The sequence below is a fragment of the Pseudarcicella hirudinis genome (genome assembly GCF_900115665.1).
Classification (GTDB): domain Bacteria; phylum Bacteroidota; class Bacteroidia; order Cytophagales; family Spirosomataceae; genus Pseudarcicella; species Pseudarcicella hirudinis.
This window is the reverse complement of the sequence record NZ_FOXH01000009.1, coordinates 57,672-173,014: the sequence shown is the minus strand read 5'-3', so window position 1 is coordinate 173,014 and position 115,343 is coordinate 57,672. Positions and strand designations below refer to the sequence as shown.

The window sequence follows — 115,343 nt, the reverse complement described above, 5'->3', positions numbered from 1 at the left end:
ACGGATGTTCAGGGAATCTGAGATCTCTTTAAATAAAGTATTTTTTGCAAAAACAGGCTGCTCCCATGAATAACGGCTGACCGCATTTTTTTTGTCAATTTTTAATGTTTGATCCAATGTTACTTTTGTCAGTACCTGCCTGGCTCCGTCCGGCCATTTTATAACCAGAGAATCGAGCATTGTGACAGTCCCAAGACCAAAATGAGGATTTAACTGCACCGAAGACAAATAACCACGGTAAGGACTTTGCTCATAAGTCTGCTGCTTCCCCTCAAAATATAGTTCTATCCAGGTACCCAAACCATCCCGGTTGGAAGAATCACCGTTTAGTTTTAGAGACAGGTAATGTTCTTTCGACGGATCAGCATCTCTCAGAGTATTTTTGTAGAGAAAAGCCTTATCATTGATATTATTAATAACCATATCCAGATCTCCGTCATTATCAAGGTCTGCATAAGCAGCCCCATTGGAAAAAGAGACCTTATTTAGTCCCCAATTATCAGATACATTGCTGAAATTACAATTGCCATTATTCCTGAATGCATATTTGTGCAATTTAACCTGTGGTATCTGTTCTAAAGTATTGGAGAGAGAAGCAAGAGGAGATGGGTCTTTACGAAATGCTATAAAATCATGGTCGGTAACATCTTTCGGAAAACCATTGGTTACAACCATATCCCGAAGTCCGTCATTGTCAAAATCAGCCACGAGAGGTGTCCAGCTCCAATCCGTCTCAGCTATTCCTGCCAGATAACCTACATCACTAAAAACAGGATCTCCGATAGAATCATTGGCAGTTACCCTCGGTCCCTGATTAATATGCAAGGTATTTCTGACGTATTGGTACTGATATCTGAAAAAATCATTGAGCTGAAATGACTGATAACTGCTTGAGTTCATCATCATTTTCTTACGATAATTGTCTTCCGGATTCATGTCCAGTTCTACTATATCCGACAGTCCGTCATTATTAATATCAATCACATCCTGTCCCATTCCATTGGCAGAAGTATGTTTGAAATAAGAGGCAGCTTTGTCAGTAAAAGTTCCGTCATGGTTGTTTATATATAGCAGGTCATTGGCAATAAAATCATTGGTCACAAAAATATCTTTCCATCCGTCCCTGTTAATATCTGCTACGGTTGCACCATGTCCGTAACCTTCAATCGTAAGTCCCGCCTGATGTGTCACGTCTGTAAATACAGGATGTTTCAGACGATCATTCCAGTCATTTCTATACAATTTTCCGGTGCTTGGAAATGAACCATCTTTTATTTTCTGTTTGAAAACAGAGGGATTCACTTCCTGCAGAATCTGGTTAACCACAAGGTACATATCCAAATCACCGTCATTATCATAATCAAAAAAGTTGGCCATGGTTGAGTGACTGGAATCATTCAACCCGTACTCTTCTGACATTTCCTTAAAAACAGGATTTCCATTTCTGTCTAATCCCTGATTGACATAAAGTATATTCTCCCTTTTCTCAGGGTTTTTATCCATTGATGCACAAATGTACAGATCTGTTTTTCCATCATTATTGATGTCAATCACTGATACACCTCTGCACCATTTCCCATTTCCGCTTACTCCTGCACTGTTTGTAATATCTTCAAATTTCAAATCTCCTTTATTCAGATATAATTTATTGGAAACCATACTTCCGGTGAAGTAAATGTCCTGCAAACCGTCATTATTAAAGTCTCCGATACCTACACCTCCTCCATTGTAAATATTGGTTAAATTAATCGGATTGATAGAGTCATTCTCTGCAATCTCATTGCTAAAATTAATCCCCGAATGTTCAGGTGATATCAGCTGAAATAATTCAGGTTTCTGACCACAGGAAAAAAGGAATACGGAAATAGCAGAAAAAAGAAAAAAGGAGAATACAGTTCTCATATGCCAATTATTTAATACCATGAAATCAAGCTTAAAATGTAATCTATTGAAAAAGAAGGTACTTCTTTCAACCGCTATCTGTACCTGAATTTGTCCGGCACAAATAGCAGTTGCTTTTCCGGTTCATTGCTGTTGCTTCTTTTCTGAACCTTACTTAACTCCTGGAGGTAAGTTCGTTCTGCCCCATTTTTTATTTGGTTTAGAATCGAGTGAAATTTCGAGTTTCCCTCCTTTAGAATAATCTTCATGGCTAAACCAGAAATTATCCAGCGGTTTACCATTAAGCTGTACTTTTTTTATATAGACATTCTTTTCAGTATTGTTAAATGTTTTTATCACAAACTCTTTCCCCTTATAATACTGAGGATCAAGTTTTATTACCACCTGATCAAAAACAGGACTTGTAATATCGTAAACAGGTTTTAAAGCCACATTTCCCTGTAAATTAAATAAGCCAACAGCCATTAATGCACTTAAAGCGCCCATTTGTCCCTGGTCTTCATCCTGCCCGCCATAGCCCAGATCAGGAGTAATACCTCCGTAAGCATACTCTTTTATTTTACGTACCCAGTATTGTGTTAACCATGGTTTTCCTGCATAATTAAAAACATGTGCGTCAGATAACCCGGGTTGATTGGCATAACTTATATAACCTTTACCATACTCTTCTACAAAATCAGCTTCCAGGGCTTTTTCAAAAGCGAAATTAAGCCTTTCACATAATACAGAATTGCCTCCCATGAGTTTTGCTAGCCCGTTTATATCATGAGAAACGCCCCAGGTTGCCTGCCATGAATTAGCTTCTATCCATCCGGAACCACTCAGGGCATCGGTATGAATAAATCTGCCTTCTCTGTTTTTGGGAAATAATAATTTCTGACCGGGATCATAGAGTTTTTTCCATCCTGCTGACCTTTTTGTGAAGAAATCATAATCTTCCTTACGGTTAAGTTTATAAGCCATTTGAGCTGCGGCATAGTCTTGAAACGCTGCTTCTACTGTAATTCCTGCATTATCAGGCCAATAGCCGTTTTTTGTATAAAACGTTACCTCCTCTTCACTTCCCAATACGCCACCTGGCAAATGATTTGCCTTAATAATATCAAATGCCAGATTAGGGTCAGTCTTTTTTAAAAGTCCTTTCATGTAAGTCCCGACAATGAGATTGGTAACCGGACAACTGGTCATTATATAAGTATCTCCACCGCCCACAGGTCCTCGTGGCAACAGACCACCATCTTCAGCAAATCTTAACATACTTAATGACATATCTTCCTGTACTTCAGGCCATGCAAGTCCCCAAAGTATATTCAGATTCCATTGAGTCAACCACCAGGCATCGGTGTTATACATGTTGAATTTCACTTTCCCGTCAGCCATTTTCGGGAGGGTTTTAATTCTGAATGTAGTGTCGTTCAATGGAATAGCACCTTTTCTGTTAGTCCGATCCGGATAGTCCCCCGACACATCGTTTATTTTATGACGGCCAAGTAATACATGCCATAAATCAGTGTAGAATTTTATCTGATGGTCAATTTTTCCTCCGCTGACATCTATTTTCCCGAGCCAGGTATTCCAGATCTTTTTTGATTCAGATTTTATGGCATTAAAATCCCATCCGCTGCATTCTTCTTCTAAATTTTTACGGGCATTCTCAATACTGGTATAAGAAATTGCGATTTTCATTTGTACCTGTTCCCCAGCTTGTACATCATATTGAGGAGCAACTCCGATACTATCACCTTTCAGTGTAGTGATATTATTCAGAAGCTTTTTCCCGCTCCAGCCGTTCATTGTTTTAAACGGTTTATCAAATGTTATAACAAAAAAGACTTTAACATCTTTAGGGCCTCCCCACAATCTTCCGACATCACTAAATGAACCCTCAAATGAGGTATTATTAACCTGTTTTACCTGAGCATGAGTCATGGTTGTTCCACAAATAACACCACCCAGGTTGGTAATAATCTGAGCACTCATATCTTTCGTATAAGTAAAACGATAGAAACTTACTCTATCAGTTGTAGTCAGCTCAACCCAGGTATGGTGGTCACTTAGAAAATTTCGCTGATAGCCAGGTTGTACAATTTCGTCGTCATGACTGTACTGAGATTGCCAGACCGTTTCGCCACCGACAGGATTAACAGATGATGGAGCCGGCATGATTTCCAACCCGGAAAGACTCCAGTCATGAATTTGTCCGTAACCTAAAATATGATCTTCATTATACACATATCCTCCACCCCATTGGTTTTTGTTGCGGGTATGTGGTGCAGCACTCATCATCCCGAAAGGTCTGCAACCCGTTATGAAATAAAAGTAACGCCCTCTGTTTGTTTCAATATAGGGATCAACCTTTGAAACATAATCATTATTGTTCTCCGGCGACCGGAAAACTTCTATTTCAGAAAGACCCAGATTAGAACCGTCTCCATCTGTTACAATAAAGCGTACCCATTTTATCTTTTTTGTCTTAAAAGTAACTGTTTTTGCCATTCCGTTATTAGGAATCGCATTTACCCATACTACGGATCCATCGCTAAACAGCAGTTTACCGCTACCTGTAAATTCTTTCAGTGTAGGTCTGTCATATAACACAATTCTATTTACCGAAACTTCTTCTTTCCAATCGAGTTGTATCCAGGGGAACCTGACATAACCCCAAAAAGCAGTCTGTCCCTGACAAGCCCACTCTCCTTTATTTTCAATACCGATAAAACCATCTGTTACGTTCTGAGGTGAATATTCCGGACTAAAGGTAGTGGATGCTGTTGCCTTAGCCAGTACTGCAATATTGTCTGTTCCGGCCTCAGCATTTATGGCAAGTAACAGGGAACATACAAGTAAAATAATATATTTCATTGATCTATATTTTTGCCGGGTTTTATACCTTAAACAGAGAAAATGGAGTCGTTTACAACCCCATTTTCTGCTGTTTACATTTAACTATTTAATAAGAAACAGATTTTATTCCATTTAATCTTCCTGTAAAAACATTGATTAGTATCCCGGATTCTGTTTTAAAACCCCATGGCTTCTCTTAATTTCTGTATCCGGAATCGGGAACAAATAATAAAAATCACCCGGCCACTTACTTCTCACTTCTGCTGCGGCAATTACCCCATATTTAAATGCTAATTTACCCAACACATTTATGTCCCCGGGAGGAACACCGGTCCAGTCCATTGTAACACTGGTTAAGCCTCTGATCGGAATATCGACATTACCCGGTGCAGCTTTCCATCTCATAAGATCCCAGAAACGTGAATCCTCCAGACATAATTCTATTGCTCTTTCGTTTCTGTAATCTCTCAGAAGTTTTGCTCCAGAACTTTTGATATCAGGCATACCTACTGAAGCTCTGCTTCTTACTTTATTAATGTAAGTACGTGCCACATCTTCTTTACCTAAAGCCATTTCAATCTCAGCGTAGTTTAAATAAAATTCCGCTAATCTCATATAAGGTACTACCTGGTTATAATCATAGTCAAAACTGGCACGAGGACCTGAGAAGTCACAGAACTTTCTGAAAGTATAACCTGTCTGAACATTCCAGTGGAAAGGAGTTAAGCCTTTCACCCAATACGTTTTAGAGTCTCTTCCGTAATCAAAAAGGTCAAAGCCATTACCCGGATCTTTTTTGTTAGGATTCTGATATGGAGGTGCATTATCCGGATTCGGGTTGGCATCTTCCCAATATTCATATCTTCTCAAAGTACTTTTAGCACCATCGTTAATTGTAAATGGTCCTGCACCCGGATAAATGACAGTGCTGTAATATCTTGGATCCCTGTTTTCATTAGGCATTTGTTCATTATATCCCGAAGCAGGGTTCACAGTCACACCATCCTCCAGATATGGATACTCTCCATTCTTTAGCTGGAACATATTTACAAAAGTCTGGGTCGGCATAACACGTTGTCTGGCATCAAAACCACTTGGCCAATAGTCGTAATTATAACCCCAGTCTGGTATTCTGCTCGCAGGCGTAAAGGATTTACCAAAAATAATTTCATCCGTTTGTAAAGGCTTAACATAAAGCTCGTCACGTTTAGGGTGCAATGTATATGATAAATCAAGTACTGCTTTGGTTGCTGCTTCAGCAGCCTGCCATTTGCTCAGGTCGTTTGAAGGGTTATTCAACGGACTCGCAGCATATAATAATATTTTTGCTTTTAAAGCCATTGCTGCAGGCTTACTAATCTGTCCTGCGTTGATTGTATAACCGTCTAACTGACTAATGGCTGTATCACATTCAGCTAATACAAATTTATTACACTCATCATATGTATTTCTGGCTACATCAAAGCTGGCATCCGTTAAACTAAAGCTGTTTTTAATGATAGGAACTCCACCAAAAGTACGCATTAATTCAAAATACATCCATGCTCTCAGAAAGTGTACCTGTCCTCTCATAAATTTGAGCTTATCAGGGCTTATCGCAGAACCTTTATCAGTTTTTTCAAAGAAAATATTGGCTTTTCTGATATAGTTGTATTCCTTATTCCAAATTGAAAGGCCATCGCTATCAGAGATAATGTCATTAACATTAAATGGACTCATAATCCCTTGCACATATTCACGAATACCTAATGCAGCGTCATGCGTCTGAGGCTGATCTACTGCCACATCAGTCAATGTTTCATATCCACCCGATCCTGGTTTCCAGGGAGGCTTGATTCCACTGTAAATATCGTACACATAGCCCTGAAGAAATACCGGGTCATTGAAAACGGCATCATCAGAAATAGCATCCAATGGCTTTTTGTCCAACACATCTTTACAAGAAAAGATGGTAATCAAGAGGAGAACAAAGGATACTAAAAAGGCCGATCTTTTATTTTTATATATGTTTTTTAGACGTATCATGTATTTAGTATTTAAAAAGTAAGATTTATCCCAAAAGTCACATTTTTCAAATTCGGATAGGCATTTCCATTTGTACTTCCTGTTAAATTCGAAGTTAAATTTGAAGCTGAACTTCTGTTTCCGGCTGTATTGATATTCAAAACATTACTTGGATTACCCGCAGGAGCACTGTTGGTTTCCGGATCACCGGCACCATACTTACTAAGGCTGTTAAACAGCATAAACAGGTTGTCTGCTGATACGTAAACCCTTAAGTTTGAAATCTTAGCTTTGGAAAGTAGTGATTTTGGCAGATTATATCCTAATTGAGCAGATTTAAAACGCATCCATGTTACATCATGGTAATAAAAATCACTGTTCGCACCTTCTAATCCGGACATGTTATAATTTATATTCGGAAGTTCTGCATTAGGATTTGCCGGCGAATAACTGTTAAGCGCTACATATTGAAGGTTATTACCTCCTGCATCTGCGTTAAAGCCATTGCTTAGTCTCCATTTGGCGCCGCTTTGTCCCTGCAACAATATATACAAGTCAAAGTTTTTGTAATTTAATGTCAGGTTAACCCCAAACTGCATTTTTGGGAATGGAGAAGCCTGAAATCTATACTGATCATTTACATCAATTTTGCCATCACCATTTAAATCCGCAAAAATCAAATCTCCTACTTTCGCGCCAGGATAGCTTACCTTATCCTTAAGATCCTGTGCAGATCTGTAAATGCCGATGGCCTGATATACTAAAGGAGAATTAAGCGGATTTCCTTCTAATTTCTGATAGGGTTGTGCTAACGGAGGTTCATCAAAGTAAACAATCTTATTTTCACTATATGTTAAATTAGCCCCGATTCTCATACCAACCTGACCAATTGTCTTATTGTAAGCTCCCTGAAAATCAATCCCTCTGCTATTCATTTTTCCAATGTTTTCATCAGGAAGTGTTAAACCTGTATATCCGGGAATAGATGCCTGTCTTTTAGCAAGAATATTTGAAGTTGTGGTATTAAAAGCATCAATTTCAAAAGTCAGGTTATTATTCAGGAATCCAAGTTCCAGACCAATGTTTGTTGTTTCACTGACTTCCCAGGTAATATTAGGGTTCGGTGTTGTTTTTGGCCCGAGGCTTCTTACATCTGCGCCATTAACCACCCAGCCGTTTGTATAACCATAAGCTCCGACATATTGATAAGGATCAACTCTGTCGTTACCCAATTGTCCCCATGAACCTCTTAATTTCAGGTTACTGAACATACTATTTTTAACAAACGGTTCTTCGCTGATCACCCATGCCGCTGAAGCCTGCGGGAAAAACCCGAATCTTTTACCAGGAGGGAAGGTCGTCGAGCCATCATAACGGGAACTGAATCCGAAGAGATATTTCCCTTTGTACTCGTAAGCTACACGCCCGAAGATATTTTGCCGTCCATTTGAAGTAGCAGTTCCTGAGTTACTCTGATTTGCCGGAATCGGGCTACCTGCAAATAATTGGTCAATCACCGGAGAATCATATCCAAGACGCTGAGCATAAAAGTAGTTGTCATCATAATTTGACTGTTCATACGCTACAAAGCCGCTTAATTTATGATCTTTGTTGATCGTATTTTCATAAGTAAGTCTTATGTTTTGAGTTGTTCTCAGGGTTTGGGCATAAAACTCTTTCAATCCGATATCTTCTACTGATCTTGAAGGAACCTGTATTATACTTCCTGAAGGATCTTTTCTGTAATAAACCCAGGTATAGTTAAAGTTTTTATCATACTCGTAATTTTTAGTCAAAGACATGAATCCTTCCAATGCCAATCCTGTTACCGGAAGTTTATACTTAAACTTTAATGTTCCTGTAGCAACATCCGTTACAAGTTTCTGATAACCAGGACTTAAAAGTCTGGCAGCAGGATTAAGCTGTGACCAGCCTTCGGTAGGATATCTGTAGTCTCCGTCTACATAGGCCGGCTGCAATGGACTGGTGTTTGCAAAACTTCCGATTTGGTCTGAACCACCCTGAGGATACTGAACATTTTTTTGTCTGTATGATATATCTACCCCGACATCCAGTTTCTTAGTCACTGCCACATCCATATTAGCCCGGATGTTATATTGATTAAGTTTGGTTTTATCATCCGCACGAAGAATCCCTCCTTGTGAGACTGTACCCAATGAAACAAAATATCTTGTAGTTTCAGTCCCTCCTCTCATCGTAAGAGATTGTCTTGCTACTGTAGCCGGAGGAGCAACCAAAGCACCATACCAGTCTTCAGATTTTCTTTGTCCGCTTTTGAACTGGTTAACGAAATCATCTGAGAATGTTGCAGGTCTGCCGTCTGCTGCATCTTTGTTATTAATAACCGACATATACTCCATGGCATTGGCAGATTGTACTCTCATGGTCGGAGATTGAAGCGTATAGGTAGAAACAAAGTCAAAGGTAGGTTTTCCTGTTTTACCACGTTTAGTGGTTACCAGCACAACTCCACCAGCCGACTGAGCTCCATAAATCGCAGCAGAAGCATCTTTTAACACAGAAATGCTTTCTATATCATTAGGATCCAGACGGTTTAAGCCATCAGGATCGGCATTAGCCACCCCGTCGATAACAATTAAAGCGGAGCTGTTTCTGAAAGTTCTCGGTCCCCGAACTGTAATACTCGCATTATCCTGACCTGGGACAGAACTCGTCTGGTTAACAAATAACCCCGGTAACTTACCTGATAAGGAGTTGGAGATTGATACGTTGTTTGATCTGGTTATTTCCTTGCCACTGGTTTGAACAACGGCATTGGTAAGTTCAGATTTCTTTTGCGTACCATAGCCGACTACCACCACCTCATCCAGCGACTGGTTATCATCTTCCATCGTAATATTGATAGCGCTCTGGTCATTTACGACAACTTGTTTGGATATATGACCTACTGAACTGAAAACCAGAGTAGCTCCTTTTGAAGCACTGATGGAATAATTCCCGGAGCCGTCGGTAGTCGTACCTCTTGACGTGCCTTTAACTTGAATACTAACCCCGGGCAGGCCAGCATTATTACTGTCAGATACTTTTCCTTTTATTACCTGGGCGAATAATTGTGCGCTAAAAAGACATAGTAAAACAGTAATGAAAACAGTAAATTTACATTTCATTTTCGTTTAGATTACGGTGAAAAATGGGTTTTAAATTTTATGCCGATAGTTAAATTGAATAATTATGGGGGTAAGGGTGTTATTATTTTCATCTGAAAATCAGTTAAATATATTGACGATAAATTATTAGAACTTTCCGGATAGTTACAGCAACACACACTCTTTCATTCAGGGTAATACTCTTCCACGCGGTCTTTTTCAAGGCTACGATTCTCCCTATTCGACTGGGAATTTTCCCGGGAGAACTCAGTAAACAATATTTAGTTTATCATTTATGAATTATCATTTCATTTGCCGGAAACTGTGTTTGTAAATGGCTCAGCAGGATAAGAACATTTATAAAAAATGCTTTAAAAGGTGTTTAAACGAAGAACTATACTCCAACTGCATATATTCTGACCAACAAAATTTTAAGCTAATCTCCAAATTCGTTAATCCATTAAAAATCAGCACACTGAAATCCTGATATAAGTTTTAAACAGTCGGTAAAAGATAAAAACACAACAAAGGGTAATGCAAGAAAGTAATTCTCTAAAAGATTCAATCGGGTAATTTAAAGCACCGTTTAAGGTAAATAAAGGAGATTAATATTCCGGACAGGTTAATCAAATATAAAAGAGCACTATTTTTATTGTTGTCCCGGAATGAAGACGATATCAAAAGAGTTTAGCTCCGAAAGCTGATATCACCTATATTTTCGAATTATTCAAAACATTTCAGAAACCTCTTGTACAAAAGCACAAATTAATCCTGATAAAAGCGTTGAATACAATTTTAATCAGACTTCCGGAATACTGCCCTTTACAGGAATAATTTAGGGTTTAACCGAAGAATCTTCAATCAAATGAAAAATTAATTGTTTGTAAAATACCGTTTTTAAAGTCCGATATTCCATTCTAATTAAAATTCAACTTATTCTGCAAAAAATATTATGTACAAACATATGAACATTATTTGTGATAACAAAATTATTTTAAAACAAATTTTATCCAGAAAGACAGATAGTTATCTTAATTTTATGTATAAACAAATTAATCTGTTTAAGGGCAGAATCATTAAAAAAAGCCTTTCGGGATAAAGAAGGTTGATACCAAGGACAGAGAGCCTTCTGAGATAAAGAAGACTAACATCGGGGGCAAGGAAATCTGTACAAAACCTTGTTATAACTGAACGGGTAAAAATCAGCATAAGGGCAGTATCAGACAAGCTCAGCTCAAAAAGCTGATCCCGTTTAAATTGATAAACAATTCAATAGTATTTCAGAAACAGCTTGTACAAATGCACAAATTAATCCTGATAAAAGCATTAAACACAAGTCTTTACTAAAAATACCTGAACATTACTTCTGAAAAGCACCTGGTAGATTAATTCAAAATTTAATCCATATTTCTTCGGATAAATCATCTCTGATAAACCTTTCAATGAATAAATACCTGATTAAATCCTTAGCCTTAATTTACTGCACCAATAATCAAACCAAAGATTAATTACTGATAAAATGCCTCTTCAAAAGACTATGTTTTATACTAATTTAAATTCAAATTATTCTATAAAAAATATTATGTACAAACATATAAACATTATTCATGAATACAAAATAATTTTAAAACAAATTTTATTCAGAAAGACGGATATTTATCTTAACTTTATGTATAAACAAACCAACCTTAATTATAGGTTGATTTGTTTTCATTGTAGATTATTCACAAACATGAAGCATTCCATTGACCACAAAAGTCCTATCCCTTTTCATATTCAGGCTGAAACACTTTTAAGAAAATTAATAGAAGAGGAAGAATACCAAAACGGCAAAATTTTCCCTAATGAGGTCGATTTAGCTAAACAATTAGCCATTTCCCGGACTACTTTGAGGCAGGCTATCAATAAGTTAGTTTTTGAAGGGCTTTTAGTACGTAAAAAGAGAATCGGTACAAAAGTTGCGGGCGGAGTTGTCAGTTCAAGGTCTAACAACTGGCTAAGTTTCTCTCAGGAAATGAAACTCCGGGGAATTCCAATAAAGAATTTTGAACTCCATGTAACCTGGGTATATCCGGACGAGGCTATCGCCAATTTCTTCGAAATAAAGACAGATCGTAAAATATTAAAAATGGAAAGAGTTCGGGGCAAGCCTTATGAACCGTTTGTGTATTTTATTTCCTACTTCCATCCAAGAGTCGGTTTAACAGGCGAAGAGGACTTTAAAAGACCTTTATATGAAATACTGGAAAACGACTATTCTGTCATTGCTACCTTGTCTAAAGAAGAAATAAGTGCTAAAGCAGCTGATGCTTTAATTGCTGATAAACTTAAAATCGAACAGGGAAGTCCTTTGCTGTTCCGCAAACGCTTAGTCTTCGATCAGGGAGAAAGACCCATAGAATATAACCTCGGGTATTATAAAGCTGATAGTTTTATCTATACGGTAGAAAGCTCAAGATAAATGCTGTCTGAAAGCCTTTCATTTCATAACCTTATTCAATATACGTAACATTCTGAAAGGATTGTGCAGGCTGAATCCCCTCAGTTTAAAGATATGTTTCTTAACTGAGGGGAACAGCATATTTATTATTGTATATCAGAGATTTTTACTGCATGCTTTATCCGAATCGAACCTTTTCCTCCATTTGTTCCGATATTCATGCTGATACTGCAAGGGTGTTTTTTGAGTAATGAGTTTGAAATGCCGGTTAAAATGAGAAATATTATTAAAACCACTTTCAAAGCAAACCTGGCTGACACTCAAATTTCCATCAATCAGTAACTTACAGGCTTGCCCTACTCTTAATTCCAGTAAAAGCTGAGAATAGGTTTTGTTCATTCTCGATTTGAAATATCTGCAAAATGAAGTGGGACTCATATTGGCCACTTCCGACACTTCTTCCAGAGAAATCTTCCTTTCAAAATTATTCCGGGTGTAGCTATATATCTGATTAAGTCTTTGGTTATCCTGATCGTCAAGAGAAAAATCAAAATTCGTGGAAGTAATAGGTGTAATGTCATTCGAAAATGCCAGTATTCTCAGGATTTTCAGCAAATGAATCATTCTGTCCAATCCATCCATTTCAATCATCTCCCGCATCAGCACACCAATTCTCTTTTTGGTTTCGCCTTTTATCTGTAAACCGGATTCCGTATATTCCAGAAAGTCATTAATCGCCTTAAATTCAGGAAGATTGCTAAAATACTCTCCCCATAAATCCGGTCTGAAATGAATTGCTGTTGACTGGGCAAATAAACCTTCCTGACCCTTATGATATTTTTCATCACATCTCCACATATGCGGAAGATTAGAGCCTACTATGACCATGTGGTCATCCGTGAAGTTCCTGATACACCCACCTATGAACTGTGTCCCTGATCCCTTTTCAATATGCAGTAATTCGATTTCAGGATGATAGTGCAGTTGATTATAGAAAAACGGTACAACATCCCTGCGAATACTAAAAGAAAGCTCTTGCTTTAAAGGAACCTTTAAAAATTGTGGTTTCATCCTTTAATTCTGATAAATTTTAACATATATAAATGATAATCAGCTCTTCAAAAGTCATTTTGTATTCAGACTTTAAATACAAATGCAAACATGCTAACCTTATTTCGTATAATCTTCTCAACTTTTTGACCAATACTGCTCTATTTCTTCAAGAGTTTTTCCCTTTGTTTCAGGAACGACCTTACAGATGAACAAAAATGCAACCGCCGATAAACCTGCAAAAACCCAGAAAGTATAAGCCCCTCCAAAGAATTTCAACAAACCGGGAAATACCAGAGAAACGATAAATGTGGAAACCCAAAGACAAAGTATTGCTACAGAAATGGCTTTTGCCCTGACACGATTCGGGAATATTTCAGCTATTACCACAAATGTCAATGGCCCGAGTGATATGCCAAAAAATGAGATATATCCTAAAATTGCCATCACAACCCAATAGCCTTTTGTCATATTCATAAAAAAGAAAGCACCGATTAAGGCAAGAAAAACAGCCATTCCTCCTGAACCGATCATCAGCATTAACTTTCGTCCTAACTTATCGACATACAAAATGGCAACCACTGTTGAGATAATATTAATCACTCCGATCATTATGGTTTGTAATAAAGCAGATTTAACACCATCTCCGGTTGCTTTAAAAATTTCAGGGGCGTAATACATAATAGCGTTAATGCCCGTGATTTGCGAAAAAAAAGCTAAACTTACGCCGATGAAAGTAGCCATTTGCAAGCCCGGTTTTATTAAGTCTGTATAGGCTCCCTCCTCCCCCTGTACAGATATTTTTATGGCTTCCAGCTCGATTTCCGCTTCAGAAGGGGTGTTTAGTTTATTCAGAACAACTAAAGCCTGCTTAAAATCCTGCTTTTGGGCAAGCCAGCGGGGACTTTCCGTAACTGAGAATAACAATACGATAAAAATAAAAGAAGGAACAATTCCTGATCCGAACATATACCGCCAGCCAACCTCAACAGTCCATAACTCATCATACAAATCAGCAATATAGGCGTTTACAAAAAAGATCGCTAATATACCTGTAACTATCCCAAGCTGATTAATGGCGATAAGTCTTCCCCTTATATCAGGAGGAGCAATTTCTGAGATATACATCGGCACAATCATTGATGCAATACCTATTCCCAACCCTCCGATCAATCTGAAAAAAACAAAATAATCCAGGTTCAGGGGAATCATAATACCCAGTGAAGAAACAGCAAATAAAACCCCGGAAATCAACAGCACTTTTTTCCTTCCCAGTCTATCAGCAAAAAACCCTCCGACCATTGCACCAAAAGCACAACCAATCAATGCGCAGGAGGCAATCCAACCCATCATTCCCGGAGACAATTCATATTTCTGCCTGATAAATCCGATTGCTCCGGCAATAACTGCGGTATCATAGCCAAACAGCAAACCTCCTATTGCTGCCACAAAAGTGCACCGATATACATAATTCGATTGTTTCATAGTTTCATCATGCTAATCATACTTCCGAAAACATGATTAGTTTGGGTTATTTCATATTAAAAGGCTGCAACAAATACTATAAAGAACGATCGTATAATTCATCGGCATCCACCCTGGGGATTTCTCTTCCTAAAAACCCTAACTCTTTATCTCCATCAAACAAAAGAGGGAAATAACGGCTGTCAAGCAATGTATCCTGATGCATATCAGGGAAACTTTTCAAGGCGTCAATTCTGTTATAACCTTCCGTGTTACCAAGAGTCTTATAATTCATAGCATTAAGTACCACAGCTCTTCTCGGCCGGGCAGAAGAATTTTCATAAGAGCCGTGCATAGTTAAAGGATGGTGAAAACTTGCATATCCTTTTGGCAATACATTGGCCACTTTATTTTCGAAAGAAATTAACTGATCTTTATCCAGTATTTCTTTCACGGCATTCATATCCCCGGCCAGGCCGGTTATCGGAAGTAATCCCCATTTGTGGCTGCCGGGAACAAAATAAAGGCAACCATTTTCTTCATTGGCATCATCCAGACCTATCCAGCAGGTAAGATGATGCATAGGCTTTGTAAAAGTCCAGTAAGAATAATCCTGATGCCAGGCGACAACTCCTCCATGCCTGGCCGGCTTACAGAATAACTGATCATGAAAAAGCCGGAAAGATTGCCCTAACAATTGGTAAGCTGCCATACGATAAGCCGGAGACCAAAATAAATCATGGAATCCGGGAGTAATCCGCCAGGCTCCTATGGCATGAAAAAGCACTTTATCCGGATTTTCGGATTCATTACTTTCGTAATGATAAAATAAGCCTTTTTCCTCTTCATTTAAGGATTGAAGTCTGAGCAATTCGTTGTTCAGCTTATCCACCTGTTCCTCAGACATAATCTTTATCCCGCTGACAAATCCATCTTTTTTAAAAGACGTTATCTGTTCCTCCGTAAGGATGTATTCTTCCCAATCCTTCGCACATTGAGGCTGCTCAAAAATACTACTGACCGGATTACTATAGGCAGCAAGGTCTATTAATGACTCTGAATTGAATTTTTTCATAATTGTTCATTAAAATAAAGCAATGTTTTCATGATATTTTCTTCCCAGTATGGCCATTCATGGGAACCACTGAATTCCTGATAAAGATGAGGTATTTCTCGCTCTGTAAGTTGTTTATGTAATAATCTGTTTTCCATAATTAAGGGATCAGACACTCCGCAATCAAACCGGATTTCCGGTAAAGTATCTCTGTTCTTCAGTATGGTTTCAAATACTGATAAATCTTCCTGATTTTCATCCAAAAAGGTCAGAAAATCTTCCTCTGCAAAGTCTTTCATCTGCCTTGCATCTGTTATTGACGACAAGCCTGATATTGCTTTAAACCTGTTTCCATATTTAGCACCCAAACGCAAAGCACCAAATCCCCCCATAGAAAGGCCTGCTATAAATAATACCGAATTATCACTGGTTTCTTTTATCGTTTGACTAACGGCATTGATTACATCAATCATAATCCATTTTTCAAAATTCTGAACTTTATGCTCCATGTATCCGCTCCCGTCTCCCCATAACCCGTCTGAAGGCATAACCAGAACCATAGGTTTCAGCAAACCCCTGTCGATACCGGCCTGCATCTGATAATGAACGCCTGCAAGATGCGTCCAGGCCCAATGACTGCCATAAACACCATGTAACAATATAACAATCGGTAAATCCTGATGATCATTTCCGGGAGGAACAAAAACTGATATATCTCCCCGGCCTTTTAAATGGTCACTTTTTACAGTAATGTACCTGAGATTGTCCCGCTCAAATCTCGGATCCGAAACAGCAATACTTCTGAATTTCATTCCGGTTATTTTAAAATACAATTACCCCTTTCGTAATAGATCCTGCAAGCATATCTCTGAATGCCACATCCAACTCTTCCAATGCATAAGTTTCCGTAAACATTTCATCCAGCAACAAACTCTTCCTGTGATATAAATTCAGTAATATCGGGAAATCTATCCTGGGCCTGCACTTTCCATAAAGTGGATTAAGATAAACCTTGTCCCATTGAAACAATTTCATATCAAACGGAATGGTATCATCTATCCCGCTTACCTGTACAGCCATTCCGGCATTCCGGATCAATTTCAGGGGAGCAGCGCCCAAAGCCGGTATAGCCGTACATTCAAAGGCATAATCTGCCCCTCTGCCTTCTGTATGGCCCGATACATATTTGAAAACTTCTGTTAATTCTATATCTCCTTTAACAGATTGAAACGTATGGGTAGCGCCGAATTGCTTTGCCGTTTCCAAACGCGCTGAATTAATATCAACTGCAATAATGGTAGTGGCTCCTGCTATCCGTGCCCCCTGAATTACATTCAGCCCTACACTGCCTGTTCCAAGTACCACTACAGAAGAACCTGGTTTAACTTCAGCGACATTAACCGCTGAACCATAACCTGTTGCCACACCACAGCCAATGATGCTTGCCGAGGAAAAAGGCATTTCAAGATCATATCTGACAACAGCCTCCTCATACACAACTGTATAGGTAGAAAATGTTCCCAGGTTAAAAGAACGCCTTATGCCCTTATTTCTAAACAATGTCCTTTCTAAAGGAACATGCCCTCCTGAAAGAGGAATGCCATTATATTGATGCCCGGAAATAACAGGCGAATGATTTTCACAGATATTTTGATTTCCCTGAATACATGGATAACAAGTTCCGCATGGCATTGCCCAGTTTAAGATAACTTTATCACCCGGTTTTACAGAATTAACATTCTTGCCAACCGCTTCAACAACACCAGCTCCCTCATGTCCTAAAATAAGTGGTGCTTTCCAATCAAGCGAATCCCAGTCAGTATGACATATCCCGGCAGCCATCAGCTTTACCAGCACTTCTCTTTCTCCCGGCATTGAGACTTCAATCTCTTCAATAGAAAACGTTTTATCGGGAGCTGAAACAGCCGCTTTTGCTTTTATATTGGTTATCATGTTTAAATGACGCTGCTTTACAAAAGCAACATCTTTTATCTTTCAGGTAAGAAAATATTTATACTTTTTCCCTGATTGTTTATTTGTACATACATATTTACATATTAAATATTGAAATCAAAAATTATTCTTGATATTTTTCAGATATTCTCTTCAGATACCTGCTGTAATTAACATATCAGAATGAATAAATCAGCTATTAATACCCTGATCTCAGAGAGCCGAGCACCGTTTAAACAAACCTAAAAAGTTAAAGTCCTGACAGCTAAAGTTCATGAACATCCGATATGTACTCAGCAAAAAGGGCATTCTTTTTAACAAAAAAGACATTTATCATAAACAGCTTAATTTTATCTTTTTAGTACATGGATGCTCCCGCCCTTCGCTTATATCCTCTCAAAAGCGAACATAAATGCTCAGAATGCAAATTGATAATCACTAATGCAGAGTGATAACATCCGGAAGAGGCATTGAAATAATTTTGCACCGTAAACAATAATAACAACTTTAATTTTATTGAAAATGAAATATTTTATGACAACAGCTATGGCATTTTTGACAGGACTTTCTGCTGCTATAGCACAGGAACTACCTAAGGCGAGTATTATTAAATCTGTTAAAACAGAAAAGATCAGCATATACACCGTTGTGGCTCCGCCGGAAATGTTTACCAACACAACGCATATAATTGAATTGCCAAATGAATTAATTGTGGTTGACGGTCAATTCTTTGCGCCTTACGCACAGCAGGTGAGAAAATTAACTGACAGCCTTCAAAAGCCCGTTACCAGATTTTATATCTCACATGATCATCCGGATCATTATATCGGCTTTGGAGATGCTTTCCCGAATGTGCCTGTTTATGCTTTAGAAGAAACTAAAACAGGCATTGAAAAAGCCGGACAACAGGTTTTGGAACAGAGACAGAAACAATTTGGGAACATTATTGCCAAATCCCTGAACAAACCTTCTCATGTACAAAAGACAGGAAAAGAAATGATAGATGGGGTGGCTTTCATCTTTGAAAAATCACTGAATAATGAAGCTGCTGCTTCACTGGTTATTAAAATTCCGGAAGTAAAAGCAAACATCCTGCAAGACATTGTTTATAATAAAACTCATCTATTCATATCCGGAAATACAGATGGCTGGCGCAAGGCAATTAAAAAAGAAGAAAGTGCAAAAGAATATACACTGATTTTACCGGGACATGGAAAACCAACGGACCGCAGTATATTTCAGACCGATCTTAAATATCTTGATTTTGTAGATAAGACACTTGCTGAATCTAAATCAAAAGAAGAATATAAGGCAAAAATACTGGCTGAGTATCCTGATTATGGCGGAGATCATTTGATTGACATTTACCTCGCCTATTACTTAAAAAAGGACTGGGACAAAAAGTAAATAGTAAGAAATCACCCCTATCCGTAAGTTCTGCGATTGTAAATAAGTTATAGTATCTCTGATGCGGTAATTTAAAATGAACGATATTTTGACCGTAAAACGGTAAAATGAAATTCTTTGTACCAGCCACCGTGTCAGAGATATTGTTTTTCATAAAGTATTTATAGTCAATATTTAAAATATCCTGACTACATTAGTTTAATAACAAGCATAATCAATGTTAAAAGTTCTGTTTGATAAAAATAAATATGGTGCGGAACTACTGCTGGACTGTGTCGAGCTATCAGAAATTGCTGATCATGGCATAGCTGTCAAAGAGCTGCATGTTACTACTTTTTATGAAATTTTCTTTTTCACGGAAGGTCAGGGATCCATTAATCTTGAAGGAAAACATATTGCCATCAATGCTCCCTGCGTGCTTTTCCTACGTCCGGCACAGCCACGTCAATGGGAATTATCTTCTGTAAAAAAATGTATGATAATTTTTTTTGAGGGTGCTTTTATGGAAACATTCTTAAAGGACCATCTTTTTCTCCACCGTCTTTATTATTTTTTGGGAAGTACCTTTCCCATAATGTTGCCGTTGAAACAGGATGAAATGCCGGTATTTGAAAAACTCTTGTATGCAGTGAGGCAGGAAATCAACGATCTCAGAGAAGACAGCCATCAGTTGTTAAGGGCTTATCTGTATCAATTACTGATTCTTTTAAATCGTGGTTATACCTCACATTATCATCTGCAGGGCAATTTATATCACAACCTGAATATCCTGAAATTCAGGGAACTTCTGAAGCAGAATATCAGAGAAAAACAAACTGTAAAAGAATATGCCGGACTTTTAAATATGAACCGAAACAGGCTTAATCATCTCTGTCATGAGATATTCGCTAAAGATGCCAGCGATATTATTAAAAATGAGCTTGCAGAATCCTGCAAATACGATTTACTGACAACTGATAAAACCGTTGCTGAAATCAGCTATGACCATAACTTCTCCGCTCCTTCCAATTTCGTTCGTTTCTTTAAATCAATGACTAATCTTTCTCCGGCTGCTTATCGGGCTGAATACATTTAAGAATAAGTCCATTTTACACCTTGTGCGGTGTCTTCACCAGCCAATTCCCACGAAAGTAACAAAGGGTTGACCGAATAAAGAGTGCCTGACGGTTATGACGTTCCACAGGCTACAGGCCAGCTTCATAAAAATCCGGTTTAACGTCCCCTCCACATTTTGTTTGCATATCTAATGCCTTCAGGTTAATTTAGCGGGCTAAATTAGTCACATTTGGAGAACAGATAATGTGTGTACATCGTAAAGCAGTGAACCATTATCTGCAAGCTAAAAATAGCTTTCCTGAAAATAAACAATGAAAAATAATTAATGGATAAAATTAATTTATCGGGTACAATCGCTGTAATAACAATTTTCATTTCATTATTTCTATCATTGTTTTTAATTACGGTCAAGACAGCACATAAATTAAGCAATCGTCTTTTTGCTTTTTTTCTGGTTTTAACGGTAATTGATATGAGCGTAAATTTAGGTTATTCGTCTGACATTTCTTTGGACGCAAGATTGTTCAGAAGTTCAGTTTTCTTTTTACAACTTCCAACTTTTTACCTGTATGTCTTATCCGTCTGCTATTCGGATTTCAGGCTAAAACCCAAACATTTAGTTCATATTATTCCTTTTTTAATAGCAAATTTAATCTTATTACCACGCTTTTATACTGTCGATCAGGCATCAAAAATCAGCTTTCTTGCGAAAAGCAGCAGTATGCCTGAAATACAGCTCAATCATATTTTCATACATATTCAGATTGCATTATACATTATCGCAGCCTTTATGATATTAAAGGAAGCGAAAAAAATATATCTTGAAAATTATGCAGGAGCAAGTATTGAATCACTTAATTGGTTATTTCAGTTTACCCTGGCGCTCTCAGGATTTTACTTCATTGCCCTGTTAAAAAACATCTTTAAATTCACAGAATACCCTTATATTTCCGAATGGCTAAAAATCGGACTTTTCTTATTTGAACTGCTCATTATCAGCTGGTATTTATATAAAGCTTTAAATAATCCAACCCTGTTCAGAAATATTGATTCAAAGCTAAAGCTTGTAAAGAACATCATTTACGAAGAAAAAAACAGCGAGCCATCAGCTGCAAATGAAAACGAATACAGTGAAGAGTTATTGAAATTAAAGAAGTATATGATTGATGAAAAACCATTCCTTAATCCTTCCTTAACCATTCAGGATGTCTCAGACGGTATAGGAATTCCTGTCCGGGATTTATCTGTTTTAATCAATCATAAATTAGAGCAGCATTTTTATGATTTCGTTAATACTTATCGCATAGAGAAAGCTATGGATCTTTTAAAAGATGTCACAAAAAATAAGCTGACTATCTTAGAAATTCTGTATGATGTAGGTTTTAACTCAAAATCTTCTTTTAACACCGCTTTCAAAAAACATACAGGCAATACGCCTACAGCTTATCGTAAAAACCTGTAAAGCAACACCTTGCAACTATTCGTACCTGAATTTTCAAATACTCGTACTTATTTTCTGAAACAAATGCGTTCGACTATTTTTATTCGGTCGCATAGGTTTAAGTTCTTCTACACATTTGTACCGAAATAATTTATAATTTAAAAATACGGTACAATGAAAACCTCATTAAAATTTTTAGCAGCGCTTTTATTAATAAGCAACATTTCTTTTGGACAAGACCTATCCAAAAAGATTGATTCAATCATAAAGCTCAATTATCAAAAAAATCCTGAAGCAGGCATCAGCGTCGGATTTATTAAAAATAACGAGGAATTTTATACGGCTTATGGTAATCTGAATGGAGAAAGTCAAACTGAAATCAATAAAAATTCCATATTTGAAATTGCTTCAATCACTAAAATTTTAACCTCAAATTTAATTGCACAGGCAGTTATTGAGAACAAAATAAAAACAGATGATTATATAGACGCCTTTCTTCCAAAAGAGTATGTATTACATGAAAATCTCAAAAACAAAATAAAAATTTCAGATCTCGCTTCTCATCAGTCAGGCTTACCTGATATAGATTTTGGAAAGTTAATAGAAAAAAATCCGCAGCAGCCTATAAGTATCGTAACTGAAAAAACATTAACCGATATTATCAATAACTGTACTGCGCTAATTGATAAGGGTCAATATCGTTATTCTACGATCGGATATACTTTACTTGGACAGATATTAGAAAAAGTGTATCAGAAGAGTTATGATGAAATTATCGCAGACAAAATAATAACGCCACTACAGTTGACAAATACATTAACCAAAGATTTTAATGTAAAAAACACGACAATCGGTCATAATTCCAATGGTGGCATTCAGGAATTCTTAAAATGGAATGTTACAGCACCTGCCGGGTTAGTAAAATCTAATGCCTCTGATATGGTTACGTTTTTAAAAGCGCTCTTAAATAAAGAAACAGCAATAGGTAAAGCTGCTATCATTACAGAAAAACTCTTCTATAAAGATAAAAACCGGGAATTGGGATTAGGTATAAATATCATGACGGATGATAAAAATACCATTTATTTAAAAACTGGAGATTCTATGGGACAATCTTCAATTATATGTTACAACAGGGCTAAAAACTGGGGCTTCATCATACTTCTCAACCAAAGAAACTCAAAAATGAGACAAAACCTGTTGAATGAAATTTATGACACAGTTTTGAAGTAAATAAAACTATATACGCTTTCACCCGGCTGGTGAAGACACAGCCGGGTGAAAGCGACAAAATATTACCGCTTAAAATAGAAAGGGGTCATAGTTTTGAGAAAAATTTCAGAAATATTCCAAAGGACATATACTATAATTTATCAAAGACAAGCAACAAGTGCAGTTTTTAATAAACCAATCTGTAACGTATATTTGAAAACCGGACAATATCTGAGAATCTCAAACGAAGTAATCAATGAAAAAAACTTTAACCTTAATTTTAATTACAATTATTGGAATTGGCTTAGTTGGTGCCCTGGTTAATTATATCCGGATGGATGGTTTTGCTTTCGCCTGGGCGCTGAACTTTCTGCTGATGATGTGTGTGTTTACCTTTACTGAAACATTGAAGAGCCAGCTTACATCTTCTTACTATAATGAAAAGGGATGGGAACAGAGAGGGAAAATATATAAATATCTTGGAATAAATTTTTTCAGAAAAATGCTAGTCCTGATTGGTTGGGAAAGACTGAATAAAAAAGCAAGCCCTGTAGAAAAAAATATCAAAGCTTTGAAGAATTTGCATTATCAAACAAAAAAATCGGAGCTTGGACACTTAATTATCTTGTTTATAGTCATGGGATTTAACGTTTTTGTGGCATTCAGATTTGGCATTCTCAAATCTTTTTCGCTGCTAATCTTAAATATCATACTAAACCTTTACCCTATTTTCCTTCAACGATATAACCGTCCGAGAATTGAAAGAGCGATTAATTTAAGTAATCGAAAATAAGGCTCCACCCATGTTCTGTGACTCACAGAACATATTTTAAAACAAACAATCCTACCCGATCGGGCAGGATTGTTAAATGGAGAATGAAAGATTTATTGCCTAACGGCTTTACCTTTCCTGATAGAAATAATTGTTTGCAGAATAACTGAAAGCATGACAAAGAACAATCCGATATAAAACGAAAAGTTCACTTCTTTGCTTTCACCAAAAAACAGGAATGCAATAATGATCGCATAAACAGGTTCCAGGTTTAAACTAAGGCTTACGGTGAAGGCAGAAACTTTTTTGAGTAATTCCGTAAAGGTAACATAGACCCCTACCGTGCAAAAAAACGACAATAAAATAAGATAAAGCGTGTCTTTCATATCAGGGATGAGGTTTTCTGCAGGAAAAAAATGCAGGTAAACCGGCAATACCATACCTAACCCAATTGTTCCGCCAATCATTTGATAATAATTGATCTGTTTACTATCGTAGCTTTTCACCAGGCGCTCATTGTAAATCGTATAGAGCGATGCGAACAGAGGAGATATAACGCCCAACAAAATACCTAAACGATAAGAAGTATCGAAATGAAATATCAAACCTATACCTACCATTGTTAAAGCGCTCAACAAAAACTCTGATGGCCTGAACTTCTGTTTATTGATTAAAGGTTCAAAAACAGCCGTAAAGAAACTTGCCATGCAATAACAAACCACCCCAATCGAAATATTGGAGTATTTAATACTCGCATAAAAGAGTACCCATGACAATGTAATGAGTGTTCCGACTTTAGCAATGGCTAACTTTTCCTTAAAATGAATATAGTTATTGATCCTGAACCATTTAAGCACGAAGAACAGGATAACAGCGGAGAAAAACACTCTGTACCAGGTGAGCAGCCCCTCATTAAGCGATATTAGTTTTCCGAAGACACCGGAGAAGCCGAGAAATATTACAGCAATGTGTAATATCAAATATGATTTTTTCATAAAGAATTATCTACCTTTTGATTTTAATATTTAATGGAAAGTCTGAGGCATAACAAATCACCCGGCAGCATATACCGGCAGTTACGCTTCTTTGAAATTTCTAAGAAATACTAAAGTACCGGAGGAGGAAGACAACTCTTTCTGTTCATATCTAAATAAAACTGTTTGGCAAAGATAGTAAATTGAGGTTAGTTTTTTGTAAAAGGTGGGTTATTCTCCTGTCTGTAGAGTTATTTAGTTAATGCACGGACAGGATAGATCCAAAATCACATCAGCCCAAAAAGCAAAAGCCTTCAAAATCAATGATTTTGAAGGCTTTTGTGATCCCGCTGGGATTCGAACCCAGGACCCATACATTAAAAGTGTATTGCTCTACCAGCTGAGCTACGGAATCTTTAAGTTGTTTGTTTTGAAACTGTCAACTTTACAGTTTTAACCTTGTAGTCCGTACGGGAATCGAACCCGTGTTTCATCCGTGAAAGGGACGTGTCCTAACCCCTAGACGAACGGACCGTTAGAACTGAAGAACTTATCTTCGTTTTTCGTGATGCAAAAGTAGTAGTTTTTTCTGAATTTCGAAAACCCTGCAAGAAAAAAATTTGTATTTTTTTTACCCAATCCGCCTAAAACAGGCATAAATACATAACAATTTATTGATATTCAAAGAGTTTATAAATATTTAACTTTCTGTTTATTTTTCAATTATTTTTGAATTTCCCTTCATTTTCCCTTCCGCAGTCTCTTCAAATCCCTTTTTTATTATCTTTGGGAGATAGTTATAACTCATCAAATAAACTGATTTATGAAAAAATACTCCCTTTTACCACTATTAGTAATTTTTTTCCTCTCCTGTTTCGGGTCTTATGCACAAAATTTACAATCTCCCCAAGAATTTCTCGGTTATGAATTAGGAACAAAGTTTTCCAGACATCATCAGATCATCTCTTATTTTGAATATGTAGCCAGACAAAATCCCGGTCAGGTGAAACTTATTCCATATGGCAAGACTAATGAAGGGCGCCCTCTGATGGTTGCGGTCATTGCTTCTGAAGATAATCTGGCCAGACTGGAAGAAATCAGAACCAACAACCTCAAATCAGCAGGTTTACTTGATGGACAGGCCTCCGCCAAGCAACCCGCTTTGGTATGGTTCAGTTATAACGTTCACGGCAATGAACCTACTTCTTCCGAAGCCTCTATGCAGGTTCTCTATGAAATCAGTAATAAAAACAGTGCTTTTGCCAAGCAAATCCTGTCAAATACTGTTGTATTTATTGACCCTTGTATTAATCCTGACGGAAGAGACCGCTACGCTAACTGGTATAACCAGAAAGGGGCTGTTACTCCTGATGTCAATCCTGTAGCATGGGAACATTACGAACCCTGGCCACAAGGCAGATATAATCACTATTGTTTTGACCTGAACCGTGACTGGGCCTGGCAGGTTCAGGTGGAATCTCAGCAGAGAATTCCTTTTTATAACCAATGGATGCCTCAGATTCACGTTGATTTTCATGAGCAATCATATACCTCTCCATATTACTTTGCTCCGGCCGCAAAACCATTTCATGAAGATATTACACCCTGGCAAAGAGAATTTCAGACTACCGTCGGAACTTTCAATGCTAAACGCTTTGATGCCAATAACTGGCTATATTTTACCAAAGAGCGTTTCGATTTATTTTACCCGAGCTATGGTGATACCTACCCTACCTATAACGGGGCTATCGGTATGACTTTTGAACAAGGCGGTATTCGTGGCGGATTGGGCGTTACACTTCCTGACGGAGATACACTGACTTTGAAAAAAAGGATTTCACACCATGTGGCAACAAGTTTCGGAACATTGGAAGCAGCCAATCAGAATGCGGAGAAACTGGTGTCTGAATTTGTAAAATTCTATGAAAAGGGTAAAACTAATCCTGCTGGACCTTATAAGTCTTTTGTCATCAAGACTAAAGGGGATGAAAGCAAAGTGCGTCAATTCTCTCAGTTCCTCGATAAAAACGGATTCCAATATGGCATAGCCGGAAAAGATATGCTTGCTTCAGGTTTCAGTTTTTCTAGCGATAAAACAGAAGGATTTAAAATTGAAGCAGAAGACCTGGTTCTTAATTTATATCAGCCACGCTCTACTTACCTGCGTATTTTGCTTGATCCTAAGCCAATGTTAGAAGATTCTCTGACTTATGATATCACTTCATGGTCATTATTATATGCTTATGGCCTGAAAGCGTATGGACTGAAAGACAAATTAACCCCGGTTGCTCCTAAAGCTTCAACCGAGACATATGTTAATTCGGCCATTGCGAAACCCTATGCTTATCTGGCTGCCTGGAAATCTTTTGATGATATGCGTTTTCTGGCTGGCTTGCTAAAGCAAGGTGTAAAAGTACGGGCTTCAGAAACCGCCTTTGAATCAAACGGGCAAAGCTATCAGCCTGGTACACTTGTTATTACGAGAGCATCCAATGAGCGTTTAGGTGATAAATTTGATCAGATTGTAAAAGCCACTTCTGAAGAATTTAAGGTAAAAGTGAACGGTGTTGCCAGCGGATGGGCCAGTAAGGGTTCTGATTTTGGTTCAAGTAATGTCTTCTTCCTGAAAGCACCTAAAGTGGCAATCGTTGGTGGAGAAGGAACTGCCTCTACCGGTTTTGGAGAAGTATGGCATTTTTTCGAAAGACAGATTAATTACCCTGCAACCGTGTTAGGTTCTGAATATTTCAACAATATAGACCTCCGTCAGTTTGATGTACTTATCCTGCCAAGCGGTTCTTATTCTAAAAACCTTGGTGATCGTGGTATTGAAAATATCCGAAATTTTGCAAAGGCGGGCGGTAAAGTAATTGCCATTGAAAGTGCAGTGGATTTCTTATCAGGAAAACCGGATTTTGACATTGTACATAAAGAAGAAGCTAAAAAGAAAGAAAATCAGGAGAATCTTGGTAAATACGAAGATCGTGAGAGAGAAGAAATTTCAGAAGATACACAGGGTTGTGTTTATAGAATCACGCTTGATAACACACATCCACTGGCATTTGGCTATGATAAATCTTATTTAGGGCTGATTCTTTCTACTTCCGACTACCAATTCCTTAAAAGCGGATGGAATGTAGGTATCAGCAAAGAGAAAGACCTGGTAGCAGGTTTTGCAGGTAAAAAAGCTCAGGAAAAACTTAAAAATTCTCTTTTCTTCGGTGTACAGGATCTTGGCAAAGGAGAAGTTGTTTATCTGGTAAACAACCCGATTTTCAGAGGTTTCTGGCAAAATGGTAAATTATTATTCGGAAATGCCGTTTTCATGGTTGGAAATTAATTTTTGGATTACAGAGTATTATTCTTCAAAAAGTTCTTCTTCAAAAGAAGGACTTTTTGTTTTTAATAACCTTATTTAAATTTTACCCCGTGAAAAAAATATTACTTCTTTGTTGCATTGCCTTCTCCTGCTATCAGGTTAACGCGCAAAAACTAAAACCTTATGGTGCCATTCCGAACAATGATCAGCTCAACTGGCACAAAATGGAATATTATGGTTTTGTACATTTTAACATGAATACTTTTACCGAAAAAGAATGGGGCGATGGTATTGAAAGTCCTGATTCATTTAATCCTACACAACTGGATTGCCGCCAGTGGGCAAGAATTGCCAAAGCAGCTGGTATGAAAGGGTTGATTCTTACTGCAAAACATCATGATGGTTTCTGCCTTTATCCTTCCAGATACACCAAACATTCTGTTGCTTACTCAAAATGGAGAAATGGAAAAGGCGATGTGGTAAAAGAACTGGCAAAAGCTTGTAAGGAATATGGCATCAAATTCGGTATTTATCTTTCACCCTGGGACAGAAATCATCCTAAATACGGTACCGATGAATACAACCAGGTTTATATGAATACTCAGAAAGAACTTCTTACACAGTACGGAGATATTTTTGAATTTTGGTTTGACGGAGCCAATGGAGAAGGACCTTCCGGTAAAAAACAGGTTTATGACTGGAAGGGCTTTATCGGTACCGTAAGAAAATATCAGCCGCATGCTATTATGTTTTCTGATAATGGTCCTGACGTAAGATGGGTTGGAAACGAAAGCGGCCATGCTTATCCGACAAACTGGTCAACTCTGAATAAAGACAAATATTACCCGGGTTACCCTAAATCTGACGAATTTAAAGCCGGAAATGAAGATGGTATCAACTGGGTACCTGCTGAAGTTGACGTTTCAATTCGTCCGGGATGGTATTATCATGCCAATGAAGACGGAAAGGTAAAAACTGCAGACTCTCTGATGAATATCTATTATGCTTCAGTTGGTCAGAATGGCAATTTATTGCTTAATATTCCGGTAGATCGCAGAGGTCTGGTACATGAAAATGACTCAACCAGCCTGATGCAGTTTAAGAAATTAAGAGATAAAGCGTTCGCATTGAATCAGGCAAAATTGAAGAAAGCCACTGCAAGCAGTGCCAGAAAAGAATATCCTGTTTTAAATATCAATGATGGAAACAGAGATACGGATTGGGCAGCGAAGGAAGGTGTAAATCAGGCAAATATTGACCTGAATTTAGGCAAGGAGAAAAGTTTTAATACGATAGTTTTACTGGAAGGTATTCGGTATGGCCAAAGAATTAAAGAATTCAATGTAGAAGCCTGGGACGGAACAAAATTCGTGGAAATTGCGAAAGGAACTACGATTGGCAATAAAAGAATCCTCAGATTTCCAACTCAGAAATCCAGTAAAATCAGGGTAAATATTACCGACTCAAAAGCCTCTCCGGTAATCAGTGAAATCGGGGTTTATTAAATAAAACATTATTTTAAGAAGTAGGCTGTGAGACACAGCCCACCGACGAAGAGACTCAGAACATTCCAAAAATAAAAGGTGAGAAAATCAGATTTTCTCACCTTTTTATTTTTGGAATAACTTATACAATTTCTGCCTAATTATTACTGCCAAGTGGCTTCAGTACGTATCTGAAAGCTACAGCACTGATAATATAACCTGATGAATTTGCAGAAGAAAAAACTTTATAATTTACTTTCATCAAACCACTGGCTCCCAGATCCTGCGCTCTCTGAACCAATTTATTCATCAGTTCACGTTTCTGATTTTCATCGTTTCCACGTTTGAGCATTGTGGTCTTGTAAGTCTGATCTTTGGTCAGCGGCAGTTCGTCTGTAATGGATAATTTTTCAATTTCCTCATACGAATGTGCCGGAACTTCATCTCCTTTTAAAACTTCAATCGGGTATTTTTCAGGGAATTGAAATCCTAAACCATCATGTCTATCCTGCCCGCCTTTTTCATAATTGGGCGTGTAATAACTCGTTGGCTGGACGTTTTTGGAACAGGACGTAACTAAAAACAATCCCAGAGATAAACAAAAGAATTTAGTAATTTGTCTTTTTTGCATAGTGATGTCAGATACTTTCGGAATCATAAATTAATACTCTTTCCCACAAATGATTACACTCTTCAATAAATTTCAGGTGAACCGGAGCAATCTGGTAATAGTCATGACCTGATTCATTTTCAAATGTTGTCAACAAACAGTAATCATAACTTCTGTCGATAACCGGGCGATTTGTGGCAGCGGGTTTTCCCACATTGAACGTCACAACACCTTCTATATTGCCTAATGAACTTACACCAACTTCGAATTTCCTGCGATCTTCTGCTGAAAGACCGTCTTTAAGCCAAAAATTTACTACGTGAACAAACATATCTGAATGATTTTGGTATGATTTAACTTTGGGTTTTTAAGATTTTTTAACTTTTCCTGAAATAAGGTCTGATAGAAAAATCCTAAAAACCCGGATTATAATATTGCTTAAAGATTATCCTTCGCCATAACCACCTTCATTCTTTCGCCCAGATCATCAGAGGCTTTTACCAATGGCAAACGAACGTCTGAACTGATGATACCTTTTAACTCAAGTATTTTCTTAACTCCTACCGGATTACCTTCTTCATATAAAAGCGGATCTATAGCAAGGAAAGTTCCCAGGTCTTTGCGAGCCGTGGCAAAATCACCGTCAAGTGCGGCATGAATCATTTTAGTAAATTTATCAGGAATTGCATTGGCAATTACAGACATTACTCCTACTCCGCCTACTGCAATAATCGGAACACCCTGTACATCATCTCCTGAGATCAGCAGAAAATCATCCGGCTTGCCTTTGTAAATTTCCATACAAAGTTCAATTACACAGGAAGCCTCTTTGATCCCGATAATATTCGGGTGTTTTGCCAGCGTCAAAACTGTTTCCGCACTCATATTAATCCCTGTTCTACCCGGAATATTGTACATAATTACCGGAACAGGACTTGCGTCTGCAATAGCCGTATAATGGGCGATTACTCCTCTTGCACCTGGTTTATTGTAATACGGACAAACTGACAAAATTGCATCAACACCTTCTAAATCAGCCTCTTCAATATATTTAACTACTTCAGGCGTATTGTTTCCACCGATACCATAAACGATAGGCAAATTCTTAGGATTATTCTTCTTGACAAACTCCAATACCTCAGCCTTTTCCTGTTTGGAAGTAGTAGCCGACTCTCCGGTCGTTCCCTGTACTACTAAATAATCCACGCCGCCTTCGCTTACGTGGTCGAGAAGTCTTTTCAACCCCTCAAAGTCAATACTCCCGTCTGCTAACATTGGGGTTACAAGAGCAGGAGCTACGCCATGAAATTTTGGTCTCATAATTTTTGGTAACACGAGAAAACTCGCTTTTCATTAGTTGCAGGCCCGGAAATAAACCGAACCAATATTTACTATTTTATCATTTCTAAAAATTCATCTTCTGAAATAACCTGTACACCAAGTTTGGTTGCTTTTTCCAATTTTGCAGGCCCCATACCATCTCCGGCTAACAGGTAATTCAATTTTCCGGATACGCCGCTAAGCACTTTCCCGCCATTGGCTTCAATCTTGCGCTTAAGATCGTCCCGTTCAAAATTCTGAAATACCCCCGAAATTACGAAAGTTTTTCCTTCTAAAGCATTTCCTTCTGATACTAATTCCTCATCTTCCTGTTCCAGTTGAACACCCGCCTGTCTTAAACGAGCAATATATTCCTGATTTTCAGTTTCCTGAAAGAACTCCACAACACTCTGGGCAATTCGTTCCCCGATTTCAGGAACAGAGATAAGCGCCTGTAAATCAGCCGCCGCAATAGCATCAATATTTTTAAAGTAACTGGTTAATTTTTCAGCAACCGTTGCTCCGACATATCTGATTCCGATGGCAAAAAGAACTTGTTTAAAAGGAATCGTTTTAGACTTTTCTACTCCTTCCAGAATATTTTTTACAGATTTTTCTTTGAATCTGTCAAGCACAATCAGATCATCGTACTGTAAATCATACAAATCTGCGGGATTTTTCACCAGACCTTTCTGGTAGAACACATTAATCGTTTCACTGCCAAGACTGTCAATATTCATGGCTTTTCTCTGAATAAAATGCTCGATTTTTCCTTTAATCTGCGGCGGGCAGCCTTTCTCATTCGGGCAATAATGATTGGCTTCTCCTTCTTTTCTGATTAAACCCGTTCCGCATTCCGGACAGGTATCAGGGAAAATAATTGTTTCCAGATCCGATGTTCTCCGGCTAAGATCTACTGAAGTAATTTTCGGGATAATCTCCCCTCCTTTTTCAATAAACACCCAGTCGCCGATTCTCAGGTCAAGCCTTTCTATTTCATTTGCATTATGTACACTGGCCCGTTTTACCACCGTCCCGGCCAAAGGTACAGGTTTCAGATTTGCTACCGGCGTCACGTTTCCTGTTCTGCCAACCTGATAAGAAATAGATTCCAAAAGCGTAGTAGCAGCCTCTGCCTTATATTTATAGGCAATAGCCCATCGCGGAGACTTTGCGGTAAAGCCTAATTCTCTCCGCTGATCGAATGAATTAATTTTTATTACAATTCCGTCAGTATTTAACGGTAATTTATGGCGTTCGGTATCCCAGTATCTGATATATTCAAATACTTCTTCAACTGTCTGACATTTTTTCCAGGTCGGGGAAACATTAAATCCTCTTTCCTTCATCCAGATCAAACTTTCCTCATGTGTTTCAAAAACCTCATCATCCGATAAAAATGAATATACATAACAATCCATTTTCCGCCTGGCTACCACTCCGGAATCCTGCATTTTAAAAGTTCCTGAAGCGGCATTCCGTGGGTTGGCCAATAAGGCTTCCCCAATGTCTTCTCTTTCCTTATTAAGCGCATCAAAAGAAGAAAGCGGCATGAAACCTTCCCCTCTTACTTCAAATTTCACCGGAATATTATTGCCTCTGACGCTCAGCGGCATCGTGCGGATTGTTCTGACATTCGCAGTAATATCATCCCCTCTCACACCATCGCCACGGGTTACACCCTTTTCTAAAATTCCGTTTTCATACCTCATGGAGAGTGCTACTCCATCAAATTTCAACTCACAGATGTATTCATACGCCTCATTATTTAAACCTTTTCTTACCCTCTCATCAAAATCAGACAACTCCTCCTCACTGTAGGTATTACCCAGCGAAAGCATCGGGTAAATATGGGTTACGGAAGGAAATTCCTTGGAGATAGTCCCGCCAACACGATGTGTTGGTGAATCCGGCCTTGAAAACTGCGGAAATTGTTTTTCCAGTTCCTGAAGTTGTACAAGCAACTGATCAAACTCAAAATCAGTTACCTCTGACACTGAATTCTGGTAATATTGATGATTATAATAATTCAGTTTTTCAGTGAGATTGTTGATTTGTTCCTGAGGTGACATCATAAAAAGTATTGATTTGAAAACACGATCCGCTTATTTATCAAACCGGATAAATAAATGTCAAATTTACTCTTAAATATTAAAAAAATACAGCTAAATGCCGCTGAATTTAATTTAAATGCAATACCTGCCGTTCTGATCAGAGGAAAGAAGGTCTTTTACAAAACCTGAATCATTCCTTTGTATACCGGAAGGAAATTTCACATCCGGAATCCTTTTATTATACTTAATTTGCTAATTTTGTAACCATAACCCAAAATTTTCAGCCTGAATATGATTACTCGCCTCTTTAAAACCTCTGCACTCTTTTTCCTGATTGGTTTATTCTCAAATGAAACATTTGCACAGAAGACAGTGGGCAGACTCGCATTGGGTTTGGAAGCAGGTTATGACATTCATTCCGGACCGCTGGAAAAAGGCGGATTGAATATTGGTGGTAACTTCAGGTATTTTCCAACCAGTAAAGCCGCTTTGGTAATTTCTGTCAGAAATTATGCGGTTTCCTTTCTGAATGCTCCCACCGAAAACGCTTTTGTAAATACAACCATAAGTCTCGGAGGCGAAAAACATTTCAATTTCAACAAATTCAGTCCTTATCTTGGCCTTGAGGCAGGTTTGCAGTTTAGCGCAGCAAGCAGCTTTCTCATGCGTCTTCCTTCAAACAGTGCTTATGTAAACAATTCTGCCAAATACATCTTTGTCCCGAAAGCAGGTCTTTTCTATCAACTTACCAATCACCTGAACCTGGTAGGTGAAGCAGTATTAATCAATACTTTTTCTCCGGGCGACCTCGCACCTTTGTATGATAAAAATAATGATAACCTGGCACCTCTGCTCAGTAAAACAAATTATCTGTTATCATTGGGATTAGTTTTTAAATTTAACGAGTAAACTTCTTATTCTATCTGATCATTTCACTTTTCCGGCAGTTCTTTGCCATTTTGCTGTAGTCAGATTCACTTTTTCAGGTTTTGTGTTACGACCATTTAATCGGTAAAATCAGGTAAGGGAGCCTGCCTCTTTTTCTTTTACCTAAAAAAAATTACTTTTGCGTCTTTAAAACCTGTTAAATTCTTATGTCGCAATCCATTTTCTCTTCACCCCGCCTTCAATGCATATTTTTATTTCTGATCATTTTACTGGCTTCAGTTCTAAGAATTACTAATCTTGGGAAACATGCGATCTTTTTTGATGAAAAATCTACGGTTTTAATCAGCCAGGCCGTGGCTTTGGAAGGCAATAACCAGAAAGACGTTTTTTACACAGAAGGGAAAACAACATTTACGCCCAAAGAATTCTGGAAACCCAAAAACATTGAAGACTTTTATGATGCCATTCGTCGGGGAGATATTGGTAACAGCCCGGCATATTACGGAGTATTACACCTTTGGATTGAAGCATTTGGATTGAGTGATTTTGCAATCAGGTTATTATCAGTATTTTTTAGCTGCGGCACAATCTTTCTTCTTTTCTTTTTCATAAAAGAGCATTTCAAAAATGTAAAACTCGCTCTGGCAGGAAGCCTTCTGATGGCGATAGAACCATTCTTTATCGCCTATAGCCAACAGGCAAGAAACTACTCGATGAGCTTCTTTTTCGCTTTACTGGCCACTCATCTTTTCTTAAAAATTGTTAAAAAAGAAAATAATTCCGGGAGCCGGATCCTCTATATTTCTTATGGTATTGTAGCAGGAATCTGTTTGTTATCCCATTTTCTCACTGCCACTGTATTTATGGCGCATGGGTTTTACGTTTTGCTTTTTGTAAGAAAATGGAACACCTGGCTTTTTCTTATTCTTTCCTTAGCAATAGGCCTTTCGGCATTTACTTTCTGGATAAAATTTGGCGGTGGAAATTACACATTTGATACGCTTAGTTATCAGGCCAAAATGTATTACAAAATTGCCCATTCCGTTCCTAATCCTCATGCCGGAACCATTGATCCAGCCACTCCGGGGATTGTTTTGAAGAAATCTCTGCCAATTTTCAGCGATTTGTTCATTGTCAGCAATGGTTTCAGCAGTTATATGACTGGCAAAAAGAACATGATTCTGGTCATTTTTTCGATAATGGTAAGTCTTGTTTCGCTAATCCAATACCGTAAAACATCCCGAAATCTGTGGTTGGGGATTCTTTTAGGATGGAATCTGATTGCCTCTTTCCTTTATACAACCGGTACATTTCAATACATAGAATTAGTGAATTGCGTTATTCTCTGCTATTGTTTCCGGATTTTCTGGATGAATGAAACCGACCCGGAACAACGGAGATTATTGACTTTTATGGCAATTCTGGCATTCTTTCCTACTATTTTTCTGATCTTATTTACTTTTAAAAATGGCCATACTTTCGGTTTAACCCAGCGGTATTCAGGATTTTCTTTCCCATATTCTATTATTTTTGTAGCGCTGGCTATTTTTGAAACCCCGAAACTTGGCAAACCTTTGCAATACATCGTTTGGGTTTTGTTGCTGGTTCAGGTGTTTTTTGTAGGAAAAACCATTCATTCTATTCATGAAGATATTTCTCCGAAATATACCTACAGAGATAAAGCCAGAATCAGAAATCCGCATTATAAAATTGCGATGGACATTCGCAAAATGTACCAGACAGGAGATACGGTTATTTATCCGTCCTGGACTGAGGGCGAATACGGAGCGTATGACAATTATACAAAAGATATAAAAAAATCGTTTTTAGATGCCCAGCTTGTGAATTTATATTTACCAAAAGATGCGGAATTTACACAAACGGTTGATGCTTTTAATCCAAACAAGGTATTTTTGAAAAAGAAAGACGGGCAAAAAATCGAATTATTCGATTTCAAGGGCACAACTTACCGGTATTAATCAAAAGAATCCACACCCGGATACAGATATAAATATGAAAAATGTAATGATTGCGCCATCAGTACTGGCGGCTGATTTTGCTAATTTACAACGTGATGTCGAAATGATTAACAGCTCTCAGGCTGACTGGTTTCATATCGATATCATGGACGGTCATTTTGTTCCGAATATTTCATTCGGGCTTCCGGTTTGTGAAGCAATTCACAGACATGCCAAAAAGCCTTTGGATGTACATCTGATGATTGAAAAACCTGAACTGTATCTTGAAGCTTTCAAAAAAGCCGGGGCAGCGAATATCAGTGTCCACTTTGAAGCCTGCAAACATCTTCACAGAACTTTACAGGAAATTAAAAACCTGGGATGCCTGGCAGGTGTAGTCCTCAATCCGGCTACCCCCGTTTCAGTACTGGAAGATATTCTGCCTTATTGCGAAATGGTACTGCTCATGTCTGTAAATCCGGGTTTTGGCGGCCAGCAATTCATTGAATTTACTTACGATAAAGTACGTAAACTCAAACGAATGATTACCGAAAGAAACCTGAATACTTTAATTGAGATAGACGGCGGTGTAAATTATGAAACCGGACAGAAATTAGTGGAAGCCGGAGCTGACGTACTGGTGGCAGGCAGTTATGTATTCAATGCCAAAAACCCTGTCCAAACCATTGAAGAATTAAAAACGCTTTATTTGTAAACCAGCCATTTGATTGCTCTATCTAAGGTCAAGACAAAGCTTATTAACCATTAAATGAAATACGAAAAACTGATTAAATACCTGCTGTTTATCCTCTGTTTAGTGCAAAACGGAGAAATAATTGCCCAGAAAGTCTTTTGGGCCAGTAAAGTTGTCAGTTTCTCTTCAGAATATTCAGATCCCAGAACGACCAAAGAATTCAGAGCCATTCAGGTATTAGGCAGACCCAGTAAACTTCCGCAGATCGGAAGCGCTGCCTGCGCCTGGCAACCCATGACCCAGGATAATCCGGAAGAAGAATTTATCATTGTTTCCTTCGACACACTTATGCCCATCAGGCAAGTTGCTGTTGCTGAAAACTTCGGACAAGGTTGTATTGTCAGAATTGAAGCATTTGACAATAACGCCAATCTGAAACCTTTATGGGAAAACAAATCTTCCCCAACAGGAGAAATCGGTAAAATGCTCAACGTGATTTTGCCTAAAATGACTGATTTCTCTGTAAAGTCTATAAAACTTGTACTAAACACCAGCAGAGTTAAGAATTTCAACCAGATTGATGCCATTGGCATCTCTCAATCCGAAAAGCCTGTTGTAGCCAGTATTAATGTCAGTAATGAAATTCCCAAAAACTTTATTAAGGAGAATCTGGGGAAAAACATCAATTCCGAAGCCATCGAAATTGCACCGGTAATTGCGCCTGATGGAAAGACCCTGTATTTTACCCGTTGGAAATATCCCGAAAACCTGGGGAAAGATAAAAACCAGGATGTCTGGTACTCTGAATTACAACCCGATAAGTCCTGGGGAAAAGCTATTCCTATCGGCAGCCCGATTAACAATACTGAGCATAATGCTGTCTGCGGGATTTCTCCTGATGGCAAAACCATCCTGCTAAATAATGTTTACCTGAAAGATGGCACGATGGAAAAAGGTGTTTCAAAGGCCTTTAAACTCAAAACAGGAGGCTGGGGTTTTCCCAGAGCACTGGTTATCCAGAATTTCAGAAACAGCTCGGAATATTCAGAGTATTCTCTCGCACCGAATGGCCGGGTACTTTTAATGACTACTCAAACCAAAGAAACCTTCGGAGGAAAAGATATTTATGTCTCATTTTTACAAGCAGATGACACATGGTCTTCCCCTAAAAATATCGGGAATATTATTAATACTGCCGAAGCAGAAAGTACTCCTTTTATCGCACCTGACGGAAAGACTTTGTACTTTTCAACCATAGGTCATGCCGGATACGGCAACAATGACATTTTTATGAGCCGCAGGCTGGATGATACCTGGCTGAGCTGGTCAGAACCACAGAATCTGGGTTCCTTAATCAACACACCTGAATGGGACGGTTATTTTTCTATTTCAGCCCTTGGCGATTATGCTTATTTCAGTTCCCAGGAAAACTCTATGGGTCAGGAAGATATTTTCCGGCTGAAAGCACCGGAATCTATTAAACCATTGGCAGTTGTTCAGTTAACCGGACAGGTTTTTGATTCTGCTGATAAAAAGGGCATTTCTGCAAGAATCTCCGTCCAGGATCTGAGTTCTCCTTCTGATACCCTTTCGACTGAATATGATCCGTTTACCGGAGATTATAAACTAATGATTCCTGCTAAAAAGGTTTACAGCATTACGGCCAGAAAAAAAGGATATCTCCCTGTCTCTGAACAACTTGACTTTACTAATGAGAAGAATTTCAAGGAATTTAAGAAAAACCTGTACCTGACACCGATCGAAGTAGGTCAGAAAATGACGCTGAATAATGTATTTTTTGAACAGAGTAAATACGATCTGAATGCCAGTTCTTTCGGGGAATTAGACAGAATTGTTGAACTGATGAAAGAATATCCTACCATGGAAATTATGCTGGAAGGCCATACAGATAATCAGGGTGACTGGAACGCCAATTTACAGCTTTCACAGCAAAGGGTTGAAGAAGTGAAAAAATATCTTTCAAAAAAGGGAATTTTGCTGAGCAGAATTCAGACCAAAGGCTGGGGTTCTACCCGCCCGGTTTCCAGTAATCTTACCGAAGAAAAAAGACGGCTTAACCGAAGAGTTGAATTTACTATTCTTCAGAAATAACCGTTTAAAAAATATCATTTCAGAATAAGCACACCAGAATCTACTCCGAAATAATGATATTATTTCGAATTTTCTTTTTATTTTTCTAATTTGGAAAATAGTAAGCCGCCGATATGACTTTCAGTATTATTCGTTCGAAAGATGGAATTTCCTATCTTTCGAAATTGGTATTGTTTTTGTAGCCCTGAGTCCTAAAGTACTTTTAATAATGGTCAAAAGAATAACCCGATACCCGGCTGCTTTAATAACTTTATTCCTGGTTAGTTTACCTGTTTTTGCTCAAAAAACCTATTGGGCAACCAGAGTGCTGTCCTTTTCATCTGAAAAAGTAATTCCATTTCAAGCCTCAGAATATAAAGCTATTCAGGTACTTGGAAAACCTAATAAACTTCCTAATTATGGCGACAGCAGTGTAGCCTGGCAGCCTTCTGCACTGGATGCTCCTTATGAGGATTATATCAAAGTTGGTTTTGATACCATTATGCCTATTCAGCAGGTTGCTGTAGCCGAAAATGTCGGAAACGGAAGCATTACTAAAATTCTGGCTTTCGATGAACAGGATCATTCTCATGTACTTTACGACAATGCTGTCAACTATATTTTAACCAAAAAAGGGAAAGTTTTCAACCTGATTTTAGAGAAACCTACTCCCTATTCTGTTACTGCTGTTAAACTGATTCTGAACACTGCAAAAATAAAAGGACCCAATCAGATTGATGCCATCGGTATTTCTCAATCTGCAGAAGCCATTAAGGCACAGATTAAAGTCGCCTCAGATGCTCCGAAAGAACTAACCAGACAAAATCTCGGTAAAGAAGTCAATTCCAGACACCAGGAATTTGCCCCCATTATTTCAAGAGATGGAAAAACACTGTATTTCACCAGAAATTATGTAAGTCTTCTGGGCAAAGAAAAGGATCAGGACGTCTGGGTGACTCAGCAAAATTCCTATGGGAAATGGGAAAAAGCCAGAAACATTGGCTCTCCAATCAATAATAAGGATAAAAATGCCATTTTTTCATTGTCGGCAGACGGGCATGAAGCCATATTGATGAATAAGTATCAAAAGAATGGAAAACTTGGACAGGGAATTTCCCGTTCTTTCCTGACAAAAGATGGCTGGTCTTTTCCGGAAGAAGTAAAAATTGATAAATTTTACAATGAAAGTCCGTTTTCAGACTTCACCTTTTCGCCGGATGGCAGCGTAATGGTTATGTCCGTCCAGAGAAGCCATACTGTGGGGAAAAGAGATCTGTATGTTTCCTTTAAAAAAGCAGATAATTCCTGGTCAGAGCCAAGACATATGGGTAACGTCATCAACACCGCAGAGCATGATGTAACACCATTTATTGCGGCAGACGCTAAAACGCTATATTACTCCACAAAGGGCCTTTCCGGATTCGGAGACAATGATATTTTCAAAACCAGCCGTTTAGATGATACCTGGCAAAACTGGTCGGAACCTGAAAATCTGGGGAGTGCGATCAACACTCCAAACTGGGATGGCTATTTCACACTTCCGGCTTCCGGAAATTACGCTTATGTATGCAGTTATATTTCCGGAAAAAAAGAAGATATTTTCCGTTTGGAACTTCCGGAGAAAGCTCAGCCCGATCCGGTAGCTATTATTTCAGGGAATGTTTTAAGTACTACGAATCACATGCCTGTAAAATGCGAGTTAACCGTCTCTGCTTATAATAACAGCATTAAACCGGAAACAAAGACTTATGACCCTCAACAGGGAAAATTTGTATTTGTCCTTCCTTTGAAACAAAACTATCAGTTTGTACCCTATGCTCCCGGCCATCTTGCCATCAGTGATTATATTGATTTAACCGGGGAAACTAATTACCGCGAAATAAAGCATGATTTTTATCTGATGCCTTTGGAAATCGGCAATAAAATAGCGTTAAATAGTTTTATGTTCGAACAGGGAGATTTTCAGCTTTCAGATTCTTCTTTTGGCGACCTCGACCGGATAGCCCAGGCTATGCTTGATATTCCTACCCTTGAAATTCTGCTGGAAGGCCATACCGACAGCCAGGGAGATTTTAACCTCAATCTTCAGCTTTCCGTTAACAGAGTGGAAGAAGTGAAGAAATATTTAATGGCAAAAGGTATAGAATCAGACAGAATTACTACAAAAGGCTGGGGACAAACCCGGCCAATCGCTTCAAACCTTACTGAAGAAAGACGCAAATTAAATCGACGCGTTGAGTTTACGGTAACTAAGAAATAGCCCAAAACTTTGTAATAGGTAAAAAAACAAACTATTTTTGTGTTCAATCCTGATGATACACATTCAGGCATTGAAGACAGAAAGGGCTATTTATTGCCTGAATTTCATCACATTAACTGGAATTTTCCTTTTAAAACTTTTAAAATTCTAAAACTATAAACATTACTCATCCCTCAATGGAAACTTTATCAGGCCTTTCTGCAGAAACAATTACCGACTTGAAAAAGTTGAGAGGAGCTTTGAGGCTTAGACTTTTAGATTTATACTTCAAGGCAAATGCAGGCCATATCGGATGCTCACTTTCCTGTATCGATTTGATGATTTGCTCTCTGATTGCCCATAAAAAAGACAATGAAGCATTTATTCTTTCCAAAGGACATGCTGCTGCCGCACTTTATGTATGTTTGCATGAATTAGGAGAATTATCTAATGAGGTGCTTGACACTTATTATAAAAACGGAACTACCCTTCCAGCTCACCCTGCTCCTAACCGTCACAAAGGTATCCCTTTTGCTACGGGTTCACTCGGACATGGATTACCAATTGCTTCCGGAATTGCCAAAGGCAATAAAATACTGGATAACGGGCAGTTTACCTATGTACTCATGTCGGACGGAGAAACAAACGAGGGAACAACCTGGGAAGCAGCACACTATGCGGTAAACAATAAACTGGATAATCTGATCGTCATCATTGACAGAAACCGTTTACAGGGATTCGGGTCAACAGATGAGATTCTCGGAGATTCAGCAGATGCTCATAAATGGAAAGCGATTGGTTTTGAGGTAACAGAATGTGACGGACATGATATTGAGGAAATTTATCAGTCTATCGAAACATTCAAATATCGTCAGAACGGTTTACCGAAAGTACTCATTGCTAATACGGTTAAAGGAAAAGGGGTTTCTTATATGGAAAACCGTATGGAATGGCATTATCTTCCAATGAAACCACAACAATATGAACAGGCCGTTGAAGAAGTTCAGACGAAATATAATCTGTAAAAGCGGGCAGTATTTCATAAAGTTCTTTAAATCCTAAGCCCAACTCATCTAAATCATTCAAGTAAAGAGCTCTATAATTCTGGCTTGAAAATACAAAACTTAAGTAATGACCGATTCGGTAAAAGAAAAAATTTTATCCCTCAAAGGCCCGATCTTCGTTTACGGAGCAAGTGGATTCATAGGCGCAAATCTTTTTAACGACATTTTCAGTATCCGGAAAGACTGCTTTGCACTCACCCACGATGCTCAGAAAGCATGGCGTTTAAAACTGCTGAATATTCCTGCTGAAAACATTGTTCATTGCGACATTGTTTCGAACTATTCAATCGAAGAGGTTTTTAACCATTATAAGCCCAAAACCATTTTTAACCTGGCAGCTTATGGTGCTTATTCCAAACAAAAAAACATTACCCTGACCTACGAAACCAACGTAATCGGGACGGTAAATTTGCTGGAAAACCTTAATCCGGACATGGTTTATATCCATGCCGGAAGCAGCTCGGAATACGGATTTAATTGTACGGCTCCTAAAGAAACCGATGCACTTGAACCCAATAGTCATTATTCAGTATCCAAAGTTTCTGCGGCGTATATGATTCAGTTTTATGCCAAAGTTCACCAGAAAAATGCTGTTAACCTGAGACTTTACTCTATCTACGGAGACTGGGAAGAGCCGGATCGTCTGATTCCGAAACTGATAGAAAGTGTTCACGAAGGAAAATTACCGAACTTCGTTTCTCCGGAAATCAGCCGTGATTTTGTTTATATCAGCGACTGTATTGAGGCTTTTATCGATTCTGCATTAAACATGTCCTCTGCTATCAGAGGGAAATCATATAATATTGCCAGCGGCGTAAAAACAACGATCAGAGACCTGGTTGATGTTTCCAGAAAAGAATTCAATATTTCGGAAGAGCCTTCCTGGGGAAGTATGCAAAATCGTCAGTGGGACTTAGCGGAATGGTTCGGAGATCCTTCTGAAGCTAAAAAAGACCTGAACTGGTCTGCCAAAACCTCTCTGGCTGATGGTTTAAGAAAATATTATACCTGGCAAAAAGAGATCGGATATAAGGAAAAAGTACTTACTGCCTTCCAGAATCCTTATCTGAATCCTGTGATTTCGGCTATTATTGCCTGCTACAGAGATGCACAGGCGATTCCGTACATGTATGAAAGATTAGTGAAAACTTTCAATGAAATGAAAGTCCGCTATGAAATCATTTTTGTAAATGACTGTTCTCCCGACAATACAGAGGAAGTATTAGAAGAAATCTGCAACCGTGACCCCAATGTAATCGGAATAACCCATTCCAGAAACTTTGGTTCGCAGGCTGCATTTCTTTCAGGAATGGAAATTTCTACCGGAGATGCTGTCGTATTAATGGACGGAGATTTACAGGATCCACCGGAAGTTATTCCGGGTTTTTATGAAAAATGGACACAGGGCTATGAAGTAACTTACGGAGTAAGAGTGAAACGGGAAATGCCAAACTGGCTTCATTTCTTTTACAAAACCTTTTACCGGGTTTTCAAAAATATGTCATACATCAATATCCCTAACGATGCCGGGGACTTCTCGATGATTGACAGAAAAGTCGTGAAAGAGCTTGTCGGACTGCCTGAAACAGAGCAATTTCTCCGTGGATTGAGAGCCTGGGTTGGTTTTAAGCAGATTGGGGTGGATTATGTAAGACCTGAAAGGATGTTCGGCGTATCAACCAACAACTGGCGCAAGAATATCTGGTGGGCTAAAAAAGCCATCTTCTCTTTCAGCTTTGTACCTTTGGAAATGATGACTTATGCCGGATTTATCATGACGGTATTATCAGTCCTGGGAATTTTCTGGCAAATTCTGGCGAAATACGTATTCTTCCCGAATACTCCTTCAGGAATTTCTACTGTCATTGTACTGGTGATGTTCTTTGGAGGAATCAACCTGCTGGGTATCAGTTTCCTTGGAGAATACATCAGCAAGATTTTTGAAGAGACGAAAAAACGACCGAAATTTATCAGAACGAAAGTGAGAAAAGGTATTAAAAAATATAATACTTCTGAGGAGATTAAACGTTTAGTGGAACAACAAAGAAAATAAAAGACATGAAACAAAACCATAAGCATTTATCTGTCAAAGGTTTTGTTTCATGCTCATAATGATATGAGAAGAGAATTTTCAGATGCTATTGAAAAATTAGCCCTTCAGGATGATAAAATCGTGTTTATCACCGGAGATCTGGGATATAACGCGCTAGAAAATCTTCAGGAAAAACTGGGAAACCGGTTTATCAATGCGGGTGTAGCCGAACAGAATATGGTCGGGCTGGCAGCTGGTCTTGCCTATAAAGGTTTCAAGGTTTTTTGTTATAGTATTGCTCCTTTTATTGTTTACAGATGCTGGGAACAGTTCAGAAATGATGTTTGTCTGCATAATCTGCCTGTTTTCCTGGTCGGAAACGGAGGCGGTTACGGATACGGTATTATGGGAAGTACACATCACGCCATTGAAGATATTGCAGGGTTAAGCAGTCTTCAAAATGTAAAATGCTGGGTTCCGGCATTCAGCGATGAAGTAGAACCATTTCTTGAGCAGATTCTGAAAGAAAAACGTCCTGCTTACCTGAGACTTGGAGCCGGAAAACAAAGAGGTCCTGTTACCAATACCTTCGGTAGTCTTCAGTTATTAGATAATCCGGCAAAACCGGCAGGTTCAATTGTTGCTCTGGGTCCTGTTGCCAATAATGTGGTTGCAGCTCTTCAGAAAGAGGAATTAGCTGGAAAATTCAACCTTTTCACAGCACAGACCTTCCCTTTAACTATAAAAAAGGAAGCTTTTGAAATTATTCAGTCTGCTGAAAATCTGCTGGTTGTAGAAGAGCATGTAAGTGTAGGCGGCTTAGCTCAGCAATTGTCTGTTCAGCTATTGGAGCAAGGCGTTTCTCTTAAGAAATTTATCAGTCTCAGAGCAGAAGGGTATCCCGACGGGACATATGGAGACCAGACTTTCCACCAAACACAGTCCGGTCTGGATGTCAGCAATATCGCAGAAAAGCTAAAAACATTCCTGGTTTAAGAAAAGCTATGATTCATTCGGTGAATCTGCTGAAATAAAATTATTAAAATCGATTTGAAAGCCCGATTATCATCAAAAAATCTCTTTTGGGGAGTGCTGAGTTTCTTACCTCTGGCTCTTTATTTTCTGTTTCTTTCAGAATATGCTGTAAATATTCCGAAGTGGGACGATCATGCCCTGAAAGCATTTATTCTTGACTTTACGCAGGCTGATGGCTTTTTTGCCAAAATTGCTACCTTTTTCAAACAGCATAATGAACACAGAATTGCGTTCGACCGATTAATTACCCTGATTGTTTATACTTTGCACGGCAGCATAGAATATCGCTGGCTGATGTGGGTCGGAAACTTTACATTAATTGGTTTACTGATCTTGTTCTGGCGTCTTTTCTATAAAAATAACATTCATTTTGCTCTTTTTGTACCTGTTTCCTGCCTGCTTTTCCAATTACAACTTTGGGAGAACACATTCTGGGGAATGGCATCGATGCAAAATTTCGGTGTAATTCTATTCATTTTCTGGACGATTTACCTGATCTCTTCAGAAAATCCCCGGCATTTCTATCTCGCGGTTTTTGCAGCGTTTATGGCAGTCTTTACCAGCGGTAACGGAATTCTGGTTCTTCCAATCTGCGCAGTATTACTTGCTCTTCAAAAAAGATGGCAGCATTTACTTATTTTCGGAATTATTTCAATACTTCTGATCTTCAGCTATTTCTATCATTATGCAAGCCCGCCAAGTAATCCTCCGCTGACAGGAATCGGGATTAAGAAAATCGTGCTGGGCTTTTTCCTGTTCATCGGATCTGTAGCAGATATTCTGCCTTTTCAGAATCTGACAGTATTGCTTAGCGCAGCATCAGGATTTATCATGTTCTCTCTGGCAGCCGTCATTTCAGTGTATTTCCTGCTGAACAGTAAATTAATCAAAGAAACCCGCAGCCTGACGCAATTAGAACTGTTTATGCTCGGAACACTCATGTTTCTGGTCGGGACAGCGCTGATTGTTACAGTTACCCGCATCAGTTTCGGTGTGCAGGGGCTGCAAACCAGCCGGTATAAAATTTACTCTGTGCTGTTACTGATTATAATTTACACGGCCATTATCAGAAAAATCAGGATTGAAGGAAAATCTTTGGTGATTACCTTCTTAATTATAGCAGGGTTTTCATTCAATCTGCTTGCCAATTACCGTAATTTCAGTGAAGTGGTCAATCTGAGAAAACAATTAATCACCTTCCCTTTTAACTGGGCTTATGATGAAAAACTTTCTCCTTCAAAACCAACCATAAAACTTTACGAGACTCCGGTTTTATTCTATACTAATCAGAATATCCCCGGACTTTTAGCTGCTTCTGACTGGAATTCAGACATTCATAAAACCATCAGGGAAGACGGTCTGGAGTTGGTGAATACCAATTTTGAAAAACCTTCCGGAAAAGATGCCGGAGCTTATTTACTCCTTGAATCTTCCCGAAGAACTTATCTGGTACCGGCAAGACAGGAAAATTATCCGGTTCAGTCTACTTTAAAAACGCATTCATACTGGGCAAAAGGTTTCAGGGTGAACATTCAGAAAAATGAATTTGATTCCGGTACTTATCACCTCGGACTCTGGATACAAAAAGAAAACGGCGGAGAAATTTTTACACTAAATGATTCTCTGGTAGTAGAAACTTTACATAAGAAAACTGTTAAAACAAATTGGTAAATACCTCGAAAATACAAGAAAATTACTTCATTCAACTGGACGGCATTCGTTTCGTAGCCGTAAGTCTGGTATTGGTAGATCATTGGCTGGCAGAGCGGAATGTAATTCCTTTGGGAGTATTAGGCGTAACTATGTTCTTTGTGTTAAGCGGTTTCCTCATTACCAGAATCCTCATTCAAAGTAAACTGAAAGATGAGAAAACAGGACGTAGCCCATGGTTTTCAGTCAGGCAGTTTATCGTCCGGAGAAGTATCAGGATATTCCCGATTTATTACCTGACCATATTTCTTTGTGTCATCTTTAATGTTCCACCAGTCCGAGAGCAGCTTATCTGGTGCATCACTTATGCCACCAATATTTATATCGCTCTTAACCAGAGATGGATGGGTGTTATTGACCACCTTTGGTCGTTGGCTGTAGAAGAACAATATTATCTGTTCTTTCCCTATGTGATCTTGTTTTTACCCAAACGTTATTTCCTTAAAATCTTTTTCGGAATGATTGCTTTGGCGGTTTTACTCAGACTTTTCCTTCATTTGAATCATAGTGACTGGATGGTACAGTATGTACTTATGCCAACATCGCTGGATGCTTTTGGATTAGGGGCTTTGATGGCATATTTTTTCACATTCCATAAAGAAAGTACCTTTAAAACACTTAGCAAAACAATGTATCTGCTGATCAGTTTTGGCTTATATGTGAGCGTTTTGTTTTATGAAAAATTCGGATTCGAAAATCCGCATAATATTGCCTATACAGTCATTGAAAGATTTTTTGCCGCCTTATTCTGCTTTTTCTTTATCATTAATGCCGTGACAGGGTATAAAGGTCTTGCGAAAGTCTTTTTTGAAAACGGAGTAGTTCAGTATCTTGGAAAAATCAGTTACGGGTTATATCTGTATCATAACTTCGTGTACAATTATTATCATACGCCACAGACCTCAATTACTTTAAGAATACTGAGAAAAATTCATCAGTATCTTCCGGCACTGGCAGATTCATTTGCTTTTCAGTTCTTCTATTTCTCAGCTTTGACAATTTTCGTAGCAACTTTGTCATGGTTTTTGATTGAAAAACCCGTTAACTCACTAAAACGTTATTTTAACTATTAAAAAATCTTTATTCTGAACAGAATTAGATATTTTTGTAAAATTACCCAAGGAAAACATATTCATGAGCATCAAACTCGCAATCGTCATGCCAGCCTATAATGAAGAGGAATGCATGGCAGACGTAGTAAGTATCTGGACTAAACTATTAATTGAAGAATTTCCTACAGAAAACACCTGTTTAATTGTAGTCAATGATGGTTCCAAAGACAGTACAGGAAAAATCCTCGATGGACTGGCACCGCACAATGATAAATTGGTTGTTGTACATCAAATAAACGGAGGACATGGTAACGCTGTGGTTCACGCCTATCGCAAGGCTGTTGAACTTGGTGCAGAGTATGTTTTCCAGACTGACTCAGATGACCAGTTTGTTACTGCTGATTTCAAAAAACTATGGGATAAAAGAACTCAGTCCGACTTTATTCTTGGCTACCGTGAAGTAAGACATGATGATCCTTTCAGATTGTTGATCACCAGAATTTTACGCTGGAGTATGTTTCTGATTTATGGTACCTTTATCATGGATCTGAACATTCCGTTCCGGTTAATCAAGGGATCTTTCCTGAAAAAACTACTGATTCAGCTGCCAAATCCTGTGCCTTTCGCACCGAATATCTTTCTGGCTATTATGGCCAAAAAATCAGGTCAGGAATTGTTTAATATTCCAATCGTTCACAAAGAAAGAGCTACCGGAGAAGTTTCTATCAGAAAGATGAAACTTCTTAAAGTATGCTGGCAAAGTTTCAAGGAACTGGCCAGATTCAGGCTGGAACTCAATGCTAAAATCAAAAACTTAAAATAGTCCTGTTTCGATGTTTACCTTCAGAAAACTGTTTTTAATAATCCGGAAACAAATATCTGACATCGAATAACCCCCTTTAATTTTATGAAGTATAAATATGTAATTATTGGCTCTGGTCCGACTGGTTTAGGAGCAGCTTACCGACTAAAAGAACTTGGCATTACAGATTTTGTAATTTTAGAAAAGGAGAATTATGTAGGTGGTCTGGCAACCAGTTTTGTTGATGACAAAGGCTTTACCTGGGATATTGGCGGACACGTTCAATTTTCACACTATAAATACTTTGACGATCTGATGAAGAAGGCGCTTGGTGAAGAAGGATGGCTTACTCATCAGCGTGAATCATGGGTTTGGATTAAGAATAATTTTGTTCCTTATCCTTTCCAGAACAATATCAAATATTTACCAAAAGAGACAATGTGGCAATGTCTTGAGGGGCTTATTAAACTCTACAAAAATCCGGTTTCAAAGAAACCTGCTAATTTCAGAGAATGGATTTTATCAACTTTTGGTGAAGGACTGGCAGAGGTATTTATGTTTCCCTACAATTTTAAAGTATGGGCATTTCCTCCGGAACAAATGAATGCCAATTGGGTTGGAGAAAGAGTTGCAGTAACTGATTTACAAAGAGTTACAGAGAATATTCTATTTGACAAAGATGATTTCTCCTGGGGTCCGAACAATACGTTTCAGTTTCCAAAACATGGCGGTACCGGAGCAATCTGGAAAGCGGTAGGAGAATTGGTTGGTCATGAAAATGTATTGCTGAATGCAAAAGTTGATCAGATCGAACCTGGTACAAAGAAAATAATATTGGCTGACGGAAGAGAAATTGAGTACGATTTTGTAATGAATACCATGCCTCTGGACGTTTTTGCCAAAAAAGTAAATGGCTTATCTCCTGAAACTGTTGAGAAGGCACAAGGGCTGAAATATTCTTCGACCAATGTGATCGGAATCGGCTTAAAAGGTAAACCAAAACCCGAACTGGCAACTAAATGCTGGATGTATTTCCCTGAATCAAACAGCCCGTATTATCGTATCACTGTTTTCTCAAATTACAGTCCGTTCAACGTTCCGGATATTAACAATCAATGGTCATTAATGGCCGAAGTAAGTGAATCTGAATGCAAACCTGTTGACAGAGCTGCTTTGATTAAAGATACCGTCAGAGCAATGATTGAAGATAAACTTATTGACTCAGAAGAAGATATTGTTTCAGAGTTCCTTTTCTCTACAGATTATGGTTACCCAACTCCTTCTGTAGAAAGAGACAGCATTCTTAAGACAGTGTTACCGGCTCTTGAAAAATCTGATATTTATTCAAGAGGACGTTTCGGAGCCTGGAAATATGAGGTGTCAAATCAGGATCACTCATTAATGCAGGGAGTTGAATGGGTAAACAAAGTAGTTTTGGGCGTACCCGAACTTACTTTAAATTTCCCGGATACGGCCAATGCCATGTGGGGAAAATAGTTTTATTTTAATTATCAGGAATACTAAAATTGCACAGACGTCAGTTCCGATAAATACAGAAACATTATTTAAGACACTATCCTTGTTCTAAATTTCTAGTGCAAGGATAGTTTTTTTACCACTGCCCGGTTGTAAAATGTAAGGTTTTTCCGATAAATCAGCATTTACAGATAAGAGCAGAAATAATCGATTTCTGAAAGGTCTGTTCCTAAATTTATACATTGCCATATTTCTACCTTATGAAAAAGGCACTTTTACTTCTCGCAGGTTTACTGGCAGCAGTAGGTGGTTATTTTTTTTACAAAAATATGACCTCAGAAAGTGCGTCTCTGGCAGATTTCATCCCGGATAAAACCCTGCTCCTCGTAGAAAGTAATTCCATTCAGAAAACTAATTTCAATAAAGCATTTCAAAGGGTTCTGCCTGTTGCGGAAGCAAAGAAACAATTAGAGCTTTTACGAAAAATCGGCTTTAACAAAACAGAAATCAGCGATTTTCTGGGAGATAAAAACCTTCTTTTTGCTTTGTTACCGGAAGGGAAAGACAATCTTCAATTTGTAACCTTTGCTCCTATACGGGGGGAAGACAGACCTTTCGTTGAAAAACTCAGGGAAATGTCTTTTAAAACTGAAGGAATGAGAGGCATTCGTCATACAACCCGTGGCTATAAAATTTATGAAATAATTGATGCTTCTTCAAAATCCGTTCTCTCTTATCTTTTAGAAGATAATCATCTCATTTTTAGCCGTTCGAGTTTATTGATAGAAGATATCGTTCTGAACAGGAAAAATCTGTGGGCAAAAAATCTGAACCTGGAGAGTAAGTCTGACACCCTTCAGACTTTCCTGCATTTCAATGCTAAAGCTATCAGTCATTTTTCGTCTTATTCCCTTCAGTACGGACAGGAGTTCAGCACTTTTCTGGCCGGTTTACTGCCGGAAAGTAATCATCTTGAGATTCATAAATTTGCAAAGCAGAAAGCCGTAAACGGTGTCTCCGTTGAAAAGATAGATACGGAAAATTCTTTCTGGAAGGTTTTCGAAAACCAGACTCCGGAGAAAATTTCCGCTGCCGGACTAATTCCGAACAGCTCGGCAATGGTGCTTCATTTCTCCCTGAGTAACCCCTTTTTAATGGGTGAAGCCATTGGTAAATTGCAGGAAAGTGATAAGAAAATCTCACAACTCAAAGAAATGGCCAATACCCGTTTTGGGGTTGATTTCAAAAGTATATTTGAGAAAACGGGAAAAGAAATCATTCTTCTGGGTATGGAGAACTACGAAGGAAATGGTTCTAAAAGGATTTTATTGATCCGCGAAGCTTCAGAAAATCAGTTATACAGAGCATTCACGAATATTTCAAGGAAAGTGGCTGCAAGTGAAAACCGCAGGGATTTTTCGGAACGGTACGGAAGTTTTAATGTCAGCACCTTAGGATTAAAGAATTTTCCTGGTTTGTTGTTTGGTGGTTTAGGGGCTGATTTTGAAGAAAGTTATTTCACAAATTACAATGGTTATGTGGTGATTGCCAATGATCTCAGCACTTTACAGGATTATCTGCTTTCTATCAGCAAAGGTGATGTATGGAGTAATTCTTACAAAAATCAATCGATTCTGAAATCCTGCAAGGCTGCTAATATAACATTTGTCTTCAACCCCGTAAAAGGCTGGGAAGGAACATCCGCGGCTTTTACTTCAAAATGGCAGCAAAAACTGGCAAAATTCAAGGAAACGGATGCAGGCTCTCAGAATCTCATTTTTCAGAGAAATCTTGAAAATAATACTCTTTCCAGTCAGATTACCTGGCTAAATGAATCTTCAAAAATCAGGGAAAGCGATTTTTCGAATACCCTGGTCATGCTTAATAATACAAATATCAGAGCAGCAAGCAATCCTTTCTTTCTGGCAAATCCGGTTTCTCATCTGATTGAAACACTTGTTCAGGGAGAAGACAGCACATTATATCTGTTAAAATACGGAAAGAAGATCTGGTCTAAAAAACTGGGAGAACTCATTAAAAGTGATTTCAAACCTGTTCAGTTTTTTGATGATAAACGCCAGCAATATATTTGTTCCGGCAGAAGCCGTATTTATGTGCTGGCCAGAAATGAAAAAGGTTTTGAAATCAGAACTTCAAAGCCTCACCACATTAATAACCTGACTAATTTTGCTGTTTTTAACAACGGCGCAGAGCAGTCAAACGTCTCTTTTATCGCTTCGGACGGAAATAATTACGAACTGGATAAAGCCGGCATGACCTGCAAAAAGATTACCGCAAGAGGTTCATCAAAGTACTTATTCCCATTTCCAATGGTTATGCTGAATAATACAGAATTTGCAATTCTTCTTGATGAAAACGGCAAACTGAATGCCGTCAATCAGTCAGGGAAATCTGCTGCCGGCTTTCCGCTTAACCTGCAGAGCCATTTCAGAAATCCGCTTTTACTGGAAAAAGCGGGTAATTCTCTGTCGATCAGAGCCATAGGTGATAAAACCGGAAACCTTTTTAAAATAGGGCTTTCAGGTAAAATAGAGGAGAAAAAACAGCTTTTCAGGCCAGTGAATGTCAGTGATTTTCAATTTACTGCAGATGAAAAAGGAATTGAGTGGTTCATTATGCGAAATAATGGTAAAAATGTTACAATTTTGGATAAATCCGAAAACGAGATTTGTACTATAAAAGATCTGGGATTCGGAGAAAAGGAATTTCATTTCTATAATCTCGGGGCCAATATCAAAGTATTCTGTATTTCCACAGATAATGAACACAGATTATACGACATGGGCGGTAATAAAATCGGTGATCGGGCTATTACCTCAAAATATCCGCCTCAGATTACCTATTCAGAGTCTTATCAGAAACTGTTAATTACAGCTGTGGGGCCGGAAGCCATTGAAACGTGGTCAGTAAAAATGAAATAAAAATCAAGGTTAAATTAACCCATTTAACAAAATATTGAGAAAGACAGGCAAACATTATGGTTTTTAATTCACTGCATTTTTTATTATTTTTTATCATAGTAACACTCGCCTATTTCAGTCTGGGACTGGGAGGCCGCTGGAAGTTATTACTGCTGGCGAGTTGTTATTTCTACATGATTTTCAGGCCGGAGTATATTATTATTCTCTTTGTTACAATCATCATTGACTATTTTGCAGGAATCTGGATTGAAAAGGCAGAAGGTTATCAAAGGAAACTTTTGCTCGTGATAAGTCTGATTTCAAACATTGGCATTCTGGCTTATTTTAAATATTTCAACTTCTTTAATGAGAATTTAGGAGCTCTTCTGTGGCATTTTGACATCGCTAATCCTATTCCGTATACCAGTTTTATTTTGCCGATTGGTCTCTCTTTCCATACCTTTCAGGCAATGAGCTATACCATTGAAGTATATCGTGGAAATCAGAAATCTGAAAGAAATTTCGGGATTTATGCACTCTATGTGATGTTCTATCCGCAATTGGTGGCAGGACCTATCGAAAGACCACAAAACGTATTGCACCAGTTTCATGAGTTTCATGCTTTCGACTGGGAAAAAGTAAAAAGTGGTTTGCTTCTGATGGCCTGGGGTTTTTTCAAGAAAGTAGTAATTGCGGAAAGACTCGGTATGCTGGTTGATTATGCCTACAAGGACCCGCATGAGAAAAATGGTATAACACTTTTGGTCGCCACAATATTCTATGCATTCCAGATTTATTGTGATTTTTCAGGCTACTCTGATATTGCTTTAGGCTCTGCGAGGGTCATGGGATACGATCTGATGGAAAACTTCAAGAGTCCTTATTTCTCCAGATCTATCTCCGAATTTTGGAGCAGATGGCATATATCCTTGTCTTCTTGGTTCAGAGATTATCTTTACATACCATTGGGAGGAAACAGAAAAGGAGAATTCAGAAGATACCTCAACCAGTTTATTATTTTTATGGTAAGTGGTTTGTGGCATGGCGCTAAATGGACCTTTGTTGTCTGGGGGTGCCTGCATGGAACCTATCTCGTATTAGCCATCGTAAGAAACAAGTATTTTCCTAAAATGGCTCTTCCGGACAATTTCTGGGGAAAAAGTATCAATCTGGTATTCACATTCAGTCTTGTAACGCTTTCCTGGGTCTTTTTCAGAGCAGTGAGTATGAAAGACTCTTTCCTTATTCTGAAAAAAATATTTACCCTGAATATCCATGAACCGCTAGTTTCTTCTCTAAATACGACCGAATTGATTTTTTCTGTGTTATTAATTATGCTTTTGATGCTGAAAGAACGTTTCTATTTTTATGTTTCAACTTCAGACAATAAGCGTTTTGCGCTGTTGTTTGCAGGTTTTGTCATTATCACTTACTTTTTTGGCGTGTTCAACACCAATCAGTTTATCTATTTTCAATTTTAAGGATATGCTAATGAAGGCTTTAAGATATATTGGTCTGGTACTTGTAATCTTTCTCTGGGCTGAAGCCTATTTTCCGGAGTTTTATCTGGCAATGGGTAAATCGCATCTTTTTCCGGATGATTATCGTTACGGAGATTTGTACCGCTTGTCGTTTTTACCTCAGTTTAAGGAAAAAGCAAGTATCTGCCCCGATTTACTTCCGGGGAAATCAACGGACCATAAAACTAATATTTTTATCATAGGAGATAGTTTTACCGAAGAGCAGCGGGTCAATGCCAATGATTTTAAAGCACAGAATTATGATTATACACATTGGGCTAAATCTAAAGATATTGTGCTTGATACCGCTCAAAGGAACGTACTGATACTGGAAACTGTAGAAAGAACATTCCGGGAGCATTTCGGGAAGGAAGCTGATAATTTCAGGATTGTGAAAAACCCTGGTAAAAATGAAGAAAATGCACCCAAACCCTATGTTACAAAAAAACAAAGATTAGAAAATTTCATCAAAATATTCTTTCCCGGAGGTACCGAAGAAAGGTTGGAACATACGCTTTTCAATTATGACTTCTTTTTGTTTTTCAAAGAAATAAAAGCCGCTTTTAACCTTAGATTTTTTGATAGGGCAGAAAAAAAAGTAGTGTTATCGAAAAACAGGCAATCGTTGTTCTATTTTGAAGAAGTGGAGTCAGGGGAACACCAGACCTCCTCTTTCAGCGAAGTTTCCGAGGCTGAAATACAACATTTGGTAGAAATGATTAATCAAACACAGGATAAATATAAAAAAGCCGGATTTGATGAAGTTTATCTTTCAATCATTCCGAATAAAGTAAGTATTCTGGCTCCGGATCTCGGAAAATATAATCATATCATTGAGAAAGTTCAGACAGATCGGGCGTTGAAAGTACCTGTTATAGATGTTTACTCAGACTTTGTTCGTCAGCCTTCTGAAATGTATCTGAAAAGTGATACCCATTGGAGTTGCGCCGGAAGAGATATCTGGTTAAAAAAGGTAAATTATTCCATCTTTTCTCCTGAAAGTAACCAATAGCTTTAATACTGGATTTCATAAAAAAGCTCAGATGGTATTTCATCTGAGCTTTTTTATGAACGCTTTAATATACACGTTCCCGGAATTACAAAAGTGTAATAAAACTCTTAAATACGGCTCCCAAACGAACTGCATCAAGAATTCTCGGCTCAGTTGCTCCATGTGCTTTAACGGAAGCTTCATGAGAAGTTACACACATTTCGCAGCCGTTGATGGCAGAAATTACCAGACTTAATAATTCGAAAAATTCCTTTCCTAGTACCGGATTCATCATGATTGACATACGAATTCCTGCCGGAGCAGTTTCATATGATTCTTTATTCATGAAATGACGGAAACGATAGAAGATATTATTTGCGTTCATTAAAGAAACACAGGCTGCAACTTCATTGATTTCTTTTTCAGAAGCTTCTTTTTGCAATGCCAGAGCTTCCAGTGAAGAAATAAGGACATTAGCCTTCTCATTGATTGCAACGCCCAGAGCCAGCAAAACAGCTTCTTTCTCAGAAAGATTCTGTGCTTTCAATGCATTGGAAACGTTGATCTTTAAATCTTTAATATAACGATGATCGGCAGTATTGAGACGGTCTAAAAAGAGACTTTCAAAGTTTTCAGGCAGATTTACTTCTTTTAGTAAGTTGGCCTTGGTTTCATTGGCTACTCCAAACATAATATTCTGAGTTATGAATTGTGAATAAAATTATGAGTTATGAATTATAAGATTCACAACCCATAATTCATAACTCATAAAGAAGATACTAAACGCTCAATGTTTCTTCTCCGGCTTTCCAGTTACATGGGCAAAGCTCGTCAGTCTGCAAAGCATCCAATACACGGATCACTTCGTCAACGTTACGTCCTACTGACAAATCGTTGGCAGATACCCAACGGATAATACCTTGCGGATCAACAATATAAGTTACACGGTAAGCAATTTTTTCATTTGCTTCTAAAATACCTAATTCTTCAGCCAAAGACTTAGAAGTATCAGCCAGCATAGGGAATTTCAAACCACGCAAATCTTCATGGTCTTTTCTCCAGGCAAGGTGAACAAACTCAGAATCAGTAGAAGCACCGATCAGGATCGTATCACGGTCAGCAAAATCAGAAACTTTTGTATTAAAAGCAGCAATTTCCGTAGGACAAACGAAAGTAAAATCTTTCGGCCACCAGAACATTACCATCCATTTATCATTGTTTTTGTGATCTTCAGAAGTGATATCATAAAATTCATTTCCTTTTTCTAAAGATACAACGGCAGTTTTTTTGAAAGTTGGGAACTGCGAACCTAAAGAAAGCATTCTGTTTGACATGGCTTTAAGATTTGGATATGTTAAAATGCCGTTTTAGTAAAAATAAATATTAAAATTATACAATTTAAATATCGATTTAACTTAAATTTGAAGCATCTATATTTGAAAAGTTTTATTTTTTTCTTCTGCAAAATTCCTCTTAAATTAGCGTCAAAGCAAATTGATATTTTTGATAACTTTATCATTAAAATCTATATCACCCATTAAAGACATGACAATCACCCAATTAGAATATATTGTAGCCGTTGACAATCACAAAAATTTTGTTCAGGCAGCAGACAGTTGTTTTATTACCCAGCCAACACTGAGTATGCAGATACAAAAACTGGAAGATGAACTGGGTGTAAAAATATTCGACAGAAGTAAACAACCTGTCAGTACCACGCAAATCGGCCTTGAAATTATACAACAGGCCAGAACTACGTTAAGTGAGTTCGGCAAGATCAGAGAAGTGATAAGTTGTGGCAAAAATGACGTTTCCGGAGAAGTCAGACTGGGTGTAATTCCAACCATTGCTCCTTATCTGCTGCCTTTATTTCTGACAGAATTTCTGAATAAATTCCCAAACATTCAGCTTAAGATTAAGGAATTAACGACAGAAAACATCATTAAAAAACTCAAAGATGATCAATTGGATATTGGTTTGCTCGCCACGCCACTGCATGCCAGTCATTTGAACGAATATCCTGTTTTTTATGAGGAACTTGTTTTATATGTTTCCGAGGAAAATGCCTTGTTTCAAAAGAAATACGCTCTCTCCGAAGACATTGACCCGAGTAAATTATGGCTGTTGGAAGAAGGACATTGCCTTCGTTCACAAATAGAGAATTTATGTGAGCTGAAACGAAAAGTAATTAATTCCAACCATTTTGAATACCAGGCCGGGAGTTTGGAAACACTCAAAAGAATGGTAGAGAGAAATCAGGGAATCACGATTTTACCGGAAATGGCTACGATAGATTTTGAAGAAAGACAAACCAATCTGATTCGTCAGTTTGCCTCTCCTGCTCCGGTAAGGGAAGTCAGCCTGGTTACTCATAAAAATTACAGTAAAATGGGTGTTATTAAAGCCCTGAAAGAGGCCATTGAAGCGGCTGTTCCTGAGAATATGAGAAAAAGCAAGGAGAAAAAAATACTTCCTATTTAAAATTAACAAATGATAGGTTTTCGGAAAATTGTATAATTTTCGACAAATTACACGTTAAATAATCGTTAGTCTGAAAATGCTAATGTCCGGTTTCAGTATCCAAAACTTCTTAATCTGCTCGTTATTGAATTAATCGAAAGCCAGGTGTGTCGTATTAAAATGAGAAAAACTCTATTGTTTCTAGTGCTTATTTTTTCCGGGATGGTTGGATGGAGTCAGGAAGTATCATGGCCTGAAGCAGGGAATAATGGCGAAGGGACGATTTTCCAGAGAAATCAGCAGGGAAATGCTCTCATCAGATTCGTTGTTTCAAACACTTCAGAAATTCCCGTTTTACAGGTAAGATACAGGCAATACAGCATCAGTACAGCTGAGGCCGGAAATTATATCGATCCGAGAAACGGATCGCCCGATTTACAAAAAGAGGGCTGGTTAAACAACGTTCCGTTTACCGGCACAGGAACCTGTCAGATAAGTTTCGAAATGACCATAAAAGGGGGTCTTTATCTGATGGAAACCAATATAGATTCTCCTGCCAGGATTTTTGGTGTCGGAGAAGTTTTTGCCATTGCCGGACAATCTAATGCAGCAGGTTATGCATTAAGTAATGCCAAAAGCCTTGGGTATGTCAATCAGAGATTTGTCAGATATTTCAATAAAAAAGAAAGCTTTGATCCCGTCGATCCCGGTGGGGCCAAAGCACCGGGCAGTAAAGATTTTATATGGTACTGGGGAAAATTGGGTGAAAAACTTGTAAACTACCTGCAAGTCCCGGTGGCGTTTTATCAGGCGGCCTGGTCTGCTACCAGAATACGAAACTGGGAAAGCAGCAGCGATTCTACCACAGGAATTGTTTTCCCTTATAAAAATCTCAGAAATACGATCACCGCTATCAAAGATCGTTACGGCATGCGAGCCATTCTCTGGCATCAGGGAGAACAGGATAATAAGGCAGTAGGACTTTATGAGCCGGATTATGCTGCCAAACTGAATCGTGTTATTTCAGCCAGCCGCAGACATGCTGGCGACAACTTACCCTGGGTGATTGCGCAGGCTTCCTACATAGGCAGAACACTGGATCCGGCCATTAATATTGCACAGAAACAGGTTATAGGTTTCTATGCAAATGGTTATTTCAAAGAATTCGGAGACTCCTCGGCTGTTTCTTCCAATAAATTCAGGCAAATCTTCCGGGGACCTGATACCGACCTTATCGGCCCGGAATTCAGAAGAACCGGAGACGGTGAACCAACTCATTTTAACGAAATTGTCGATAGCTCTGCTGCCAATTGCGGGCAATGCAAAGCTGCTGATAAATGGTTTGAAGCACTCACTTCAAGTCAGCAGTTTTTCAAAAATTCAATTCCGCTTCTGAACAAAAAAGTAGTTGATATTCCTTTAAAACCTTGTATCCCTACTTGTGGTTGTAAATTCAAAATTGAATCAGTTATACAAAGTACAGGAAGAAATTCCGGACAGGTCAATTTTAATGGTTGCGATGTGACAGACATTCAATGGCAGCTCATCGACCGCAATAATGTCCTGACTACCATTGAAACTACTCCTAAATCAAATACTTTTCCTTTTCTGATTCCTCCGTACCTGCTTTCCGGAACTTATCAGATTAAAGTAAATGTGCTGAATTGCAAAGGGGGTGATGTCGCCAGTCTGGCTTATATCCAGCCTCCTCCACTTGTTCTTGAAACATCATTAGATGAAATTCATCCTTTTATTGCATTTCCTAATCCGACCAGCGGCAGACTGGAAATTAAGTTTTTTGCCAAAAAAGCTCAGACAGCAGCATTTACTTTGACAGACATGCAAGGCAAGAAAATGATTTCCAAAGAGTTAGTCAGCAAAGAAGGGGTCAACAGCTACGAGTTTGATATCAAAAATATTCCTTCAGGGACTTATTTAATCCATCTGCAATCAGACAACAACCAGGAGACATTTAAAATCTTCAAGACTGATCAGTAACTCATTCTTATACATTTGCTTCATCCGTTCACCTTTACTTGAAAATGGTTCTATCTTTTTTATATTTGTGAAAATGCCATTATTTCTGATGGTAAATTTTTACACTAACCCCTTTTTAAAATAGATGGAACTACTTCTTTCCCTTAGAAAATTCACGGAAGAATCACAATTTATTGAAATGCAGGAATTGTTAAAGAAAAACGATATTCTGTTTGAAACTGAAGTATCCAATTCCTCCATTGACGCTGTTTCCCTAAGACAAACCCTTCCGGAATTTATCATTAAAATCAGTCAGTCTGATTTTCTGAAAGCTAACGAACTTCTGGCGGAAAAGGCTGAACACGAGATTCAGGAAGTGGATAAAAATCACTATTTATTTGAATTTTCCGACGAAGAATTATTTGATCTGATTTCGAAACCCGATGAATGGTCTGAATTTGATTATCAACTGGCCAAAAAAATCCTTGCGGACAGAGGCCAGACAATCAACGAAGATTTCCTGAAACATTTAAATGCAGTCAGAATTGATTCTTTGTCCCAGCCCGAAAAAAGACAGTCAGGTGCAGTGAGAGCAGGTTATCTGTTTGCCCTGTTAGGTGGTTTAATTGGTCTGGCTATTGGCTGGAATCTTTACACTTCTAAAAAGACCTTACCGGACGGAAAATCTGTGTTTACCTATCAGCAGGCAGACAGAAACCACGGTTTAAGAATTATGATAATCGGAACGATGGTTTTTATTTTACTTACTTTTCTGAAAATTTCTTCTCAGGCTGGTAAATAACTGATACATCATGAAATTATTTACCTGATTCAGATATAATTTAAAGAGCAGCCCGGAAAGGCTGCTCTTTAATCGGAATACTTATTTACTCAATTCTGTTGCATACACCACATTTCCGTTTTCATTAATTACCTGCACATATAATTTCTTCTCCGTTGCTGAAAACAACATAAAGCCATAATCTGACAAAGCCAGTTTACTGATTGGTAATTTGCCAATTTCTGTAGCTTCAGAAGCAGATCCAGACACAAAATAATTCGTTTTTCCTTCCGGCAAAAGATGTTGCAAATCATGATCGTGTCCACAGATATAGGCATCTACCTTATATTTGTCCAAAAGGGGTTTTAAAGTAGCTCTGATTGCTCTGGTGTCATAACTTTCTCTTCTTTTCTCAGTGGCCGTAAACAGCGGATGATGCCCTACCACCAATTTCCACTTAATATTAGGAGAATTGTTGGCAAGCAACTTCTCGAGCCATTGCTTCTGAGCTGTGCTGTCTTGTCCGGTCACACTATGCTTATAAACCTCACTTGTATGAAATTCCGGAATCAGCGGGTTGGTATCAATAAAAGCAATAAGTACCTGCTTTGTGGTATCCCCGTGAATGGCAAAAGTTTTTGAATAATACCTGGCAGGCATTTTCCAGCGTCGACTGATTTTTGAATAAGCAACCTGTGCATCAGGGTTTCCGCCGTAATCATGATTTCCTAAAACCGGGTACCAATCCCATTGCAAAGAAAAAGCAGTATAAATGTCTTCAAACGAATACTTCCACAGAGGGTCACGCTCACTTTCAACACCTCTCGGATAAAAATTATCTCCTGTAGTAATGATAAAATCCGTTCCGGCCTCCTTTGCTATTTTTCCCATCTGAACAGCAACAGGTTTCTGATGGTCCTCGCCTACCCTTCCCCAGTCTCCCATTACCAGAAAATTTACTGCGCCATTATGCTTTTGAACCTGGCCGTTCTGAGCAGACACTGATACTGCCGAGCCAAAAATCACTGATATAATCAGTGAAAAAGATAGAATTGTTTTTTTCATATTAGATAAATTGATTTGTTATTATAAAGCAGATCCTTGTTTTTTTTACTCATTCAACCCATTCTACTAGTCCTCAATTGGCTTTTGTTAATTTTTTTTTCACTTATTTTTGACCATTAAATCCGCAATTATTTCGCTCAGCGGAGAACACGGAAATACGCAAAAATCTTTGGATCGATAGCTCCGGTTTTTCCATAAAGCTATAGTTTATTCTGTCTGCAAAACTATCTATATTTTTTTACCGGATAATATTATCAAAGTGTTAGTATTAAATTTAAATGTCTTTAATATTAATTATATGTTAACAAAAGGAAATTTCCGGTAAAGAATTAACGCTCTCTTCACGTATATATCTTCTATCTTTTTTTTATCAAAAAAAATCTTTCAAAAACATCATTTCCCCTTTTGTTTTGTCAATCCGGCTTAACAATTATTTAACCTTTCCGGCTCTGTTTAAGGAGCGGGTTGAGCCTAATTTTGTCAATTACTTTTGAAGAAAACATACATTACTTCTGTAAATAATTTAATTATTTAAATAAAAAATTAAATTATATTTATAGCCGTAATTAATTTAAAAACCCATCTAACACAATGATCTATTCAATTTTACTGAGAAAAGGTAAAAAGCAATTTTTACTTTTCCTATGGTTTCTTGCGTTCCTTGCTCCCGGAACCTACGCATCCTCACTCGCTGACAAACCTGTTAAAGGTAATGTAAAAGATGAAAAAAATGCCGGCATTCCCGGGGTAAACGTTCGTATTAAAGGGCAGAATGTCGCTGCCACAACGGATGCTTCCGGAAATTTCGTCATCAAAACAAAGTCGGAAAACGATGTATTGGTATTTTCTTTTGTGGGCTATACTACGAAGGAAATAACAGTAGGAAATCAATCCGAAATCAATGTTACGCTTGAAGTTGACGTAAAACAACTGGGCGAAGTAGTTGTTACTGGTTATGGTTCAAGCAGTAAGAAAACTATCACAGGTTCCGTTTCATCAATCACAGCGGCAAACTTTAATGTGGGAGCAATTGCCAGCCCTGGCCAGCTGCTTCAGGGTAAAGTTCCGGGCCTGAATATTTCAAGAAGCGGTGACCCGAACTCTGAACCAAGTGTTATTCTTCGTGGTCCTTCTACCTTACGTTCAGGAGCACAGGAGCCTTTCTATGTGATTGACGGAGTACCTGGCGCTTCTATCAGTTTGGTTGCCCCTGCCGACATTGAGTCTATCGACGTATTAAGAGATGCTTCATCTACAGCCATTTATGGTTCCAGAGCGGCAAATGGTGTAATTATGATTACTACTAAAAAATCTAAAAGCGGAGAATCAAGACTTGAGTACAGCACCTATGCAGCAGTTGAGAATGTTTCAAACAAAATCAATATGCTTTCCGGCGACCAGCTTCGGCAGTATCTTAAAGACAACGGACAATCATTAACTGCGGCTAACAACGATGCAGGAGCCAATACCAACTGGCAGGATGAAGTTCAAAGAACCGGATATTCTCAAAATCATAACCTTTCATATGGTGGTGGAAGTACAAATTCTACCTATGGCGTAAGTCTTAACTACTTCAATAACAAAGGGATTATCAAAACTACCTCTTTGGACAGAATGATTATCAAAGCTTACATCAATTCCAGGTTCTTCAACGACAGGTTAAAATTAAGCCTGAATGTAACAAACAGTAATTCTAATGGTAACGATGTGTTCCAAAGCGAACTTTTCGGAAACATGCTGACCTACCTGCCAACTGTTAATGTTTTCAGACCGGATGGTTCTTATACAGAAGATCCGACGCGCGGAGGTTATCTGAACCCGGTTTCCATTATCAACAATAATACTTACGAAAAGAAAAGAAACGATCTTTTACTGAGTGGTATTGCTGAGGTTAATATCCTGAAAGATCTGAAATATACATTGAGCATTTCTTCGCAGAAAAATGAGTTCAAGGAAAACATTTACATGAACAACCTTTCTAACCTGGCGCTTGGCTTAAATGGTAAAGCTCAAAGAAGTGTTTACGAAAACACCCAGAATGTCATAGAAAGTTATTTCAACTATGACAAATACATAGGAAATCATACACTGAAGTTATTGGCAGGGTATTCCTGGCAGGAAAACAGAGGTAATGACGGATTTGGAGCAAGCACCAGAAATTTCTATAATGATGCACTTTCTTTCAATAACCTTTATCTTGGAAACCCTAAAGTACTGGCCGATGTTTCTTTCCTTGATAAATCCATCTCTACGCTTCGTCTGATCTCTTTTTACGGAAGGGTAAATTACTCATATGACAATAAATACCTTTTCCAGGCTTCTCTGAGAAAAGATGGTTCTTCAGCATTCGGTGCTAATCAGAGATGGGGTTATTTCCCTTCCTTCTCTGCCGGTTGGAGAATCAGTCAGGAAGATTTCATGAAAAACCTTCCGGCTATCAGCGAATTAAAACTACGTGCCGGATACGGTGTTTCGGGTAACAGCGCCGGATTTGATGCCTTTACTTCTATCCTGAGATATGGTTCGGTTGGTAAATATTACTCAAACGGTGATGTGGTAAATGCTATTGGTGTTGTACAAAACCCGAACGAAGACCTTAAATGGGAAAGTACCTCCACCACCAATATCGGTCTGGATTTCAGCTTATTTAACAGCAGAATTAATGGTACAATCGATTACTACATCAAAAACACCTCTGACCTGATCTGGGATCAATACCCTGTTTCTACAACAGTCTATTTCCTTCCTACAATTACTGCCAATGTTGGTAAAATTCAGAACAAAGGGATAGAACTTACATTGGATGCTTCGGTTGTTAAAAAGTCTGATTTCTCCTGGAATGTTGCTTTAAATCTTGCTCATAACGACAACAAGGTTGTTTCACTTTCCAACGATAAATTCAAGGTAAATTCTATTCAGACAGCATTCCTTGGAGGAAAAGGTCAATCCGGAAACTGGAGTCAGATTGTTCAGGAAGGCTATCCTTTGGGAACATTCAACTTATGGCATTATATGGGTAAAAATGAAAACGGGGTAAGTACTTACCAAAAAGCTGACGGAACAGTTGTTGCTTCTCAGCCGCTTACTTCTGATTATACAATCGCCGGAAATGCTCAGCCTGATCTGATTTATGGTTTGAATAACACTTTCAGATACAAAAACTTCGACTTCAATTTCTTTGTAAGAGGAACAGTTGGCAATAAGATTCTGAACATGACACTGGCAGCATTAAACAGCCCGGCAGATGCGAAAAACCAGAATATTCCGGCCTTTACCCTGGGAGAATCTTTCAAAGATATCAACGCTTACCTTACTTCTGACAGATACCTTGAAAACGGTTCTTATCTCAGACTGGATAATGCAACTTTAGGCTATTCTGTAAAAACCAATGCAAACAGCATTAAAAAATTGAGATTCTATGTTTCCGCTACCAATCTGTTCGTGATTACAGGTTATAGAGGTATCGATCCTGAAATCAATATCGGAGGTTTGACCCCTGGTATCGATAACAGAAACTTCTATCCTAAAACACGTTCTTTCCTGATCGGAGCTAACATTCTTTTTTAATTTTTTAAAAATCGACACAATGAAAAAGTTTATCCAAACACTTCTTATAGGTTTAACTTTATCAGCAACCGGATGTACCGATCTGGATGTTAAAGTTGAATCACAATATACCAACTCCAACTTCCCGGATAATGCTGCTTCCTATGCAGCTATAATCGGGCCGTTATATACCCAATTATCTTCTAAATTTGCGATAGAATACTGGAGGATGCAGGAACTTTCAACGGAATCATCCATTATCCCTGCACGTGACGGAAACTATGATGACGGTGGAGTTTTCCGTAATTTTCACTATCATTCATGGAATGCCGATTTTACCTATACCAGAGATGTATGGCAATGGGGCTTCGGAGGAATAAACAGTACGAATCGCCTGATCAACCTTTTTGAAGGAACTCCTGAAAGCGCTACAAAAAAAGCAGCCCTTGCCGAGGTAAAAACCATGAGAGCTTATTTCTACTTCCTGATGATGGATCTTTATGGAAACCTGCCTCTTGTTGATAAATTTCCGGTAAGCGAACAGCCAAAAACAACCAGCAGAGATAAAATTTTTCAGTTTATCGAAAGCGAATTGAAAAGCGTTGTCAATGATCTCCCTTTGAAAACCAATGCCAATGCTGTTCAGTTTTACGGAAGACCAACCAAAGGAATGGCTTATGCAATCCTGACCAAACTTTACCTGAATGCAGAATACTATATCGGCAAACCAATGTACAATGAAGCTGTAGCAGCTGCCGATAACATTCTGAGCAGCGGAGCATACAGCCTGGATTCTGATTTCAATTCCCTTTTCTCACCAAACAATGGACCTTCCAATAAAGAAACCATTTTTGCGGTTCCTTATGACGCCCTGCTGATTCCAGGAAACCAGTTTACCAGATTTGGCTTTACTCCATTCCTGTACCTGAAATACGAATTACAGTTCAGACCAAGTATTGCGATGAGTACCACACCTGAATATTACAAACTATTCAATCTGAAAGGTGATAAAAGAACTGATAACTGGGTAGTTGGAAAACAGTACAATTTCGATGGTTCTCCGGTATTATATGCCACCACAGCCAAAGCTTTGGATAACAACTACACTGGAACTGACAAGGCTATCAACTGGCAAGTGGAAATTACACCTGATCTTACCCTGGTTCCGGGTAAGCCTATGGACGTAGGTAATGATATTCTCGGACAATGTAAAGGTATCCGTTCAATTAAATTCTATCCTGATAAAAACACATTGGCTACAACAAGGATGAATGGTAATGACTTCCCTGCATTCAGATTATCTGATATTATTCTGATGAAAGCAGAAGCCATTCTGAGAGGAGCTTCCCAAACCACTGTGGCAGGCGTTCCATCTACTCCGCTTGACATGGTAAATATGATCAGAGCCCGCGTCGGAGCTGAAGCTGCAAGCAAAATTGACCTGGACGAACTGTTAAACGAAAGAGCCCGGGAACTTGCCTGGGAAGGTTGGAGAAGAAATGACCTGATCCGTTTTAACAAGTATGAAGTGGAATATCCATTGGCAAATGACATTTTTAAAATGGATAAAAATCCTCAGAGAAGAATCTATCCGATTCCGACTACGGAGATGAAGCTAAACCCTAATCTGGTACAAAATCCGGGTTATTAATTTTAAGTATCTTTCAATGCAGGATTGGTGGTTTTTATTGGTGTGCAAATACCCGTAAAAATCACCAATCTTTGTTTAAACTGTTTCCTTATCATAAATCCTCTGTCAAATGAAAAGCCTGCTGCTTACCGTTTTTTTAATCTTTTCTGTTTTTTTCTCCGGAGAAAACCCGGACAACCTGAAAATCAATGAACTGCAAGTCATTGGTTCCCACAACAGCTACAAACTGGCGATTGATCCTGAGTTGTTTAAGCTGGTTTCAAAAAATGCAAAAGATATGAGTGGCCTGGATTACAGCCACATAGGCCTTTCAGAACAACTTAATCTTGGATTAAGAAATCTTGAAATTGATGTGTATTCTGATACAATCGGTGGGAAATATGCCACTCCACTTGGCATGAAACTGGTAAAAAATCAGCCGGAATTTGATCCTTCTCAGAAAATGAAATTACCTGGCTTTAAGGTTTTCCATGTACAGGATATTGATTTTAGAAGTCATAATCTTTTACTCAGGGATGACCTGAAAGAACTGAAAAAGTGGTCGGATGCTCATCCCGCCCATGAACCGGTTTTCATTACCATGAATGCAAAGGACGATGTGATAGAAAAAGCAGGTTTTACCGTTCCTGAAAAATTTACAGCACGCAGTTTTGACCTGCTTGAAGAGGAATTGAAAACAAATCTGGGACTAAACAAGCTCATTACTCCTTCCGGAATTCAGGGAAAATACAGCACTCTTGAAGAAGCTGTTTTGCACTTCAACTGGCCAAAACTAAAGAATGCCAGAGGTAAATTCATTTTCATTCTGGATGAAACCGGAACAAAACGCAAGGATTTTATCAATAATCATCCTTCTTTAAAAGGCAGAATCATGTTTGCCAATGCCGAACCTGGTACACCGGAAGCAGCTATTCTGATTATAAATGATCCTAAAAAAGATGGCATGAAAATTCAGGAATATGTAAAGAAAGGATACATCGTACGGACACGCGCAGATGCTGATACCAGGCAGGCACGTGAAAATGATTATTCCCAATTTGAAGCAGCAAAGGCTTCCGGCGCACAAATCATTACTACAGATTATTACCGGAAAAGCACACATTTTAAGTCTGATTATGAAGTTTTCTTTGAAAAAGGTGTTTTTGTAAGAAAAAATCCGGTAATCCATCACTGATGATCCGGGTCTTTCATTAAACCCGGCAGATAAAATTCTGTCTCAATTAATGATGATTTTAACCTCTAAGCCTGTTTTTTTGTTTAATTTGGAAACAATTATTCAAACGTCATCATATTTGATATGTTTCCTAATAAAGTAAGCATTGACAAAGCTTCTGAAATATTGAAAAATTCCCCGGATATTTTCAGGACTTTTTTCGAACACGGAACGCTTTCTCTGGAATTATATAAACCTGATTTAATTGACAAACAGCAGCCTCATGAAAGAGATGAAATCTATATCATTGCCGGAGGAAATGCCAGGTTTGAACTGGAAAATGAAATTACGGAGGTAAAAACCGGAGACTTCCTTTTTGTTCCGGCTAAAGCCCGGCACAGATTTATCGACTTTTCGAATGATTTCAGTACCTGGGTCATTTTTTACGGACCTGCAGGCGGAGAACAGGGAAGTATTCTCAATCATAGCTAATACATTTCCGGACCTCATCTTTTCATCATAAGCCCTGAAGCTATGGGATTAAAATTATTCAGATTCTTTCTTTTTTTCGGAACAATTGTTCTTTATTCATGCAGTGAAAAAATAACACTGCCGGCAAAATTCAGCAGTCAGCTGAACTACTGTGCTCCGACGATTAACTATCAGTATGATTCTCAATTTTTCCCGATTACAGCATTAGATTCATTTCTATTGAAAAACCCGGAAATATCACAAAACTTCACTCAGCATGATATTCTGGTAGCCAATGCCATCGGTGTTTTGCCTACACTCCAAAAAATTCTGACCCTGAAAAAGGATAGTTCTTTGTCAGTAAAACTTGAAAAAACAAACTATAAATTATTTATCCAGAAACGTTTATTAATCACGGCAACGGCCATTGACGGGCTGGCTTCCGAAATTGACTGCGAAGGTGAAAGAGCTGATCAGCTGGCTGGTTATCTTGATAACCTCAACGACAAAAGAAACCGCAGGCTTACCGTGGCATCTATCATAGCAGGTTCTGCCACGACTGTTGCTACCGTTCTGCTTGACAATGGCAATGCCCAAAATCTGGTTGGTATTGGCGGTGGACTTCTCAGTGCCACTTTAGGTGGCTTAACCGCCTTTCCTTCCCATAAGAAAATAGTGTTTAAACATGTCAGAAATATCCTGACCGACATCTGGCAGGCACCTGTTTCCTCTAATGTTTATCCGCCCTCCATCTGGTACATGCTTAATGACAGGCATTTCAGTAACAGCGGGAATCAAACAATTCTGGCAAATATCAAAAACCGATGGATTTCTTATGAATTTGAGGGGAAAGCGGATCTGGATGAACAGGATCTGTTGTTCAAAACCGGCGGAATGTACAAAGCGGACGACTTGCATTCAAGGGCGAATCTGTTAAATCAGCTGCAGGCTACAATCCGGTCTTTACACCAGGATTTATATAGTTTTTCTTTACATCTGAACTCACTGGAATAATATTTCACCTAAACCTTTCTGCAAATAAACCGCTCTTATTTCAATACTGAATACATTTATGAGTAAATTTACCCTCAGAAAAAAGATGTGAATCTCTATTTTTTGAAGCACTCATAAACCGACCTCTTTTCTGCGCCGATGAAACTGATTATATATTTTCAACATCGGTCTTTTTAACCCTTACAATTCATTATTTCTGTATTTTATCAGATGAGGAAATTTCTTGAAAACATGAATGTCAGTACACATCAAAGTGTACAAACAAAGAAAATAATACAATATCTCCTGAGAGAAAAAGGTAAAACAATTCTGGAAATAAGTGATTTCTGTGGTCTGAGCCTCCCTACAACTACCAAATTTTTAAACGAACTCATCGAACAAAATATCCTGACTCAATCAGGAAAAAAAGAGTCTTCCGGCGGGCGGCCGCCAAGTTTTTATGCACTCAATCCGGACCGTGGTTATATTATCGGAGTAGAGTTACTGTTAAAATCATTCAGAATGTCTATTATCAACCTCAATCAGGAGGTTATTTATGAATATGAAACGGATAATTTTGACATCTCCCAACAAGAAGAGACTTTTGACTTTTTAGTGGAAATTGTACCTGATTTACTGGCCAAACAAGCTATTCCGAAAGAAAAAATCCTGGGCGTAGGCATCGGTATCACAGGAAGGGTTGACAGAGACAAGGGGATCAGTTACTCCTACCTCAATTTTGCAGAACCATTAACTGTTTTGCTCGAAAAACACTGGGGTTATCCGGTTTTTATAGATAATGATACGCATTTCATGACATTGGGAGAGCAGGTTTTCGGACTTGCCCGTAAAAAGCAAAATGTCATTTATGTCAATTTCAGCAGAGGATTGGCCATTGGCATTATTTCCAATGGAATGATTCATCAGGGACATTCCGGATTTGCCGGAGAATTTGGCCATATTTCATACTTCGACAACGACAAACTGTGCATTTGCGGTAAAAAAGGCTGTTTGTCAACGGTTGTTTCCGGCGCTTCCATCGAAGAAGCATACTTTGAAAAAACAGGCAAAACGCTTCATTATCGCGAGATTTTACTGCTTTCAAAAAGAGGAGACAAGATTATCAATGAAATTTTATCTGATACCGGAGAACAATTGGGAAAAGCATTATCCATGCTCATTCAGATTTTCAATCCGGAATTATTGATATTCGGAGGAAGGATTGTGGAGGTCGGGGAATTTCTGAAATATTCTATTATCCGGGGAATAAGTCTGCATTCACTGCCCCAGTTGATGGCTGATTGTGAATTTCAATTTTCCTCTCTGGGAGAAAAAGCTGAAATGTTAGGTGCTTTCGCACTGGTAATGGACAAATTCTTTGAGCAGTAAATGTTACTTTTCCTGCAAAACACGCATAAAGTCTGAGGCAATAAGCTCTTCCTGATTTCTGGTTAAACGCAGGCCTGCCTGATCTATGAAGAAATGGGCTAATTCATGTGCCAGAATCAGCTCTTTCTCCATAGATGAGTTCAGATTTATGGTAACAGATTTGTCTTGTTTGTCAAATTCGCCATGCGTTACCGGAAACCATGCTGCATAAGCAATCTTAATTTCTGCCATTGCTGCAATTTTGAAAACATCTCCGGTTCCGAATTTCTTAAAGATATAATTCGCCAGTTTCTCCCCGGTCAGATCCATTGCTAATTCTTCCATCTTTTTGCATCATTCTGCCGACCTTACAACTAAGTTACTACATCGCATGGATATGGGGATCACCTTCTTCTAAATTCAGGTTTTCCGGCCATTCTGTTTCGATGCCACTTTTCATTAAAATACTTTGAAAAACCTGAAAATGCTCTGAATCATTTCTCACCTGTCTCGGAGTCAGTTCTTCAGAAAGACAAAAAGCAAGCAGGTTTCCTATCGACTCTCCCACATTCCATTCTATAGGATGCACACGGTAACAGCCATTGGTAATATGTGTTGTGCCGATATTTTTACAAACCGGTAAAAGGTTCTCTACCCGTTTCGGAATCAGGGCCCCTAACGGAATCTGAAAAGGTAAACTCTCTACATCCACATAATTATCTCCTCCGGTGCTGGGATGCAGGTCAATCCGGTAATACCCCAATCCTACCGAATCCTGAAACTTCTGAGCGGTTTTTTCAGGGAAACGAGCCTGAGCAGAAATATGCTGTTCTTTTATCGTAAACTCCGCCCTGATACGTCTCGACTCCCGGATATAAGGATACTTGATTAATCCATCTTCTGTTCCAACCACATCTGGACGAAGTTTCAGCCCTTTCAAGCCTTTTTCCGTTTGTAAGTAATAAATAAAAGACAAACTCTGCTGTTTGGCTTCCTTAATCATCCGTGCCCTCTCCTCTCCTGAAGCATTGCATAAATCTCCCAGCATATAATCGATCTGCGGATAATTCACCAACGTAATGTCTGAAAAATAAATGCCCCTTTTGAAATTGTCTTTATGAATAATCCGGCGATAAGTCCACAAACCCGCAAAGGCCTTGTTCGGTTCATTATTTGGCATAAATTTATAATGAACAGGTTCTAATGTTCTTGGGTTCAAACCAGTCAGACTCAATAATTTTCCACTCCATGCCGGAGTGATCTGAGGAATAAAATCTTTCCAGAAATCATATTTTTCAGGTTTTTCAATGGTCCAGTCCTCATCCGGATGGTAACTTAATGCGAAGCAAACCGAAAACGCCTGACAATTATGAGGATCTGCTTCGTTTTTTGCACTTGGTTCACCGGTATCATTTCTGCTTTCAGATCCTGTAACAAATTCTGTCTTCGTGATTGGCAGTAAATCTCCCAGCTCGGTGGCATCTACAAAATACTTTGCAGTGATTTTCGTATTTTCTCCTGTTTTTACATTTTGTATCGTCACAGAATTCACATAATCCCCTTCATTTTCAGCCTCTAAAGCAATACATTCTTTGAGAATTGTCAGCTGACTGGAAGCAGTGTATTTACCTAAGATTCCCTCAATAACCTGTAAAAAAACCTTAGGTTCAGCACACAAAGGAGAAACCCAGCCATTTCCCGGATTTAAAACCGGGTTATTCAATGCTTCTTCGGTCAGTTCATAATTTTCCCTGTAATACTTTCTGACATTCTCCCGGAACAATCTGTAACTTTTGGTACTTCCGAAACGTTCGATCCAGCCATGTTCATCCGGAGGAGTTGCCTGGGCAGTAAACTGCCCGCCCAGCCAGTCTGTTTCTTCTGTTACAATCACATTCAATCCTGCTTCACAGGCAGCAATAGCACAGGCACAACCACCAACGCCTCCGCCAACAATTAATATATCTGTTTGTAAGAAATTCATATCCAATTGATTGATTTTGAACTACATTAATGAAGCGACCAGCACGATTTTCTCCTCCCCGGGGAAATTTTCAAGCTCTGCTGATGCCAGTGCCAAAGCCTGCTCCATATCCGCCAGACCCGACAAGTTAATAATTCTTGCCCCGATCAGGATATGCACATCCGGAAGGCTTCTTCCGGCATCTCCAAAACTGGTCAAACCGGTAATTACTTCTTCCAGCACCTCCAAGGACCGGGAAACGTCTGTTGAATAAACTTTTGCATTACTTCGCTGAAAACGAATCACGCCTGACTGATCAATTACTCTGATAATATGCTGAGTAGTCTTAAAAAGGCCAAAGAAACTTTTCCTGATTTTCTCATGCGAAAATACCCACAAATGGGAAGTCTCAGCACTAAATATCACCTCTTCAGCATCAACCTGCATAGATTTTGAGGCTTCGGCTTTACATTGATCTTTTGTAATCTTTTTAGCAGTATTCTGATCTTTCTGTAATTCAGTCGTTCCAAATGCAGTGGCTCTTACAAGATTCCTTCTGGTATCAACCTCAACCTGTACCTCAATACTTTCAGGTACCGCTCCAATTTTGATAACCGCTTCTGCCGCTTCTTTTCTGATTGCCAGAATATCTTCCGGTCCCGGATCAACAATATTTCTTTCTACCGTATCTCTTACCATCGCTAAAGCGACACCTATAGTAGAAATCACTTCAGCTTTTTTGGCAAGTCTGGCAGGTAAATTCATGATTTTTCCGGTAAATAAAACCAGAGAAGCCGCTCCTCCTCCGCCGCCAATCAGTTCAGCCATATTCCTGTCCAGATGATACTCCTTAATCAGTTCTTCTATCTGATCAGCTACTTTCCGGCAGGAAATTTCCAGCACTTCCAATGCAGTTTCTTCTATCGTTTTCCCGATTTTATCTGCCAGGGGTTTAAAAGCACGAGCCGCAGCTTCCCTGCTTCCTTTGGCAAAAGCCGTTGAAGGAATAATTTCCAGAAGGTTTGCCGCACAGGTTGGTGTTAAAGAGAAACGTTTTCCGCCGGAAGTTTCTATGGCAATATAATCATCAGCATCTTTTTCCGTAGGTCTGAGATGTACCAGCGTCGCTCCTTCAAAAATTTCCGGAGACTGAAAACAGGCATATTTTAATCCGGCAATATGAGCTGAACGCGAACCGACATCTACAATTTTCCCCTGAGCTTCACGAATCATACTTCCTCCGGCAATCGCCAAAGTTCTGACGTCGAGCGTATGTAAATACGTCCGGTGTCCTCCCACTCTGGCAGATTTTGTCTGAGGTTTTCCGTCTTTTATGACAGAAATATCAGCACTTGTTCCGCCAACTTCTATAAAAATCCCGTCAGAAACCTTTTCATGCATCAAAGCCCCCGCAATTCCGGCAGCAGGCCCTGAAAGCATCGTCATAATCGGGCGGCGATTAACCTCCTCAACACTCATTACCCCTCCATCCGAACGCATAATCATCAGAGGAGCCGTAATACCTGCCTGTTTCACACACTGATCTGTCATAGCTGCCGTATGAATCATTTTCGGTAAAATAGCAGCATTAATGACAGCAGTTCTTGTTCTGGTTCTTAATCCGTAAAGCGTAGAAACCTCATGGCCGCTGGTTGCCAAAAAACCGGAGTTTCGGGACTCCCGGCAAATCAGTTCTTCATTTTCCGGATCATCAACACTGAATGCCTCGGAAGCCACGACTACCTCTACACCTGCTTCCCTGAACCGGTCAAGTTCTTTTTCAATCTGCTTCTCCGAGATTTCTTTTTGTAACAGAAAAGCATGTTCGGTATTTAAAAAACGGTTGGGGGCTAATTCAATAGCCGGTATAAAAGTGTCAATCCTGGCTTTTAGCCCTTCCAATCCGTTTCCGGTTCCCAAAACTCCTACTCTGGCAACGTCTCCTTCCAATAAAGCATTAGTTGCCTGGGTAGTAGAGTGAGCAATAAAAATAACTTCTTCAGGAAGAATCCCTAACTCTGATAAGGCCTGATTAATGGCATTGATAATTCCCAGAGCAACACCTTCTTTTACATCGTGTGTAGTAGGAACTTTCAGTTGTGATATTACTTCTCTGCTGGAATTATCGACAACTACCACATCTGTGAATGTCCCCCCCACATCTATGCCGACTCTGACTTGTTTCCTCATAATTAAATTCTTTTGGGTCGTGTTACAATTTCAGGAATACATTACAGAAACATGATTGCTGAAAATATCAGCCCTGTGATACAGACTATTACCAAAGGTATTATTGTCTCCTTTGTAAGTTCTTCCACCTGTACACCCACGAAATTGGCAATCCAGACATTATGGGTATTGGTCGGATCGCAGATATTCTGCACCTGCTCTACACACATAATAGCTGCCAGTAATGCCATAGCAGGTAAAATATGAGTCCCGAACATTATTGTAAAAAGACCTATTCCTATTCCGAAAATATTCAAAGGCCCACGGTATAATGACAAAGGTGACAACAAGCCAAAAAAGGCCACATAAAAAATCGCTGAACCGAATGGCAATGAATTGATAATCGGTTCAAGTGCCAGTTTTATACCCGGTAAATTGAGGGCATTCAGGAGCATTCCGATGCCCATCATCAGCAAAGCAGCCGGGGTACCATCTTCAATTCCCTTGATGGCAGAAGAAGTCAGGGTTTTAACCGCATTCCGCCAGTTGGTAGTAATGACAGCAAATAAAGATCCTATGATAAAAGCAGCAATAAAATCTATTTTTATGCCGAAGAAATTAAAGCCAAAAAACAGTAATAAAGGAATCAAAGGGGTCAGAAGAGCAATTAAGGGCACTTTCTTCTGTGAAGTTCTTTTTAATAGTTGCTCTTTCGTAACAGCTGACATCAGTAATATATCTCCGCTTCTTCTGGCCGCAATCATTGAATAAATAAAAATTGCAATAAGCATCAACCCCATCAGTATAAAGCCAAAAGTAAGAATCTGGGGAGGCAGTAACTCATCGTCATGAAGGCCTAAAAGCTGACGATATAAAGTAAACAGAATCGGGTTGAAAATAAAGCCTGTTCCAAAGGCCAGCAGGAACAAGGTTCCGGCCAGCTTTCGGGGTATGCCTAGACTCATCATAATGGGTAAAACCAGAGAACCTAAGGTTATAATCGCACCTAATCCCTGTAAAGTAGTGAAAAGAATAATAGTAACAGCCATGAGGCCGAAAGATACAATCAGGGGTTTTTCACCGCCAAACTCCGCGGCACGTTTGATAATTTCTTCTGCAATTCCTGTCTGCATCATCACACGCCCCATCATTGCCCCTGCAAAAACGGCTACATATACCGAAACGAGTTTTGTACTTCCCTGACTTACAATCACATTCAGAATATCAACCAGGGGTAATTTTGCCAGCAAAGCAACCAGCACGGCTATGGCCGGAAGTGCAAGTAATGCCGGAATTTTTCTGGTAAACATCAGAATGGCAAAAACAACGAAAATAATGAGTAAACCTGCTGCAATCATTTGAGAATTCCGTAAGTGGTAAATTATTTATTTTTCCGAATATTCAGTTTGAAATCTACTTCTGCCTCAAAAGCCCTTTCCCATGGCAAATCAAAGTACAAATCCGACAAGGTACATTGCTTTCCGCTTGCCGGCGAGAAATAATTTTCAGCAACATCTGATGCAACAGGCTGCAAAGCCTTGAAACAATAATCTTCGATAAAGCTGGTCTGGTCTTTGCTAAGTCTCAATGAATTCCATCCATTCTTTCTGATGATTCCCTGCGCTTTCGGCCTGATTACTGAATGATACGTGTAGTCATCCAGCAAACGATTCAGCATAAACCATGTCTGTGAATAACCCATTCTGTTCAGTATTTCCTGAGAAAGGGCTTTTCCCTTTTTTCCGGAAACATTTATTCTTTTTTGGGCAACTCCCGACAAAAATCCATGCGGCAAGGCTGTTCCGATGGTATTTCCTGCGGTATTCCAGCAGGCATATCCTAAAATATCAGAAAAAACATGCTCTTTTTTCAGCATTTCAGTAAAATTAATATCTCCGCCCTGTACATCACCTTTCGGGTCAACGTCTGCAATGATAATTCCTTTTGGCTGAGAATGGCTGTTTAATTGATGAGAAGCAATTATTTTCTCCGCAAAACGCTTTGTCAGGGCTTCATCCGGTCTTGATGCGAATACATAAAACAGAATTTCCGCCTCCTTTTCATCCTCCACTTCTCTGGCTCCTACTGCCCTGATATGAAAACTAACGGTTTTCCGTAAAGGTTTGTCTTCAAAAGGCATAACTTTATCTCCGGCAGCCTCAGAAGAGTAAATGGCTTTAATTTTCGGATGATAGGCATATTTGTCTGACATGGCATGTGCCAGTAAAAGCATTGATACTTCATCTGCGCCCGGCTGCAGGGCAATCCGCTCAGATAACTTCTTTTCAGCAATAATTTTTGCCAGGGTTTCACGATCCTTTACGTGCACACCTCTGGGTTTGGCATCATCCTGCGATAAAATCAGATAATCAAACACTCTCTTTTCTGCCAGATCAATTGATAATTTATTGATTGCCAGATCTCTTTCACGAGCCTTTTTATAATTTTCAAGCGCTTCTGCCGGAATTTCCTTTTCCAGCATGTTCTTTTGTGTAAGCTCTTTTTCATCATCGGCTATTTCTGCCCAATTGGCCAGTTTCTGACGATAAGCTTCATTCTTCTGATCACCGGTTGGAGCCAGCCTCATAATTACACTGGAACCGTAGATTTTCATTTGAGGTGCTTTCCGGCGGATTTTCTCAATGATCCTCATCTTTTCCAACGCCTCCTTTTCCGTAGTACCATATCTTCTGGAAGCTACCAGACCTCCGTAAGCAAGCATATCCACTGAGATAATAGCAGCATCAAAGGTTTTTAAATCCTGTTTATCAATCCACTTGCCAATCTCCTCTGTTTTTCCGGGATCAGTAAACCAACCCAGCAATTCTTTGGGAGGACTCACCAATTCCACATCATTGATCAAACCCATTCTGACAGGAAACTGCAAACAAGGAGGGCGGTCGTCCAGTGGAATCAACAAAACTCTGGAAGAAAACGGGGTTTGGGCTTTGACTGAGAAAAACAGTCCAAAAAATAAACAGAAAGGAATAAAAGAGTTCAGTTTCATATTGAAAAGGTTCAAAAAACTAATAAAATCACGAATATAAGATAAGACAAATCCTGCATATAGTCCCGCCTGAAATCACACACTCAAGCCCAAAATGAAGCAGACTGTGAGCAAAAGTCGAAATAAAAATCAAATATCCCAATAAACTTTAGAAATATTTTTATAAACTTTTATAAAAATTTTAAATAAGTTTTATATGTTTGTAAAAGAATCTCACACAACATTATTCATTCCGTTCAAAAGTAATCCCTACATCTGTGTCTTAATTAGTCATCGGTTGATCTGATAATAACCCATTTCATTTCCATTTAACCAATATCAAATTCTATGAAAAAAACAGTACTAACTATGTTTCTTATGGTATTTTGGGTAAGCTCAATGGCTCAGAATATAAAAGTTTCCGGTCATGTAAGTGATCAGGAAAATAACGATGCGGTCATTGGAGCAAATATTGTAATTAAAGGTTCGAATAAAGGGACGATCACCGATGCCTCCGGAAATTTCTCTTTATCAGTTACGGATGGAGCCACTTTGGTTATTTCAAGCGTGGGTTACAATACAACAGAAGTAATTGCCCATGCCAGTATTCTTACTATTAAACTCAGCTCTACTAATAATTCTCTTAACGAAGTGGTAGTGGTGGGTTATGGCAGTCAGAAAAAAGCCAACCTGACCGGATCAGTTTCTCAGTTCAAGGCAGATGATCTCATTAAACGACAAGTGGGAACTACCAGTAATTTATTGCAGGGTATTGCTCCAGGGGTTTCGGTCTGGCAAGGTTCGGGAAAACCCGGTGCAGATGCTCCTACCATCAATATCAGGGGAACAGGTTCTATCTTTTCCGGAACGGGTCCGCTTATTCTGATTGACGGGGTGGTTTCAAGTATGGATAATGTGGATGCTAATGCCATTGAAAGTGTAACTATCCTGAAAGATGCGGCTTCTACTGCTATTTATGGTTCCAGAGCTGCCAACGGCGTTGTTTTAGTAAAGACCAAACGAGGTGGAAAAGACGGAATTAAAGTAAGTTATAATGCTTTTGTTACCCAGCAGGTGGCGACAAATATTCCGGAAAAGGTTTCGGCGGTGGAGCATATGGAACTTAGTAATGTTGCGCAACGCAACCAGACAGGGAATCCGAATGCTTATGTTTTTCCACAGGCACTTATTGATAAATATAAAAACAGCAAGCCTGATAATCTTGAAATATTTGACAATGACTGGGTTAAACTTCTGTTAACCAACAGCGGTATCATGCAGAATCATAACCTCACGATTGATGCAGGTTCTGAAAAAGCCAGTCTTTTCACTTCAGTTTCATACCTGAATCAGCAAGGTTTAATCCCCAATAACAGCTTCAATCGCTTTGATTTACGATTGAATCCTGACATCAAAATCAATGATAAACTTCGCATTACTTCTAACCTGTTCTTTAACCAGACTACCAGAATAGAACCGGCTGGCTCATCTCCTGAATTCATTATTCGTCAGGCTATCGGATTACCGGCAACAGGACCTGCTAAATTCGGAGATGGGATGTATGGCGATGCCGGACAGTCTAACCGAAGAAACCCACTGGGACAGGCAGAATCAAGCGGTACTTACCGGGTGAGCACTCCTACTTTTCTCGGCAAAGCAACTTTAATTTTCAATCCTGTGAAAAACCTCGATATTGAGGCTTCTTATGCAAGAGAACAATGGTTTCCGAATGGTAAACGTTTCCAAAAGAATTACGACGTTTATAGCCCGAATATAGCAAACAAAACCTATGATTTTATAGCAAAATACCCTGGGACAAACAGCTTATCAGAGACTTATTCTACCAATGTAAGAAGTACAATTCTGGCACAGGCTACTTATAGTTACAAAAGAGGAGATCATGAGGCTAAAATTCTGGGAGGTTTCCAGACAGAAGAGCTTACGGCAAGCAGCATCGGTGCTTCAAGAACTGATTTTGTCAATGAAAATCTACCTTATATTTCTCTGGGAGGAGCTAACCGCGATAACTCAGGAAGTGCTTCTGAAGTGGCTTTGGCAGGCTTTTACGGTAGATTAAACTATGTATACAAAGATAAATATTTACTGGAAGTAAACGGAAGATACGACGGATCTTCCCGCTTTTCACAGGCACTGAATCAACAATGGGGATTTTTTCCTTCGGCTTCCGCAGGATGGGTTTTCACGAATGAAAGCTTCTTTGCAAACGCAGTACCTGTTATCAAATTTGGTAAAATCCGAGCTTCATATGGTGTTTTGGGTAATCAGGCTGTTAATGACAATTATCCGTTTGCCTCTACCTATACTTCCGGAACTGACTACTATTTCAACAATACCATCAATCAGGGTTTTGCCTTAACGGATGCAGCCAATGCAGGAACAACCTGGGAAAAATCAACACAAATGGACATCGGTCTTGACCTGGTTTTAGCCAAAAGACTGAGTATTACCGCTGATTATTATTCAAGACAGATTTCAGACATTTTACTTAAAAAACCTATTCCGTCTTATGTGGGTTTAGGTCCTGCGCTTGTCAATTTAGGAAAAATGGAAAACCGCGGATGGGAGTTTTCAGCTACTTATCGAAACAAAATCGGAAAGCTGAAATATGATGTAACGGCGGTACTGGCAGATGTGAAAAACCAGGTTCTTGAATTACCGGGCGTTCCGTATCTGGATGAAGGTTTGCTGCGCTCAGCCGTAGGCAATCCACTTCGTTCTTATTTCGGATACAAAGCCATCGGATTCTATCAGTCGAAAGAAGACATCACCTCAAGCCCTCCGACCTTCTTTACACCTAATCCGGGCGACATAAAATATGCTGACATTAACGGAGACGGAAAGGTTAATGCAGATGACCGTACTTTTATTGGTAACAGCTTTCCCCGTTATGAATACAGCATCAATATCAATCTGGCATATGGTATTTTCGACTTAAATATCTTTGGTCAGGGGGTTGGATCTAAAGAAAATTATATTTCCGGAACAGGAGCTTATCCATTCTATGCAGCCGATTTCATTCCTTCTCTGCTGGCAATTCATAAAGACTACTGGACTCCGGAAAATCCCAATGCAAGCTTCCCGCGTCTTATGCCGACAATCGGTATAAACAGTACAAATTCATCATTTTGGGTAAAAAATTCAGCGTATTTCCGCCTGAAAAATGTGAACCTGGGTGCAAAACTGCCTGAAAAATTAGCTAAAAAACTGGGTATGAATTCTGCCCGTGTATATGTCAGTGGCCAGAATTTATTTACCATTACCCAATTCTGGAAAGGTTTTGACCCTGAAATCAACAATAACAGCGCAGAGTTTTATCCATTGATGACAACCTATACTGTCGGTCTGAATCTGAAGTTCTGATCGTAAAATGCCAAACATGAAATACTGATATGTCAGGGTTCAGCTTTTCTGAAATCACAGCAGGCATATCGGTTTACCCCAACTTGAACAAAATGAAAAAATACATATATCTTTTATCACTTGCTTTCACATTGATAAGCTGTGAAGATTTCCTCAATCGTCAACCTTTAGATACCCCTTCAAGCGTTACTTTTTACTCCAATGAGGCAGAAATAAAAATCGGCCTGACAGGTGTTTACAATGCTTCTTTCTGGAATAGCCGGGGATCGGTTCCGGACTTAAAAAGAGTTGAAGCAACAACAGACTTAATTATTTCAAGAAAGTCTGATCCTGAGGCAATTATTGCCATGGGTAATTCCGGACCTTTTGTTATCGGAAATACGATGTCTGACTGGGGATGGACGCAAGCTTATAAACTGGTATCGAGAGCCAACGATTTCCTGGAAGGGATGAAACGCGGAGAAAGTCTGACTTCAAAAGCCAGTTTTGCACGTATGAGAGGAGAAGCACTTACCCTCCGTGCCTGGGCTTACTTAAACCTGATTACCTGGTACGGAGATGTGATTTTTTATACCAAACCCTTACAACCTTCGGAGTTTGAAACTCAGGTTACAACCGGCAGGGAAACCATTGCAAAAGCACTTTACAAGGACCTTGATGAAGCTTATGCAAGTCTGGATTTAAATCCCGCAGACCGTGGAAGAATCAATAAAGCTTTTGCCATGGGAATAAAAGCAAGATTAGCTATGCTTATCAAGGATTATGCTACTGCACTTGATGCGACAAACAGCGTTATTACCGGTGGAAATCATGGATTAAATCCAAACTATCAGGCTTTATTCACGCTGGCAGGTCAGACCACTAATAACGGAAAAGAAGTAATTGCAGCGATGATGTTCCCTGCTGAAAACCCCAATATTGTATCATGGCAGGTTGTGGGCTATACACCAAGACAGACATTGGGAGCGCAAAGCAACAACTTTCCTACACAGGCATGCGTAGATAAATTTGAATGTACAGATGGTTTAAGAATTGATGAGTCTCCTTTATATGATCCTGCTAACCCTTCCAGAAACAGAGACAAAAGGTTACGCTGGACTTTGTATATGCCTGGAGATACGATAGAAGTAAGAATGGTAAAAGCACAAAGTCTTCCTTACCAAAATCCGAATCAGCGTTTTATTTATAACATTCATACGGATCAGGTTTTCCGCTATAACTGGAATACGTTAAAATATGATGTGGTAAACGGAAATCCTGATTTCGTAACTTCTGCCAGTAGTGTATGGCAATATGGCTCTACCGGAGCAGTTGGAGGAGTTGGCTATGTATGGAGAAAATATAATGATCCGGATCAATATGCCTGGGAACTTAAAACCCCTTTTATCCTGATGCGCTACGCCGAAATTCTCCTAACCTATGCTGAAGCAAAAATTGAATTGAATCAGATTGATGCTACAGTAATTGACGCGATTAATGCAGTAAGAAGAAGATCCGGACAACCTAATATCATTCTCTCAAATCAGACAAAATTGCGTCAGCTGGTAAGAAGAGAAAGAGCCGTTGAATTTGCTACAGAAGGATTAAGACTATTTGATATTCGTCGCTGGGGTATCGTAGAACAGATCTTAAACGGCCCGATCGCAGGAGCGGCTATTAATCCGGCTGATGTTCCTTCAATCCCTTCATTCGGTGCCAAAGGTTCAGTTCAGGATCTGAATGATATTCCGGATTATTCATCGAGTATTTCAAAAAGAATAAAAAGCCGGAATGAAACACGTACCAATACCGCCAAACATACTTTATGGCCTATTCCACAGGGAGAACTGGATAAGAACAAAAATCTGAAACAAAATCCGAACTGGTAATGCCTGATTGTCAGGGGAAGAAAGGACAATCTCTTATTCCCCTGACAGGTTTAATTTTTCCAATACATATCTCAAAATGAACAAAAAAAAGCTATTGCTGCTCAATTGTCTGATTGCCATAACATTCTTCAGTAATTGCCAGAATTCCAACAAAATTCCTGATACAAAAACACCTGATTCTCCTTCCGCTTCAAAATATCTGCGCGGCGTTTGGCTTACCAATGTCGGCAGCGATGCACTTTATACTCCTAACGGGATCAATGAGGTGGTGAAGAATTGCAAGAAAAGCGGTATCAATCACATTTTCGTGGTGATGTGGAATAAAGGGCGTACACTTTATCCTTCCAGAGTTATGAAAGAAACTTTCGGGATAGAAATTGAGGAAGCATTGAAAGGCAGAGATCCGTTGCAGGAATTAATTACAACGGCTCATAAGGATTCTATCAAAGTATTCGCCTGGATGGAATATGGTTTTGCAGCAGAAAACAATGGTTTTGGAGAACACATTCTGAGAATAAAACCGGAGTGGGCTGCGCTCGGAGAAGATGGAAATGTAGTCACCAAAAACGGTTTCAAATGGATGAATGCCCTGGATCCGGTCGTTCAGAATTTCATGCTATCACTGCTCAAAGAGGTTGTTATCAACTATCCGCAGCTTGATGGCATTCAGGGGGATGACCGTCTTCCTGCTTTACCTTCCGAATGCGGTTATAATCCTGAGGTACTTACAGCATATAAAAAGGAAAATAACGGACTAGTCCCTAAAAACCCTAAAACTGATGCCGTCTGGGTAGATTGGAGAGCAAATAAATTAAATCTGTTCGCTCAGAAAATTTACACCGAACTCAAAGCGATTCGTCCTGCCTTAAAAATAGCCATGGCTCCGAGTATTTATCCTTTTGCCAAAACGGAGTATCTGCAAGACTGGCCAACCTGGGTTGCCAATGGCTGGGTAGATATTATTTCTCCCCAGATTTACAGATATGACATCACAGCGTATCGTAATGAGCTCAATAAAGTTGTGACACAGCAGGTTAACGGCAGCTCTCCCGTCGTTATCGCTCCGGGAGTTTTATTAAAAGTAGGTACTTACACAGCATCAGAAACCTTTTTACAACAGATGATTGATGAAAACAGAGCCAAAAATGTCAATCATGAAATCTTCTTTTATTATGAAGGGATTAAATCCCTGGAATCCTTTTTTCAGAAATATTCACAAAAATAAATTATCAGGTCCTGTTAGTTATGCCATTATTATCACCAATCAATAATCAGATTCGTACCAACATGAAATTATATGCTGAACAATACAAAAATGAATTGTTTCACAACATTCTTCCTTTCTGGCAGGAACATTCATTAGACAAAGCTCAGGGAGGTTTTTTAACCTGTCTGGAGCGAGACGGAAAGGTTTTCGACACCGATAAATTCATTTGGTTACAGGGCAGGCAGATCTGGATGTTTTCCATGCTTTATAATGAAGTATCTCCTAAAAAAGAATGGCTGGACGTTGCATTACACGGAGCTGATTTCATGGAAAAGTTTGGCAGGGCTGAAGACGGCACCTGGTATTTTTCATTAACAAAAGAAGGAAAACCACTGACGCAGCCTTACAATATCTTTTCGGATTGTTTTGCTACGATGGCTTTCGGACAGCTCTATAAAGCCACAAAAGTTCAGCGGTATGCCGATATTGCGCTTAACACTTTTAACAGTATTTTAGAGCGAATCCAAAATCCTAAACGCAAGTGGAGCAAAGCATTTGAAGGAACAAGACCTTTAAAGAATTTCGCTTTACCGATGATTCTCTGTAATCTTTCTCTGGAAATTGAACATCTGTTAGATCCGGCAATGGTCAGTTCTCTCATTGATAATTGCATTCACGAAGTAATGGAGGTTTTCTATGATCAGAAATCGGGGTTAATCCTGGAAAATGTAGCGCCCGACGGTTCGTTTGTTGACTGTTTTGAAGGCCGGCATCTAAATCCGGGTCATGCCATAGAAGCCATGTGGTTTATTATGGATTTAGGGGAAAGGTTAGGAAAACCAGACCTGATTGAAAGAGCCAAAGAACTTACCCTGAAACACCTGGAATCTGGCTGGGATCAGGAATACGGAGGTATTTTCTATTTCCTGGATGTACTTGGAAAGCCATCACAGCACCTTGAATGGGATCAGAAACTTTGGTGGGTTCATGTGGAAACACTGGTAGCTTTGGCAAAAGGATATCATTTAACCAAAGATCAACGCTGTCTGGAATGGTTTGAGAAAGTCCATCAATATACCTGGGAGAAATTCAGAGATCAGGAATACGGAGAATGGTTCGGCTACCTCAATAGAAAAGGTGAAGTGCTGTTACCATTGAAAGGCGGTAAATGGAAAGGCTGCTTCCATATTCCGAGAGCATTATTCCAATGCTGGAAAGTCATGGAAAAAATGGCAGAAACTACCTTTAAAGAAGCTGTTTAAATCACTTCCCGGGTATCCTTACCGTGTTCTGTGGCTCACAGAACACATGGAAGTAACAAAAAGAGATGCCCGCTGAGCATCTCTTTTTGTATTATTCATATCCGTTTTTCAAAACGATTTGCCCTCCTTTTTCCATCCGGAGTTCAAAAAAACCGGTTTCCAGGTATTTCCATTTTACTGACTTCAAAGATCTGACAAAATATGTTTTGAAAGGGCTTTTTAACAATACCATTCCTCCTTTTTCTGAAACAATTTTCACTTCGTCAGTCAAACCGCCTGATCGCTTTGCACTTACTAAAAAGGCTCCTTCTGCTCTCAGATTTTCAAAACTCAATTCTTTCCATTCAGACGGAATTGCCGGAAAAATTTCAATATTGCCGGTATAACTCTGTAATAACATTTCCTGAATTCCTGAAGCAAAAGCAAAATTTCCTTCCAGCGTAAAAGGTCTGTACGTAAATTGTGATTTACCCGATCTGGTCTGATCTCCGTTGAGGTGAAAGGAATTGACAGAACAAAAAGCTGTAGCAAAATCTTTGAGGGCTTTGGAAGCTCCTGCTCCGTCCTTAGCCCGGGCTTTCATATTTCCCAGCCAGGCATACGAATAACCACACCAGTATGCAGGACCGATTTTATCCAGCAAGGCAATCGTATTTCTGATAATTTTCTGATCTTTCTCTCCGTTCTCAACCCTGATTTCCGCCAAAGGGTGAATTGCCATAGCATGAGAAAAATGCCTGTGAGAAACATTATAGGGCATTTGTGGGGCAAAACTCAATTCGTCATGCTCACTCAGCGCATAATCGGGAAATTCACTCAGAATCTGTTTAAAGTGCGCTGCTTCCTTATTTAATTTTAATTCAATGGCCAGTTCTGCGGCTTTTCCGAATACATATCTCATCAATGCCAGGTCATAATTGGTATTTTCCTGAAACCAGGCAGAAGCACTGTTATCATTAATCTCCGGACTAGAGCTCAGTGGTAACTGACGTTTACCATTTTTATCAAGATATGTGATCTTTTCCAGGTGTTTTGTCACTTCTGAAAACCAGGGATAAGCTCTTTTCTGAAGAAAAACCCTGTCCATACTATATCTCCATTGCCAGTAAAAATGTTGCGATAACCAGGCCGAAACAGTCGGAGAAAAGGAATATTGAATCCATCCTCCCATTTCTTCTCCCGACAGGGTAGTCACCCCCGGAACATTCAATCCATCTGTACCGTAAAACCATTTCGTGTATCTCTTATACCTTGCTTTATTCTGATCAAGGTGATTAAGATAGCCCAGTCCTTCCTCCAAATGATTGGAAGCATAACCTGGCCAATAACTCAGCTGTGTGTTAAGGTCATGATGAAAATCACCTTTCCAAGGCGGCAGACGGCCGTTATCGGCTGTCCAGATGGCTTGCAGTGAAATTGGAGGGGCATTTTTTCTGGCAGTACAACCAAATTTATACTGTTCCAGATACCATTGTCTTTCCAAAATAGAATCCGGCAGGGATATAGCCGATTTTGCCCAAAAGTTTCTCCACCAGCTTGCATGAGAAACAAATGCTTTTGAAAAAGCAGCAGATTTCTTTAGCAATAATGCCGCAGAAGGCCTGGCACTTTCCGGATAATGTGCAGCAATACACCATACGCCTTCAATGGTGGAAGAAGAAGTTTTTGCCCATTTTACACTTACTTCGTAATAAAAACCACCCCATCCCTGCTGAAGATAATAAAGTGAATTTCCTGTTTTTATCACTTTCCCCTGTTTATAGCCCAATCTGCTTAAATCATCTCCTTCTACAGAACCTCCTGCCTGCCGATCTATTTCTCCCTGATATTTCGGAGGAATCAGATTGCAGGTCAATGATTGTATATTTTCAAACTTAAAATACCCGTAAGGAAGACTGGCATGAACAAATGAACTCATTTTAATCCCGTTTTCCCATTCAGTAACGGCAACAGCCTTTTCAATATTCAAACCTGATTTCAATACTTTTCCCCAGCCGGAAATATCAAATTCAAGTCCTGCTCCGGGAATTTTGCCGGGAGCAGGTTCTCTTTCATAAGGCTCATCTCCCTGTTTCTGAACCGGAGAATAATCTCCTTTCAAAACCTGTTCTTTCACCCATTGATATGTAAAACCAGGCTGATGTAATCCTTTCATAGGACGTAAATCCCATAATTCAGCATGATCCAGCGAAAGTCTCAGTTTCTGGTCTTTCTGCCATATCAACTCTCCGATCATCCCATTCCCAAGCGGTAGTGCTTCATCCCAGCGTTTAGGTAAATCCTGAAACTGCAAACCATGTTCTGAAACATTTTTTTGCGCTTCTACCCCGAAAACAGACAAAAAGACCACAAAAAAGCTAACAATACATTTCCTCATAATACTATTGTTTCCCAAAACCTTCCGGTTCTGAAATATTTGCTATTCTATTGATTTAAAACCACTGACCTGATTCCCTTCTGTCTGATGAAGGTCAAAAACAACTACTTCATTTTTGCCTTTCTTCAACCATACCCCAGGACAATATAATCTTTTCTGAGGGCCTTTTTCCCAATATCTGCCAAGATTTCTGCCATTTACCCATACAATTCCTTTTTTCCAGTTGCTCATATCCAGATAAGTATCACCGGTTTCCGGCAAATCAAAACTACCTTTGAAGAAAATGCCCGGCTTTTCAGTAGTTTTTGCCAAAGGTTTTAATTGCGTAAGGTAAGCTGAATCAAATGGTAATAAAAAAGTCTCCCAGTTCATCAAGGTCATCCCATTGAGCGTAACCCGATCCGTAATTCCCTTTCTGTCTATCATATACTGGGCAAAATTAATATGTCCCATTCCCTCCACAAAAATTTCAAGCACAGGATCTTTCACCTCCGATTTTGGCAAAGGGATTGTCCAGTTTCCGCCGTCACGGTAAATAGAACCTACATATTTCCCATTGAGGAAAACAGTGGCATAGTCATGAGGTTCGGTGATGGTCAGGCTGCCGCTTTTATGTCCGATAAGTTTGGTACGATACAACATAAAGCCACTATTTTGTCCGTAAGCCTCCATCGGTTTTGGTTGCGGAGCGTATAAAGCTTTAGGTAGGTTTTCCCATAAAGAGGCCCCGGGAATCAATTTGAAAGACGGAATCTCAATTGAAGGAATCGGAGCTGGAAGCTCAGGAATATTCTTCACATATTGACTGATTAACTTCCGGATTGCAAAATATTTAGGTTTGGGTGTTCCGTTTTCAGCAATTGGCGCATCGTAATCATAACTGGTTATATCAGGCTGATATTCTGTCGGTTTAAAAGCATTGGCTCCGGCCCAGTAGCCAAAATTAGTTCCTCCGTGCGCAACATACAGGTTCACAGATCTTTTAGTATCCAGTAAAAACTTAATTTCCTTTAATAAACCTGTGGTATCTGGTCTTGCCCATTTCTCACCCCAATGAGTAAGCCATCCGGGATAAGTTTCACTGCTGAAAGAAGGCACATTCGGATTCTGCTTTCCGGCCTCTTCGAAATCCCTTTCACTTGATCCGGAATCCAGTCCAATAGCTGCACCTTCTACAGAACCGGCTTCCAGCATAAAAGGAGTTGGCCCGTCGGCAGTGTAAAATGGCACATTGATTCCGTTGGTAAGCCAGAGTTTCCGAAGGGTTTCAAGGTATTTTTTATCGTTTCCATAACTTCCGTATTCATTTTCTACCTGTACCATCAAAATCGGGCCACCTTTTGAAACCTGTAAAGGAGCCATAAGTGATGATAATTTCTGAACGTATTTTGTAACAGCCTGCATATAAACAGGATCCATGCAGCGCAATTTTATATCGGGGGTTTTCAGAAGCCAGGCAGGTAGTCCACCAAAATCCCATTCAGCACAAACGTAAGGACCCGGACGAAGCAAAACCCACATACCTTCCTCCTGTGCCATTTTAATAAATCCGGTGATATTATGGTTTTCGGTACTGAAATCAAATTTCCCGGGTTGTTCTTCATGATAATTCCAGAAAACATAAGCAGCAATCGTGTTACAACCCAGCGCTTTTGCCATTTTAATACGGTGGCGCCAATACTGAACCGGTATTCTGGCAGGGTGCATTTCAGCAGAAATAATCTGAAAAGGTTTTCCATCCAGTAAGAACTGGTCTTTCGATAATTCAAATTTATGAGGCCTTTGCGCAAAGATTACAGAGTGTAGACCTAGAAAAAGAAACAAAAAGATATATTTTTTCATCAAGACAAGTATTAAATTTCCGATTTACAATTAAAAGATTAAAAATAAATGCTAATACTCATATAACTTCTTAAATAATACCATTAAAAGGAAATTTAGAGCAAACCGATAAGACAAGTGTTGTGCAAATTCCATTGGTTTACCCTAATGCAGGACAGCTTCAGGAGAAATAATCAGGAATTTGTCTAACTATAATTATTGAGAATAAATTTTCAATACGCCTGATACAAAGCATATAATAAGTTTTATATGGCAATTTGAAAAGATTTAATATTAGATTCCGGAAGGTATTACTTATCTTAGGATAATCAAATTAGGAAGTACGTCAGATATTACCGATAGTTGAATATGAGAGAAATATTCAACACAAAATCTTATACGCCAATATGAAACTTTTATAAAACTATTTGGAATTTAGGCTTTACAGCACGGATCATTAGGTCCGTGCTGTTTTGTTTTGGCTCATATACGCAAGAAAAGCCGGGACGATCCGTTCCGGCTTTATCTACAATACACCAATATGAAAAATCCCGTACAGGACCTTTCCCCCCGATCGCTCGAGGGAAAAAGTTTCTTGATAGGAACATTACTAAATTATTATTTTCGTTGTCTCAGTAGTTTTGCAGACATATCACTCTGCTCAATGGATATACTAATATTTTCTGGTCGAAACCCATTCATTAATCTTCCGGTCATATACCAGTGAAGAATCAGGCCATTCTACATAATGTTTCATGCTTAACTCTTTATCCAGGTTACCGTTTTTAACAAGTTCCTGAAATAAATAACGTCCTCTTTCCCTAAGTACTTCTTCCTCAAGGTGAGGCGTATTCACAATTTCTTCAAACTCCTCAGGCATCAGAGAGCCTTGTTTTAATTTAAATTTTCCTAAAACACCTCTGCGGTATTTCAAGCCATTACCTACCGGTCTGATTACAAAAAAGTAATTTGTTCCGTCAGGAGCAGGATAATAATTTTCCAGATAAAAGCTGGGAAGGTTTTTTACGTAGAACGATCTGAATTGAGGTTCAAAGCGGTTTTTATTGTTGGCGTAGGGAGCTTTCAGGTAAATAAAAGTGATGATATTCGTTAGAAGAGAATCTCTGTCAGCATCAGAAAGATATGTACCTGTCTGATATTGATTCGTTTTGGATTGACATGAGGCCAGAATACTTATTAAAAACAAGGCCGCTATTAACTTTTTCATATTGGTAGTTTTAATTCAATTTAAGGATTTCAACAACCGGAATCACAAGCCTTAACTATGTGATTCCGGTTGTTGAAATATTTTTGTCAAAACAGATTACTTGATGTAAGTAACACCGTTTGGACTAAATTCAGTCCAGCCTGTAGTCCAGTCAGTATCTTTGAAAGCACCGATATAATCAGTCTTGGTAAAGAAAGCTGGCAAAGTAGTCGGGAATGAAGCACCTAATAATGCTGAACCGGCAGCCAATACTAAAGTAGGACGGCCTGAAGTCCACAATGTAGAGCTTAAACCAAGTGTAGAAGCATTAGCTAAGCTTTTGTTTCCGGCTAAACCAAGGAACCATTCAGATGGTTTTTTAGTACCGATAAGGATATCAGTTGCAGCAGCAGACTGTTCTTTGTCAGCAATTGCAAAACCTTTAGGGTTAGTAGCGAAAGTGTCACCGTAACCATTTGCACCCCAGCCATCAACACCTGCCAATACTACGTTTTGAAGATCAATATCACCTTTCAACGCATTACCTTTAGCATCACCTTTCTGGCTGTCGATATAAATACCGTTCGGATAACCTGTGATTACAGTGTTATAGATTTTTTGTTTGTTGTTACGACGTAACTGAGCTCCGTTCTGGAAGTTAGTACTGATAGCGATGTTAGAAGAACCTTTAGCTCCGATGATCGACATGTTTGCGAAAATCGCTGAAGTATATGGTGTGTTTGATGAACCGTTAGCATCATTATCACATTCAAAACCATTTGAACCTGACTGATCAGCCTGTTGTGCACCACGGATACCAAGACCGAATTGTACATATCCAGAGAAACCGTTATCAGTATCGAAATCATCATCTAATCCTTTGTAAGCAATCAGGTGTTTTGCATTAACAGTTCCACCGAACCATTCGAAAGAGTCATCCAAACCATAAGAAGCCTGAACATAGTCAATTTGAGTACCCGAACCTACTGAACCGAAAGTCAAAGCATTAACCTCCTGGTTAGGGTTGATAGGAATACCTGCATATTCAACACGTAGATATTTCAAAGATCCTGAGTTATCAGCAGCGTCAGTTCCTCCGTGGAATGCACCATAACCACCTTCTAATTCACGGTTAGCCTGGTTATCAGGAAGGTTGTTCGGTGCTTTTCCGCAAATTACCAATCCACCCCAGTCACCTGCTTCACGCTCACCAACTGCACGCTCAGAAGTCATGATGATAGGCTTATCAGCAGTACCTTCAGCGATTAATTTACTTCCTCTCTGAACAATCAAAGTACCTTTTGTAGAACGTTCACCGATTACCAAAGTACCTGGCTGAATAGTTAAAACAGCAGTTTTAGTAATTGTTCCGAACGTTTTCTCTTCTCCCAAACGAACAAAACCACTCAATTTGTAGATTTTGTCGGCAGTCCAGGTAATGTTACCTTCCAAATTACCGCTAACAACTACAATTTGTTTTGCAGCTACAGCTGTTACAGTAACCGGAATAGTAGTAAGCGCAGAAACCTGGTTAGACTGGTCAGTTACCTGAACTGTAAAGTTTACCACAGAACCGGCAGCGATATTCTCAATTACATAGTCTTTTGTATAATCAAGTGTTTTTTCACCTGCACCTGTTTTAGTATCAAATGGCGCACCGTTTTTCAGAATCACTACTGATTTAACACCACCTGGAGCGTTGATAGTTGCTTTGATCTGTACAGTTGTACCAGCTGTACCTGATAAAGTAGATGTTCCCGAAACTGTAGGAACCGGAACAACCGCTACATCATCCTTTTTACATGCTTCAAAAATTGTTGCCATCGAGAGCAGGAGGGCAATCACTTTAAATGCTTTCATGTTGAAAATTTTCATTGATTTTTGTTATTAGTTAAATTTTAAAATAGAATTGTAGGCTTACTGATTGCTGATATTTTCAGTAATAATTAAAAATAGGTTCTTAGTCCTTTCTAAGTGTATAAACAATTCCCAGTGAGTAAACTCTGCCCGGTACAAATGACTGAATAACCTGATCTGTATTACTGTCAAATGTTCCATCGTGGTTTCCATCCTGAAGAATCAGACTCTTTTGGTTCAGAATATCTGTGATACCTCCTTTGATGATGAAGTTTTTAAGGACTTCTTTAGAGAATGTCAGGTCAAGTACGTTTCTTGGCATTTCATACCAATCCGGATATCCTGCGGCATAAGTATTACCTACGGCGTAGATTCTCTTTCCGATTACGTTGTATAATAAACTAACCTGTGTATTTTTCTTCTGGTTATTGTAATTGATCCCGGCATTGATAATGTAAGGTGACTGACCTTGCAATGGACGGTTATCAGACTGATTGGCTCCGGTTACAGCCCCTAAACTTACACGGCTATAGATAAACGCTCCGTTGAAAACAAGATTGATTTTATTCAGAAAAGCAGATCCTGTAAGTTTATCAAGCGACTTTTTCACTTCAAGTTCCATCCCTAAACTGTAAGCGCTTTCTGCATTACTGAAAGTGATGTTGTTGTTATTACCCCCGGCAAATACTACTTCGATAGGGTTTTTAAACTTCTTATAGAAAGCAGCAATTGAAATTACTTCCGAAGGAGTCGGATACAATTCATATCTGAAATCAAGGTTATCGATTTCTGCGTTTTGTAATTCAGAATTTCCGGCTACAACCCTGTTATTCACGAAGTCATAGAATGAGAACGGAGCAATCTCTCTGAATTCCGGACGATTCAATGTTTTTCCGTAAGCAAAACGTAATAATGACTTTTCAGAGAAGTTATAGGTGATATTGGTAGAAGGTAAGACGTTAGTAAGATCACGGTTATAATTGATCGGAGCACTCTTACTGATGTCATAACTGTTCAGTTTCTGGGTATTTTTCTCAACCCTTACTCCGGCAATTACATTCAGTTTTTTTGTAAAAGAGTAGTTTCCTGAAACATATCCGGCAATCTGATTATTGCTCGCTGAGTATGAATCTGAAGCGTTTGTTTGCTCGTCAATCTTAATACCGTTTGTATTATTGATATTTTCAGGAGAGAAAATCTGATCAATCGGCAAAGCCCCGATATTAAACAATTCACTGTTTGCTCTTACATATCCAAGGTTTCTTGCATCAAATTGTCTTTGCTTGTCTTCATAAAAAGCACCCGCTTTCAATTCAAGTTCTTTATTATCTTCAGATTTTGCCCCTTTTACCAGAACCAGTTTCTGAATCAGGTTAGCACCTGCCATAATCGCATGCTCATCCAGAATAATATTGGTACGGCCAAGGTTAAAAGTCTGTGCCGCTCCGAACGGTACATTCAATACGGGAGTTGATCCTCCTCCTGTTGAATATCTGAATCTTTTATAATCAGGCTGATCACGGAATGAATTGTTATAACCAACAACCCAGTCAATTTTTGTTCTCTCGTCATTGAAATAATGACGACCTAACAACTGACCTGTATAAATACCTCTGTACAATTGATCCAGAGAGCGGATATTCCAGTTACCGCCATTCTCAAAACCATTTCTGTTTACATACTGACCATTACTCATTTGGTTGAAAAGGTTTTTAAATTCAAACAAATGGTTCTGGTTCAATCTCAGAGCCCAGTTATGTAAAGCACCGAAGCGAATTGCATTATTATATTGTAAGTCGTTAAACTTGGTATCTTCATTGATTACTTCTGAATTCTGATTCTGGGTATATCCAAAATCACTTCTTTTCATATCAAAAGTAGTTCTGGTATTGCTGTAGTTAACCGCAGAAATATTTGCCAACTTAAGATCCTCTTTATCAATTAGTTTATAAGCACCGGTAATGGTAAATCTCATATCCGGAAGTGCCGTTGAAGAAACGGGTGTCCAGTTATTTCTCAAAGATTGACCTGCCTGTGCTAAGGCCTGAGGATTTGATATAGCAATTTGTTTTAAATCTGCTGTGCTCGGGAAGAATTTCGGAAGATCAGAATATCCGTTGTTAAAACCCGTCCAGCTATTACTTCCTGACTGTGGCTGGAAAAATTCATTTCCTGTTGTACCGTCACGGAAAGCCCCGCTGGCATCGATGGTCAGATAATTTTCATCAGGAATACTTTTGGTAAAGATTTTCACAACCCCTCCGGCAAATTCGCCGGGCAATTCTGCGGCTGGTGATTTATAGACTAAAATGCGGTCAATCTGATTAGAAGGAATCACATCAAATGAAAATGAACGAACGTCAGTTTCCATACTTGGTGTGAAAACATTATTCAGCATTACTGTATTATAACGTTCATTTAATCCTCTGATATTGATAAAACGATCTCCGAAGATAGTTACACCCGGTACACGTTTTACTACTTCCGCAGCATTTCTGTCGAGCGTTTTACCAATCTGAGCAGCAGAAATACCACTTACAATCTGCTGAGCAGCTTTAATTTCTGAGATTACAGAAACTTCTGTGTTGGTGAGTTTTTTTCCGACAACTCTTACTTCCTGTAAAGTAGAGCCTTCTTCTTCGATAAATGTATTGATTTCTGTTACTTTATCAGCTTCAACTGTAACATTTGGAATGAGCTTTAATTTGTAACCTACAAAAGAGATTTTCAAAGTATAAGTACCTGTCGGCACTTTGCTCAGCGAGAAAAAACCGTTAACATCAGCTGCTGCACCCCTGTTCTGGCCATCAATCAAAATAGTTGCGCCAATGATATCTTCTTTACTGGCTGCATCTTTAATATTTCCTCTGATTGTACCTGTCTGTTGGGCAAAGGTGGAAGCTAATGATAATAGTAATAGAATAGATGATAGTAGAATTCTACAATTCATATTGGTTGTTTTTAAGAATATCTTATAAATAATGTTTGGCTTGGCACTAATCACTGACACAAAAGTAGTTCGGCTACATTAGCAGATTATTACGAGACTATTACCGATAAATTAAGTTTGTGTTATCCAAATATTAAGCGATCGGATGAGTGGAAAATTGGCAGAATCTGTAAAATAACAATCCTTTAATCTTGGTTTAATACTAAGATAATAATAGGGCAATAAGTTTGCATCGTTAAAATCATTACAAACGAGAGCCTATTTGCCAATGTACAATTCAGTACCAAAAATTTTAGTCGTTGACGACGATGAAGATATCTTAGAACTTCTTGAATATAACCTTTCAAATGAGGGCTACGAAGTACAAACTGCCGGTGATGGAAAGGAAGCTGTCGAAAAAGCAAAGACTTTTTTACCGAATCTGATTCTGCTGGATATCATGATGCCTGTTATGGATGGCATTGAAGCCGGGAGAAGAATCAGGGAAATACCTGACCTTAGAAAGAGTTTTCTGATATTTCTTACAGCACGTTCTGAGGAATATTCAGAAGTAGCTGCCTTTGAAATTGGTGCAAATGATTACCTGATTAAACCTGTAAAGTTAAGAGCATTAATCAGCCGTATCAGGGCATTATTTAAAAGAGATGATGAAGAGCCAAAAGAAGGAAAAGGGAAAATACAGGTAAAAGAACTAACGGTTAACACACAAAATTATACGTTGGCACGTCTGAATAATTCCTGGGTATTGCCTAAAAAAGAGTTCGATTTACTGATGTTTTTCATACAGAACTCCGACAAAGTTTATACGAGATATGAAATTCTTTCAAACGTATGGGGTGTAGGTATTCATGTAAGCGAGCGCACGGTTGATGTGCATATCCGTAAACTCAGAGAGAAAATCGGGGAAGACTTTATTAAAACCATCAAAGGAGTCGGTTATTTGTTTTCTCATAGCTGATTACCAAAACAAAAGACTGGAAATATTGATTATTTCCAGTCTTTTCAGTAATCTGACTCAGGCGAAATACTTAAAAACGCATTTTTACTGAAGAAATTCCATAAACCATTTCCCGGATTTTTTCAGCGTTCTCTTTTGTGTTTTAAAATCTATATGAACCAGTCCGAAACGCGGTTTAAACCCTTCGGCCCATTCAAAATTATCTGTTAAAGTCCAGGCAAGATACCCTCCTACTTTGATCCCCTCTTCCTTAGCATGCAGTACATTTCTCAGATATTCCTGGTAAAATCTGATGCGGTCTGAGTCATCAATCTGTCCTTCAGCCATTTTATCAGGAAATGCTGCTCCGTTTTCCGTTACAATAATCTTCCTGACTTCCGGATAAGCCGCAATCTGTTTCAGAATACGATACATTCCTTTCGGAGAAATTTCCCAGCCCATATCGGTCAGGTCAGAAATATTTCTTTCTTTCGGTGAAACCTCTTTTGCAAAAAGATACGGCACAAAAAGTGCATTTTTCACTACTACTCTGAAGTAATTCTGAATCCCGATGAAGTCGAAATCAAATTTCAGACGCTCCATATCTCCGTTTTTCACATATTTCTTTACCATTTTGTTCAGGAAAGGTAATTCCTGAGTAGGATACCCTCTGCCTAAAGCCGGCTCCAGAAATAAACGGTTCAATAAAGCATCTACTCTTTTGGCAGCCTTTATGTCGGCAGGTTTCTCTGTAGCAGGTTCTATTGACGAACATGAGAATGTAGTGCCGATGACTGCATCAGCCACATTTCTTCTGATAATTCTGCCTCCCTGTGCCTGGCATAAAGCAGCATGATGAACTGCCGGCAGGAAATTCCACATGCCCAGTCTTCCGGGAGCATGCTGCCCGGTCATATAACCTAGTCCTGTAAAGCCCATAGGCTCGTTCAGCACCATCCAATGTTTTACTTTTGAACCAAATTCCTTGGTTACAAGATTGCAATATTCCGAAAACCAAAGAAGAATGTCACGATTTGTCCATCCACCCTTATCTTCAAGTGCCTGAGGAAGATCCCAGTGGTATAAGGTTACCCAGGGCTGAATACCTTCTTCCAGACATTTATCAATCACTTTATGGTAAAAATTTAAACCTTCCCGGTTTATTTTTCCGGTTCCGTCAGGTAAGATTCTCGACCATGAGAATGAAAAACGAAAAACATTGAAATTCAATGATTTCAGGATTTCTATATCTTCTTCATAACGATTATAAAAATCGCAGGCAATGTCCGCATTTTGTCCGGACTTAATTTTGCCTTTTTTATGACTAAATCTATCCCAGATAGATTCTCCTTTCCCATCCAGATTCCAGGCACCTTCATTCTGAAATGCTGCCGAAGCAACACCCCATACAAAGTCTTTGCCAAAATCGTTTTTCGTAAATTCGGTGGTAATCATCCCAAATTGTTCAGATTGCACACCGTATGATTTATCGTTTGTTAACATTTCGCCTTATAATTTTACAATAATTTAATATTGGAGAGGCAAAAGTAACAAATGGTTCAGGGAAAGTAATGTTAAATCTTTTATGTGGCTAAAGATTTAACATTAGCTTTTGTAACTCGTATAAGTATTTGAAAATGAACCATCTTCAAAAAGGTCAATAATGGCGTATCCGGCTTCTGTCTGCTGATATTTTCCAAACCACCAGTTACCCGATACAGCTCCGTTACAACAGTAGGTTACTCCGTTGTACTCAACCTTATCCAGCAAATGGATATGTCCGGAAATCGCAAACTTCACATTCGGATGTTTGTAAAAAAGATCTACCAGTTCAGCTGAATCTGTATGCATCCAGCGGCCCGGGATTTGCCAGTTACCATCCTTTACATTTCTTCCGTCCAGAAATACACAGGCAGAAAGAATAGGAACATGAGAAATAATCATTACAGGCGTTAAAGCCGGGGTGTTTCTAAGATCTTTTTTAAGCCAGTCCATCTGTGCCTCGTCAAGGTTGGAGGTGTACCATGAACCATCCGGTCTCGACTGCACACTGTCAAGCATTATAAAATGCCAGCCATTTCTGTCAAAACTGTAATAAGGCTTATCAAGTTTTAACTGATCCATGGCCCATTTCTTACCGTCATTGAAACTAACGGCCGTTTCCTTTTCACACCAGATATCATGATTTCCAACACAGCTGATGACAGGAAGCGCATTCTCACTTTTCAATACCTCATTATACAGATTCCATTGACGATCAGCGCTGGTGTGGGTTCTGCCGTGTGCTTCCATGATAGCATCACCCGAATTAATAATCAGATCAGGTTTAATATCAAGATTCTGAATATGATGAAGACATTTTTCAAATCCTTTGGCTGCTCCGATAATGGGTTGAATATGGGCATCTGTGATGTGGGCAATTCTCAGAACTCTTTGTGGCTTTGCATTAAATGTCTGAGCTTGAGTTAGATTTGGGAGAGACAATCCGCCTGTCAAAAGACCAAGGCGCTTAAGTAAATCTCTTCTTTGCATATTGGATTAATGATTGGTTATACAAAGAACTTATTCTAATTTAAGCTATTGGTTTCTAAAAAGTTAAGTAATTATTAAATCGAGGGAGAAAAGATTATTAAATAAATAGTCTCTCTTCCGGTTTTATCCTTCAGAAAGACTATTTATTATCAGACTGTTATGTTTCTTAATTACTACTTTTTAATTTAAATTTTCCGCCGGTCAGCACAATTTTGTCTGATTTATCCTGCTTTTTATATCCGTTTCCTTCAGGATCAATATCAGAGTCATATCCTGTAGTTTTGGTGATGGCTTTATCTTCCATTTTCCCGATTAATCTTCCTACCCCGCCAAAAGCCGTTGCGGTTGCTTTCTCTTTCCAGTAACTTCCGGTCAGCACTCCGTTAAAAGTGGCTTCCAATGTCCCGTCAGCACTGACTTTTAATTCCATGGTTTCATCATTATTCTGAGATTTCCCAACATGGTATTCCATTCTCGGTTCTCTGGTTTCTTCAACGTATTTAATCACCGCAATGCCTTTATATTTCAGTAAATCCTGTGCTTTTTTTATGTTTTCCTTTGTATCTGGTTTGTCAGCATCTACAATCAGGTAAGTACCTGATTCAAAAACATCATTTCTCTGGAAATTTCCGATCCATATTCTAAGAGATTTATCAGGTTTTACGGTGTTGGCAGTAACCCACCAGTATCTTCCGAACCTGATTTTTCTTGGCGGAGTACTGTAATCTTTACCGTCTATTTGAACACTTAAAGCATTGTCGTTAGCAATTTGTCCGAAAGATTGGCTCGCCACGAAAAGTAACAGGAAAAGGTAAAAAGGTTTTTTCATTGTGCTTGAGGATTTTATAGAATGAGAATCAAGATTCAAATCCTTTCATATTGAAATTTATCACAGACTTTAGCAAGCGGTAAGCATCTTGTCCGGACTGTTTCCGAAAGGCCTTTACAATTTCTGAATGAAGAAGTAAAGCGTTTCGAAAGTAATGATATTTTCAATCAACTTAACAAGGCGAAAATTGAATTTATTACATTATTTAGCTAACGGTAGCGATTGGTTATCAAGGCGATACACTTTCTCTATTTTCAGGTTTTCCCTGAAAACAATCTGATCCGGGCCGTTAAATTGAAAAGTGTTATTTATTTGAGCAGCTTTTCAGTTTTTTTGGCTATCAAATGATAATAATTTGAAATTTAACTTTGAGAATACAGAAAATACAATACTTTCATGAAAAATTCAATAATTTCTCATTTTCAAACGCCCAAAAACTTATGTCACATTGGCTTTATTCTTTAATTATCGGTGGTATAGCAGGATGGCTTGCAGGTATCATCATGAACGGTACAGGATTCGGGTTACTGATCGATATCGTGGTAGGTGTTATCGGTAGTATTATCGGCAGCTGGGTATTCGGTTTACTCGGTATTCATTCCGGCGGTGGAATGATCGGCAGCATTATTGTTTCATTGGTAGGAGCTGTCATTCTGATTTTTATCATTAAGCAGATAAAGAAGTGACGTAACTGCTATTTTTCCGGAAAATCCCCGGAAAGCTTAAATTCACTTCAGGTTATCTGATCACTAACACACTCTTTTCACTGTCCCTTCAGATATCTACGCTGATAGCATGATTTTCTTTTTCTATTCTTTCCAAAACCCACACTCATTTATAACACACTCATAACCAATCTCTTCTTTCAATTTTATGACCCCATAAAATAAAACATGGGTTTTATACAGAACATTAATTGTGGTATTTCAGAAAAGGGAACAAAATCAGTCTGTTTCTTCGTTTCATGGTTTTAATTAATAACTATGGAAAAAATAACTACTCCCGAAGTCTGGATGCGAGGCCCGGTGGAGGGCATTCCTCCTCTTCTGCAACCTGTTGCTCATGCCCTGTTACAAGCCCGTGAAGAAGTTTTCGGAATGATGGAAGACTTCCCGGAACATTTACTTTGGGAAAAACCTGCCGGAGTAGCAAGTCCGGGCTTTCATTTACAACATCTTTCAGGGGTAATCGACCGACTTTTTACCTATGCCTCAGAAGAATCCCTGACTGAAAACCAGTTGGAACTCCTCTCACTGGAAAGTCGTGTACAGGAAAACCTCAGCATTTTGTCATTACTGAACAGATTTGACGAGCAAATTGAACGGGCTATTACCCAGCTTGGTAAAACAGATGAAAGTACCTTAACCAATCCCAGGGCACTTGGCCGGAAAAAAATTCCTACTACCCTGATCGGATTGCTCTTCCATGCAGCAGAACATACACAAAGGCATATAGGACAATTATATGTAACAGTAAAAATCTTAAAAGGTTAGCCATTGTTCAAAAGATTATAAATTCTATAAAAACAGCAATATAAACTCCTCAAAATACTAATTCCGTAAAATATGCCATTTTTCCATTGATTTGTGCTGTCTTAATTAACGGTAATAAAACCAAATTTGCATCAGAAATTTGCGGACATTCTCTGAAACTCATGAAAATTAATGTTTTTCCGGAATGACCTTCATTTCTCAATAATCCACATGTTTAAAAGCTGACATTTCTTTTTAAAATGAAATATTTTGTAGAGATTTCAAACTTTCAGGAAGATTTCTTAAAGAATAAGCCGGAGCGGTCTCTCGATTTTTCAATATTTTCAATTGAAACACTGGGAAAATACCAAAACGGTGATATTCCAGCTTATAAAACAAATTTCTATCAGATTGCCATCCTTCAAAATTCAGGAAAAACAGAAGTATCACTCAACACAACACCTTTCGGAAAAATAGAAAATTCCCTGTTTTTTGCCGCTCCCGGACAAACGGTTTCCTGGAATTTCGATCCGAAACAAAGAGGTATTATGGTTCATTTTAAAGAGGAATTTATCTCTTATTACCCTCAGAAAATCCTTGATGAATTTCCTTTTTTCTCCATCCGTGAAACCAATCTTTTAGCATTGGATCAAACCCGAGAACAGGAAGTTGCAAGCACCTGTAATAGCATGAGTCAGCTTTTTCTGAGTGAAGAACCTCATAAAGTCCCGATGCTGAAAGCTTATTTACTGGTTCTCTTATTCCAGACTAAAACCATTTACGAAGCAGGTTCAAAGGATAATGTACAGAAATCAAGGGCTTTAAAAACCGTACATGAGTTTCAGCAATTGATTAATAAAAATTACGTGAAGAAGAAAAATGTGGAAGAATATGCGCAATTGCTTAATTTATCGCCTAATTATCTGAATGAACTGGTAAAACAAAGTACCGGACGGAATGCCAAACATTTCATTAATGAAAGAATCCTCATTGAATCTAAGAACCTGCTGAGTTATACACAGAAAGACGTAGCAGAAATCGCTTATGAGATGGGGTTCAGCGATGCTTCCCATTTTGGGAAATTTATTAAAAAACAACTTCAGATTACTCCGCTTGAATTCAGGAAACAACAAACCAATGTTTTCTGATAACCTGAGTTTACTAACATACATTTTTGAATTTAATCTTTTTGTGAATGAATCCTTTTCTGATCGGACTTGATATTGGCACAACTTCCACGAAAGCGGTAGCATTTGACCTCGAAGGAAATACGCTGGCTCAACATTCTGTGGGCTATGCTTATTTTCAGCCAAAAGAAGACAGGCGTGAGCAAAATCCGGAAGAAATATTTACGGCGGTAGTAGAAGTGCTGAGTACTGTCAGAAAAAAAGTGGAACAAACTCATCTTTTGGCAGGAGTCAGTTTCAGCAGTGTGATGCACAGCCTGATGCTGGTGGATGAGAAAGGATTACCGCTTACCAACCTGATTACCTGGGCCGATAACCGAAGTGTGGAAGAAGCTGATGCGCTTAATGCTTCGGGATCAGGGCTGGATTTCTATAAAATCAATGGAACGGCCACACATCCGATGTCGCCCTTGTGTAAATTATTATGGTTCAAAAAAAATGAGCCTAAACTCTTCGAAAAAGCCTATAAATTCATCGGAATCAAAGAGTTTGTGTTCTATCATCTTACAGGACAATTCATTATTGATACCTCTGTGGCATCTGCAACAGGTTTATTTGATATTCATAACTTAAGCTGGAGTCAGGAAATTCTGGATTATATTGGTATTTCTCCTGAAAGACTTTCTGAACCAGTCTCTCCTTTCCATGTCACCAATAGTTGTTCTACCTTTCATGAATCTGTAAAAAACACCTTACTGGTTACCGGAGCAAACGACGGATGTCTGGCCAACCTGGGAGCAGGTGCCATTCAAAAAGGCTCGCTGGCCATTACTGTCGGAACGAGTGCTGCTGTAAGGTTAACTACCAATAATCCTTTAATTGACGCTCAGGCAAGGACATTCTGTTATCATCTTGCAGACAATTATTATATCTCGGGAGGTGCAACCAACAATGCAGGAGATGTTCTGGGTTGGTATGTCAAAAACTTTATGAACCGAGGCAGCAATGCTTATCAGCGTTTTTTCAAGGAAATCATCAAAATTGATGCCGGCTCGGAAGGACTGCTTTTTCTTCCTTATTTATTGGGAGAAAGAAGTCCGCATTTCAATGCGAAAGCCCGGGGAGTATATTTTGGCATTTCAGCATATCATAACAAGAGTCATTTTGAAAGAGCAACGGTTGAAGGTATTTCCTATGCCCTAAGAGATATCACAGAAGTACTGATTGAAGCTTCAGGAATAAGTGTGGAAAATATTATTGTCGGGGGTGGAGTAACCAAACAAACTGCCTGGCTGCAACTGATGGCGGATGTATTAAACCGACCGCTTATTCTGAATGACGTCATTGAACATTCAGCTTACGGAGCCGTAAAAATCGGGATGAAAGCGCTTGGTTTTATCAGTGATTTCAAGGATATTAAAGAAGCACAGATCAAACAGACTTTTTATCCGAATCCGCAAAACCGAGAGGTTTATGACAAAGGTTTTGCCAAATTCCGGCGACTTTATCAGGTTTTGAAAGAAGAGTTTTAAGATTTCCTGCAAGACCTTATTTCAGGTATTTACTTCAATACATTCCTCATACTGCAATTTACTAACTTTTAAAATGATTCTACTGACCATTCTCTTTTCAGTTGCAGTACTGTTAGTGCTGATTCTGGTTGTCAGATTAAATGCATTCCTTTCTTTAATTTTAGTATCTATCGGAACGGGTGTTGCCCTTGGCATGGAAGTTTCCAAAGTGCTGGCTTCCATTGAAAAGGGTGTAGGAAGTACACTGGGGCAATTATCAATGGTTCTGGGATTTGGAGCTATGCTCGGTGAAATTTTATCTGAAAGCGGAGCGGCACAGAAAATCAGCAATGTATTATTGGAAAAACTTGGAATCAAAAACATTCAGTGGGCTTTGCTTGCAACAGGTTTTGCCATCGGCATTCCGATGTTTTTCAATTCCGCACTCGTTGTCATTGCTCCTATTATCTTTTCATTAGCCCGAACTACTAAATTACCGGTTCTTTACCTGGCGATTCCTGCCGTGGCGTCTTTGTCGATCACACATGGTTATCTGCCTCCGCATCCCGGACCTGCTGCTATTGCCAATATTTATAAAGCAGATATGAGCCTTACCTTATTGTATGGGATAATTATAGCCATTCCTGCAGTTATTTTAAGTGGAATTGTCGTTGGAAAAGCCATGAAGCGTTTCGACATTGTTTTACCGGACCTTTTTCAGGCGGGAAGTGTCAGCACTGAAAAACTTCCTTCTTTCGGAATCAGTGTTTTTGTTGCATTAATGCCGGTTTTACTAATGGTTTTCTCCGGAATTACTAAACTGTTATTTGCCCAAAATCCTTATATATCGGCCGTTTCTCATTTTGTGGGAGATCCGGTAATTTGTCTTCTGATTGCTGTTCTGGCAGGTGTGTGGTTACTGGGCATCAGAAATGGCAGAAATATGAACGAAATCATGGAAACTCTGACAAAATCTGTCAAACCCATTGCCATGATGCTGCTGATTATCGGAGCCGGAGGGGCATTCAAACAGGTACTAATAGACAGTGGTGTCAGTGATGCAGTTGTAGCTCTCATAAAAGATTCCGCATTTTCACCTTTGCTACTGGCGTGGGGTATTGCAGCATTACTGAGAGTTTGCCTGGGTTCTGCTACCGTAGCAGGAATTACAACTGCCGGAATCGTTGCTCCGATGGCGCATTCCGGGCTTGCCAATCCTGAATTACTTGTACTGGTAACAGGTTCCGGAAGTATCTTCTTTTCTAATGTAAATGATACCGGATTCTGGATGTTTAAGGAATATTTTAACCTGAGTATCAGTCAGACTTTTTCTTCCTGGTCTGTCATGGAAGCAGTGGCTTCGGTAACAGGACTGCTGGGCGTACTTCTGTTAAATATGTTTGTCTGAAAAGAAATGAACTATTTCGAAACCATTTTCAGACCGATAATTGAGCCGATTAATAGGAAAATGAACAAAATCCGCAGAAAATCAGTCGGCTCCTTATACAGAAAAGCTCCGACAATTACCGTTCCTACAGCACCGATACCTGTCCAGACTGCATAAGCGGTGCCTAAGGGGATTGTCTGAATAGCTTTATTGAGAAACAGAAAACTACTGAGTATAGAAATGAAAAATCCGATTGTCCATTTATAATTTGTAAAATTATCCGATAATTTTAAACATGTTGTAAAACCGATTTCAAATAAACCTGCGATCACTAAAAATAACCAAGCCATAGTATTTGTTTTTTTTACAAATTTCCGGCTTTTCCGGCTCTTTTCTTTTTACAAATGTTAAAAAAGGATCTAACGGAAATCTGCTCGGATCCGGCTTAAGGTCACTTGCGTCACCCCGAGAAAAGAAGCGATTTGTCCTAAGGAAACTCTTTGCAGTAAATCCGGATTGGAATTGAGCAGTTCTTCATAACGTTGGATGGCAGGAGTAAACTGATATGAAATAAATCTTTCTTCTGTTTTAATCAGCTCCGTTTCAGCCAATTTCCTACCCCAGTTGGCCAATTCAAGGTTATTGAGAAAAAGCTCCTGCAAGTCTGACAAACTGACTTCATACAATATTGCCTCCTCTAATAATTCAACCGTTTCATACCCCGGCTTAGCAGAAATATAACTATTGTAAGAAAAAAGCATTTCTCCTTCAGACCCGAACCAGAAAGTAATTTCCTTATCATCTTTCCGGCAAAATGCCCGGGCAATTCCTCTTTCTATAAAATATGCGTACTTCTCGGTTCTTCCTTCCTCAAAAAGAATATAACCTTTAGGAAAATTCACTAAACGAAGCCGGGAAGTCAGCAACGACAAAGCCTCTTCAGATAAATCATAAACCCGCTTTATTTTATTCAGGACATTTTTCAAATGCTTTTACTAAAAAAAACTCCCGGAAACCTTAGTCCACCGGGAGTAATATTGTTCTATACTATTTTGATACGGCAAGTCTCTGTCTTTCAGATTTTGCCCAGTCAACAATCAGCTTAATCTGTTCTGCTGTCAATTCTGCCTCTTTATGCATAAGCGTGTAGGAAGAAATCGGCATTCCATGACCTTCAACTTCCTCTCCGATTTCCTCTAACTTGTGGTCTATTTTCTTTAAACTGTAGCTTGAAAAGTCGGAGAAATTCAATTCCCCTTTTCCCTCTTCCACATGGTGGTTAATCCAAAAGCCTACAGGATTAACTTTGGCATACCAGGGATATTCCGTGTGATTTGAATGGCAGTCAAAACAGGACGTTTTCAATACACTCAACACATTTTCCGGTACCTGCAAATGATGCGTAAAATCCTGGCTTCCCATTGCTTCTCCGTTATTATCATTTTGTCTGATAAATTGAATAATTACTAAAATTGCCAGAACGCCCAGTAACAATTTGTTTTTCATTTGGTTATATTTTAAAGTACATCATAGTGAAATAGTTTCAACCAATTTAGTAAAAAATAGGTTTATTCTATATCCTAACAGACAAATAAACTAATTTACTTTTCGATACAAAAACTTTTTAAGAGAATAACCTTGCTTCTGAGGCTCTTGGTATCATTCCGTTTTTCCTTCATACAGAACAAAACTGCGCAAATTAATAATCAGATTATTTTATGACAAAATAGTATAATATCTGGTTATTTTAACAGAAGTTTAGTTGAATACTAAGTTTTACTTTTGTAAAAGCAATATCCGGGAAGTTTTGGAGATTTCAGAGGTTGTGACCGGGGATAAACCAATTAACTGAAAAATCATACAAGAACTTCATATTTTAAACAGTTCCGGATCAGCATACCCGATAATTCATTCTTGAAATTCCCGATTTATCTGTCAAAATTTAAAACATCAAATATGCGTAAGGTATTTCTACTTTTATTGCTTTCAGGAACATTTACATTCTTTTCTCTGGAATCATGCAGGCAGTCCTCCTCTTCAGCAAATGTAGGAGAGGAAGCTATTCCGGAGTTGGTCAGTTATAATTTTGACGTTCGCCCTATTCTCTCAGATAAATGTATTGCCTGCCATGGCCCGGATGCCAACAAAAGAGAAGCCGGACTTAGGTTAGACATCCCTGAAGAGGCATATAAAGCGCTGAAAGATAATCCGAATGCCCATGCCATCATTCCGGGAAAACCCGAATTATCTGAGGCTTTTCTAAGAATTACTACCAAAGATACTTCTGAAATGATGCCTCCGGCATCTTCAAACTTAAAGCTTAACTCCCGTGAGATTGATATCCTGAAACGCTGGATTAAGCAGGGTGCCAAATATGAAAAACACTGGGCTTTTATTTCGCCAAAACTAAGTCCTTTGCCTTCAGTAGATAACAAAGACTGGGTAAAAAATGAAATTGACTATTTTGTTCTGGCCAAAATAGAACAAAAAGGTATGGAACCGAATCAGGAAACAGATAAGGAACATTTGCTGAAAAGAGTTTGTCTGGATATCACCGGACTCCCTCCTACGCTGGAAATGATGAATCAGTTCATGGCTGATAATTCTTCCAAAGCTTATGAAAACCTGGTTGACAGGCTATTGAAAAACCCTGCTTATGGGGAAAAAATGGCTGTACACTGGCTCGACCTGGCCCGCTATGCCGATTCTCATGGGTATCAGGATGATAATTACAGAAGTCAGTGGCCCTGGAGAGACTGGGTGATTCATGCCTTCAATACCAATATGCCTTATAACCAGTTTGTAAGCTGGCAACTGGCCGGAGACTTGTTACCAAATGCCAGCAAAGAGCAGATATTGGCAACGGGCTTTAACCGGAATCATAAAATTACGGAAGAAGGCGGGGTGATTGATGAAGAATACCGCGTAGAATATGTAACAGACCGGATCAACACTTTCGGAAGGGCTTTTATCGGTGCTACGCTGGAGTGCGCTCATTGCCATGACCATAAATATGATCCTTTTTCACAGAAAGAATACTATCAGATGTATGCCTTCTTTAATAATGTGAAAGAAGTCGGAATTGAGTCGACCGTAGGTGGTCCGGAAACTTTTGCCAAAAATCCAAAAATGGAAATCAGTAATGCCGATGTAAAAAGCATTTTGAAATTCGTTAACAAACAGGATACCAGCAAATTAATCGTCTCTGTTATGGGAGATCAGGAAAAACCGAGAACAACCTATATTCTCAACAGAGGGGTTTATGACCAGCATGGGGATTCCGTAGTTGCCGGAACACCAAAATCTATCTTAGGTTTTGATAATAATTATCCTAAAAACCGCCTGGGACTTACCAAATGGTTATTTGACAAAAGAAACCCCCTGACTTCGAGGGTATTCGTTAATCAGATGTGGCAGGAGTTTTTCGGTCGTGGAATCGTAAAAACCGCCAGCGATTTTGGTATGCAGGGAGAATTACCGACCCATCCTCAATTGCTCGACTGGCTTTCAGTAGATTTTATGAATCATGGCTGGGATATGAAACGCCTGGTAAAACAAATCGTTATGTCTGCTACTTACAGACAATCCAGCAGCATTTCTCCGGAAAAGTTAAAAGCTGACCCTGAAAATATATACCTCAGCAGAGCACCACGATTCAGAATCCAGGCTGAATTTGTAAAAGACCTGATTCTTTCCAGTAGTGGACTGCTGGTCAGAAAAGTGGGAGGTCCGAGTGTAAAAGCTTATCAGCCGGACGGACTTTGGGAGGCCTCTACTTCCGGAAGAGGATTACTGGCAAGCTATAAGCAGGATCATGGAGAAAGCCTTTATCGCAGAGGACTTTATGCCTTTATCAAAAGAACATTACCTCCTCCGTCAATGATTCTTTTTGATGCCAGCAACAGAGACCAATGTGAGGTAAAAAGATCAAAAACCAATACGCCGTTGCAGGCGCTGGTGATGATGAATGACCCGACTGTACTTGAGGCTTCGAGGGTACTGGCAACCAAACTGATTACCGAATCAGGTTCGGATGATGACAAAATTGCCAAGGCCTTCAGGTTAATTGTTTGCCGGAAAGCCAGCGACAAAGAATTATCCATTCTGAAAGACTATTATAAAGATCAGCTTCAGACTTATTCAAAACAGCAGCAAAGTGCTTCGAAATTGCTGTCGGTAGGTGAATATCCGATGTCGCCAAACATCAATAAAACCTCTGCCGCAGCCTTAATGCAGGTTATTACCACTATTTACAATTTAGAAGAAACCATTACCAAATCATAATCATGGAAAAAGAAATTATTGAGAACAGCCTTAATATCAATCGCAGGAAATTCTTATCCAGAATGAGTTTGGGATTAGGCAGTGTTGCTTTAGGTTCGTTATTAATGCCTGACCTGTTTTCAGGAGGAGCCGATGCAGAGGCCGCTTCTTTTATGCCGGGTTTACCGCATTTTGCACCCAAAGCTAAAAGAGTGATCTATTTGTTCCAGAATGGTGCACCTTCTCAACTGGAAATGTTTGATTACAAGCCCAAATTAAGAGAAATGTTCGGGCAGGAATTACCTGCTTCCATACGCATGGGCCAGCGACTGACAGGGATGACTGCCAATCAGGCTAAATTCCCTTTGGCCGGTTCTTATTATGATTTTAAACAATATGGAAAATCACGGGCATGGATTAGTGATTTGTTCCCCCATACAGCCAAAATAGCTGACGATATCTGTATCGTTAAATCCATGTTTACAGAGGCAATCAACCATGACCCAGCCCTGACTTTCTTCCAAACCGGAGCTCAACAGGGAAACCGTCCGAGTTTCGGTTCATGGATGAGTTATGGATTGGGTAGTGAAAATAAAAACCTTCCGGCTTTTTGTGTACTACTTTCCAGAGGAAAAGGCAATGGACAAGGTGTATATTCCAAACTCTGGAGTAATGGTTTCCTGGATTCCATTCACCAGGGGGTACAATTCAGCAGCGGCGACAATCCTGTTTTATATCTGAATGACCATAGTGGTATCGACAAGGTAAATCGCCGTAAAATGTTGGATAAACTGGCCGAACTTAATGACATGTCGTACCAGCAATTTGGTGATCCGGAGATCAATACCAAAATTCAGCAGTATGAAATGGCTTACCGTATGCAAACAGCAGTTCCTGATATTACCGATGTGTCTAAAGAACCGGATGACGTCATTAAATTATACGGGCCGGACTGCTTGGTTCCCGGCACTTATGCAGCCAATTGTCTTCTGGCCAGAAAATTATCAGAAAACGGTGTCCGTTTCGTACAATTATATCATCAGGGATGGGATCAGCATGGAAACCTTCCAAAAGAAATGGCAGGACAGGCAAAAGATGTGGATCAGGCTTCGGCAGCTTTAATTACCGATTTAAAACAAAGAGGTTTACTCGACGAAACACTCGTAATCTGGGGAGGAGAGTTTGGCCGTACCAATTATAGTCAGGGTAAATTACTGGCTGATAATTATGGCCGTGATCACCATCCCCGCTGTTTCAGTATCTGGATGGCCGGGGGCGGTGTAAAATCAGGGATTGTACATGGCGAAACAGATGAGTTTGGTTATAATATCGTTCAGGATCCCGTTCATGTTCATGATTTTCATGCCACCTGTCTGCATTTACTGGGACTGAATCATGAAAAACTAACCTACAAAAGTCAGGGAAGGCGTTATCGTATTACAGACCTTGCAGGGAAAATTGTTCCGGGAATTATTGCTTAAAAAATGTCAGGAAAGTACCGGAGAATGCTTCGTTTGAAGGTTTTCTCCAAAACCACCGAAGATAATTAGATGAAATTCAAAGTAAAGAGTGTTGCAGAAAACATATTATTTGCTTCCAATATATTTATACTCTTTTTAGTTTTTTTTCAGGAAAAGGTTGTTTTACCAAACTGGCTGCAAGCCGTTGGCAGAATGCACCCGATGTTCCTCCATTTTCCGATCGTTATTTTACTTATAGCGATGTTTATGGAATTTTTCAGGTTCAGGCCTCAGAATATTTCTCAGGAACACTACCGGAATTTTTCCTCAAATTTTCTTTTGCTGGGCAGTCTATCTGCTTCAGTAACCGTAATTATGGGTCTGATGCTCTCAAAAGAAAGCGGATATACCGGAGATACAGTTTTCTGGCATAAATGGACAGGAATCGGCATTGTCTTCATTGCTTCGTTTGTGTATTGGTACAGAAATGAAAAATGGTACAAAGAATCCCTTGCCAAAATTTCAGCCCTTATTACAGCGGTCTGTCTGATGATTGCCGGACATCTGGGTGCCAATATTACGCATGGAGAAGATTTTATCTTTGCCCCTCTGATGTCGCATAAAGCAGAAGAAATGGTTTCGATTGATAAAGCTGAAGTTTTCGCACATGTTATCAAACCTATTCTGGAGAAAAAATGTCAAAGTTGCCATAATCCGGAAAAAGCCAAAGGCGGACTTTTACTCGATACCCCTGAAAACATCCTGAAAGGTGGAAAAACCGGAAAGTTATTTCTGGCAGGAAAACCCAATGAAAGCCTGATTCTTCAAAGAATTCATTTACCGGAAGAAGATAAAAAACATATGCCTGTGGCCGGAAAACCTCAGCTTAGCAAGATTGAAACCGACCTGATCTACTGGTGGATAAAATCAGGAGCTGTTTTTAATAAGAAAGTCCTGCAATTAAGTGAAAAGGATACTTTAAGAATATTAGCTGCTAAAATATTAGTCCCTGTTGAAAAGGAAGAAGAACATTATGATTTTGCATCTGCTGATGAGAAAACGATAGAAAAACTCAGTAACAACTATCGGGTAATCTATCCATTAGCTCAGGAATCTCCTGCTTTGGAAGCTACTTTTTACAACAAAACCCAGTATTCTTCCAAAGCGCTTGAGGAATTACTGGAATTGAAAAAACAAGTTGTAGAGCTGAATCTGAACAAAATGCCGGTGAAAGATGCAGACCTCAAAACAATCGCTCAGTTTGAGAATTTAAGAACACTCAACCTTAATTTCACAGATATTAACGGAGAAGGATTGTCTCACCTTACCAATCTGAAATTCCTGAAAAGTTTATCAGTTTCCGGAACAAAAGTCAGCCTGAAAAGTATTCAGGCACTGAAAGCTATTAAAAGCCTTCGTGAAGTTTTTGTCTGGAGTACCGGTCTCAGTGTAACGGATATCGCTCAATTACAAAAACAGAGTGGTTCTCAAATGGCCTTTATTGCAGGTTATAAGGATGACGGAAAGAGCCCTATGAAACTGAACACTCCGATTGTGCTTAACAAAACAATGGTATTTTCAGATACGATGCACCTTGTTCTCAAACATCCGATTCCGGGTGTTGAGATTCGCTATACGCTTGACGGTTCAAATCCTGACAGCGTAAAGTCTCCTGTTTTCAGGAAAGAATTAGTCTTAAATCAAACAACTTTATTCAAAGCAAAAGCCTATAAGAAAAGCTGGTATGGCAGCGATTCTATTGTCTATAATTTTTACAAAAGTTCGTATAAACCTGACAGTATAGCTTTAGAAGAGCCTGCGGTTGAAAAATACAGCGGGGATGATGGTGTGAAAACCCTGATTAATGGTTATGTAGGAAATATCGTTCACAACGATGGTAAATGGCTGGGATTTCAGAATAAAGATATGGAAGTAAAGATGCAGTTCTTAAAACCAATAGAGCTGCAGACTGTATCTTTTCATTTTCTCAGTAATTTAGGCAGTGAAATTTATCCTCCTGTCGAAGTTCAGGTTTGGGGTGGTAAAGACAAAAATCATTTGAAATTGCTCAAAACGATCAAACCGAATGCTCCGGTAAAAGGACAGAGCGCTTTTAGTTTTATGTCAGTCTGTAATTTCCCGAAAAGTAATGTGGAATATTTAAAACTTGTTGCGGTGAGTGTCAAAAAGGAGCCATCCTGGGGCAATCAGCCAAATAAACCGGGTTGGTTGTTTGTAGACGAGATTCTGTTGAATTAACCTAAAATGTAAGACGCATAAAGCATACAAAAGCGTTATTGGTGAAAATCAATAACGCTTTTGTATTTTCTAAACCTCAATTAATTTCCGGCATGAAGTGCTACACGATTTCCTTCAGAATCAATAAAAAAAGCCATGTAACCTATTTCATCGCTAATCTTTGTTTTAGGCATAATAACTTTTCCTCCGTTAGGTTCGATTCTGTCTATCACCTTCTGAATTTCAGGGTTGGCATTTAAATAAACGACCGCACCTTCTGTTGATGGTATATGATATTGACTCTTTACCAAAGCTCCCGACACTTTCCCGTTTTCTTCCTCAGGAGAAGTAAAAAACGTCATTTCCATTCCCATCATTTCTGAGCTGGCCATTTCTATTTCAAAGAGCGACTCATAAAATTTCTTAGCCCTTGCTGAATCTGTGGCCGGAATTTCAAACCAATTCAAAGCGTTTGTGTTGCTGCTTAACTTTTCCATGTTTTTGTAAGTTTATTGAGACTGTTAGATTTATTTTTTCAGATTTTTTACATAATTAAAAGCATTTTCTGCCAAAGAAGGCCATTTTTCGGCATAATCATACGATAATTGAACCCAACCGCCCATCGGTCTTCCACCCATAGGGTCAAACAACTTTGCACCATCCAGGCTCAGTGTTTCATTCAAGGTTTCTCCTTCCAGTTTAAAAATCATGTCTTCATGATAAAACATAGCCAAGGCCTTACCGTTTGGTGCTTTAATACACATTGCACCAAACATTTTTCCTTCTGAAGCATCAGAAATGTCAGCGGCTATTTTATGAAATAATTCTTCTGCTTTACTCATTGTTTTTGGATAGATATAAATGTATGTTTTTGAGAAATATAAAGACCAGACCGTTAAAGTCACACCCGGAACTCATCGGATTCGGGTGTTGTAAATAATATTTTGAATATCAGCATTTTCAGGATTAAAAGTTAATTTTTTTCTGAAAAATATACCAGCTAATGGTATGTTATTTTAATAATTTTTCCCGTCCCGAATCTATGTTGTCATTCAGAGGATACCATGCCTCGTCTTTGTATTGATAAAAAAAATCCGGTGTTATGATCCAAAT

Annotated in this window: 80 protein-coding genes and 2 tRNA genes (1 of these 82 only partly in view); 45 read left to right on the top strand and 37 right to left on the bottom strand. The window is 38.9% G+C overall.

Translation table 11 applies throughout. The features are described 5' to 3' along the window. The 4 genes from BM179_RS16015 to BM179_RS16000 all read right to left on the bottom strand — a co-directional run. On the bottom strand, nucleotides 1-1,902 hold the 5' portion of the coding sequence (locus tag BM179_RS16015) for a VCBS repeat-containing protein (RefSeq protein ID WP_092018212.1). Its footprint begins 1,680 nt before the window's first position; only the first 1,902 of its 3,582 coding nucleotides appear in the window; its start codon is at nucleotides 1,900-1,902; the stop codon falls past the left edge of the window. Between the two features lie 150 nt (nucleotides 1,903-2,052). After that, complete coding sequence (locus BM179_RS16010; RefSeq protein ID WP_092018161.1) at nucleotides 2,053-4,764, bottom strand: GH92 family glycosyl hydrolase; 2,712 nt, start codon at nucleotides 4,762-4,764, stop codon at nucleotides 2,053-2,055. A 138-nt stretch (nucleotides 4,765-4,902) separates the two neighbouring features. Then, nucleotides 4,903-6,678: a RagB/SusD family nutrient uptake outer membrane protein gene (locus BM179_RS16005; protein ID WP_218159234.1), complete on the bottom strand. Its 1,776-nt coding sequence runs from the start codon at nucleotides 6,676-6,678 to the stop codon at nucleotides 4,903-4,905. Between the two features lie 104 nt (nucleotides 6,679-6,782). Continuing rightward, the gene (locus BM179_RS16000) at nucleotides 6,783-9,899 is read right to left on the bottom strand and encodes a SusC/RagA family TonB-linked outer membrane protein (protein ID WP_092018159.1); all 3,117 of its coding nucleotides are present in this window, start codon (nucleotides 9,897-9,899) and stop codon (nucleotides 6,783-6,785) included. Nucleotides 9,900-11,610: 1,711 nt separating this feature from the next. Between BM179_RS16000 and BM179_RS15995 the strand changes: the two genes are divergently transcribed. After that, a complete protein-coding gene (locus BM179_RS15995; protein WP_092018158.1) occupies nucleotides 11,611-12,339 on the top strand; it encodes a GntR family transcriptional regulator in 729 nt (242 codons plus the stop codon). Between the two features lie 135 nt (nucleotides 12,340-12,474). Here BM179_RS15995 and BM179_RS15990 read toward each other — a convergent pair whose 3' ends face one another. The 5 genes from BM179_RS15990 to BM179_RS15970 form a co-directional block, all read right to left on the bottom strand. After that, nucleotides 12,475-13,389: an AraC family transcriptional regulator gene (locus BM179_RS15990; protein ID WP_092018157.1), complete on the bottom strand. Its 915-nt coding sequence runs from the start codon at nucleotides 13,387-13,389 to the stop codon at nucleotides 12,475-12,477. A 117-nt stretch (nucleotides 13,390-13,506) separates the two neighbouring features. Next, nucleotides 13,507-14,853, bottom strand: a complete 1,347-nt coding sequence (locus BM179_RS15985) for a sugar porter family MFS transporter (RefSeq protein WP_092018156.1) — start codon at nucleotides 14,851-14,853, stop codon at nucleotides 13,507-13,509. A gap of 76 nt (nucleotides 14,854-14,929) precedes the next feature. Then, complete coding sequence (locus tag BM179_RS15980) at nucleotides 14,930-15,907, bottom strand: phytanoyl-CoA dioxygenase family protein (RefSeq protein ID WP_092018155.1); 978 nt, start codon at nucleotides 15,905-15,907, stop codon at nucleotides 14,930-14,932. Further along, nucleotides 15,904-16,698: an alpha/beta hydrolase gene (locus tag BM179_RS15975; protein WP_092018211.1), complete on the bottom strand. Its 795-nt coding sequence runs from the start codon at nucleotides 16,696-16,698 to the stop codon at nucleotides 15,904-15,906. Before BM179_RS15975 ends, BM179_RS15980 begins: the two co-directional genes overlap by 4 nt. Before the next feature lie 10 nt (nucleotides 16,699-16,708). Further along, nucleotides 16,709-17,839: a Zn-dependent alcohol dehydrogenase gene (locus BM179_RS15970; protein WP_218159233.1), complete on the bottom strand. Its 1,131-nt coding sequence runs from the start codon at nucleotides 17,837-17,839 to the stop codon at nucleotides 16,709-16,711. 522 nt (nucleotides 17,840-18,361) lie between these two features. Here BM179_RS15970 and BM179_RS15965 point away from each other — a divergent pair. The 5 genes from BM179_RS15965 to BM179_RS15945 all read left to right on the top strand — a co-directional run bounded on the left by BM179_RS15965 (nucleotide 18,362) and on the right by BM179_RS15945 (nucleotide 23,748). Continuing rightward, entirely contained in the window at nucleotides 18,362-19,246 is an 885-nt protein-coding gene (locus BM179_RS15965) for an MBL fold metallo-hydrolase (protein WP_092018154.1), read from the top strand. Nucleotides 19,247-19,463: 217 nt separating this feature from the next. Continuing rightward, nucleotides 19,464-20,321 carry a helix-turn-helix domain-containing protein gene (locus BM179_RS15960; protein ID WP_092018153.1) on the top strand — a complete coding sequence of 286 codons (858 nt, stop codon included), beginning with the start codon at nucleotides 19,464-19,466 and terminating at the stop codon, nucleotides 20,319-20,321. Nucleotides 20,322-20,774: 453 nt separating this feature from the next. Continuing rightward, nucleotides 20,775-21,764: a helix-turn-helix domain-containing protein gene (locus tag BM179_RS15955; RefSeq protein WP_229632962.1), complete on the top strand. Its 990-nt coding sequence runs from the start codon at nucleotides 20,775-20,777 to the stop codon at nucleotides 21,762-21,764. 153 nt (nucleotides 21,765-21,917) lie between these two features. Then, the gene (locus tag BM179_RS15950; RefSeq protein WP_092018151.1) at nucleotides 21,918-22,976 is read left to right on the top strand and encodes a serine hydrolase domain-containing protein; all 1,059 of its coding nucleotides are present in this window, start codon (nucleotides 21,918-21,920) and stop codon (nucleotides 22,974-22,976) included. 235 nt (nucleotides 22,977-23,211) lie between these two features. Then, nucleotides 23,212-23,748 carry a glycosyl-4,4'-diaponeurosporenoate acyltransferase CrtO family protein gene (locus BM179_RS15945; protein ID WP_092018150.1) on the top strand — a complete coding sequence of 179 codons (537 nt, stop codon included), beginning with the start codon at nucleotides 23,212-23,214 and terminating at the stop codon, nucleotides 23,746-23,748. 92 nt (nucleotides 23,749-23,840) lie between these two features. Here BM179_RS15945 and BM179_RS15940 read toward each other — a convergent pair whose 3' ends face one another. The 3 genes from BM179_RS15940 to BM179_RS15930 form a co-directional block, all read right to left on the bottom strand. Further along, nucleotides 23,841-24,722: a DMT family transporter gene (locus BM179_RS15940; protein ID WP_092018149.1), complete on the bottom strand. Its 882-nt coding sequence runs from the start codon at nucleotides 24,720-24,722 to the stop codon at nucleotides 23,841-23,843. Between the two features lie 321 nt (nucleotides 24,723-25,043). Then, nucleotides 25,044-25,116 (bottom strand) — tRNA-Lys (locus BM179_RS15935). Between the two features lie 47 nt (nucleotides 25,117-25,163). Next, nucleotides 25,164-25,235, bottom strand: a tRNA-Glu gene (locus BM179_RS15930). A 289-nt stretch (nucleotides 25,236-25,524) separates the two neighbouring features. Between BM179_RS15930 and BM179_RS15925 the strand changes: the two genes are divergently transcribed. Together BM179_RS15925 and BM179_RS15920 are read left to right on the top strand one after the other, a co-directional pair. Next, a complete protein-coding gene (locus tag BM179_RS15925) occupies nucleotides 25,525-28,041 on the top strand; it encodes a M14 family metallopeptidase (RefSeq protein ID WP_092018148.1) in 2,517 nt (838 codons plus the stop codon). 89 nt (nucleotides 28,042-28,130) lie between these two features. Continuing rightward, nucleotides 28,131-29,525, top strand: a complete 1,395-nt coding sequence (locus BM179_RS15920) for an alpha-L-fucosidase (RefSeq protein WP_092018147.1) — start codon at nucleotides 28,131-28,133, stop codon at nucleotides 29,523-29,525. A 136-nt stretch (nucleotides 29,526-29,661) separates the two neighbouring features. Here BM179_RS15920 and BM179_RS15915 read toward each other — a convergent pair whose 3' ends face one another. From BM179_RS15915 to ligA, 4 genes are all read right to left on the bottom strand, one after another. Next, nucleotides 29,662-30,135, bottom strand: coding sequence for a hypothetical protein (locus BM179_RS15915; RefSeq protein WP_143095248.1), 474 nt, complete (start codon nucleotides 30,133-30,135; stop codon nucleotides 29,662-29,664). A gap of 7 nt (nucleotides 30,136-30,142) precedes the next feature. Then, complete coding sequence (locus BM179_RS15910) at nucleotides 30,143-30,445, bottom strand: Dabb family protein (RefSeq protein ID WP_092018145.1); 303 nt, start codon at nucleotides 30,443-30,445, stop codon at nucleotides 30,143-30,145. A gap of 107 nt (nucleotides 30,446-30,552) precedes the next feature. After that, nucleotides 30,553-31,434 carry a 4-hydroxy-tetrahydrodipicolinate synthase gene (gene dapA / locus BM179_RS15905; RefSeq protein ID WP_092018144.1) on the bottom strand — a complete coding sequence of 294 codons (882 nt, stop codon included), beginning with the start codon at nucleotides 31,432-31,434 and terminating at the stop codon, nucleotides 30,553-30,555. A 71-nt stretch (nucleotides 31,435-31,505) separates the two neighbouring features. After that, nucleotides 31,506-33,506: an NAD-dependent DNA ligase LigA gene (ligA, locus tag BM179_RS15900; protein WP_092018143.1), complete on the bottom strand. Its 2,001-nt coding sequence runs from the start codon at nucleotides 33,504-33,506 to the stop codon at nucleotides 31,506-31,508. 273 nt (nucleotides 33,507-33,779) lie between these two features. Between ligA and BM179_RS15895 the strand changes: the two genes are divergently transcribed. From BM179_RS15895 to BM179_RS15825, 15 genes are all read left to right on the top strand, one after another. Further along, the gene (locus BM179_RS15895) at nucleotides 33,780-34,397 is read left to right on the top strand and encodes a TonB-dependent receptor (protein WP_092018142.1); all 618 of its coding nucleotides are present in this window, start codon (nucleotides 33,780-33,782) and stop codon (nucleotides 34,395-34,397) included. A 185-nt stretch (nucleotides 34,398-34,582) separates the two neighbouring features. Further along, complete coding sequence (locus BM179_RS15890; RefSeq protein ID WP_092018141.1) at nucleotides 34,583-36,355, top strand: glycosyltransferase family 39 protein; 1,773 nt, start codon at nucleotides 34,583-34,585, stop codon at nucleotides 36,353-36,355. A 34-nt stretch (nucleotides 36,356-36,389) separates the two neighbouring features. Beyond that, the gene (gene rpe, locus BM179_RS15885; RefSeq protein WP_092018140.1) at nucleotides 36,390-37,049 is read left to right on the top strand and encodes a ribulose-phosphate 3-epimerase; all 660 of its coding nucleotides are present in this window, start codon (nucleotides 36,390-36,392) and stop codon (nucleotides 37,047-37,049) included. Between the two features lie 54 nt (nucleotides 37,050-37,103). After that, nucleotides 37,104-39,140, top strand: coding sequence for an OmpA family protein (locus BM179_RS15880; protein WP_092018139.1), 2,037 nt, complete (start codon nucleotides 37,104-37,106; stop codon nucleotides 39,138-39,140). Between the two features lie 208 nt (nucleotides 39,141-39,348). Continuing rightward, entirely contained in the window at nucleotides 39,349-41,379 is a 2,031-nt protein-coding gene (locus BM179_RS15875) for an OmpA family protein (protein WP_092018138.1), read from the top strand. A gap of 176 nt (nucleotides 41,380-41,555) precedes the next feature. Continuing rightward, nucleotides 41,556-42,383 carry a transketolase gene (locus BM179_RS15870; protein ID WP_092018137.1) on the top strand — a complete coding sequence of 276 codons (828 nt, stop codon included), beginning with the start codon at nucleotides 41,556-41,558 and terminating at the stop codon, nucleotides 42,381-42,383. Between the two features lie 106 nt (nucleotides 42,384-42,489). Further along, nucleotides 42,490-44,475 (top strand): NAD-dependent epimerase/dehydratase family protein, encoded by a 1,986-nt coding sequence (locus tag BM179_RS15865; RefSeq protein WP_092018136.1) that lies wholly within the window; start codon nucleotides 42,490-42,492, stop codon nucleotides 44,473-44,475. 63 nt (nucleotides 44,476-44,538) lie between these two features. Beyond that, nucleotides 44,539-45,450, top strand: a complete 912-nt coding sequence (locus BM179_RS15860; protein WP_092018135.1) for a transketolase family protein — start codon at nucleotides 44,539-44,541, stop codon at nucleotides 45,448-45,450. A 54-nt stretch (nucleotides 45,451-45,504) separates the two neighbouring features. Further along, nucleotides 45,505-47,160, top strand: a complete 1,656-nt coding sequence (locus BM179_RS15855; RefSeq protein ID WP_143095247.1) for a hypothetical protein — start codon at nucleotides 45,505-45,507, stop codon at nucleotides 47,158-47,160. After that, nucleotides 47,154-48,272 carry an acyltransferase family protein gene (locus BM179_RS15850; protein ID WP_092018133.1) on the top strand — a complete coding sequence of 373 codons (1,119 nt, stop codon included), beginning with the start codon at nucleotides 47,154-47,156 and terminating at the stop codon, nucleotides 48,270-48,272. The genes BM179_RS15855 and BM179_RS15850 overlap by 7 nt, the downstream gene beginning before the upstream one ends. Nucleotides 48,273-48,333: 61 nt before the next feature. Beyond that, on the top strand, nucleotides 48,334-49,074 hold the full coding sequence (locus BM179_RS15845) for a glycosyltransferase family 2 protein (protein WP_092018132.1): 741 nt from the start codon (nucleotides 48,334-48,336) through the stop codon (nucleotides 49,072-49,074). 84 nt (nucleotides 49,075-49,158) lie between these two features. Beyond that, nucleotides 49,159-50,550 carry a protoporphyrinogen/coproporphyrinogen oxidase gene (locus BM179_RS15840; RefSeq protein ID WP_092018131.1) on the top strand — a complete coding sequence of 464 codons (1,392 nt, stop codon included), beginning with the start codon at nucleotides 49,159-49,161 and terminating at the stop codon, nucleotides 50,548-50,550. Nucleotides 50,551-50,789: 239 nt separating this feature from the next. Next, a complete protein-coding gene (locus BM179_RS15835) occupies nucleotides 50,790-53,471 on the top strand; it encodes a hypothetical protein (RefSeq protein WP_092018130.1) in 2,682 nt (893 codons plus the stop codon). 56 nt (nucleotides 53,472-53,527) lie between these two features. After that, nucleotides 53,528-54,931 carry an MBOAT family O-acyltransferase gene (locus BM179_RS15830; RefSeq protein WP_092018129.1) on the top strand — a complete coding sequence of 468 codons (1,404 nt, stop codon included), beginning with the start codon at nucleotides 53,528-53,530 and terminating at the stop codon, nucleotides 54,929-54,931. 10 nt (nucleotides 54,932-54,941) lie between these two features. Further along, nucleotides 54,942-55,982: an alginate O-acetyltransferase AlgX-related protein gene (locus tag BM179_RS15825; RefSeq protein WP_092018128.1), complete on the top strand. Its 1,041-nt coding sequence runs from the start codon at nucleotides 54,942-54,944 to the stop codon at nucleotides 55,980-55,982. Between the two features lie 85 nt (nucleotides 55,983-56,067). Here the strand turns inward: BM179_RS15825 and BM179_RS15820 are convergent, their stop codons facing one another. Together BM179_RS15820 and BM179_RS15815 are read right to left on the bottom strand one after the other, a co-directional pair. Further along, nucleotides 56,068-56,652 (bottom strand): carboxymuconolactone decarboxylase family protein, encoded by a 585-nt coding sequence (locus BM179_RS15820; protein ID WP_092018127.1) that lies wholly within the window; start codon nucleotides 56,650-56,652, stop codon nucleotides 56,068-56,070. Nucleotides 56,653-56,740: 88 nt separating this feature from the next. Beyond that, nucleotides 56,741-57,295 carry a peroxiredoxin gene (locus tag BM179_RS15815; protein ID WP_092018126.1) on the bottom strand — a complete coding sequence of 185 codons (555 nt, stop codon included), beginning with the start codon at nucleotides 57,293-57,295 and terminating at the stop codon, nucleotides 56,741-56,743. A 211-nt stretch (nucleotides 57,296-57,506) separates the two neighbouring features. Here BM179_RS15815 and BM179_RS15810 point away from each other — a divergent pair, with 211 nt between their 5' ends. The 3 genes from BM179_RS15810 (at nucleotide 57,507) to BM179_RS15800 (ending at nucleotide 61,200) form a co-directional block, all read left to right on the top strand. Further along, complete coding sequence (locus BM179_RS15810) at nucleotides 57,507-58,442, top strand: hydrogen peroxide-inducible genes activator (RefSeq protein WP_092018125.1); 936 nt, start codon at nucleotides 57,507-57,509, stop codon at nucleotides 58,440-58,442. A gap of 159 nt (nucleotides 58,443-58,601) precedes the next feature. Then, nucleotides 58,602-60,419, top strand: a complete 1,818-nt coding sequence (locus tag BM179_RS15805) for a T9SS type A sorting domain-containing protein (protein WP_092018124.1) — start codon at nucleotides 58,602-58,604, stop codon at nucleotides 60,417-60,419. 124 nt (nucleotides 60,420-60,543) lie between these two features. Beyond that, on the top strand, nucleotides 60,544-61,200 hold the full coding sequence (locus BM179_RS15800) for a hypothetical protein (protein WP_092018123.1): 657 nt from the start codon (nucleotides 60,544-60,546) through the stop codon (nucleotides 61,198-61,200). An 81-nt stretch (nucleotides 61,201-61,281) separates the two neighbouring features. Here BM179_RS15800 and BM179_RS15795 read toward each other — a convergent pair whose 3' ends face one another. Next, nucleotides 61,282-62,244, bottom strand: coding sequence for a purple acid phosphatase family protein (locus BM179_RS15795; RefSeq protein WP_092018122.1), 963 nt, complete (start codon nucleotides 62,242-62,244; stop codon nucleotides 61,282-61,284). 591 nt (nucleotides 62,245-62,835) lie between these two features. On the opposite strand from BM179_RS15795, the gene BM179_RS15790 reads away from it, so the two are divergent. From BM179_RS15790 to BM179_RS15765, 6 genes are all read left to right on the top strand, one after another. Continuing rightward, nucleotides 62,836-65,811, top strand: coding sequence for a SusC/RagA family TonB-linked outer membrane protein (locus BM179_RS15790; RefSeq protein WP_092018121.1), 2,976 nt, complete (start codon nucleotides 62,836-62,838; stop codon nucleotides 65,809-65,811). A 19-nt stretch (nucleotides 65,812-65,830) separates the two neighbouring features. Further along, nucleotides 65,831-67,441, top strand: coding sequence for a RagB/SusD family nutrient uptake outer membrane protein (locus BM179_RS15785; protein ID WP_092018120.1), 1,611 nt, complete (start codon nucleotides 65,831-65,833; stop codon nucleotides 67,439-67,441). Nucleotides 67,442-67,550: 109 nt separating this feature from the next. Then, nucleotides 67,551-68,615: a phosphatidylinositol-specific phospholipase C1-like protein gene (locus BM179_RS15780; RefSeq protein WP_092018119.1), complete on the top strand. Its 1,065-nt coding sequence runs from the start codon at nucleotides 67,551-67,553 to the stop codon at nucleotides 68,613-68,615. Nucleotides 68,616-68,738: 123 nt separating this feature from the next. Continuing rightward, a complete protein-coding gene (locus BM179_RS15775) occupies nucleotides 68,739-69,086 on the top strand; it encodes a cupin domain-containing protein (protein WP_092018118.1) in 348 nt (115 codons plus the stop codon). 42 nt (nucleotides 69,087-69,128) lie between these two features. After that, nucleotides 69,129-70,079, top strand: coding sequence for a hypothetical protein (locus tag BM179_RS15770; protein WP_092018117.1), 951 nt, complete (start codon nucleotides 69,129-69,131; stop codon nucleotides 70,077-70,079). A gap of 210 nt (nucleotides 70,080-70,289) precedes the next feature. Continuing rightward, nucleotides 70,290-71,447, top strand: coding sequence for an ROK family transcriptional regulator (locus BM179_RS15765; RefSeq protein WP_092018116.1), 1,158 nt, complete (start codon nucleotides 70,290-70,292; stop codon nucleotides 71,445-71,447). A gap of 3 nt (nucleotides 71,448-71,450) precedes the next feature. Here BM179_RS15765 and BM179_RS15760 read toward each other — a convergent pair whose 3' ends face one another. The 5 genes from BM179_RS15760 to BM179_RS15740 are packed head-to-tail and all read right to left on the bottom strand — an operon-like array spanning nucleotide 71,451 to nucleotide 78,565. Further along, nucleotides 71,451-71,771 (bottom strand): hypothetical protein, encoded by a 321-nt coding sequence (locus BM179_RS15760; RefSeq protein WP_092018115.1) that lies wholly within the window; start codon nucleotides 71,769-71,771, stop codon nucleotides 71,451-71,453. Nucleotides 71,772-71,808: 37 nt separating this feature from the next. Then, nucleotides 71,809-73,410: an FAD-dependent oxidoreductase gene (locus BM179_RS15755; RefSeq protein ID WP_092018114.1), complete on the bottom strand. Its 1,602-nt coding sequence runs from the start codon at nucleotides 73,408-73,410 to the stop codon at nucleotides 71,809-71,811. A gap of 21 nt (nucleotides 73,411-73,431) precedes the next feature. After that, nucleotides 73,432-75,579: a hydantoinase/oxoprolinase family protein gene (locus BM179_RS15750; RefSeq protein WP_092018113.1), complete on the bottom strand. Its 2,148-nt coding sequence runs from the start codon at nucleotides 75,577-75,579 to the stop codon at nucleotides 73,432-73,434. A 41-nt stretch (nucleotides 75,580-75,620) separates the two neighbouring features. Beyond that, the gene (locus BM179_RS15745; RefSeq protein WP_092018112.1) at nucleotides 75,621-76,916 is read right to left on the bottom strand and encodes a citrate transporter; all 1,296 of its coding nucleotides are present in this window, start codon (nucleotides 76,914-76,916) and stop codon (nucleotides 75,621-75,623) included. 23 nt (nucleotides 76,917-76,939) lie between these two features. Next, nucleotides 76,940-78,565 (bottom strand): DUF4127 family protein, encoded by a 1,626-nt coding sequence (locus tag BM179_RS15740; protein WP_092018111.1) that lies wholly within the window; start codon nucleotides 78,563-78,565, stop codon nucleotides 76,940-76,942. 327 nt (nucleotides 78,566-78,892) lie between these two features. Here BM179_RS15740 and BM179_RS15735 point away from each other — a divergent pair, with 327 nt between their 5' ends. From BM179_RS15735 to BM179_RS15720, 4 genes are all read left to right on the top strand, one after another. Beyond that, complete coding sequence (locus tag BM179_RS15735) at nucleotides 78,893-81,925, top strand: SusC/RagA family TonB-linked outer membrane protein (RefSeq protein WP_092018110.1); 3,033 nt, start codon at nucleotides 78,893-78,895, stop codon at nucleotides 81,923-81,925. 92 nt (nucleotides 81,926-82,017) lie between these two features. After that, nucleotides 82,018-83,793 carry a RagB/SusD family nutrient uptake outer membrane protein gene (locus BM179_RS15730; protein WP_092018209.1) on the top strand — a complete coding sequence of 592 codons (1,776 nt, stop codon included), beginning with the start codon at nucleotides 82,018-82,020 and terminating at the stop codon, nucleotides 83,791-83,793. A gap of 76 nt (nucleotides 83,794-83,869) precedes the next feature. Next, nucleotides 83,870-85,018 carry a glycoside hydrolase family 10-like protein gene (locus BM179_RS15725; RefSeq protein ID WP_092018109.1) on the top strand — a complete coding sequence of 383 codons (1,149 nt, stop codon included), beginning with the start codon at nucleotides 83,870-83,872 and terminating at the stop codon, nucleotides 85,016-85,018. 20 nt (nucleotides 85,019-85,038) lie between these two features. After that, entirely contained in the window at nucleotides 85,039-86,262 is a 1,224-nt protein-coding gene (locus tag BM179_RS15720) for a n-acyl-d-glucosamine 2-epimerase (protein ID WP_374754584.1), read from the top strand. Between the two features lie 91 nt (nucleotides 86,263-86,353). Here the strand turns inward: BM179_RS15720 and BM179_RS15715 are convergent, their stop codons facing one another. The 5 genes from BM179_RS15715 to BM179_RS15695 all read right to left on the bottom strand — a co-directional run bounded on the left by BM179_RS15715 (nucleotide 86,354) and on the right by BM179_RS15695 (nucleotide 96,474). Then, nucleotides 86,354-88,639, bottom strand: a complete 2,286-nt coding sequence (locus BM179_RS15715) for a glycosyl hydrolase family 95 catalytic domain-containing protein (RefSeq protein ID WP_092018108.1) — start codon at nucleotides 88,637-88,639, stop codon at nucleotides 86,354-86,356. Between the two features lie 42 nt (nucleotides 88,640-88,681). Then, a complete protein-coding gene (locus BM179_RS15710; protein ID WP_092018107.1) occupies nucleotides 88,682-90,481 on the bottom strand; it encodes a glycoside hydrolase family 35 protein in 1,800 nt (599 codons plus the stop codon). 652 nt (nucleotides 90,482-91,133) lie between these two features. Beyond that, nucleotides 91,134-91,688 (bottom strand): hypothetical protein, encoded by a 555-nt coding sequence (locus BM179_RS15705; protein WP_177219425.1) that lies wholly within the window; start codon nucleotides 91,686-91,688, stop codon nucleotides 91,134-91,136. Between the two features lie 96 nt (nucleotides 91,689-91,784). Further along, entirely contained in the window at nucleotides 91,785-93,542 is a 1,758-nt protein-coding gene (locus BM179_RS15700) for a beta-helix domain-containing protein (protein ID WP_092018106.1), read from the bottom strand. A gap of 85 nt (nucleotides 93,543-93,627) precedes the next feature. Then, nucleotides 93,628-96,474, bottom strand: coding sequence for a TonB-dependent receptor (locus tag BM179_RS15695; RefSeq protein ID WP_092018105.1), 2,847 nt, complete (start codon nucleotides 96,472-96,474; stop codon nucleotides 93,628-93,630). A gap of 268 nt (nucleotides 96,475-96,742) precedes the next feature. On the opposite strand from BM179_RS15695, the gene BM179_RS15690 reads away from it, so the two are divergent. Then, entirely contained in the window at nucleotides 96,743-97,432 is a 690-nt protein-coding gene (locus BM179_RS15690; RefSeq protein WP_092018104.1) for a response regulator transcription factor, read from the top strand. 84 nt (nucleotides 97,433-97,516) lie between these two features. Here the strand turns inward: BM179_RS15690 and BM179_RS15685 are convergent, their stop codons facing one another. The 3 genes from BM179_RS15685 to BM179_RS15675 form a co-directional block, all read right to left on the bottom strand. Continuing rightward, the gene (locus BM179_RS15685) at nucleotides 97,517-98,914 is read right to left on the bottom strand and encodes a GH1 family beta-glucosidase (protein WP_229632961.1); all 1,398 of its coding nucleotides are present in this window, start codon (nucleotides 98,912-98,914) and stop codon (nucleotides 97,517-97,519) included. Nucleotides 98,915-99,016: 102 nt separating this feature from the next. After that, on the bottom strand, nucleotides 99,017-99,943 hold the full coding sequence (locus BM179_RS15680; RefSeq protein ID WP_092018103.1) for a metallophosphoesterase family protein: 927 nt from the start codon (nucleotides 99,941-99,943) through the stop codon (nucleotides 99,017-99,019). Nucleotides 99,944-100,109: 166 nt separating this feature from the next. Further along, complete coding sequence (locus BM179_RS15675) at nucleotides 100,110-100,772, bottom strand: hypothetical protein (protein ID WP_092018102.1); 663 nt, start codon at nucleotides 100,770-100,772, stop codon at nucleotides 100,110-100,112. Nucleotides 100,773-101,212: 440 nt separating this feature from the next. On the opposite strand from BM179_RS15675, the gene BM179_RS15670 reads away from it, so the two are divergent. The 5 genes from BM179_RS15670 (at nucleotide 101,213) to BM179_RS15650 (ending at nucleotide 106,290) form a co-directional block, all read left to right on the top strand. Further along, on the top strand, nucleotides 101,213-101,458 hold the full coding sequence (locus BM179_RS15670) for a GlsB/YeaQ/YmgE family stress response membrane protein (protein WP_092018101.1): 246 nt from the start codon (nucleotides 101,213-101,215) through the stop codon (nucleotides 101,456-101,458). Between the two features lie 297 nt (nucleotides 101,459-101,755). Beyond that, on the top strand, nucleotides 101,756-102,265 hold the full coding sequence (locus tag BM179_RS15665; RefSeq protein WP_092018100.1) for a DinB family protein: 510 nt from the start codon (nucleotides 101,756-101,758) through the stop codon (nucleotides 102,263-102,265). 239 nt (nucleotides 102,266-102,504) lie between these two features. After that, nucleotides 102,505-103,392: a helix-turn-helix domain-containing protein gene (locus tag BM179_RS15660; RefSeq protein WP_092018099.1), complete on the top strand. Its 888-nt coding sequence runs from the start codon at nucleotides 102,505-102,507 to the stop codon at nucleotides 103,390-103,392. A 47-nt stretch (nucleotides 103,393-103,439) separates the two neighbouring features. Continuing rightward, a complete protein-coding gene (locus BM179_RS15655) occupies nucleotides 103,440-104,903 on the top strand; it encodes a gluconokinase (protein ID WP_092018098.1) in 1,464 nt (487 codons plus the stop codon). 73 nt (nucleotides 104,904-104,976) lie between these two features. Then, on the top strand, nucleotides 104,977-106,290 hold the full coding sequence (locus BM179_RS15650; protein WP_092018097.1) for a gluconate:H+ symporter: 1,314 nt from the start codon (nucleotides 104,977-104,979) through the stop codon (nucleotides 106,288-106,290). Nucleotides 106,291-106,301: 11 nt separating this feature from the next. On the opposite strand, the gene BM179_RS15645 is transcribed toward BM179_RS15650, so the two are convergent. The 3 genes from BM179_RS15645 to BM179_RS15635 all read right to left on the bottom strand — a co-directional run bounded on the left by BM179_RS15645 (nucleotide 106,302) and on the right by BM179_RS15635 (nucleotide 107,775). Continuing rightward, nucleotides 106,302-106,619 carry a DMT family transporter gene (locus tag BM179_RS15645; protein ID WP_092018096.1) on the bottom strand — a complete coding sequence of 106 codons (318 nt, stop codon included), beginning with the start codon at nucleotides 106,617-106,619 and terminating at the stop codon, nucleotides 106,302-106,304. A gap of 69 nt (nucleotides 106,620-106,688) precedes the next feature. Then, on the bottom strand, nucleotides 106,689-107,255 hold the full coding sequence (locus tag BM179_RS15640; RefSeq protein ID WP_092018095.1) for a Crp/Fnr family transcriptional regulator: 567 nt from the start codon (nucleotides 107,253-107,255) through the stop codon (nucleotides 106,689-106,691). A 61-nt stretch (nucleotides 107,256-107,316) separates the two neighbouring features. Then, nucleotides 107,317-107,775, bottom strand: a complete 459-nt coding sequence (locus BM179_RS15635) for a heme-binding domain-containing protein (RefSeq protein WP_092018094.1) — start codon at nucleotides 107,773-107,775, stop codon at nucleotides 107,317-107,319. Nucleotides 107,776-108,225: 450 nt separating this feature from the next. Between BM179_RS15635 and BM179_RS15630 the strand changes: the two genes are divergently transcribed. The 3 genes from BM179_RS15630 (at nucleotide 108,226) to BM179_RS15620 (ending at nucleotide 114,251) form a co-directional block, all read left to right on the top strand. Then, nucleotides 108,226-110,553 (top strand): PSD1 and planctomycete cytochrome C domain-containing protein, encoded by a 2,328-nt coding sequence (locus BM179_RS15630; protein ID WP_092018206.1) that lies wholly within the window; start codon nucleotides 108,226-108,228, stop codon nucleotides 110,551-110,553. Between the two features lie 2 nt (nucleotides 110,554-110,555). Continuing rightward, nucleotides 110,556-112,013 carry a DUF1501 domain-containing protein gene (locus tag BM179_RS15625; RefSeq protein WP_092018093.1) on the top strand — a complete coding sequence of 486 codons (1,458 nt, stop codon included), beginning with the start codon at nucleotides 110,556-110,558 and terminating at the stop codon, nucleotides 112,011-112,013. A gap of 69 nt (nucleotides 112,014-112,082) precedes the next feature. Further along, complete coding sequence (locus BM179_RS15620; protein WP_092018092.1) at nucleotides 112,083-114,251, top strand: c-type cytochrome domain-containing protein; 2,169 nt, start codon at nucleotides 112,083-112,085, stop codon at nucleotides 114,249-114,251. A gap of 80 nt (nucleotides 114,252-114,331) precedes the next feature. Here the strand turns inward: BM179_RS15620 and BM179_RS15615 are convergent, their stop codons facing one another. Then, nucleotides 114,332-114,727 (bottom strand): VOC family protein, encoded by a 396-nt coding sequence (locus BM179_RS15615; protein WP_092018091.1) that lies wholly within the window; start codon nucleotides 114,725-114,727, stop codon nucleotides 114,332-114,334. A 30-nt stretch (nucleotides 114,728-114,757) separates the two neighbouring features. Then, nucleotides 114,758-115,072 (bottom strand): hypothetical protein, encoded by a 315-nt coding sequence (locus BM179_RS15610; protein ID WP_092018090.1) that lies wholly within the window; start codon nucleotides 115,070-115,072, stop codon nucleotides 114,758-114,760. Nucleotides 115,073-115,343 lie beyond the last annotated feature (271 nt).

What these genes read in the sequence shown, in the direction of transcription:
- BM179_RS16010 (WP_092018161.1), bottom strand. Translation starts at nt 4,764, where the DNA reads ATGAAATATATTATTTTACTTGTATGTTCCCTGTTACTTGCCATAAAT.
- BM179_RS16000 (WP_092018159.1), bottom strand. Translation starts at nt 9,899, where the DNA reads ATGAAATGTAAATTTACTGTTTTCATTACTGTTTTACTATGTCTTTTT.
- BM179_RS15995 (WP_092018158.1), top strand. Translation starts at nt 11,611, where the DNA reads ATGAAGCATTCCATTGACCACAAAAGTCCTATCCCTTTTCATATTCAG.
- BM179_RS15990 (WP_092018157.1), bottom strand. Translation starts at nt 13,389, where the DNA reads ATGAAACCACAATTTTTAAAGGTTCCTTTAAAGCAAGAGCTTTCTTTT.
- BM179_RS15985 (WP_092018156.1), bottom strand. Translation starts at nt 14,853, where the DNA reads ATGAAACAATCGAATTATGTATATCGGTGCACTTTTGTGGCAGCAATA.
- BM179_RS15980 (WP_092018155.1), bottom strand. Translation starts at nt 15,907, where the DNA reads ATGAAAAAATTCAATTCAGAGTCATTAATAGACCTTGCTGCCTATAGT.
- BM179_RS15975 (WP_092018211.1), bottom strand. Translation starts at nt 16,698, where the DNA reads ATGAAATTCAGAAGTATTGCTGTTTCGGATCCGAGATTTGAGCGGGAC.
- BM179_RS15970 (WP_218159233.1), bottom strand. Translation starts at nt 17,839, where the DNA reads ATGATAACCAATATAAAAGCAAAAGCGGCTGTTTCAGCTCCCGATAAA.
- BM179_RS15965 (WP_092018154.1), top strand. Translation starts at nt 18,362, where the DNA reads ATGAAATATTTTATGACAACAGCTATGGCATTTTTGACAGGACTTTCT.
- BM179_RS15960 (WP_092018153.1), top strand. Translation starts at nt 19,464, where the DNA reads ATGTTAAAAGTTCTGTTTGATAAAAATAAATATGGTGCGGAACTACTG.
- BM179_RS15955 (WP_229632962.1), top strand. Translation starts at nt 20,775, where the DNA reads ATGAGCGTAAATTTAGGTTATTCGTCTGACATTTCTTTGGACGCAAGA.
- BM179_RS15950 (WP_092018151.1), top strand. Translation starts at nt 21,918, where the DNA reads ATGAAAACCTCATTAAAATTTTTAGCAGCGCTTTTATTAATAAGCAAC.
- BM179_RS15945 (WP_092018150.1), top strand. Translation starts at nt 23,212, where the DNA reads ATGAAAAAAACTTTAACCTTAATTTTAATTACAATTATTGGAATTGGC.
- BM179_RS15940 (WP_092018149.1), bottom strand. Translation starts at nt 24,722, where the DNA reads ATGAAAAAATCATATTTGATATTACACATTGCTGTAATATTTCTCGGC.
- BM179_RS15925 (WP_092018148.1), top strand. Translation starts at nt 25,525, where the DNA reads ATGAAAAAATACTCCCTTTTACCACTATTAGTAATTTTTTTCCTCTCC.
- BM179_RS15915 (WP_143095248.1), bottom strand. Translation starts at nt 30,135, where the DNA reads ATGCAAAAAAGACAAATTACTAAATTCTTTTGTTTATCTCTGGGATTG.
- BM179_RS15910 (WP_092018145.1), bottom strand. Translation starts at nt 30,445, where the DNA reads ATGTTTGTTCACGTAGTAAATTTTTGGCTTAAAGACGGTCTTTCAGCA.
- dapA (WP_092018144.1), bottom strand. Translation starts at nt 31,434, where the DNA reads ATGAGACCAAAATTTCATGGCGTAGCTCCTGCTCTTGTAACCCCAATG.
- ligA (WP_092018143.1), bottom strand. Translation starts at nt 33,506, where the DNA reads ATGTCACCTCAGGAACAAATCAACAATCTCACTGAAAAACTGAATTAT.
- BM179_RS15895 (WP_092018142.1), top strand. Translation starts at nt 33,780, where the DNA reads ATGATTACTCGCCTCTTTAAAACCTCTGCACTCTTTTTCCTGATTGGT.
- BM179_RS15890 (WP_092018141.1), top strand. Translation starts at nt 34,583, where the DNA reads ATGTCGCAATCCATTTTCTCTTCACCCCGCCTTCAATGCATATTTTTA.
- rpe (WP_092018140.1), top strand. Translation starts at nt 36,390, where the DNA reads ATGAAAAATGTAATGATTGCGCCATCAGTACTGGCGGCTGATTTTGCT.
- BM179_RS15880 (WP_092018139.1), top strand. Translation starts at nt 37,104, where the DNA reads ATGAAATACGAAAAACTGATTAAATACCTGCTGTTTATCCTCTGTTTA.
- BM179_RS15875 (WP_092018138.1), top strand. Translation starts at nt 39,349, where the DNA reads ATGGTCAAAAGAATAACCCGATACCCGGCTGCTTTAATAACTTTATTC.
- BM179_RS15870 (WP_092018137.1), top strand. Translation starts at nt 41,556, where the DNA reads ATGGAAACTTTATCAGGCCTTTCTGCAGAAACAATTACCGACTTGAAA.
- BM179_RS15865 (WP_092018136.1), top strand. Translation starts at nt 42,490, where the DNA reads ATGACCGATTCGGTAAAAGAAAAAATTTTATCCCTCAAAGGCCCGATC.
- BM179_RS15860 (WP_092018135.1), top strand. Translation starts at nt 44,539, where the DNA reads ATGAGAAGAGAATTTTCAGATGCTATTGAAAAATTAGCCCTTCAGGAT.
- BM179_RS15845 (WP_092018132.1), top strand. Translation starts at nt 48,334, where the DNA reads ATGAGCATCAAACTCGCAATCGTCATGCCAGCCTATAATGAAGAGGAA.
- BM179_RS15840 (WP_092018131.1), top strand. Translation starts at nt 49,159, where the DNA reads ATGAAGTATAAATATGTAATTATTGGCTCTGGTCCGACTGGTTTAGGA.
- BM179_RS15835 (WP_092018130.1), top strand. Translation starts at nt 50,790, where the DNA reads ATGAAAAAGGCACTTTTACTTCTCGCAGGTTTACTGGCAGCAGTAGGT.
- BM179_RS15830 (WP_092018129.1), top strand. Translation starts at nt 53,528, where the DNA reads ATGGTTTTTAATTCACTGCATTTTTTATTATTTTTTATCATAGTAACA.
- BM179_RS15825 (WP_092018128.1), top strand. Translation starts at nt 54,942, where the DNA reads ATGAAGGCTTTAAGATATATTGGTCTGGTACTTGTAATCTTTCTCTGG.
- BM179_RS15820 (WP_092018127.1), bottom strand. Translation starts at nt 56,652, where the DNA reads ATGTTTGGAGTAGCCAATGAAACCAAGGCCAACTTACTAAAAGAAGTA.
- BM179_RS15815 (WP_092018126.1), bottom strand. Translation starts at nt 57,295, where the DNA reads ATGTCAAACAGAATGCTTTCTTTAGGTTCGCAGTTCCCAACTTTCAAA.
- BM179_RS15810 (WP_092018125.1), top strand. Translation starts at nt 57,507, where the DNA reads ATGACAATCACCCAATTAGAATATATTGTAGCCGTTGACAATCACAAA.
- BM179_RS15805 (WP_092018124.1), top strand. Translation starts at nt 58,602, where the DNA reads ATGAGAAAAACTCTATTGTTTCTAGTGCTTATTTTTTCCGGGATGGTT.
- BM179_RS15800 (WP_092018123.1), top strand. Translation starts at nt 60,544, where the DNA reads ATGGAACTACTTCTTTCCCTTAGAAAATTCACGGAAGAATCACAATTT.
- BM179_RS15795 (WP_092018122.1), bottom strand. Translation starts at nt 62,244, where the DNA reads ATGAAAAAAACAATTCTATCTTTTTCACTGATTATATCAGTGATTTTT.
- BM179_RS15790 (WP_092018121.1), top strand. Translation starts at nt 62,836, where the DNA reads ATGATCTATTCAATTTTACTGAGAAAAGGTAAAAAGCAATTTTTACTT.
- BM179_RS15785 (WP_092018120.1), top strand. Translation starts at nt 65,831, where the DNA reads ATGAAAAAGTTTATCCAAACACTTCTTATAGGTTTAACTTTATCAGCA.
- BM179_RS15780 (WP_092018119.1), top strand. Translation starts at nt 67,551, where the DNA reads ATGAAAAGCCTGCTGCTTACCGTTTTTTTAATCTTTTCTGTTTTTTTC.
- BM179_RS15775 (WP_092018118.1), top strand. Translation starts at nt 68,739, where the DNA reads ATGTTTCCTAATAAAGTAAGCATTGACAAAGCTTCTGAAATATTGAAA.
- BM179_RS15770 (WP_092018117.1), top strand. Translation starts at nt 69,129, where the DNA reads ATGGGATTAAAATTATTCAGATTCTTTCTTTTTTTCGGAACAATTGTT.
- BM179_RS15765 (WP_092018116.1), top strand. Translation starts at nt 70,290, where the DNA reads ATGAGGAAATTTCTTGAAAACATGAATGTCAGTACACATCAAAGTGTA.
- BM179_RS15760 (WP_092018115.1), bottom strand. Translation starts at nt 71,771, where the DNA reads ATGGAAGAATTAGCAATGGATCTGACCGGGGAGAAACTGGCGAATTAT.
- BM179_RS15755 (WP_092018114.1), bottom strand. Translation starts at nt 73,410, where the DNA reads ATGAATTTCTTACAAACAGATATATTAATTGTTGGCGGAGGCGTTGGT.
- BM179_RS15750 (WP_092018113.1), bottom strand. Translation starts at nt 75,579, where the DNA reads ATGAGGAAACAAGTCAGAGTCGGCATAGATGTGGGGGGGACATTCACA.
- BM179_RS15745 (WP_092018112.1), bottom strand. Translation starts at nt 76,916, where the DNA reads ATGATTGCAGCAGGTTTACTCATTATTTTCGTTGTTTTTGCCATTCTG.
- BM179_RS15740 (WP_092018111.1), bottom strand. Translation starts at nt 78,565, where the DNA reads ATGAAACTGAACTCTTTTATTCCTTTCTGTTTATTTTTTGGACTGTTT.
- BM179_RS15735 (WP_092018110.1), top strand. Translation starts at nt 78,893, where the DNA reads ATGAAAAAAACAGTACTAACTATGTTTCTTATGGTATTTTGGGTAAGC.
- BM179_RS15730 (WP_092018209.1), top strand. Translation starts at nt 82,018, where the DNA reads ATGAAAAAATACATATATCTTTTATCACTTGCTTTCACATTGATAAGC.
- BM179_RS15725 (WP_092018109.1), top strand. Translation starts at nt 83,870, where the DNA reads ATGAACAAAAAAAAGCTATTGCTGCTCAATTGTCTGATTGCCATAACA.
- BM179_RS15720 (WP_374754584.1), top strand. Translation starts at nt 85,039, where the DNA reads ATGCCATTATTATCACCAATCAATAATCAGATTCGTACCAACATGAAA.
- BM179_RS15715 (WP_092018108.1), bottom strand. Translation starts at nt 88,639, where the DNA reads ATGAGGAAATGTATTGTTAGCTTTTTTGTGGTCTTTTTGTCTGTTTTC.
- BM179_RS15710 (WP_092018107.1), bottom strand. Translation starts at nt 90,481, where the DNA reads ATGAAAAAATATATCTTTTTGTTTCTTTTTCTAGGTCTACACTCTGTA.
- BM179_RS15705 (WP_177219425.1), bottom strand. Translation starts at nt 91,688, where the DNA reads ATGAAAAAGTTAATAGCGGCCTTGTTTTTAATAAGTATTCTGGCCTCA.
- BM179_RS15700 (WP_092018106.1), bottom strand. Translation starts at nt 93,542, where the DNA reads ATGAAAATTTTCAACATGAAAGCATTTAAAGTGATTGCCCTCCTGCTC.
- BM179_RS15695 (WP_092018105.1), bottom strand. Translation starts at nt 96,474, where the DNA reads ATGAATTGTAGAATTCTACTATCATCTATTCTATTACTATTATCATTA.
- BM179_RS15690 (WP_092018104.1), top strand. Translation starts at nt 96,743, where the DNA reads ATGTACAATTCAGTACCAAAAATTTTAGTCGTTGACGACGATGAAGAT.
- BM179_RS15685 (WP_229632961.1), bottom strand. Translation starts at nt 98,914, where the DNA reads ATGTTAACAAACGATAAATCATACGGTGTGCAATCTGAACAATTTGGG.
- BM179_RS15680 (WP_092018103.1), bottom strand. Translation starts at nt 99,943, where the DNA reads ATGCAAAGAAGAGATTTACTTAAGCGCCTTGGTCTTTTGACAGGCGGA.
- BM179_RS15675 (WP_092018102.1), bottom strand. Translation starts at nt 100,772, where the DNA reads ATGAAAAAACCTTTTTACCTTTTCCTGTTACTTTTCGTGGCGAGCCAA.
- BM179_RS15670 (WP_092018101.1), top strand. Translation starts at nt 101,213, where the DNA reads ATGTCACATTGGCTTTATTCTTTAATTATCGGTGGTATAGCAGGATGG.
- BM179_RS15665 (WP_092018100.1), top strand. Translation starts at nt 101,756, where the DNA reads ATGGAAAAAATAACTACTCCCGAAGTCTGGATGCGAGGCCCGGTGGAG.
- BM179_RS15660 (WP_092018099.1), top strand. Translation starts at nt 102,505, where the DNA reads ATGAAATATTTTGTAGAGATTTCAAACTTTCAGGAAGATTTCTTAAAG.
- BM179_RS15655 (WP_092018098.1), top strand. Translation starts at nt 103,440, where the DNA reads ATGAATCCTTTTCTGATCGGACTTGATATTGGCACAACTTCCACGAAA.
- BM179_RS15650 (WP_092018097.1), top strand. Translation starts at nt 104,977, where the DNA reads ATGATTCTACTGACCATTCTCTTTTCAGTTGCAGTACTGTTAGTGCTG.
- BM179_RS15645 (WP_092018096.1), bottom strand. Translation starts at nt 106,619, where the DNA reads ATGGCTTGGTTATTTTTAGTGATCGCAGGTTTATTTGAAATCGGTTTT.
- BM179_RS15635 (WP_092018094.1), bottom strand. Translation starts at nt 107,775, where the DNA reads ATGAAAAACAAATTGTTACTGGGCGTTCTGGCAATTTTAGTAATTATT.
- BM179_RS15630 (WP_092018206.1), top strand. Translation starts at nt 108,226, where the DNA reads ATGCGTAAGGTATTTCTACTTTTATTGCTTTCAGGAACATTTACATTC.
- BM179_RS15625 (WP_092018093.1), top strand. Translation starts at nt 110,556, where the DNA reads ATGGAAAAAGAAATTATTGAGAACAGCCTTAATATCAATCGCAGGAAA.
- BM179_RS15620 (WP_092018092.1), top strand. Translation starts at nt 112,083, where the DNA reads ATGAAATTCAAAGTAAAGAGTGTTGCAGAAAACATATTATTTGCTTCC.
- BM179_RS15615 (WP_092018091.1), bottom strand. Translation starts at nt 114,727, where the DNA reads ATGGAAAAGTTAAGCAGCAACACAAACGCTTTGAATTGGTTTGAAATT.
- BM179_RS15610 (WP_092018090.1), bottom strand. Translation starts at nt 115,072, where the DNA reads ATGAGTAAAGCAGAAGAATTATTTCATAAAATAGCCGCTGACATTTCT.